At 32.1% G+C, this 100,800-nt stretch carries 103 protein-coding genes and 1 other RNA gene; 36 read left to right on the top strand and 68 right to left on the bottom strand.

All coding sequences use genetic code 11. The annotated features are described in order from the left end of the window. Nucleotides 1-55 precede the first annotated feature (55 nt). From EG240_RS06075 to EG240_RS06060, 4 genes are all read right to left on the bottom strand, one after another. Nucleotides 56-1,315, bottom strand: coding sequence for a hypothetical protein (locus EG240_RS06075; RefSeq protein WP_125018502.1), 1,260 nt, complete (start codon nucleotides 1,313-1,315; stop codon nucleotides 56-58). A gap of 150 nt (nucleotides 1,316-1,465) precedes the next feature. Beyond that, complete coding sequence (locus tag EG240_RS06070; RefSeq protein ID WP_125018501.1) at nucleotides 1,466-1,951, bottom strand: HEPN domain-containing protein; 486 nt, start codon at nucleotides 1,949-1,951, stop codon at nucleotides 1,466-1,468. Next, nucleotides 1,941-3,035 (bottom strand): DUF262 domain-containing protein, encoded by a 1,095-nt coding sequence (locus EG240_RS06065; protein WP_125018500.1) that lies wholly within the window; start codon nucleotides 3,033-3,035, stop codon nucleotides 1,941-1,943. Before EG240_RS06065 ends, EG240_RS06070 begins: the two co-directional genes overlap by 11 nt. Before the next feature lie 340 nt (nucleotides 3,036-3,375). Continuing rightward, nucleotides 3,376-4,203, bottom strand: a complete 828-nt coding sequence (locus EG240_RS06060) for a hypothetical protein (RefSeq protein WP_125018499.1) — start codon at nucleotides 4,201-4,203, stop codon at nucleotides 3,376-3,378. A 137-nt stretch (nucleotides 4,204-4,340) separates the two neighbouring features. Between EG240_RS06060 and EG240_RS06055 the strand changes: the two genes are divergently transcribed. Together EG240_RS06055 and EG240_RS06050 are read left to right on the top strand one after the other, a co-directional pair. Further along, on the top strand, nucleotides 4,341-5,255 hold the full coding sequence (locus EG240_RS06055; protein ID WP_262674609.1) for an RHS repeat domain-containing protein: 915 nt from the start codon (nucleotides 4,341-4,343) through the stop codon (nucleotides 5,253-5,255). An 8-nt stretch (nucleotides 5,256-5,263) separates the two neighbouring features. Beyond that, nucleotides 5,264-5,680, top strand: coding sequence for a hypothetical protein (locus tag EG240_RS06050; RefSeq protein WP_125018497.1), 417 nt, complete (start codon nucleotides 5,264-5,266; stop codon nucleotides 5,678-5,680). A gap of 113 nt (nucleotides 5,681-5,793) precedes the next feature. Here EG240_RS06050 and EG240_RS06045 read toward each other — a convergent pair whose 3' ends face one another. Then, the gene (locus EG240_RS06045; RefSeq protein WP_125018496.1) at nucleotides 5,794-6,447 is read right to left on the bottom strand and encodes a LexA family transcriptional regulator; all 654 of its coding nucleotides are present in this window, start codon (nucleotides 6,445-6,447) and stop codon (nucleotides 5,794-5,796) included. A 566-nt stretch (nucleotides 6,448-7,013) separates the two neighbouring features. Then, nucleotides 7,014-7,199, bottom strand: coding sequence for a hypothetical protein (locus EG240_RS06040; RefSeq protein ID WP_125018495.1), 186 nt, complete (start codon nucleotides 7,197-7,199; stop codon nucleotides 7,014-7,016). A gap of 98 nt (nucleotides 7,200-7,297) precedes the next feature. Between EG240_RS06040 and EG240_RS16460 the strand changes: the two genes are divergently transcribed. After that, nucleotides 7,298-7,459 (top strand): hypothetical protein, encoded by a 162-nt coding sequence (locus tag EG240_RS16460; protein ID WP_158611994.1) that lies wholly within the window; start codon nucleotides 7,298-7,300, stop codon nucleotides 7,457-7,459. On the opposite strand, the gene EG240_RS06035 is transcribed toward EG240_RS16460, so the two are convergent. Beyond that, nucleotides 7,448-7,699 (bottom strand): hypothetical protein, encoded by a 252-nt coding sequence (locus EG240_RS06035; protein WP_125018494.1) that lies wholly within the window; start codon nucleotides 7,697-7,699, stop codon nucleotides 7,448-7,450. The genes EG240_RS16460 and EG240_RS06035 overlap by 12 nt on opposite strands. Before the next feature lie 255 nt (nucleotides 7,700-7,954). Between EG240_RS06035 and EG240_RS06030 the strand changes: the two genes are divergently transcribed. From EG240_RS06030 to EG240_RS05920, 25 genes are all read left to right on the top strand, one after another. After that, nucleotides 7,955-8,245, top strand: a complete 291-nt coding sequence (locus EG240_RS06030) for a MerR family transcriptional regulator (RefSeq protein WP_125018493.1) — start codon at nucleotides 7,955-7,957, stop codon at nucleotides 8,243-8,245. 12 nt (nucleotides 8,246-8,257) lie between these two features. Beyond that, on the top strand, nucleotides 8,258-8,461 hold the full coding sequence (locus tag EG240_RS06025; RefSeq protein ID WP_158611993.1) for a hypothetical protein: 204 nt from the start codon (nucleotides 8,258-8,260) through the stop codon (nucleotides 8,459-8,461). Nucleotides 8,462-8,755: 294 nt separating this feature from the next. Continuing rightward, on the top strand, nucleotides 8,756-10,780 hold the full coding sequence (locus EG240_RS06020) for an AAA family ATPase (protein ID WP_125018491.1): 2,025 nt from the start codon (nucleotides 8,756-8,758) through the stop codon (nucleotides 10,778-10,780). Between the two features lie 44 nt (nucleotides 10,781-10,824). Beyond that, on the top strand, nucleotides 10,825-11,115 hold the full coding sequence (locus tag EG240_RS06015; RefSeq protein ID WP_125018489.1) for a helix-turn-helix domain-containing protein: 291 nt from the start codon (nucleotides 10,825-10,827) through the stop codon (nucleotides 11,113-11,115). An 8-nt stretch (nucleotides 11,116-11,123) separates the two neighbouring features. Further along, on the top strand, nucleotides 11,124-12,014 hold the full coding sequence (locus EG240_RS06010; RefSeq protein WP_125018487.1) for a recombinase RecT: 891 nt from the start codon (nucleotides 11,124-11,126) through the stop codon (nucleotides 12,012-12,014). Nucleotides 12,015-12,016: 2 nt separating this feature from the next. Then, the gene (locus EG240_RS06005; protein WP_125018485.1) at nucleotides 12,017-12,751 is read left to right on the top strand and encodes an MBL fold metallo-hydrolase; all 735 of its coding nucleotides are present in this window, start codon (nucleotides 12,017-12,019) and stop codon (nucleotides 12,749-12,751) included. A 2-nt stretch (nucleotides 12,752-12,753) separates the two neighbouring features. Further along, a complete protein-coding gene (locus tag EG240_RS06000) occupies nucleotides 12,754-13,443 on the top strand; it encodes a hypothetical protein (protein WP_125018483.1) in 690 nt (229 codons plus the stop codon). A 196-nt stretch (nucleotides 13,444-13,639) separates the two neighbouring features. Continuing rightward, nucleotides 13,640-14,029, top strand: a complete 390-nt coding sequence (locus EG240_RS05995) for a hypothetical protein (RefSeq protein WP_203229289.1) — start codon at nucleotides 13,640-13,642, stop codon at nucleotides 14,027-14,029. A gap of 11 nt (nucleotides 14,030-14,040) precedes the next feature. After that, entirely contained in the window at nucleotides 14,041-14,304 is a 264-nt protein-coding gene (locus EG240_RS05990) for a helix-turn-helix domain-containing protein (RefSeq protein ID WP_158611992.1), read from the top strand. A gap of 2 nt (nucleotides 14,305-14,306) precedes the next feature. After that, nucleotides 14,307-14,744: an HNH endonuclease gene (locus tag EG240_RS16665; RefSeq protein ID WP_203229288.1), complete on the top strand. Its 438-nt coding sequence runs from the start codon at nucleotides 14,307-14,309 to the stop codon at nucleotides 14,742-14,744. Between the two features lie 4 nt (nucleotides 14,745-14,748). Further along, a complete protein-coding gene (locus EG240_RS05980; RefSeq protein WP_125018479.1) occupies nucleotides 14,749-15,915 on the top strand; it encodes a DUF4373 domain-containing protein in 1,167 nt (388 codons plus the stop codon). Continuing rightward, nucleotides 15,851-16,618: a hypothetical protein gene (locus tag EG240_RS16455; protein ID WP_158611991.1), complete on the top strand. Its 768-nt coding sequence runs from the start codon at nucleotides 15,851-15,853 to the stop codon at nucleotides 16,616-16,618. Before EG240_RS05980 ends, EG240_RS16455 begins: the two co-directional genes overlap by 65 nt. A gap of 17 nt (nucleotides 16,619-16,635) precedes the next feature. Further along, a complete protein-coding gene (locus EG240_RS16450; protein WP_158611990.1) occupies nucleotides 16,636-16,797 on the top strand; it encodes a hypothetical protein in 162 nt (53 codons plus the stop codon). A 19-nt stretch (nucleotides 16,798-16,816) separates the two neighbouring features. After that, nucleotides 16,817-17,872 (top strand): nucleoid-associated protein, encoded by a 1,056-nt coding sequence (locus EG240_RS05975; RefSeq protein WP_125018477.1) that lies wholly within the window; start codon nucleotides 16,817-16,819, stop codon nucleotides 17,870-17,872. A gap of 8 nt (nucleotides 17,873-17,880) precedes the next feature. After that, nucleotides 17,881-18,294, top strand: a complete 414-nt coding sequence (locus EG240_RS05970) for a hypothetical protein (protein ID WP_125018475.1) — start codon at nucleotides 17,881-17,883, stop codon at nucleotides 18,292-18,294. 260 nt (nucleotides 18,295-18,554) lie between these two features. After that, a complete protein-coding gene (locus EG240_RS05965; RefSeq protein WP_125018472.1) occupies nucleotides 18,555-18,938 on the top strand; it encodes a PcfK-like family protein in 384 nt (127 codons plus the stop codon). Beyond that, nucleotides 18,935-20,218, top strand: a complete 1,284-nt coding sequence (locus tag EG240_RS05960) for a PcfJ domain-containing protein (protein WP_125018470.1) — start codon at nucleotides 18,935-18,937, stop codon at nucleotides 20,216-20,218. Before EG240_RS05965 ends, EG240_RS05960 begins: the two co-directional genes overlap by 4 nt. A 3-nt stretch (nucleotides 20,219-20,221) precedes the next feature. Next, nucleotides 20,222-20,596 (top strand): helix-turn-helix domain-containing protein, encoded by a 375-nt coding sequence (locus EG240_RS05955; protein WP_125018468.1) that lies wholly within the window; start codon nucleotides 20,222-20,224, stop codon nucleotides 20,594-20,596. A 3-nt stretch (nucleotides 20,597-20,599) separates the two neighbouring features. Then, nucleotides 20,600-21,097, top strand: a complete 498-nt coding sequence (locus tag EG240_RS17070; protein ID WP_125018466.1) for a DUF3127 domain-containing protein — start codon at nucleotides 20,600-20,602, stop codon at nucleotides 21,095-21,097. Nucleotides 21,098-21,111: 14 nt separating this feature from the next. After that, entirely contained in the window at nucleotides 21,112-21,657 is a 546-nt protein-coding gene (locus EG240_RS05945; RefSeq protein WP_125018464.1) for a 3'-5' exonuclease, read from the top strand. Nucleotides 21,658-21,764: 107 nt separating this feature from the next. Then, nucleotides 21,765-21,998 (top strand): hypothetical protein, encoded by a 234-nt coding sequence (locus tag EG240_RS05940; protein ID WP_125018462.1) that lies wholly within the window; start codon nucleotides 21,765-21,767, stop codon nucleotides 21,996-21,998. A 198-nt stretch (nucleotides 21,999-22,196) separates the two neighbouring features. Next, nucleotides 22,197-22,589: a hypothetical protein gene (locus EG240_RS05935; RefSeq protein WP_125018460.1), complete on the top strand. Its 393-nt coding sequence runs from the start codon at nucleotides 22,197-22,199 to the stop codon at nucleotides 22,587-22,589. A gap of 12 nt (nucleotides 22,590-22,601) precedes the next feature. Then, the gene (locus EG240_RS05930; RefSeq protein WP_125018458.1) at nucleotides 22,602-23,024 is read left to right on the top strand and encodes a hypothetical protein; all 423 of its coding nucleotides are present in this window, start codon (nucleotides 22,602-22,604) and stop codon (nucleotides 23,022-23,024) included. 163 nt (nucleotides 23,025-23,187) lie between these two features. Next, nucleotides 23,188-24,015, top strand: a complete 828-nt coding sequence (locus EG240_RS05925) for an AraC family transcriptional regulator (protein WP_125018456.1) — start codon at nucleotides 23,188-23,190, stop codon at nucleotides 24,013-24,015. A gap of 79 nt (nucleotides 24,016-24,094) precedes the next feature. Next, entirely contained in the window at nucleotides 24,095-24,703 is a 609-nt protein-coding gene (locus EG240_RS05920) for a DUF417 family protein (protein WP_125018454.1), read from the top strand. 96 nt (nucleotides 24,704-24,799) lie between these two features. Here EG240_RS05920 and EG240_RS05915 read toward each other — a convergent pair whose 3' ends face one another. The 13 genes from EG240_RS05915 to EG240_RS05865 all read right to left on the bottom strand — a co-directional run bounded on the left by EG240_RS05915 (nucleotide 24,800) and on the right by EG240_RS05865 (nucleotide 37,135). Beyond that, complete coding sequence (locus EG240_RS05915; protein WP_125018452.1) at nucleotides 24,800-25,294, bottom strand: hypothetical protein; 495 nt, start codon at nucleotides 25,292-25,294, stop codon at nucleotides 24,800-24,802. Nucleotides 25,295-25,305: 11 nt separating this feature from the next. Next, nucleotides 25,306-25,896 carry an N-acetylmuramoyl-L-alanine amidase gene (locus EG240_RS05910; RefSeq protein WP_125018450.1) on the bottom strand — a complete coding sequence of 197 codons (591 nt, stop codon included), beginning with the start codon at nucleotides 25,894-25,896 and terminating at the stop codon, nucleotides 25,306-25,308. Then, nucleotides 25,883-26,401 (bottom strand): hypothetical protein, encoded by a 519-nt coding sequence (locus EG240_RS05905; RefSeq protein WP_235830336.1) that lies wholly within the window; start codon nucleotides 26,399-26,401, stop codon nucleotides 25,883-25,885. Before EG240_RS05905 ends, EG240_RS05910 begins: the two co-directional genes overlap by 14 nt. 139 nt (nucleotides 26,402-26,540) lie before the next feature. After that, the gene (locus EG240_RS05900; protein ID WP_125018446.1) at nucleotides 26,541-26,885 is read right to left on the bottom strand and encodes a hypothetical protein; all 345 of its coding nucleotides are present in this window, start codon (nucleotides 26,883-26,885) and stop codon (nucleotides 26,541-26,543) included. Between the two features lie 112 nt (nucleotides 26,886-26,997). Beyond that, the gene (locus EG240_RS05895) at nucleotides 26,998-27,669 is read right to left on the bottom strand and encodes a formyltransferase family protein (protein WP_125018444.1); all 672 of its coding nucleotides are present in this window, start codon (nucleotides 27,667-27,669) and stop codon (nucleotides 26,998-27,000) included. After that, nucleotides 27,659-28,009, bottom strand: coding sequence for a hypothetical protein (locus tag EG240_RS16660; protein ID WP_397337530.1), 351 nt, complete (start codon nucleotides 28,007-28,009; stop codon nucleotides 27,659-27,661). Before EG240_RS16660 ends, EG240_RS05895 begins: the two co-directional genes overlap by 11 nt. Nucleotides 28,010-28,089: 80 nt before the next feature. After that, entirely contained in the window at nucleotides 28,090-28,785 is a 696-nt protein-coding gene (locus EG240_RS16655) for a hypothetical protein (protein WP_203229287.1), read from the bottom strand. Next, nucleotides 28,782-28,910: a hypothetical protein gene (locus tag EG240_RS16940; protein ID WP_262674601.1), complete on the bottom strand. Its 129-nt coding sequence runs from the start codon at nucleotides 28,908-28,910 to the stop codon at nucleotides 28,782-28,784. The genes EG240_RS16655 and EG240_RS16940 overlap by 4 nt, the downstream gene beginning before the upstream one ends. Nucleotides 28,911-29,088: 178 nt before the next feature. Next, nucleotides 29,089-31,338, bottom strand: a complete 2,250-nt coding sequence (locus EG240_RS05885; RefSeq protein ID WP_125018442.1) for a pyocin knob domain-containing protein — start codon at nucleotides 31,336-31,338, stop codon at nucleotides 29,089-29,091. A 20-nt stretch (nucleotides 31,339-31,358) separates the two neighbouring features. After that, a complete protein-coding gene (locus tag EG240_RS05880; RefSeq protein WP_125018440.1) occupies nucleotides 31,359-32,081 on the bottom strand; it encodes a hypothetical protein in 723 nt (240 codons plus the stop codon). Between the two features lie 4 nt (nucleotides 32,082-32,085). Continuing rightward, complete coding sequence (locus EG240_RS05875) at nucleotides 32,086-32,874, bottom strand: hypothetical protein (protein ID WP_125018438.1); 789 nt, start codon at nucleotides 32,872-32,874, stop codon at nucleotides 32,086-32,088. A gap of 74 nt (nucleotides 32,875-32,948) precedes the next feature. Next, entirely contained in the window at nucleotides 32,949-34,937 is a 1,989-nt protein-coding gene (locus tag EG240_RS05870; RefSeq protein WP_125018436.1) for a hypothetical protein, read from the bottom strand. After that, nucleotides 34,937-37,135 carry a hypothetical protein gene (locus EG240_RS05865; protein ID WP_125018434.1) on the bottom strand — a complete coding sequence of 733 codons (2,199 nt, stop codon included), beginning with the start codon at nucleotides 37,133-37,135 and terminating at the stop codon, nucleotides 34,937-34,939. The genes EG240_RS05870 and EG240_RS05865 overlap by 1 nt, the downstream gene beginning before the upstream one ends. 142 nt (nucleotides 37,136-37,277) lie before the next feature. Between EG240_RS05865 and EG240_RS05860 the strand changes: the two genes are divergently transcribed. Next, complete coding sequence (locus tag EG240_RS05860; RefSeq protein ID WP_125018432.1) at nucleotides 37,278-37,766, top strand: lipocalin-like domain-containing protein; 489 nt, start codon at nucleotides 37,278-37,280, stop codon at nucleotides 37,764-37,766. A gap of 33 nt (nucleotides 37,767-37,799) precedes the next feature. Here the strand turns inward: EG240_RS05860 and EG240_RS05855 are convergent, their stop codons facing one another. The 34 genes from EG240_RS05855 to guaA all read right to left on the bottom strand — a co-directional run bounded on the left by EG240_RS05855 (nucleotide 37,800) and on the right by guaA (nucleotide 75,080). Next, nucleotides 37,800-41,768, bottom strand: a complete 3,969-nt coding sequence (locus EG240_RS05855; protein WP_125018430.1) for a tape measure protein — start codon at nucleotides 41,766-41,768, stop codon at nucleotides 37,800-37,802. A gap of 1 nt (nucleotide 41,769) precedes the next feature. Further along, the gene (locus EG240_RS05850; RefSeq protein ID WP_125018428.1) at nucleotides 41,770-42,366 is read right to left on the bottom strand and encodes a hypothetical protein; all 597 of its coding nucleotides are present in this window, start codon (nucleotides 42,364-42,366) and stop codon (nucleotides 41,770-41,772) included. Further along, on the bottom strand, nucleotides 42,363-42,830 hold the full coding sequence (locus tag EG240_RS05845) for a hypothetical protein (RefSeq protein WP_125018426.1): 468 nt from the start codon (nucleotides 42,828-42,830) through the stop codon (nucleotides 42,363-42,365). Before EG240_RS05845 ends, EG240_RS05850 begins: the two co-directional genes overlap by 4 nt. Before the next feature lie 150 nt (nucleotides 42,831-42,980). Continuing rightward, complete coding sequence (locus tag EG240_RS05840; RefSeq protein WP_125018424.1) at nucleotides 42,981-43,859, bottom strand: hypothetical protein; 879 nt, start codon at nucleotides 43,857-43,859, stop codon at nucleotides 42,981-42,983. A 2-nt stretch (nucleotides 43,860-43,861) separates the two neighbouring features. Further along, nucleotides 43,862-44,365 carry a hypothetical protein gene (locus tag EG240_RS05835; protein WP_125018422.1) on the bottom strand — a complete coding sequence of 168 codons (504 nt, stop codon included), beginning with the start codon at nucleotides 44,363-44,365 and terminating at the stop codon, nucleotides 43,862-43,864. Further along, nucleotides 44,359-44,940, bottom strand: a complete 582-nt coding sequence (locus EG240_RS05830; protein ID WP_125018420.1) for a hypothetical protein — start codon at nucleotides 44,938-44,940, stop codon at nucleotides 44,359-44,361. Before EG240_RS05830 ends, EG240_RS05835 begins: the two co-directional genes overlap by 7 nt. Further along, entirely contained in the window at nucleotides 44,940-46,232 is a 1,293-nt protein-coding gene (locus tag EG240_RS05825) for a major capsid protein (protein ID WP_125018418.1), read from the bottom strand. Before EG240_RS05825 ends, EG240_RS05830 begins: the two co-directional genes overlap by 1 nt. Nucleotides 46,233-46,239: 7 nt before the next feature. After that, a complete protein-coding gene (locus EG240_RS05820; protein ID WP_125018415.1) occupies nucleotides 46,240-46,626 on the bottom strand; it encodes a hypothetical protein in 387 nt (128 codons plus the stop codon). 18 nt (nucleotides 46,627-46,644) lie between these two features. After that, nucleotides 46,645-47,232 (bottom strand): hypothetical protein, encoded by a 588-nt coding sequence (locus tag EG240_RS05815; RefSeq protein WP_125018413.1) that lies wholly within the window; start codon nucleotides 47,230-47,232, stop codon nucleotides 46,645-46,647. A gap of 193 nt (nucleotides 47,233-47,425) precedes the next feature. Further along, nucleotides 47,426-47,833, bottom strand: a complete 408-nt coding sequence (locus EG240_RS05810) for a hypothetical protein (RefSeq protein WP_125018411.1) — start codon at nucleotides 47,831-47,833, stop codon at nucleotides 47,426-47,428. Nucleotides 47,834-47,892: 59 nt separating this feature from the next. Continuing rightward, nucleotides 47,893-49,317 carry a phage portal protein gene (locus tag EG240_RS05805; protein WP_125018409.1) on the bottom strand — a complete coding sequence of 475 codons (1,425 nt, stop codon included), beginning with the start codon at nucleotides 49,315-49,317 and terminating at the stop codon, nucleotides 47,893-47,895. 3 nt (nucleotides 49,318-49,320) lie between these two features. Continuing rightward, complete coding sequence (locus EG240_RS05800; protein WP_125018407.1) at nucleotides 49,321-50,766, bottom strand: phage terminase large subunit; 1,446 nt, start codon at nucleotides 50,764-50,766, stop codon at nucleotides 49,321-49,323. A gap of 1 nt (nucleotide 50,767) precedes the next feature. Beyond that, complete coding sequence (locus tag EG240_RS05795; protein WP_125018405.1) at nucleotides 50,768-51,319, bottom strand: terminase small subunit; 552 nt, start codon at nucleotides 51,317-51,319, stop codon at nucleotides 50,768-50,770. 188 nt (nucleotides 51,320-51,507) lie between these two features. Next, the gene (locus EG240_RS05790; protein WP_125018403.1) at nucleotides 51,508-51,882 is read right to left on the bottom strand and encodes a hypothetical protein; all 375 of its coding nucleotides are present in this window, start codon (nucleotides 51,880-51,882) and stop codon (nucleotides 51,508-51,510) included. A gap of 306 nt (nucleotides 51,883-52,188) precedes the next feature. Next, nucleotides 52,189-53,385 carry a tyrosine-type recombinase/integrase gene (locus EG240_RS05785; RefSeq protein WP_158611989.1) on the bottom strand — a complete coding sequence of 399 codons (1,197 nt, stop codon included), beginning with the start codon at nucleotides 53,383-53,385 and terminating at the stop codon, nucleotides 52,189-52,191. Nucleotides 53,386-53,508: 123 nt separating this feature from the next. After that, nucleotides 53,509-53,908: a transfer-messenger RNA gene (gene ssrA, locus EG240_RS05780) on the bottom strand. 417 nt (nucleotides 53,909-54,325) lie between these two features. Further along, nucleotides 54,326-55,390 (bottom strand): o-succinylbenzoate synthase, encoded by a 1,065-nt coding sequence (locus tag EG240_RS05775; RefSeq protein ID WP_125018504.1) that lies wholly within the window; start codon nucleotides 55,388-55,390, stop codon nucleotides 54,326-54,328. A gap of 39 nt (nucleotides 55,391-55,429) precedes the next feature. Then, complete coding sequence (locus EG240_RS05770; protein ID WP_125018399.1) at nucleotides 55,430-56,110, bottom strand: metal-dependent hydrolase; 681 nt, start codon at nucleotides 56,108-56,110, stop codon at nucleotides 55,430-55,432. Nucleotides 56,111-56,117: 7 nt separating this feature from the next. Next, nucleotides 56,118-57,023 carry a 1,4-dihydroxy-2-naphthoate octaprenyltransferase gene (gene menA, locus EG240_RS05765; protein WP_125018397.1) on the bottom strand — a complete coding sequence of 302 codons (906 nt, stop codon included), beginning with the start codon at nucleotides 57,021-57,023 and terminating at the stop codon, nucleotides 56,118-56,120. Continuing rightward, complete coding sequence (locus EG240_RS05760) at nucleotides 57,024-57,794, bottom strand: alpha/beta fold hydrolase (RefSeq protein WP_125018395.1); 771 nt, start codon at nucleotides 57,792-57,794, stop codon at nucleotides 57,024-57,026. It lies immediately after the preceding gene. Then, nucleotides 57,794-59,314: a PH domain-containing protein gene (locus EG240_RS05755; RefSeq protein ID WP_125018394.1), complete on the bottom strand. Its 1,521-nt coding sequence runs from the start codon at nucleotides 59,312-59,314 to the stop codon at nucleotides 57,794-57,796. The genes EG240_RS05760 and EG240_RS05755 overlap by 1 nt, the downstream gene beginning before the upstream one ends. Further along, nucleotides 59,301-59,918, bottom strand: coding sequence for a PH domain-containing protein (locus tag EG240_RS05750; protein WP_125018393.1), 618 nt, complete (start codon nucleotides 59,916-59,918; stop codon nucleotides 59,301-59,303). The genes EG240_RS05755 and EG240_RS05750 overlap by 14 nt, the downstream gene beginning before the upstream one ends. A 73-nt stretch (nucleotides 59,919-59,991) precedes the next feature. Then, entirely contained in the window at nucleotides 59,992-61,899 is a 1,908-nt protein-coding gene (gene acs / locus EG240_RS05745) for an acetate--CoA ligase (protein ID WP_125018392.1), read from the bottom strand. Between the two features lie 134 nt (nucleotides 61,900-62,033). Beyond that, nucleotides 62,034-62,972 (bottom strand): NAD(P)H-dependent flavin oxidoreductase, encoded by a 939-nt coding sequence (locus EG240_RS05740; protein WP_125018391.1) that lies wholly within the window; start codon nucleotides 62,970-62,972, stop codon nucleotides 62,034-62,036. 87 nt (nucleotides 62,973-63,059) lie between these two features. Then, entirely contained in the window at nucleotides 63,060-64,256 is a 1,197-nt protein-coding gene (mnmA, locus tag EG240_RS05735; protein ID WP_125018389.1) for a tRNA 2-thiouridine(34) synthase MnmA, read from the bottom strand. Nucleotides 64,257-64,321: 65 nt separating this feature from the next. Further along, nucleotides 64,322-64,966 carry a toxin-antitoxin system YwqK family antitoxin gene (locus EG240_RS05730; RefSeq protein WP_125018387.1) on the bottom strand — a complete coding sequence of 215 codons (645 nt, stop codon included), beginning with the start codon at nucleotides 64,964-64,966 and terminating at the stop codon, nucleotides 64,322-64,324. Nucleotides 64,967-65,060: 94 nt separating this feature from the next. Further along, on the bottom strand, nucleotides 65,061-66,947 hold the full coding sequence (gene yidC, locus EG240_RS05725) for a membrane protein insertase YidC (RefSeq protein ID WP_125018385.1): 1,887 nt from the start codon (nucleotides 66,945-66,947) through the stop codon (nucleotides 65,061-65,063). Between the two features lie 49 nt (nucleotides 66,948-66,996). After that, nucleotides 66,997-68,613, bottom strand: coding sequence for a CTP synthase (locus tag EG240_RS05720; RefSeq protein ID WP_125018383.1), 1,617 nt, complete (start codon nucleotides 68,611-68,613; stop codon nucleotides 66,997-66,999). A 92-nt stretch (nucleotides 68,614-68,705) separates the two neighbouring features. Beyond that, nucleotides 68,706-68,945, bottom strand: a complete 240-nt coding sequence (locus tag EG240_RS05715) for a DUF3820 family protein (protein WP_125018381.1) — start codon at nucleotides 68,943-68,945, stop codon at nucleotides 68,706-68,708. Nucleotides 68,946-69,127: 182 nt separating this feature from the next. Next, nucleotides 69,128-69,955: a hypothetical protein gene (locus tag EG240_RS05710; RefSeq protein WP_125018379.1), complete on the bottom strand. Its 828-nt coding sequence runs from the start codon at nucleotides 69,953-69,955 to the stop codon at nucleotides 69,128-69,130. Between the two features lie 834 nt (nucleotides 69,956-70,789). Further along, entirely contained in the window at nucleotides 70,790-71,182 is a 393-nt protein-coding gene (locus EG240_RS05705) for a DUF5004 domain-containing protein (RefSeq protein WP_125018377.1), read from the bottom strand. 11 nt (nucleotides 71,183-71,193) lie between these two features. Further along, nucleotides 71,194-71,595: an OsmC family protein gene (locus tag EG240_RS05700; RefSeq protein ID WP_125018375.1), complete on the bottom strand. Its 402-nt coding sequence runs from the start codon at nucleotides 71,593-71,595 to the stop codon at nucleotides 71,194-71,196. Then, nucleotides 71,595-73,493, bottom strand: a complete 1,899-nt coding sequence (locus EG240_RS05695; protein WP_125018373.1) for a LysM peptidoglycan-binding domain-containing protein — start codon at nucleotides 73,491-73,493, stop codon at nucleotides 71,595-71,597. Before EG240_RS05695 ends, EG240_RS05700 begins: the two co-directional genes overlap by 1 nt. 57 nt (nucleotides 73,494-73,550) lie before the next feature. Further along, the gene (guaA, locus tag EG240_RS05690; RefSeq protein ID WP_125018371.1) at nucleotides 73,551-75,080 is read right to left on the bottom strand and encodes a glutamine-hydrolyzing GMP synthase; all 1,530 of its coding nucleotides are present in this window, start codon (nucleotides 75,078-75,080) and stop codon (nucleotides 73,551-73,553) included. Nucleotides 75,081-75,251: 171 nt separating this feature from the next. Between guaA and EG240_RS05685 the strand changes: the two genes are divergently transcribed. Then, on the top strand, nucleotides 75,252-76,007 hold the full coding sequence (locus EG240_RS05685; protein ID WP_158611988.1) for a copper resistance protein NlpE N-terminal domain-containing protein: 756 nt from the start codon (nucleotides 75,252-75,254) through the stop codon (nucleotides 76,005-76,007). A 56-nt stretch (nucleotides 76,008-76,063) separates the two neighbouring features. On the opposite strand, the gene EG240_RS05680 is transcribed toward EG240_RS05685, so the two are convergent. Next, nucleotides 76,064-77,527 carry an aminoacyl-histidine dipeptidase gene (locus tag EG240_RS05680; protein WP_125018367.1) on the bottom strand — a complete coding sequence of 488 codons (1,464 nt, stop codon included), beginning with the start codon at nucleotides 77,525-77,527 and terminating at the stop codon, nucleotides 76,064-76,066. 321 nt (nucleotides 77,528-77,848) lie between these two features. On the opposite strand from EG240_RS05680, the gene EG240_RS05675 reads away from it, so the two are divergent. Beyond that, complete coding sequence (locus tag EG240_RS05675; protein ID WP_125018365.1) at nucleotides 77,849-78,748, top strand: energy transducer TonB; 900 nt, start codon at nucleotides 77,849-77,851, stop codon at nucleotides 78,746-78,748. Between the two features lie 61 nt (nucleotides 78,749-78,809). Here the strand turns inward: EG240_RS05675 and ychF are convergent, their stop codons facing one another. The 3 genes from ychF to ygiD form a co-directional block, all read right to left on the bottom strand. Further along, a complete protein-coding gene (gene ychF, locus EG240_RS05670; protein ID WP_125018363.1) occupies nucleotides 78,810-79,904 on the bottom strand; it encodes a redox-regulated ATPase YchF in 1,095 nt (364 codons plus the stop codon). A 61-nt stretch (nucleotides 79,905-79,965) separates the two neighbouring features. Then, nucleotides 79,966-80,667, bottom strand: coding sequence for a carboxylesterase family protein (locus tag EG240_RS05665; RefSeq protein ID WP_125018361.1), 702 nt, complete (start codon nucleotides 80,665-80,667; stop codon nucleotides 79,966-79,968). A 42-nt stretch (nucleotides 80,668-80,709) separates the two neighbouring features. Next, nucleotides 80,710-81,537, bottom strand: a complete 828-nt coding sequence (gene ygiD / locus EG240_RS05660) for a 4,5-DOPA-extradiol-dioxygenase (protein WP_125018359.1) — start codon at nucleotides 81,535-81,537, stop codon at nucleotides 80,710-80,712. 164 nt (nucleotides 81,538-81,701) lie between these two features. Between ygiD and EG240_RS05655 the strand changes: the two genes are divergently transcribed. The 4 genes from EG240_RS05655 to EG240_RS05640 are packed head-to-tail and all read left to right on the top strand — an operon-like array spanning nucleotide 81,702 to nucleotide 88,506. After that, the gene (locus EG240_RS05655) at nucleotides 81,702-84,419 is read left to right on the top strand and encodes a TonB-dependent receptor (RefSeq protein WP_125018357.1); all 2,718 of its coding nucleotides are present in this window, start codon (nucleotides 81,702-81,704) and stop codon (nucleotides 84,417-84,419) included. Nucleotides 84,420-84,439: 20 nt separating this feature from the next. Beyond that, nucleotides 84,440-85,789 (top strand): DUF4876 domain-containing protein, encoded by a 1,350-nt coding sequence (locus EG240_RS05650; protein ID WP_125018355.1) that lies wholly within the window; start codon nucleotides 84,440-84,442, stop codon nucleotides 85,787-85,789. A gap of 10 nt (nucleotides 85,790-85,799) precedes the next feature. Further along, a complete protein-coding gene (locus EG240_RS05645; protein ID WP_125018352.1) occupies nucleotides 85,800-87,359 on the top strand; it encodes a DUF6850 family outer membrane beta-barrel protein in 1,560 nt (519 codons plus the stop codon). A 1-nt stretch (nucleotide 87,360) separates the two neighbouring features. After that, nucleotides 87,361-88,506, top strand: coding sequence for a cytochrome-c peroxidase (locus EG240_RS05640; protein WP_125018350.1), 1,146 nt, complete (start codon nucleotides 87,361-87,363; stop codon nucleotides 88,504-88,506). Nucleotides 88,507-88,813: 307 nt separating this feature from the next. Here EG240_RS05640 and EG240_RS05635 read toward each other — a convergent pair whose 3' ends face one another. The 10 genes from EG240_RS05635 to EG240_RS05590 form a co-directional block, all read right to left on the bottom strand. Next, the gene (locus EG240_RS05635) at nucleotides 88,814-90,751 is read right to left on the bottom strand and encodes a T9SS type A sorting domain-containing protein (protein WP_125018348.1); all 1,938 of its coding nucleotides are present in this window, start codon (nucleotides 90,749-90,751) and stop codon (nucleotides 88,814-88,816) included. A 594-nt stretch (nucleotides 90,752-91,345) separates the two neighbouring features. Beyond that, entirely contained in the window at nucleotides 91,346-91,732 is a 387-nt protein-coding gene (locus tag EG240_RS05630) for an HU family DNA-binding protein (RefSeq protein WP_125018346.1), read from the bottom strand. 388 nt (nucleotides 91,733-92,120) lie between these two features. Then, nucleotides 92,121-93,071, bottom strand: a complete 951-nt coding sequence (locus EG240_RS05625; protein ID WP_125018344.1) for a D-2-hydroxyacid dehydrogenase — start codon at nucleotides 93,069-93,071, stop codon at nucleotides 92,121-92,123. Nucleotide 93,072: 1 nt separating this feature from the next. Further along, on the bottom strand, nucleotides 93,073-94,140 hold the full coding sequence (serC, locus tag EG240_RS05620; RefSeq protein ID WP_125018342.1) for a 3-phosphoserine/phosphohydroxythreonine transaminase: 1,068 nt from the start codon (nucleotides 94,138-94,140) through the stop codon (nucleotides 93,073-93,075). After that, nucleotides 94,140-94,541, bottom strand: a complete 402-nt coding sequence (locus EG240_RS05615) for an LNS2 domain-containing protein (protein WP_125018340.1) — start codon at nucleotides 94,539-94,541, stop codon at nucleotides 94,140-94,142. The genes serC and EG240_RS05615 overlap by 1 nt, the downstream gene beginning before the upstream one ends. Before the next feature lie 124 nt (nucleotides 94,542-94,665). After that, a complete protein-coding gene (mqo, locus tag EG240_RS05610; protein ID WP_125018338.1) occupies nucleotides 94,666-96,156 on the bottom strand; it encodes a malate dehydrogenase (quinone) in 1,491 nt (496 codons plus the stop codon). An 86-nt stretch (nucleotides 96,157-96,242) separates the two neighbouring features. After that, the gene (ruvX, locus tag EG240_RS05605) at nucleotides 96,243-96,671 is read right to left on the bottom strand and encodes a Holliday junction resolvase RuvX (protein WP_235830335.1); all 429 of its coding nucleotides are present in this window, start codon (nucleotides 96,669-96,671) and stop codon (nucleotides 96,243-96,245) included. Beyond that, nucleotides 96,661-97,839 (bottom strand): AIR synthase related protein, encoded by a 1,179-nt coding sequence (locus EG240_RS05600; RefSeq protein WP_125018336.1) that lies wholly within the window; start codon nucleotides 97,837-97,839, stop codon nucleotides 96,661-96,663. Before EG240_RS05600 ends, ruvX begins: the two co-directional genes overlap by 11 nt. A 173-nt stretch (nucleotides 97,840-98,012) precedes the next feature. Then, nucleotides 98,013-99,137, bottom strand: a complete 1,125-nt coding sequence (locus EG240_RS05595) for a cysteine desulfurase family protein (RefSeq protein ID WP_125018333.1) — start codon at nucleotides 99,135-99,137, stop codon at nucleotides 98,013-98,015. Between the two features lie 11 nt (nucleotides 99,138-99,148). Next, entirely contained in the window at nucleotides 99,149-100,051 is a 903-nt protein-coding gene (locus EG240_RS05590) for an EamA family transporter (RefSeq protein WP_125018331.1), read from the bottom strand. 119 nt (nucleotides 100,052-100,170) lie between these two features. Between EG240_RS05590 and EG240_RS05585 the strand changes: the two genes are divergently transcribed. Then, entirely contained in the window at nucleotides 100,171-100,791 is a 621-nt protein-coding gene (locus EG240_RS05585; RefSeq protein ID WP_125018329.1) for a hypothetical protein, read from the top strand. Nucleotides 100,792-100,800 lie beyond the last annotated feature (9 nt).

Here is a 100,800-nt window from a genome sequence, read left to right as displayed (position 1 = left end):
TACTTGCTTTGCTATGCTCACTTTCATCCGCTGCGAGTGGTTCACTTTATCCGTTCTATCCATTTTTAGGATTTAATGCCCTTACTTCTCTAATAACTGTAATGTCGTGTTTAAAATTTTGAAATGATTTAAATTTTCTATTTTTATTACTTTCATAGAATTTTTGAAATTCATTGACATCATTTTCAATTTCATACTTTTCATCATTGGATTGAAATCTTGGATGATATTCAATTAAGCCAAGATTGTTTAGTATTTTATCAACTTGATCATATTTTTCTAGAAATAAAGTAGGGTCAATTTCATCATTTAAATTTTGTTTGTGATATAGTTCTTCAATTGGACTTAATTGATTAATTTCTAATGCTAGTTTACTAATTTCTTTAGTCCATTTTGTATTCTTTAATAATATTGATTTACTGTCAAATGTTCTTTTGAATTCATTTAAGGTTTCGGGGTGATACATTAATTTAAATGGAAGATTATTTTTTTTTAATTCTTCAATTATTTCTTTTGCAGAGCTATCTTCATTGTTTTTATGAAGGTCTAGTATTCCAAAAATGAAATTTGTATCTAGAAAAAGACGCATTTCAGAAAACTTTCCATTTAGAAATTTCTTAGTTTCGTCATCACTTAATAATGCAAAACTAGTAAACGTTGCATCAGCAAGTTGTGAAATGTATTTTGCACGTATTTCGTCAGCATTTTGAATAAAAATATTTACGGTCTTTTCAAATACTTCGATATTAATTTTTTTATTCTCTGTTTCAAAAATTGATTCTAAAATAATTATGTTACTCCTATAATCGAGATCATCTTTAACAATACTTGGATTTAAAAAATTAATTGTTTGAATACCATTTTTTTCAAAAATCGCACTTAAATATTTATTTAGTAAAGTCCATAATTCATTAAAGTCCTCTTCTTGAAAAAAATCATATATTTTTGAAATTTCTTTAAACCAGTTCTTTTTTACAGAGTTTTGAATTTCATCATTTTCAGTGTTTTTTTGTTCAATTTCTTTTTTTGAGGTTTCAGATAAATAAAGAATTTTATTAGTACTGTCTTTAATTAATTTATTAGTAAACAATAGTTTATCAATTGCAGGTTGAATTAATGATGTCTTAATATTTATACCATAATATTCAATAATTGCTTTTTTTATATCATTGTCATTTTTTAGATCTAGTTTTTGTGAATTGAATAATACAAAAAGAACTAAGTTTTGTACAATTTCATCAAATTTACTATCTGTTGATAAAGCTTTGATATGGCTAAGCTTAGAAAATAATTTTTTAAATTCTAGTTCCTTCATTTATGGGGTTCGTTTTTATTATATCGCCTAACGGTCTAGTATAAGCGTAGTGCGGGATTAAAAGCACTTCACTTTCGGTTTAGCAGTATATTTATTAATATTCAATTCGTTTAAATTCAGCACTTTAGCCCGCATTACGCTTATACATTGTTAGGCACTGGCATTTTCTAATTCATCTTCTAAATACTTTATTACCTCAACTGTTTTTGCCAAATATTCTTCAAGTTTGTCAATTGTAATTTCAGAATCTCGCCCGTGAGCTATGTTGTGTCTGTCCTTAAAAATATAATTAATTGCTGTGCTACGGTTGTCTTGTTGTAAAAAATCTCTTAATCCGTTTTCCCACCATATTGGATTAAAGGATTTTGTAACTTCTTTAATCTTCTCAGTATTTGTATTTTGTAATTTATATAATTGTCCTTTAGTATAAGTTAAAACTATTGAAGGAATACAATTCCTATGTGCTATATCGCTAAATGTGTGATAAATAGCATTTTCTATGAATCCAGAACTTAAAACACATAAGTATTTTGCTAAGTGAGACCTTAATTCATCATCTGGCTCAAATGTTTTTGCTTTCAAAATGAGATTTTGAATTTTCGTATATTGTCTTGTTAATTCGATATTAGAGAACATAATTTTCAATATACTCGTTAAACAACTTGTGTCTTAATTCAACAACTTTGTCATCAGATGTAGCTCTCGTAATTGAATCTACAAATTCTTGACTTTTATATAAATTATCTAAATCTCTGACAAAACTATCGAAATCAATATTTTCGTCAATACGTTTAGCAATTCCAACCATTAAGACCTCAAAAGCAGAAGCATTAAAAACTCTATCAGGTCTAAATGCGTTCTTACCTATTTTAGTTAAAATCAAATCTGAAGTTCGTTTGAAAATTGAGGATAACCTTTCAATTTCCTCATCACTAGGGTTTCTATATTTTAAATTAAATTTGTTTAAAAATTCCTTTAAAGGTTTAGAGTAATTTTCTAAATTAGAATAAATTGCGAAAAAACGCAGAATCATCTCTTGGTCTTTTAATCTATTGTTTTCCTTTCCAAACAACTCTCTCCAAGCTGGATAATCATTAAGTTCAGCAATCATTTTGTTCATTTTTCCGATGTAAATTGCAGAACGGATTTCTTGCGGTGTCAATTTTCTACCCCCTGTGTTAAGTCTTTCGAAAACGTGATAAATACTTGTATTATCATCATTTGGAGATTCTTGTTTTATAATTGTTGCGTGAATGATTGAATCATCTAGTTTAATTCTATCTTCTTCTTCAAGTTCTTCGTAAGTTTTGTTTTCAAATTGTTTTTGAACATTTTTTAGTCTAAATACTTTTCTTCTTGAATCATCAATTTTTGGATTGAAAAATCCTTCATAGAAAAACAGCAGTGACTTTAATCTTTGCTGACCATCAATTACTGATAATTTATTTGATTCTCCTTCTTTCGCTAAAAAAACTCCAGGAACAGGTAAGCCCAATAGCAAAGATTCTACAAGTCTTGAAGCTTCGGCTTGATTCCAAACATAATCTCGTTGAAAAGGTGGAATAAAAATATCGCCTCTTTTTAGACGCTTTACAAGCCCGTCAACATCATAATCCGCTCCATAACTAGAAATATCATAAATAATTGGGGCTGAAGAATCTTCTGAATCTTCAACGTCAATAATAGTCTCATCTATTTCGTCAAATTCGTCTCCGTTCATATGTTTGTTTTGTAAATTTTAATTTTGTTTTTGTTCGTTACTGTTGTTTATGCTTGTGCCTAACATTTATATAGGCGCAATACATCTAATTTTGGTAAACAATTATTTTACTCTATAAACCTAGAAAAAACAATACCTCTCACCTATTTTACATATTGCGCTAATTTTACATTATTAAAAGCAAAACAGACTTAATAATAATCTATAATTAAATCTTTTTAATTAGAATAATACGTCGCAATATACATTTTTTTACCATAATTTAACATTTATTTTCATCAGGGTAAACCCTGATTTTAGGGCATAAAAAAACACCCTAGTTGGGTGTTTATGTTTAATATCAAAAATTAGTATCACCTCCTAATGCTTCGTATGCGTCTAAAATGTTTTGAAGAGCCTTTTTTTCATTCTCAGAAACTTTCCTATCATCATAATATTGTTTACCATTATAACGAAGTTTAACGGACTTAGAATTCATTACATCCTTTACAATATTATAAAGATTATTGTCTATTGGAACATCGTACCATTCCCAAATACCACCATATCCATTATCCCTCTCCACCTCATCACGAGTTGTTGAAATTGTATACGAATTATTATCAGTTTTTATAATATAACTATTTATAAATAACCAATCATCACTTTTATATTGGATTCTAAATCTTAGCCAAGGTTTCCCACCTTCTCTTTGCCCCATATAAAGATGAAAACTATTTCGGTCATTATAATCCGTTGTTGTTTTATCATAATACCAAGTTATACCTTTAATGTCGTCTTTCCTTGACCTTAGCTTTTTAGTTGAATTAGCCAATCGCTCTTTTTCTGCTTTCTCTAACTTATTTTTTTCTATTTCATTAGCTAAATCAAGCGCCTTTATATTAGCGTCAACATCAATTAATAACTTTTTAGCTTCTACCGTTTGATCTGATGTTGGATGTTTATTTATTAAAGTCTCAATTTCAGATTTCGCTTTATAATAATCCTTAGAATTAATTAATTTTTTAATTTGTGATAATAATTTAGCTGGACCAAATTTTAAATCCTCCAATTCAATTTTCAACTTTTCATTTTCAGCTTTGATGGAATCAAATTCATCTTTAGAAACTTTTTCTCCACAGCTAATTTGAAGAATGCAAAAAAATAATAAGGGTAATAGTTTTTTCATAAGTGTGTGTATTTAAGGTTATAAATGTTTTATGTGTATCTCTTTAATTAAGTAAAGCCCGCAGCAATATAGGAATTTTAAATAAATTTTTTTATACTTAGTAGTTCCATACCGACCATTTAGGAAGTTCTTCGTATATTACCGACAACTTTGGAAGACCGTCTCACTACTACGACCAACTACCATTTGGTGAGAGTATGGTGGAACACAACCAAAGTAGTTATTATAATAACGGTTATAAATTTAACGGAAAAGAACAAGACGAAGCCACTGGAATGTATTATTATGGCGCACGATATTACGATCCAAGAATAAGTATTTTTATAAGTGTGGATCCGCTGGCTGAGAAGTACCCAAACATAGGTGGCTATGTGTATGTAGCTAATAATCCTATCAATTTTATTGATCCAGATGGTAGAGAAATCATTATAACGGCAGGTAATGAATCGTTTACATATAATCCAAATACAAAATATAGCGGTAATAATTCATTTATAAAAAAGAATGTTGAGGCACTCAATATGGCAAATACTGTTAATATTGGTAAAGCAGTAATAGATGAAGTAGTTGCTTCAAAATCTGTTATGAATATTGTAGAAGGAAATACTGATTACGAAAACACTTTTGATTTTGATATATCTACAATGACAATGAAGGCCAGAGAATCTACATATACAGGAGGTACAAATGATGTTGAGTCGGTTATGCACGAAGTTTTTCATTTTTATCAAGGACTTTATGGTGAGTTAGACGTAAGCATAAGTACAGAATTAGAAGCTTATATTTTTCAATATTGCTTAGGGATGAAATTAGGTGGATCTAGTGAATATACAAATTTTAATAAAGAGGGAACGTCATTAAGTCAAGTTTATTTTGATTTTTCTTTTAGAGAATTTGATAAGGATAAGTTAATAAAATCTTTTAAAGAAGGAGTCAATTTATTTAAAGAAGGTCACAGTGCAGGTGAGATATACCAAAGATTCCCTTTAAAAGAAGAAAAAAAACCAAATAGATTGTTAAATTTAGAATCTAAAGGATTATTAAAAGATTAATAGTTTTTATGAAAAAAATAGTAATATTATTTATTTTCTTTTATCTAAATATGTATTCCCAAAATGGATGTTATAGAATAGATAAATTAGATTTTTCAAAAATTATTTTTGATAAAGAAAAAATTGTTTTTTTGGAAAATCAAAATACTGAAGATTTTGGCAATATTTTAGTAAAAGTTTATTTTTTTGGGGAAACTGTTATTAAAATTAAATCTATAAAATCTGATTTTAACAATAGTATTATCGATTATAATGATCCAATATATACAGAATTATACATTAAATTAATTCAATTTTTTGAAAAAAATGTGACTGTTCAATATGAAAAAAATGTAATTTACAGTATGACATATATTTTTAAATATTATTCAATTGTCGATAATACCGATGAACTCGATAGCGCGGATTTGCAATCTGTGTTTTAAATAAAAACAACTCAAGCTGACCGTAAAAAGTCGGCTTGTTTTATTATAAAAAAGTAAAGCCCTGCAAATTGCGGGGCTTCTTCATATTTTTAAAATATAAATTAATTTATAATCTACATCTCAATCTTACCAATATATCTAACCTGCAATATTGCACGAATACTAGAAATCGGCATATCGATTGGCTCAAAGTCTTTATTTCTACTCTCAAGAAGTACGTATCCCTCCTTTTCATGTTTCTTCAGATACTTAACCATACGCTGCTCGGCAGTAATGATTAAATACTTCATACCGTAATTAAAGAAGCTCCAATCCTTAATTACTTTATACGCTACCCTATCCCCGTTTGAGATTTCAGGATACATTGAGTGCCCGTAAGTTGGGAAAGCAATATCTGCATCTATATTCTTAGGAATAAACATTAAATCATCGGGCTCTCTATTTTCCAAAAAACCATCGTCAAGAAAAACAACGTCTCCAGCTGAAACATTTATATTATAGAATGGAACAGCCTTAAATAAATTAGTATTTAAATTACTAAAATTACCAGTATCATTTTTTTCAACTTTAGCCAAATCTTGTTCCGTAACATTAAACTTCTCTTCAAAAGTATCCAAAAAGTTCACAGAAGGATTTACCTTTTTAGTCAAAATATTACTAACCTGACCTTTAGTAAAGCCTAGTAAATTAACTAGCTCCTTATTTCTTAACTTATTATCTTCTATATACTTATAAAAGAAATCAATTCTATTTTGTAGGTTTTTCATTGGTAGCGGGATTATTTAGAATCATTACAAATTAACCATAATTATACTTTTTTTACTAAAAGTATACATAAAGTATTCAAAAAGTATTTATATTTGCTCTGTAATCAATAAAGCAATTCTAATACCAAATCGCTTAAGCCGATAAAGTTACAAAAAATTAGAATACGTTTTTAAAGATTACCGCAACGAGGGAAGCGGTAGAGAACTTGGCGTAGTATGAGCGTCTATACGTATATCATACCTAGTAGCATCAAATAGGTGTGAACGCCCGAACGGGTACAGCGAGGACATTTAGGATGATCGCTTTAAAAAGGAACGTAAAGACCTATATATGATATTCTGCTGAGAGGCATTAATCATTTGCAGTAGCTAAATAATAGTTTATCGGATTACTACCGACTACTGCGCTAAATTTTTAAAAATATAAAAAATGAAAAACGTTGATTTAAAATATATAAGATACGAGAGCCTAAGACTAGCAATAAAATATCTTAAAAAGAAAAAAAACAAACCAAAAAAACTAAAAAAGGTAGCTGATACAATTTACAACTACCTCTTAAAAGATATTAAGAAACTGTCTCAAGAATAGCTCTGAAAACTAAACCCTGAGTTGCATTAACAAAAGCATTTGGACTCTTGTTCACGGAAAAATGAATTATTTTTTCATTTTCTCTAATTTCTTTATTCAACATACTTTCGGTTTCTTCATTATTATTTGAGGTAAACTCCAAAACTCTGAATCTTTTCATCATAATTATATTTTTTGTTAGTACTCAAATATAATTAAAAGCCACTGGTTTTGAAACAGAAACTTACTTCGATGTAGCAGTGGCGCTAAATTTTTAAAACTATGCAACAAGAAATAATAAAGCGTAAAGACATATACACCAATTCATTTAAGAAATGGAATAAAAAATATCAAAAGCTTTTAACAAAGGCAATTGAAACTGAAAAACGATTAAAAAAAATAATAGATAAAATTAATCGACATCAAGAAAATTTAGCCAATTAAATATTCGATTTGTTTCTCTTTTAAATATTCACTTATAAACCCCGAATTAGCAAATTCTTTAGCTTGTGAAGGGTAGTTATTGTTTAAATGCGCTAAACAATTATCTAAGGCCACATCGATAATATTTTCCAATTCAATTGACTTGGCTTTCTTCCCCTCAAAAGAGTTATTAAAATTATTTTTTTTTAACTCAAAAGCATTATCAATAATGTTTTTGATCTCATTTTTAATCGAATCCATAAATTATATTAAAGGTTAGAAATCTAATATAATTAAAATTCCGTTGTTGGAACAACCAATTTACAAGAGTAATCCTTGCAACGGAACAAACCCTAAAAAACCCCAAACCTATGAACTATCAAGAAACGATCAACCGTATCAACAACGAGATGCAACAAATTAAAAAAGCAATGCAATCTCAAATCGAAAACAACTTATCAACTGATAAGTTCATTAAAACAATGTTCAATCAACACAATATAATCTGTCTATAAAATGGAGGCTACATTAACACATGAAGACCACGAAAGAATTGCAACACTAGCAGCTGCAAAAACATTCGGATTAATTAGAGATTTTCTAAAACCGACCGAGGAAGGGAAAATCAAAATAAACAAATCATACGCAACTAAAGAGGTTGCTGAAATATTCGACGTAACCGTACACACAATTAGAAATTGGTACGGAGAAGATAAACACTGCTTACTTAAAAAATTAAAAAATGTAAATAAGTTCTCAGGAGTTTCTGTTAAGGCGGAATTCGAAAGGCGAAATGGTATAAAATAAAAACGACTGACTATGGAAATGTCTAAAATCTATATTGAGTTACAACTATTGAAAGGGCAAGTCGATAGCTTATGTAAAATATTCGAGAAAGAATATAACACAGATAATATTTCATCAAAAAAGAAAGAACAGCTAAAAAGAAATTTCAATATCGAAAAGCACATTTCCAAATCAGTTGTAAAAAGAAATCTTAAAAACAAAAAAAGCGACGAATAATCGCCGCTTAACCCTAAATGATCTACCACAATCATTTATTAAAACTCAATCAAGTAATTGAATTATGACAACAAATTTAAACAATTCCTCATTAAGCGGAAAGTTTCGTAGAGTAACTTTTTCGCAAAGTTCTGAACATAAAATTTCTAACCTAATAGAAAAAGAGTTCAACAAAACTAAATGCAGTTCAAAATCATTTGAATTGATACAAATAGCAAAACAGCACAACCTTAGTATTGCTAACACATTAAACGAAAAACATAACCTTAAATATCAATCCTAATTAAATCTACCATGAAATCAATTGTATTACAAAAATTAGTTATAACTAATTTCAAAGGAATTAAAAACCTTATCATCAACTTTTCCGAAATAACAGACATATTCGGGGCTAACGGACTTGGTAAAACAACAATCTTTGACTCGTTTACCTGGTTACTTTTTGGAAAAGATTCACTCGACAGAAAAGATTTTGAAATCAAACCTTTAGATAGCAACGGAATTTCAATACCAAAAATTGAAAATGAAGTTGAAGGAACACTTTTATTTAACGGAGAAGAAATCGTTTTAAAACGAATTCATCGTGAAAAGTGGGTTAAGAAAAGAGGACTTTCTGAACCAGAATTTAACGGAAATGAAACTATTTACTTTTGGAATGATGTTCCAATGAGTGCCAAAGAATACACTTCTAAAATAAACGAACTATTAGATGAACAAGTGTTCAAACTAATTTCAAATCCTTTAGCCTTTAATAATCTAAAATGGCAAGACAGAAGAAAAGTTCTAATTGACATTGTCGGAGAAACAAACGTTAATTACATCGATAATGATTTAGGACATATCCTAGAATTAACCAAAAAGAAAACGATAGCCGAATTAAAAGCGGAGGTTAATGCTAAGGTTAAGAAAATTAAAGAAGAACTAAAACAAATACCTACTCGTATTGATGAAGCTGAAAGAGGTAAACCTGAAGCAATAAATTTTGAATCTTTAGAACATGATTTAAAACTTTGGGAAAGAGATTTAGAACGAATTGATAAAGAACTTCAAGATTCATCTTCTAAAAATCAATTTTTAATTAATAGAAAAACTGAAATTCAAAACGAAATATTCGGTTTTAAATCAAAACTTCAGGCTATAGAATTTGAGCTTGGAAATACTGCAAGAGCCAAAACTCAGAAAGACACCTCCAAACTTGATGCTTTAAACCAAAGACTCCAAAGCTTAAACTTAGAGCTTTCAAACGCACAAAGCAACCTTAAACAAGTTGAGGCAAACAGGGATTACGAGTCGGACCGCTTAGGGAAGATTCAGAAGAAAATGGAGTATAAACGTTTAGAGTGGCAAAATGAAAATTATCAAACCTTAACCTTTAATGAGAACGACTTCCACTGCCCTACTTGTAAAAGAGAATTTGAGTCTGGAGACGTTGAAACCAAAAAAGCTGAAGCTTTAACCAACTTTAATACGAATAAGGCTAAAAGATTAAATGAAATCAACCTACAAGGCGGTAATTTAAAAACAGAATCTGAAAACATTCAGAAGTACCTAGACCAACAAACCGAAAGAGTTGAGCAATTTCAAACCAATATAAATAAAGTTTCAGAAGATATAAAGTCTTTACAATCTGCAATTGAACTAGAACAAAATATTGTTTCGGGAACAGATACACCAAGTTTTGAAAAGGTATTTACCGAACTTTTAATTTCTCATGTGGAGTACAATTCAATTAAAGATTCCATTCAAGCTAAAGAACAAGAACTTGCAAATATTCAACCGATATCAAACAGCGAGCTTGAACAATTGAAAAGAGAAACATTTGGAAATATCAATATTGTAAAACAACAATTGAATACTAAGTTTCAAATTGCTGCAGCTGATAATCGTATATATGAATTAAAACAAGAAGAGCAAAGCCTTTCTGCTTCACTTCTTGAACTTGAAAAACAAGAATTTGATATTGAGAAATACATTCGTTTGAGCATTGAAGCCTTAGAAAATAACATCAATCAAAAATTCGAACACGTCACTTTCAAATTATTCGAAACACAAATAAACGGTGGGGAAATTGAATGCTGTGAGGCTCTTATAAATGGAGTACCGTTTCATAACGCAAACACCGCTTCAAAAATAAATGCCGGAATTGATATTATAAACACACTTTGTAATTTTTATAATACAAACGCACCAATATTCATTGATAACCGAGAATCGGTTACAGAACTAATAAACTCAAAAAGCCAAATAATCAATTTAATCGTTTCAAAATCTGACAAAACAATCAGAGTTGAGGCTCCCTTATTATTTGCACATTCCTAATCTAACCGAAAACCAGTCCGTAAGTAAAACTAAAAACTCTACTTATGGACTTACAATTAAATCAAATTTTAGAAGCGGTTACAGAATGTACGGGAACCAATGCAGATGACTTAAAATCATCAAATCGATGTAGAAGGCTATCCGAATCAAGATTCTTATTCTTTTTCTTTTCAGTTTATTTAACCAATAAGTCCTGCAGAGAAATTGGAAGCTTTGTTAATCGAAAGCATAATACCGCAATCCACGGAGCAAATAAAGCGGTGGAACTTAAAAAACATTACAAGGACTTTCATTCAAAAATAAAAACGATCAACGATAAGTTGACATTAACCTAATATCTATCATGAATACACCAAATCAAAACCCAAACACACAAGTTGCAGAAATTAAAAAAGATATTTCTTCTCAAGTATTAGCAAAGGTTGATTCCTTTCAAAAATCTGGAGAACTTGTTTTACCAAAGGATTACGTTGTCGAGAACGCTTTAAAATCTGCTTACATTATACTTTCAGATCCGAAGAACAACTTACTCGAAAAGTGCGATAAATCATCAGTTGCAGAGGCGCTTTTAAAAATGGTGGTTTACGGAGTATCCCCAATTAAAAAACAGTGCTACTTTATTCCTTACGGACAAAAATTGGAATGTTCGGTTTCTTACGCTGGAAATATTGCAATTGCAAAACGATACGGAAACTTAAAGTCAATCAAAGCAAACGCAATTTTTGAAGGTGATACATTTGAATTCGAAGTTGATTCAACAACTGGTAGAAGAAAAATAACAAAGCATATTCAAACTCTTGAAAGTATCGGAAACCCAATGTTGAAAGGAGCTTACGCAGTTTATGAATTAAACAACGGAATCATAGACGTTGAAATCATGAACATCAAACAAATTCAAGCGGCTTGGGGACAAGGTGGTTCAAAAGGAAACTCACCGGCACATAAAAACTTCGGAGACCAAATGGCGGTTAAAACAGTTATCAATAGAGCTTGTAAATTATTGATTAGTTCTTCAGATGATTCAATTCTTTATGACCCGTTAGAAGAAAACGAATATGTAGATACCGCTAAAGGAAACGTGCAACAAGAAATCAAAGACAACGCCAACAACGAAACCATCGGTTTTGAAAATATCGAAGAAGCTGAAATCATAGACGAAAACGAAATTCGTGAGCAGCATCAAGAAATGGTTGTGGAAACACAACAATTTGAAATAGCTGGACCTAATTTCTAAATATGAATCTTAAAGTAATCGGGACCGGAAGTTCTGGCAACGCATATCTCCTCTATAATAAAGAGGAGATTTTGCTTTTAGAATGTGGCGTATCTTTTAAGAAGATTAAAGAGGCTTTAAATTTCGATTTCTCAAAGGTTGTGGGTTGCTTGCTTTCACACGAGCATGGTGACCATAATAAGGCGGTTAAAGATATTCTTTCGTCTGGAATCAAACTTTATTCGAGTCAGGGAACGCTCGAAGCCTCGAACGTGATTGAGCACCACAACTCAAATACCATTCAAGCTAAAAAACTCTATCAAATTGGAAATTTTAAAGTAATTCCATTCGATGTAAGACACGATGTGAAAGAACCTCTTGGTTTTCTAATAAATCATCCCGAATGCGGGACCACTCTATTTCTTACGGATAGTTTTTATTCTCCTTACAAATTTAATGGACTTAATAATTTAATTATTGAAGCTAATTTCTGTGAGGACATCATCGACCAAAAATTAAAAGCAAATAAAAAATTTCTACGAGATCGAGTTTTAAAATCTCACTTATCAATACAGAAATGTATTGACCTACTAAATGCAAATGATTTATCACAAGTCAATAATATCGTCTTAATCCATTTATCAGATTCAAATTCAAACGAGGTTGAATTCCAACAGAAAGTTGCACAGGCAACCGGAAAAAACACAATCGTTGCAAATAATGGATTAGATATTTTATTTAACAAAACACCTTTTTAGCCATGAACCTAAACGAAGAAACCCAAAACGCTATAAACAAAGTAATAGCAGAAAAAGTACCAGAAATTATTGAAAAAAATGCTGAAAAGGCTATTAAAGATATTATTGAAGATATGTTCCGTTGGGATTCGGATATAAAAAAACAAATCAAAACGAAAATATCAGAGTGCTTAAATATAAACTTAATGAAGTTTGATTTAATTGATTACAACGCTTTAATAGCAGAAACAATTAATAAAAATTTAGTTGAACAAGTAAATTTAGAACCCATCCAAAAAATGATTTCTGAAACAATTGGCTTTATTGATAAAACTGAAATAACACTTCAAGAAATTGCTGATTTAGTTATTGAAGGTGCTAAAGAGGGCTCAAGCGATGGTGAAGGTAAAATAACTTTTATTGTTGAGGAATCTGATTACAGCTGGCTTAATATTTACGCTGACTTCGAAGCTGATAAAAAACCAAAAAATTGCGCCATCAGATTTGTTATTTACAGAGATAAAGAAGGAAATTTTAGAAATATGGGGTGCTTTAGTATTGAAGATATATGGAATAATAATAAAAACATAACACCATTCAAGGCAGCTAACCTAAGTGGAGTAGAACAAAAAATATTTAGAATTTATTCAGCACAAGTAAAAATAACAGAATTAAACGATTCAATTGATACTTATTGGACTAAATACGAATAATAAATTTATTATCATGCCACTACAAAATATATCAATCAAAGGTTGGATTACATTTCTAATCTTTATTTCAGCTTGCCTAGCTTTCTTTAAATTAACTAAGCTAATAAATATAGGTTGGGATTGGGTTCTTGCTCCTATTTGGATTCCAATTTTATTGATTGGACTTTTTCTATTAATAATAAAGGTTATCAATTGAATGATCACTCCAAAAGAAAAAATACAAACAGAGCTCGAGGAAATTCAAAACTTCCTCGAACTTACTCAAAGTGAAGATATAAACGAAGCCGTTTATCGTGGAAATGAACTTGCCGTTTATATGGCTCGATCTGGAAAGCTTTTAGCCGATGCGAAAATTCATCGAGAGGAAAAACTAAATAGCGAAGTTATGAGGGAAATCAAAAGTCTAATTTCGTTACCTGCAAGTACCTCAAACAAATTCATCGAAACTTTAACTAGAGAAGAAAATCATCTAGTAAACTGGGCTGATCGTTTAAACGCAGCTTGTTCCAGACAGCTTGAATGGTGTCGGACTATAATATCAAAAGGCAAAGCAGAAATGCAAGCCTTACAAATGTATCAAGGTTAAAATTATCAATTATGATTGAAATAAAGCACCATGAGAACTTACCCGAAAACCAAAGACATTTCATTGAGAATAAAAAGCATTTTTCTAAACAGTGTGTTATCGTTTTACAAGCTTTGCAGCGCGGTGAACGACTTACTACTATTACGGCCTTAGTCAACTATAGAATTGGCGATCTAAGACGAAGAATTAAAGATTTGAAAGACTATCATAATATAGATATCAAATCTTCATTTGTTCCTGGAACAAGATTTAAAGAGTATTACTTAAATACTTAATTATGGCAAGACCAACAAAAAAATTAGACATAATTCACTCTAAAAAATATAGAAATCAAGTTGAGGAGGATATTAAAAATAATAACCTCTCTAATAAGGTTGAAGATTTTCGCGAAGAATTTATAAAGTTCTGTTGTTTAGAAAGACTTAATTATGAAGCAGATATTAATGATGAACTTGACCAATTTTTTAAACGAAAAAGAATGTATTCAACTAACGTTAAAGAGTGGAAAAGAATAACAAATTATATATTAAAAAGAGACAACTATACTTGCGCATATTGTAAAAAAGTTGGAGGGGTGCTCGAAATCGATCATGTGGTCCCCTTTTCAAAAGGTGGGTCAGATGAGTATGAAAATCTAGTAACAGCATGTTTAAAATGTAATAGACAAAAAAAAGATAAGAGTGTTAGTGAATTTATAAATAACAGAAAAAAATAAAATCATGAGTAAAAATAAATTCTATTTCAGCCATGATGGTGGCGCTCGTAATGATGATAAAATTATCGCCGTACGAATGAGACATAAAGCTGAAGGTTACGCAGTTTATTTCATGATTTTAGAAAAGCTACTTGAAAGCACAAATTATATGAGCGTCAAAGATTATAATGTTTTAGCCTTTGACTTTCGTGTGAGTGCCGACGTGGTAAAATCAGTTATTGAGGAATTCGGTTTGTTTGAGTTTACAGAAGATGGAAAGTTTTTCTTTTCAAAAGGATTTAGCGAAAGAATGGAGCCTTTAGAAAATATGAAAACTTCAAAAAGTATAAGTGGGATTAAAGGAAACTTAGTTAGACACGGCCATCTTTCTAAAGATGAAATTGAAAAAATGACTAATGAAGAAATTCTTGAATTTGAAAATTCTCGCAAAAACTCGCAAAATTCTCGCAACGCGAAACAAAATTCTCGCAAAACAGTCGCAGAGCGACAAGTTTGCGATGCAAATTTCTCGCATAATAGAATAGATAATAATATATATAATAAATCTACTAACGTAGATTATATTAATAATAGCGAAAATCAAAATTTCAATTTTTCAAAAATTAGAGAGGTTTGGGAAAATTTCTCTGGAAAAAGAAATTCGTTTGAAAAAGATTTAAAAAAATTTTTAGAAAAAGCGGAAGGTCTTGAAATTGATTTTGAAAAATTAAATTTTGAATCAAAAAACGCGGAAGATATTTATTTCCAATCTTGGCTAAACCAACAATTTCCAAAATCTTCCAAAAAAGTTGCGCAAAAAAAGGTTTCTTTTTCCAAGGAAGATTTCAAAAACAAACTTCTTGAACTTGGTGCGGAATTGAATCACGTCGAGGATTGGATCAAAGTACGAGTTTCAAAAAAAGCAACTTTCACCGAAACCGCACTAAACGCATTTTTGAACGAGTGCAATAAAAACAACTTCCCAATTGCCGAGGCAGTAAAGCTTTGCGCAGAAAGAAGCTGGCAAGGCTTCAAATACCAATGGATTTTAAACGAAAATCAAAGAAATGGAACAGCAATTACAAACACAAACTTTGCAAGTTCAGAGTCAAAACAGCCTTACTTCTTTGACCGCGAAAGAGCAATGCAGGCCCTTACTAGCCAAACTGCAGGAGGATTATCCGAAAATTAAAAACGAACAAGTTCAAGTCATCGACGGCACCATCAACTACCTCTTTGCGCTTTTGAATATTCAATTCAAGCCCGAAGAGCGTCTGTACCGAGATGCACAAACTCTTGTTTTGTCGGAATTTCTACAAGATCGTTTCAAGCATTTAACCCTTGAGGAAGTTAAAACCGCCTTCAAGATGTACGCAGCGAAAGAATTGCCGCAATTAAAAACATTTCGGATTTTAGATTGCATTTCACTTGGCGAGGTTTTAAACGCCTTTGTAGAGCATAGAAATCAAAATTTGCACATCTACAATCTAAAAAAGATTAACAACACGCAAAATTTAATCGGTTTTAAACCTTCTAACGAAGAAAAACTAAAGATTAGTAATCTTAATCGAAAGATACTTTTCGAAAGCCTTAAATCAAACGAAATTGATTATTCAGCTTTCATCTACTACAACCAGCTTAAGAACAAAATCAATTTAAGCCAAGAACAGGTTTTAGAGCTTTATAACTCCGAGCTAAAAAAACACGAGCGAGAGCTTCAGCAAGAAGCCTTTAAAAATCCATTGAAAAAGATCGATTTACAATCGTTTCAAACCGAATTAAAATCTAAAAAATGGAACCCGATAATCATCCAAAAAAGCCAAAGCGTAGCGGTTTGTAATTACTTGAAAAAGTTTAAAAATTTTGATGAATTTCTAAACGAATTTGAAGACTAAACCTCAAAAAATAAGTTATGGCAGACGATTCAGAAAATAAACACACAAAGCAACAAAAACAACGAAAAGAGGCAATAAATGCCTTAAATATGGCTAAAAAAATCGAAAAAGAACAAAAAAGAAGCGTAAAATACATTCAAGGAACTAACGCCCCAAGAACGCTAAAAACAAATAAATAACCCAAATTTTTATACCACAATGATTAATTTATTTAACACCCAAATTGAAGAATTGTTTATTCACAAAGTAGGAAACAAAAGTCGAAACGAACCGATTTTCTTATCAGAAGAACCACTTAAACTTACGGATGAAATTACTCCGCTAATCAAGGATTTTTTCTTTAAACCCTTCAGAGAAAAAGAAGAAAACTACTTTCAATTTGTACATGATGTGGATTTAGATTATAACGAAATGTTTAATCTGGTTTCTGAAATATTCATTAACCCAAGTACGCTTGATAAAATATCAAAGAAAATAACAAAGCATTTATTTGACCAATCAAATCATCCACACATCAAAAACGGAGAGGTTTACGTGACCTACTTAACAAACGTTTCAATTGATAACAATATTGTTGCTGCAATTGGAATTTTTAAGTCCGAAATTAAATCGGATTACTTTGAAATAAACGAGGCAGAAAGTCGATTAGAGCTGAATCTAAAACAAGGTATTTCACTTGAAAAACTTGATAAAGGCTGCCTTATTTTCAATCACAAAAAAGAAGAAGGATATAAAATTTTATCAGTTGATAGCAATCGATACGATGCCCGTTATTGGTTAGAACATTTTCTAAATGTAGATGCTTTTCAAGATGAAAATTTCAACACTAAAAAATATTTAAAATTTGTTCAAGACTTTGCAAAGGATGTTGTCCTTCCGGCTGAGGATAAGAAAGAGGAAGTTTTATTCTTAAATCGTTCAGTAAACTATTTTGCTAAAAACGATGAATTCGAAGAAACAAACTTTTTAAATGAAGTAATCGAAAATCCAGACCTACAAGCCGAGTTTAAAAACTATAAGGCCGACAAAGGAGAAAAATATTCTGTCGAAGATTTAAGCAGTTTTGAAATTTCAAATTCGGCAGTAACAGACGCTAGAAAGAAAATCAAAAGTGTTATAAACTTAGACACCAACATATCAATAAAGCTTGACCTAATAAACCCAGAATCTGCAGAACAATTCATTGAAAAAGGCTGGGATGAAGAAAAGCAAATGTACTATTACTTAATTTATTTTAATAAAGAACAGAAATAATTATAGATATGGATTATTTAGAAATTGAGCTTAACTATCTAGAGCTATCATATATCTCGGAAATTGATAGCGTTAAAGCGAAAGAAATTTTTCAAGATGAGTTAAAATCTGAAAAAATAAAAAGAAATGAATATATTAAAGTTGGGCTCTTAGTAAAATACTTTGGTAAAATTAAAAGCTTAGATAAAAGGTACGACGGCCAAAACAAATTACTTTTCTTTTTAATGCATAAGTCTGAAGGCTACAAGAAATTTTTATCTCACTTACCGACTATTAGAAAGAAAACCTTAGTTGGGGGAAAGAGTGTTTTATTAAAAATTATGAGCGAAAAGCAGTTAGAGCATTTTAATAAAGTAATCAAAATGAAATACGATAGATTACCAAGCCAATTTAAAGAGAAAAGTGAGCAAACTAACTCCTGAAGAAAAGTATAATCTTCTCAAGGAATTTGTCGAATCTGATGGAAGGAATTTCGAAGAGGATTGTATGGCGGTATATACCACGCCAACCAAACAAATAAAAAAAATTATGCCTTTGGAGAATGGCTTCGATAAACTGATGAAGAAATTCAATAATGAAGAGACCTCCAAAGGAATTGATATCTGTATTAAACTAAAAATATATAAACCGAAAGAGTAGCTAACCCCTACTCTTTTTTTATTTCCTAAAATCTACCATAATCATGAAAGGATCTAATTATTTTAAAAATGTTATTCAAGACTATTTGAATAGCCAAGCTGAAAAAGATGAGCTTTTTGCAAAATCACTTTCAAAAGAAAATAAAAACATCGACGATTGCATTAACTACATTTTAAATCAAGTTCAAGCTTCTGGTTGTAATGGATTTGCCGACGAAGAGGTTTTTCAAATGGCTATGCACTACTACGATGAAGATGATTTGAAAATTGGAAAACCAATAAATGCACGAGTTGTTGTTAATCATTCGGATTTTGAAGGTAAAAAAGTTCCAACACAGCAAAAGGAACAGGTAAAAGAAAGGAGCCCGAAAGTTGTGAAGTTAAAATCGAATAACCAAGTTTCACTATTTGACTTTCCGGGCGTATGAAACCAAGAACTAAACTGCAGCATCAGTTAGTTCAATACTCTAGTTGGCTAACCCCGGGTGTAGATAAAAAAATACTAAACTACGCCCTATCAGATTGTAATACTAAATTGGGATTTAGCACCAGTAAAACCTATTGGTGTGGTGTTTGTGGCAATTCTCACTCGGCTAAAGATATTGTTAAGAATGAAACCATTTGTCCGTCGTGCAATAGCGAATTACATATTTTAGAAACTAAAAAAAGAAAGTTTCACGAAAGCTATTATATCGCTTTTGCCGAAGATATGTTCGAATACCAAGTGATTAGATATTTCCATATAGATGTAAATTATCGAAAAGGAGAACATTGGAAAACAAACGTTTTGGAGTGTATTCAGCAGTATCATACAGACAATGATTTTCATTTAATAAGTAGGCTTACCCACTACGGCGATACACCGATTTACGGGCCAATGGAAGTTAGAAATCCGGGCTACTACAAACAATACGCTTATAATCCTTATCCCTCTGCCTATCATCCGGAATCTGTATTCTTAGAACAATATTCAAAAAAAGGCTGCCAAGGAGATTTTGGAAATATTCGTTTTGATGGGCTAAAACGTCAATTAAATTTTAATTGTCCGAAAACCGAAACACTTCTTAAAGCCAAACAAACACAGCTTTTGAAAGTAGCGATATCAGATTCTTACAAGGTTTCAAAATATTGGAATACGGTCAAAATTTGTTTAAGAAATAACTATAACCCCATAGATGGAGGAATTTATTTTGATTACATTGAACTTTTAGAATACTTTCAAAAGGATATAAGAAATTCAAAATTCGTTTGCCCTAAAGACCTACATAAGGCACACAATAAACTTGTTGCAAAAAAACGTAAACTAGATAAAAAATTAGCTATTGCCGAGCAAAAAAGAAAAATGAACTTTGATCAAAAGCAATACGAAATTGAAAAAGGTAAATTCTTCGGATTAAAGTTCAAAAAGGGTAATCTTACTATCAAAGTATTGGAAACCATTCAAGAGTTCATTGAAGAAAGTGAAAAGCACAATCATTGTGTTTATACAAACAAATATTACGCTAAACAAGGCTCACTAATTCTATCGGCAAGGGTAAACAACGTTCTAAAAGAAACGGTTGAAATATCATTAAAAGAAATGATAGTAACTCAGTCGAGAGGCTACGGAAACAAGGCTTCCAATCATCATAAAGAAATCGTTGAGCTTGTAAACGAAAACCTTCATCTTATCCAGGAACGAATTTTATCTCTCAGTCAAACGGCGTAACGTATGAAAAAATTAATTATTACAACTATATCGGAATTACTTGGTTTTGACGGAAATGAAATCTTTCTAAAATCAAGAAAACAGAAATATGTCTTTGCAAGACAAATGTCTTTTTATTATCTTCGAAATGAACTTTTCTGGACACAAATAAAAATCGGGGAATTATTCGATGTTGATCATGCAACAGTAATATTCGGAATCAAAAGTTTTAAAACTAGACTCGAAATATACAATGAAGACAAAATCATTTATCTAAAATTTAAAGCTGTTTTAAAACACGGAAAAATTGATGAAAAAGAATTATTATCGGCATTTATCATAAAAAACAAGCGCTATTTGAGCGAAAATTTAAAAAACTATTTAACTGCGGCACTTTAAAAAATGGAAATATCAGGATTTATAAAAATGATTGGTCAGCCCCAACAAGTTAGTTCGGCTTATAGAAAAAGAGAAATTGTTGTTACAACAGAAGAACAATATCCCCAACATATTTTAATCGAATTTAGCCAAGACAAATGTGATTTGCTTAATAGACTTCAAATTGGTCAAAAAGTAAAAGTTTCCATCAATTTAAGAGGTCGAGAGTGGACAAATCCTCAAGGAGAAACTCGTTATTTTAATTCGATTCAAGGCTGGAGAATTGATGGCGAACAACCACAACAACAAAATCCAACAAGCGGATATCATGGGCATGGCTCGGCTGTTGATGACTATTATAATAGAAATACAAATACTCAATACCAACAACCGACTTTTAATCAAAACCCAAATAATCAACAACCAAATCAAGCTTTTGGAAGTCCACAAGGAAATAACCAAGGACCAAACCAACCACAAATGTTTAACGGTGAGTCTGAACCCGACGACCTACCTTTCTAACCCAATTTTAAACCATGGAAATATTAATTTTAGATATCGAAACAACCGGATTCCTAACTCAAGGTGGAAAAATTGTAGAAATTGGAATTGTAGAATTAGATCTTGAAACAGGTTATAAAAAAATCATTTTTGATCAAGTTGTTCACGAAAAAGGAATTACCCTTGAGGAAGTTAAAAACTCTTGGATAGTCAATAATTCAAGCCTTACGGTTGAGGAAATTAGGCACTCGCCCCCACTCGATAAAGTCAGAAAAGAAATTCAAGATATTTTATTATCCTATAAAAATGGAACAACGGCTTTTAATAATGTATTCGATTTTGGCTTTATGGAAAACAGAGGTTTTCATTTTCCCAGAAAATTGGATTGCCCTATGAAGCTTTCCACAGATATTTGTAAAATTCCTTCAAGTCGTGGCTATAAATGGCCCAAAGTTCAGGAAGCTTGGGAACATTTTTTCGGAGATACTGGATATATTGAAACCCATAGGGGCGCGGACGACGCCTTCCATGAAGCAGATATAGTAATGGAACTATACAAACTCGGAGTATTCAAAATTTAAAGCATTAAAAATGAATATCGAGCCACCAAATAATAATAACAGATTCAACACACAAGGCTACGTTTTCGTAGCCTTTCTTATTTTAATAATTCTAATAAAATTAATTTATGAATAGATTAGAAACTCTTTTTAGAATTTGCTACTTAATAAATAGTGAGGGACAATATAAAACATTGTTTAACCTAGCCGATACCAACTTTATTTCAATCTATATTTCGGAATTAGACGAAAATAGAAATCTAAAAAGTATTTGCATAAATCAAGGAGACCAAAAGGCCGTATATGAAGGAATTGAAACTTTGAAAAAATATTTAAATCCAATTGGAAAATGTTCTGCGTAATTATTTTGGTATTGGCTATATTCATTGATATATACACCAAAATAATTTAATGATTTTTAAAAACTAAATTATTGAATTATACATAAAAACTATCTATAGAATTAAGTTTTTTTTTATATATTATATGTTTTTTTTTAATAAAATTCATATTTATATTAAAAAATTAACTACATTACATAAAAAAAAACACACATCTATATGAAAACTCTTATCGTTTGTTCTAATAAAAAAAATGCTTTGGCAAGCATTCAGAAAAAAAATGAATTTTATGAGCCATTAAATTACTATTGGTTCGAAAAAATAATTATTAACCCAAATTTCCTTTTTTTTCAATTCTTTGGAGAAAATCCATTAGATATTAAAGTAAATTTAAGGGATGAATATATTGTAGAATTGTTCAATGAAGAAATTCTAAAAAATGAATCAATTAAACAATTTAATCTTATAAAATTTATTTCAAAAAAATATAATCCACAAAATGAAAGATCATTTTTAATTAAAGATTGTAAAAAAATTGAGCTTGTAACAATTTCAGACGTAGAGCATTTAATTACCAAGCAGAATATATATTTTAAAATTTCAACAAGCTAAAATACGATAATAATGAAAATAGGCATTGATCCCGATTGTGATAAATCGGGCTTTGCCCTAATCTACCAAAACCAAACCGAACTAACCACACTTACTTTCTTTGAACTCTTTGACCGATTTGGTCAATTAATCAACTCCTTTGGAAAAGACAATATCAAAGTTTATGTTGAGTGTGGTTTTTTAAACAAGTCTAATTGGCATAGAAAAGTTCAAGGCACTTCAGCCATCAATGCAAAAATCGGAGAACGTACCGGGGCAAACTTTGAAAAAGCAAAGAAAATATGTGAAATGTGTGAGTATTACGACCTAAAGTATATCAAAGTTAAGCCAACAAGAAAAAAGCTAAACGCTGTTGAATTTAAGGCTATAACTAAAATAGAAAAACGCACCAATCAAGAAATGAGAGATGCGCTTATGTTAGTTTTTGGTAGGTAATCTTAACTGATACGTATTTTAAGAAAATACAAAATATGTAATTCAAAACCATTTAATTCTTGTATTATTTTAAAGATGTTTAGCGAAAATTTCGCCCTTTGAATAAAATAAGTATATTGCGCCTATATAATATGCTAGCTGTAATTTTTAAAGAACGTCGCAATTGAACCAGATTTCCATACAAAACATTAGTAGTAAAAACTTTTTAAGAACAATAAACTGTCCTTTTTACCAAATTTTAGTATTCAATGGTTCTGCAAAATTTGAAATAAATTTAATCCAATATGAATGTTCTGACAGTACAATATTATTTTTAACACCATATCAGCAATTTAAATGGTTAGAAAATAATGAGTCAGCATTGTATTTGATTCAATTTCACGGTGATTATTATTGTATTGAATATCACAAAAATATGATTTCATGTAACGGAATTTTATTCAATAATATCTACGAAAAACCATTTTTCAACATCAATGAATCATACTATGATGAAATTGTAAATACAATTGAAAAAATGGAAAATGAAATAAAAAATGAAATAGTCAATCCATTTACTGATTCGATTGTTAAATCGTATTTGCAATTAATTTTATCCATTTCTAGTAAAGAAAAATCTAAATATCTAACTGATATAAAGCCAAATGAATTACCTAATAAAGATTTAATTTACTTTCAAGACTTGATTGAAAAGTATTATAAAGCAGAAAGAAGTATGACTTTTTATGCCGCTGAATTTTCACTATCAACAGATGCCTTTAGTAAAAAAGTGAAAAAACAGTTTTCAAAGTCACCTTCGCAATTGATTAATGAACGTGTAATTTTAGAAGCTAAAAAATTACTTCATCTTACTTATAAATCAATTAAAGAAATTGCACAAGAACTGAACTTTGAAGATGAATTTTATTTCAGTAGATATTTCAAAAAGAGCGTTGGCGTTTCGCCTAGTTCTTATAGAAAAAATGTAGGAATTTCCATCGCTGCAAAATAGTCTAGGTTTTTCACTTATTTGTCTATTCTTATTAAGTATAGAATGTTCTAATTTTGCTAATATCATTAATTTATATAAAATGAAAAATTTAGCATTATTTTTAGCATCACAGCAATCCAGTTTTATTAATTTAATTCGCATTTCAATCTTTGTTGTTATGGCATGGATCGGTGGATTAAAAGTGTATCAATATGAAGCTGACGGAATCGTTCCATTTGTTACAAATAGTCCTTTTATGGGTTTTTTCTACAATAATTCAAATAAAATTGCATTAAATGAAAAAGGAGAAAACGTTGCCGAATATACATTGCATAAAAATCCTGAAGGAAAAACCGTTCAAAAAAATATAGATTGGCATAAAGAAAATGGAACCTATTTATTTTCTTATGGTTTGGGGACCGTGATTGGTGTCATTGGCTTATTCGTTCTTTTAGGCATTTGGTTTCCTAAAATTGGAATGATCGGTGGCCTATTAACTTTTGGAATGTCACTAGTAACATTAACATTTCTTATCACAACACCAGAAGTTTATGTTCCCAATTTAGGGGGAGATTTTCCAACGCCACAATTTGGTTTTCCCTACCTTTCAGCAGCAGGACGGCTAGTTTTAAAAGACGTTATTATGTTAGCCGGAGGTTTAATTATTGCATCAGATAGTGCGGGAAAGTTAACAAAAAACTGCGGATAATAGCTAAGCCTTCGTCTTGCCCGGAGGTCACGAGATGAAAGCTAGAATAAAAACAAAAGCGAGTTTAAAAGCTCGCTTTGTCTATAAAAAAATAAATTACCAAATTTTAAACCTACTTTTGTATTTCCGATACAAATAAACTATTCCGACTACAACAGCAATTCCAAACAGAATCCATAATACAGAACCAAAATCAAATTCTTTTTCTTTTTTTGATATAGATTCGAGTTCGTTATACTTTTCTTGGAGTTCAGAAAATTGAACTTGTAACATATCGAATTTTTCGGTTAATTGTTTTATGTTTTCCGTGACTTTCTCATCGGTTTTAACCTCAGTGTTGTAATTATTAAATTCGTGAACCGTGCCGTCCTTATCGGTGCGTTTGTAATTGTCCGCTTTCTCTTTTTTATCTTCCGATTTCTCAATTATGCGCTCGGTGATCGTCTCTTTTTTCTCGTGCGTAATTACAAGTGAATCTCGAAGCGTTGTTACTAATTCATAATGAATTTTTTTTTCTGCTCCTTCCTTTTTAACGCTGCGACAACCTACTAAGGCTATCGCTGCGAATACTATTAGTAATAGATGTTTCATTTTAAAATTAATTAAAGTTTTACGATTTTTTTAATTGCGTTAACGTGAGCTCTTGCAATTCTTGAACGCCCATTTTCAGACATCAAAATTTTTAAATCTTGTAAATTGTCCATGAAAAAAGATTCCGTTAACATTGCTGGGCAATTGGTGTTTTTCAAGATGTAGAAATTAGATTCTTTATCATCATCACCGTCCAATCTATCACTTCTCATTTTCTGTTCAGGAAATTCTTCTTTAAAACAATCAAACATTATCTGCGCAAATTCATCAGATTTAGTTTGATCAACCGAAGTAAAAACTTCAAATCCAGTACCACCTCCAGCATTTGCGTGAACAGAAATCAGACAAGTATGTTTTCCACATTCAGCGTGATGAGCATTCGCACGTTTTACTCTTTCGGCAAGTGAAATATCTTTTAATTCAGGAACAAGAACCACATACTCAATCTTTTCTTTATCTAATGTTTTGGTAATTCGCTTTACAATATCACGGTTAAATTCGTATTCAAATAATTGTGAACCATCTTGTAATACAGGTGAACGTTTGCCTACCGTTTCTTCCCCGTGTCCGTTGTCTAATAAGATTAATCTATTTTTCATCATCTTTATCAAATAAATCCTTTAAATCCCCAGTTTTCTCGAAATTGTATAACCGCTGCATAAAGAACTTTGGAGGATATTTTCCTTTACTCAGAATGAAAATATTCTTCAAAACCTTGCTTATTGGAAATAAAAGCGTACTTATTTGAATAAGAATTCTGAAAATTTCACCCGCCAAATTATCGCCTGCAGTATATCGCAACATTTCTAACATAACATAGCCAATAATGACTATGAAGGTCATTTCAATGTTTCTGCCTAAAAAGAGCTTCCAGCTAAAGGTGTTTTTCTTAAGATGATAATAGCAGCCAACAATCATATTGGCTACAAGGGAACAGCAAAGAAATGTTCCGAATTGATGGTTATCCGTCCACCACCAATTAAACAAGTTTAAAAGAAACGCTATTGGTGCCAAGTGGGCGACCACATTGAAAGCGTAGTAAATTTTGTCCTCCCATTTCACCGAACTATCAGTAAAGAGTACTAATTGTGCAAATAATTTTCTCATTAAAATCTATTTCATTGATTATTAATCTGTTTTATCTAAAATAGATTTTAAAGACTTTTTTATTTGCTTTTTGGGTGTTGACTTATTGACCAACAAAAAAAGCCACCGAATTGGTGGCTTATACTACAATAAAATTTATTTAGTTAATGTTTTTTAAAAAATGTCCTATTTTTATCTGCTTGAATAATTCTTCAATACTTTTATTATTAAAAGATGCACTAGGAATGACACATAATTTTTCATTACAATGTAGCTTAATATCTTTTAAAACTTCATAAAAGGTATCTATTGTATTCGCCATAAATTTTGATGTAATTTCATAACCAAAAGGTTTTCGTTTAGTTATAAAAAAAATAAAATTGTCAATACCACAAATGTCTTTATAGTCTATCGTGTGTACATTTATTTCATAATAAATATGTTTGTCCACTGTAAGAAGCATCTGATATTCAAACTCTTCTAAATTTCTGTTTTTAATTATCATAAATTGTTTTTTTTGGTGTTTTGTAATAAAATTATAAAAAAAATTAAACAATACTGTAAATTTCATCAAATTTAACAGACTAAAAACAAACTACAGTTTGATAACTTACTTATTATTTACAAACAGAAAACTGCTCAATCATCAATAAATCTGGCTTAAAGACGTCTTTTACATCTGTTGAAGGTTCGAATGTACTAAACTCTTTTTCTTGTGGTTTACGAATGAAAACACCTTGGTTAATATCATTAAGCGTTTTCTTAAACAAACGTAATCCAATATTTTGAAGTTCTGATTCCCATAATCGCTTGGCTGCTTTTTTGGGCTCTAATCCATACAATTTCGGATTTACAAAGCAAAACTCTTGAGAGGCAATATCCCCACGATCAATTCCTCCATTTAACCAAAAAACCGTTCCTCCGGTAATAGCATCTCGCATTCTGATTGCCCACTCAATAGAGGATTTCCCTCGGTGTCTTGGAAGTAGACTCGGATGATAACCAATCCAACCTAAACGAGCTTTATATCTTGAACGCTTTCCGATGTAATCAAACGAGTGCGCCGTAATTCCTAAATCAACTCCTTCTGGCATGGAATCATAATTTAATGTTCCGGAAGGTATAATTGGTATTTTGTTTATACTTGCCAACTTTCCAATGTATTTATCATCTATTGGGCAACATATACCAACTACCTCAATAAAATTTAATTGTAAACAAAGCCGAAGTACTTCCATACCAAAATACTTCTGACCACTTATGAATATTTTTAACTTATCATTTTTCATTTCCTAAATATTTAAAACTTTGGACGGCTCGAAAGTGACCGCCATAACCGCAGCCTGAAATTGTTCCTTTTCCGGTTTTAGTTATACTCGCGTTACTTCTTGATTTATTCGCACCAAAAAGTATTGCGTTTGTTTGAATCCACTTATCACTAAATCGTAAATAACCTGCTAATTGTGGATGTGAGGTGTGAAAAAACGTCGGGAATTTTTGCCCTTTCCTTCCGTTTCCCTCTAAATGGTATTGCATGATTTCATTTAAAAATCGAGTTCCAACTCCTGCACCTTGCCATTCAGGCATTGTAACTAATCGAGTTGCGCGATATGCTTTAGCCGTAAACATTGGACAAACTGCAACGTGACAAACCAGTTCCCCGTTTATCGTTCCTACAAAGTATTCGGCTGCGGGTGGATGGGGTAAATCTAAATAATAATGCTCTTTAAATAGTTTCCAGTAACTTCCACTGACCTTCCAAATGTCAAGTTTGATTTTTGGTCTAGATCCGATTTCCGTTTTTTTTTTAATTCACCGGTATTCACATTATAAATCCAATCGGGTTGCAACCACTCAGCAACATCGTAATGACAGCTCAGTAAAACTGCTTTCTTTCCTTTGTTTTTTCTCCAGGCTTTAGCAAAAGCTAACGCCCCAATTTTAGCAATCTGTCTATCAACTACAGAGGTAAACTCATCCACTACAACCTCGCCTGGAGCCTCAGTAACCAAACGTGCTAATCCCGCTCGAAATTGCTGCCCGTTAGATAAAGCGTGAAAAGGTCTAAGCCAACTTGGAACATCGCCCAAACCAACAGAAGCCAACGCCCCGGTTACTTCGTTGAAATCTCCGTTTGGTGCAATACAATCAACAATGGGTTTATCAAAATCCCAATTCTTATATAGGTCGTAAATTCTATTCTCCCCGAAGATTTGCTTACCTATTGACGTTTTTCCTGAGCCTGAGGTTCCAACTATAAGTCCTAAATTCCAATCTAGATTGTCAATATCTATATTTGCTTCTAGTTTAAAACTACTACCGTCCTCGGCGTTAAACAATGATTTTACGCGTTGTGCTCTGTAACTTTCAAAGTCTTTTGTACTATTATTTATTTTGATTATCATGTTGTTACTATTCTTAATTTAAATCCTTTTTCTTTTAATTCTTCAAATACTTTTATTTGTTCCTCCTCTGTTTCACAAATCACAATAACTCCGTATTGTGGTTTATAACTAAATTGCTTTGCCACTTTGTAATTCTGTTTTATTAAGTTTATCTTTGTTATTCTCACGCTTAAAAACATAGAAAACCCGCAAACCCCAGAAGACTTATGTCCTCCAGAGGCTTGCGGGCTTGTGTTTAAAAATAGCGTGAGAAACTTTTTTAAATTCTGGAGGACTTTTTATACTTCATCCTCCACGAAGTTTCTACACCATATCCAAGCATTCAAACTCAGCGTAAAATATAGTAGATGAGCTACTTCTTAATGTTAATCTAAACGGCTGTTTGATTGATTTGTCTTCGAAATCCAAAAACATTTTATTTGTAGCCGTCGAGTAAACATCTGTAGATGTCAACTTAACTTGTGGAACAATTGCTGTAATTTCTGCTTGAAGAATATCAATAATTTCCGGTGGTAAACTGAAGAGCTTAACAATCGAATTTACACTAACAACATCTGTATTCGCAATAGTTGCATTCTTTAACGTAATTGAAACAATTAAATTTCTATTACGCACATAAGCAACAGCATTTTCAACTGTAACTTCAGGAATCAATGTCAAAATCTCGGTAAACTCAGAAGACATTATCAGCGGATAAGTGTTACCTGTATTCTGCAGGTTGTCAATCTTTAATTTCTGTTTAATTACATTAGTTTCTAGAGTAGTTAAATTAGACGGAATGTTATCTAAACTTCGATTAGCTTTAGTTCCTAATTGTCTTACATTTACAGCATCGTTATTTTCTACACCTTCAGGAATAACCACTTGTTTAACGAACGTCCACTTATCTAAAGCTATTTTTTCTCCTCCGATTTCTTGGTCACCGCTTAATCTTACTGCCTCATCAACAACCGAATCCCATTCATTTTGGCTTTCTATAGTTGGCAAACTATAACCTTGTACGAATGTTATATTAAAAGTTCCCGAATCAGTAATTGTAGATACTCCAGTCGTAAAACCATCTGGTAATGAAATTGAAACCGAGTTAACTGTTCCAGCACCAATTTTATTTCTAACGGCTAATTTTTCTGCTACACTTAAATCAGAAACTACATTTGATAAACGAATATTTGATTTACCATCCAAAGCACTTGATAAACTTGGAATATCAGATATTTCAAGAGTAATTACCCCTTGACTGTTTGGAACTTTTCCATTTACCTCTTTAACAACGCCAACTAAAAGAGTGTTCAATGGAACTGAAACTGTTGTGTTATTTTCAAACGTAAAAACAAGATTATTACCGCTTAAAACAACGTTCTTAATTAAGCTTTCAATTGGTAAGTCAACCTCAATATTTGGCGAATTTTGCTTGAAAAAGGTAATTTTATGGTTAGCAGCGTTGTAAGTTACATTGTTTACGAAACCATCCAAATCTTCAATATCAAGCTTTGGGGCTAATAAATCGTTGACTTGATTTTTAGTGTACGTTTGTGAGGCTGGAAGATAGTTAGCTTGAACCCATTCTCTATCTGCAATTATTCTGTGAATCCATTCAGCCGTTTCAGTATTTTTAGTAGCATATCTTAAAACTTCTGCTTGACCATGTCTAACATAAATAGCTCTTTTTTGTTTTGTACCACCATTATGACCAAATACAATACCGTCAATAAAGGCATTTTCAACAGTATGAAAACCATTTAGTACTCCAATTGGTAATGCGTCTGAAAAAGAACCTAATTTACCATAAATATTACCCAACAATAAATCTATAGATGAATTCTTTAAATTATTCATTTGAACACTTCCGCCACCACCTGATAGATTAAGTTGACCAGGTTCAGGACCTAAACTCAATACTTGAGCTAAAGGAATATCAGATGTTAACGCTACGGTTTTCCAAGGAAACCATTGGCTACCCGCATAATTTCTATTATATATTTTATTATTAACATGGTCTGTAATTCTTTGGTAAACCATTCCTGCTGAAGATGTAACTTCAAGTTGTAACGCTTTGTTTGTAGGACAATTTAAAAAAGTAGTAACTATTGAATTTGCACCTTGAGTATAGATACCTGTTTCATTATAAGTATTCAAATCTGCATTTTCAAGAATGATACCTTTAGTCATCATCTGTTTAGTAATCGAAGCAACATATACTGGGTCGGTCTCAGTTTTTAAATAACCCGCCTGAGCATGATTTCCATAACCATGTGCTGTAACACCTTTAGCTATATCATTCTTAACATCCTGTGCTAGTTCGTGAGTGTGACCGTTTTCTGTTGTTAAATTGGTCGATGTCTTCGAAATAGTTTCGGGTACAACCTCAAATGCAGCCGCAAGATTTAAGTCCTCAATAATCTGAGTACCTGTTCGCTTTTTAAGTTCTTTTGTAGTTTCGTCGTATGTCACGATAGAACCAGTACCATTTTTAACTTCCTTGATTTTTGCCGAACCCGAAACTTCGAGGTCGCCATTTACATAGTGTATCGGTTTTAGAATTTCTTCTGGCATAATTTATTGTTTTAAATTGATTATAAAATTTTGAAAATATCCACCTGATAATCGTCTTTTTGCGGTGGCTCTTTAAGTGAAATAACAATTGTGTTTTCGTCGGTTGGTTTGGATGCGCAATGGACTGTAATTCCATCGCTGAGTCGTGTTACACGAATCAATACATCAATTGAATTAAGTTGGTGCGGAATCTCAAAATAAGTACTTGTATCATCGCCAATGATTACCGTTTCTTTACCTGACTTTGAATCCACATAAGCTTTGTCAACTAAACTTCTATCGTTGTAGTTTCCAGAAAAATCAGCTTGATAATTCAAAACACCTTCTACAGTCCCACCTTCTTTGCTCAGAAAATCAGACGGATTCAAGTTCAGTGTATTCCAGATATAACCGACATCACCATTTTTCAATCGAATCATCAGATTGTTCGCATCTTCATTCAAAACAAACAGATGACGAATCAAATCCTCATTTCCGTACTCAATAGTATCTCTTGATGTAAGAACTCTCAGGATACGATTATTTCGAGCCAATAAATCCGACATTAAAGAATCTATGAACCAAGCACCACCTTCTGTATTACTTCCGTTTTTGTTTGCTTTGTTAGCGACATCTACAACAGAAGGAATTTCTGGAATCGTTGGATTCTTTGGGTCTGTTTGATTTACTGAAGGCCCAGAAACAGAATTAACTATATTACCATCGATTTGTTCTTGTGAGATTTTACTTGTTTCATTTCCCATGGAATCAATGTTTATAGTTTACCGTGATTTTCATCCCTACCCTAAACTCATATTCGATTGTCTTTTTGTCGATAATCAGAATATTTTCAACGACTGAAATTCCAGCGTTATTCAAAAGCTGACCGTTACAAAACACAAATAGAAACTCGTTTTCAGATGGGGTACTTTCTAATTCAAAAACAACATTTTCTGAATCTAAATGTTCCTGAGAAATTCTGAATACTTCGGATTTTGGAGTTAAAGGTGTGATTGCACTAAAATCATAAACGCTTATTTCACATCTATTTCTAAGCGATGAATATTTAAAACTTAAAATCTCATTAGGCTTAATACTATAATCGGAACCGCTGGATAGGAAAAAAGGAATTGTTATCCCTGGGATACTTAATAAATTATGCTTTATAACTATCAACTCAGAGCTACCGTTACGCAAAAATCCATTTAATCCATCAGTTGGTTCGCTCCTGCCAAATCCTTTTATATTAGGAATCGTTACACCCCAAGAATTTCTGTTTGTAATAAGATTAATTGATGTATTATCTCTATTAAAAATTAAATTGGAAGATGGTAAAAGCTCAATATCTTTCCAAGAATTAGAAATTGTTGGCGGCGGAATTAAATTTTGTGTTTGTAACAAAACTTTTCCCGTTTCATTACCATTACTCGCCGCAACGTAAACGTCCTCACCTGATAAATCAGGGAGCTCGTGTATTTTTTTGGATGATGATCGAATTGAATTTACCGCCTTTGTAAGCTCTTCAACCTTTTTTATAAGCGTATCGATTAATGACATAAAAAAAGAGATTTAATCTAATATCATTAAATCTCTTTCGTAATTAAAGAAAAGGGTCTTTGAGTTATTGACCACTAATATTGAATAAATCCATCTGAGTTATTTTCAATTAAACCAGGTATGTTTGTTACTGGGTTTTCGATTATAATTTCATTTGAGTTCATACTTGAATTGAATATAAATCCATTCTTAATTAATTGAGCTGTTACCTTATATAAATTAGTGCTTCCTAAAGTTTCTTTAGTAAATTCTGCATTTTTCGAATAACCTACCCCATCAATAAAAATAGTATCAACCGAAAGTGCAATTTTCACTTTACGCCAAAGCTCAAGCGGTAAAGGCATTAAATCAAACTCCGTTATTTCATAAACTTTTGAGTCTAACAAATACGTATTTGTATCGGTATTGTAGTTTTCACTTGAATCAGAATCCACTGCCTTAGTCTTATTGTAAGGGATTCTTAATAAATGTTGGATTTCAGTTGAATAAATCACATTTGTATTGGTTGAATTATAATAACGAATTTCAATATGATTATCTAAATCTTCCTGAGAAGTAATACTCTCTGAAATCCAATTGTAATTACCAAAATTAGGATCTGAATTTTTAATTTCAATTTGAACTTTTGCATTTGGGTAATAACTAAAATCTAAATCAAATTCGTAAACTTCATATTCTTGAAGATTATATACACTTGAGGCAATTACCTCTTCAGTAAATTCAATCATAAATCCGTCAAAAATCAAAACCTCAGCATTTACATTCTCATCAAAACCAATCGAATTTATTTGATAAAATGCTCCATCAATATTGATAAAGTTTCCGAGTTTAGCCCAAATTGGAAGAGAGCCGTTCAGCGCGTAGTTTTGTTCAGGTGTATTTGTATCATAATTTAAAATACTCCCCGATTCAAAGTAAATTCCGAATTGAAAATTTGTTATTTTATATTTCTTAACACCTGACATCTTCTGTTTTAACCCAATGTTATTTGTTTTTTTTGTAACAGCTAATTGCGTTATAGAATTTGTTTCCAAATCCATAACAAAAACTTCAACTCCTTGAAAGTTTGATTTAAACTGTGTTGTAACAACATCTGTATTTAAAAATCTTTGTTCAAAACAATAATTAATAGCATTTGTGCTTTGGTTAAAAAATTGGTTTTCATCGTTTAAATAATTACCGCTAGGTTCTTTAAATCTAAATGAGTTTTCCTTTGATATAAAAACATAAGGTTTTGCCCCGTAGCTATTTTCTAAAACAGAAAACGTTTTACTTTTCGAGCAACCTAAATGGTCTTTTACATACAAAGTGTAATTACCAATATCTAAACCGCTGAAAACATTTGAGGCTTGCCAATTAGTATTGTCTAAAGAAAATTGAAGGTTTAGCCCACCAAAATTCGCAATAGTTGCAGTAGCCGTTGCCCCAAAAGGAGAATTAAAAACAGATATTTGAGGCTCGTTTAATAAAGGTGGGATATTTATATTTCGTAATCTAGATAAGTTATTTCTAACTGCTTTAAATATGATCTGAACGCCTCTTATTGCGGTGAATTCAATAGTAGAACTATTAACAGCATTACATAATAAACCTCTACAATATGAAGTCATTACTAGGGTTGTTTGTACCCTAACTTTTACTTGTGAACAGGCAACAAAATCCGATGCCAAAAAAGCAACTGATTTAATCTCAAATATTTCAAATGGAACAGCAATAATTTCGCTTTCAAAAATTGGCAACTTAGTAATTGGGTTAAACGAAATTACGTCCGAAATGACCAATTTAGGATCTAATATTGCAATCTTTACTCTTGAATCTTGAAGAACCTCGGATTTAAAAACAAGAGGTAAATCCAAATTGATTGCTCGTGATAAATTAGCCATAGTAAGCTCAACCCTATCGCTAATAGCAACATGATTAGGCTTCATTCTACTTTTTACGAAATAAAAATCGTGAACCGTTCTTATTTCAGAACTAGAATCTGTAAGTAGAATTTGAAAATAACTATTTTCAACAATTGAATCTATTGGATTTAATATTAATTCAGTTAGTTGTTCTTCCATTATTTATTATATTTTAAAAGTTCCCACTGCCCAACCCCATTTGGTTTTAAAGACAATAAATATCCTTTTTCGATTTCATTATTTTCACTTATAAATTCAATTAGACCATAAACATTTAGAAGTTCCTTACCAAGAATTATCGATTTGCCTTCGACCATTTTTAAAATTTCGTCTGTACAAACGTGATTAAATTTTACAATCTCAGGAACAAATCTTGAGCGTTCTAAATTGCTATTGACTAAACTTCCGTTTTCTTTGTAAATGGTTTTCAAATTACTATTTCCAGAACTGCTGGCATATTTCACTTTATCGGCTGGGTATTTAGCCAAACCGCCCCCAAAATACCAAGAATGTCTAAGTAAATTGTTGAAAGGCGAAATTCTTAAATTGAAAGCCGTTTCTGGAGAATAAATTCCCAAAGGTGCATTTTGAAAATCATCTTGCCACAAACGCACAGTATAATTATTAGTTGGGCCAATCGCTTTTGCGTCTAAGAAATAAACGTTTTGATCGTAGTTTGTGTCCTCTGTTGAATAGTTTGAAAAAGGTTTTCTTCTGGTAAACTCAACCCCTGTTGAATCAGCATTGTACTTTGATAATGCGCTATATGTATTGCTTAATCTGTGAATACAAGTTGTGTAACTATTTTTTAAATTATATTCATCAAGACCTTGTGCCTCTTCATAGCTTCCACCTTTTTCGAAACCAAAATCCAATAAACTATAATATCTCGAGCTATCAACCGAACGCTTAACATTCTTAACCTGGAATGGTAATCTAATTGTCGTATTACGGTTGTAGAAGTATTTCAAATCCTCAATAACTATAATTTCTCTCTGACCATTTCTTTCTATTCCCATCCCAAGATTAGCAACAGCAAAAAATGAGGACATAAAATCCTTAAAAGAAGTAGTAAGCGGTTTATATCTATTATCCTCAGGATTTTCATTTTGTTCCAAGCTTTTATCAAAACCTCTAATCCAAAAACCATGGGTGATTAATAAGTTTTTAAAGTTTCCTGATAATAGAATCTCTGAACGTAAAACATTCTTTCTATTTGTAGTTATTTCAATTAATCTTTCAGCTAGGTGAAAAGGTCTGACCGCCTTTGTTATTGTTTTGTCAAAATGAGAATCCTCAGTAATTACGATTCTTCCTTTTGAAAATTTATACCAAAAATCAGCTTTTACATTACCAGTTCCCCCACCACTAATTAAGTCAGCTCGGAGCAACACTTCTAAACCTAAGCTTTCATTTTGATTTAAAACAATTTCCCTATAATGATTAACCGTTTGAACTCCCCCATAATTCCCCCCATAAATTGGCGGGGTGTTATTTTCTGAATGAGCTAACCATAAATCAATTCTCTCTAAAACCGTGTAATTACTACCATCGCCGTAACGCACTAATGTAATATTTGCGTGTCCCCAATCAACTGATCCGTAAATTGAATAACACTGAAAAATTAAATCTTTTATTGACACTTGAAACTCCCTGGGCCTATTTACTGGAGTCAACAGCATAAAGGATGTAACCCCGTTAGTATATGTACCAGTGACGCCAGAAAATGTGGTGCCGGCTTCATCGTGTGATTTCTTAATTAATTTTGTTCCAATTCCCCCAGAAATAGTGCGTGTGTTTCCATCCCTACTTTCAACACGTAATTCTTGATAGTAATTCATAGGCTCAACCTCCCAAATTGATTCTAAAAATATACGTCTACCCGCAATTTCAACCTCAACCGTTTGAAGTTCCTCAATAGGTTTTTCATCTATTGTATCTCTACGGTCAATTTCAACTTGGTCACCTTCCCTAGACTTTAAAATACTTTCTAAACCTCCAGAATTAAACTTGCAAGAAACTTGATTGTTTTCAATTTCATAAGTTGATAAATCAAGATATCCACTATAAGATTGCTCCCAAACATCAGTAATTGAGTTCTTAGATTCTTTTACTAAACGTAAATCGGCATTAATCCCTAAAGTATCATAAACCAATTTTATAAAATCTTTAGCGTCTTTGGTAAATTTTAAGCTATTTGAAAGCGTTGTGAAAATCCCATGATAGGTTTTATTTCGGGAAAACTCTTTTTCGTCTTCATCCCAACCTATTGGATCAGTAATTGAAATTGTTCCGTAAGTATTGTTATGAAGTGTATAACGAACTCTATCGCTATATTCGGTTAAAATATTCGCCATTTTAAAAAAAGATACTTTTATCTAATTTATTGTTTACGAATTGAAATGCTACCTGGAAAAAGGATTAGTTATTGACCAAAAAAATTGCATAACTTAACTTTAGTCTTATTTTTGTAAAAATTTTAAATTAAATTTCAATAAAATGAAAAACTTAAAAATAATTCTTTTAGCATTAACATTAGGATTAACAACTTTAACTTCGTGCTCAAGCGATGATAACTCTTCAGACAATCAAGTTCAGCCACAACCTCAAAATGAATTATTAGGGAAATGGGATCTTGAAAAAGTAGATATGAAAATGGTAATTGATGGGGAAATTATGATGGACGAAAAAGATGTCCCAGTTAAACAAACAGGATTAATAAATCAATATGAGTTTTTTGCTGATAATACTATGAAGTATTACATTTATAATCCAGCTTCAGGTACGACTCCAGCAACTGAAGAATCTGGGGAGGGTACTTATGTTAGAAATGGTGACCAATTAACATTTACAATCACTAACGGAAATACTTTCACAATAGAATTATTAGATTCAAATAACTTGCACTTGAATATTTTTCAGGAGGAAACAGTGGAAGGAGTTAATTATATTATGGACATGACCCAAAAATTTGTAAAACTGAAATAAAATATTAAAACCACCCACTCGGGTGGTTTTCTTTTACCAATTCTTTTGCTTTTCCAACCAAAACTGGTGTGCAAAATCAAACTTTGGAATGTTAACCGTGGTTGACATATTTTTTCTTTTTAGAATATCTTGAAGCACGATAATCTCCTTTTCCAAACTTGAATAATCATTCACTGCTAATGAATGGTAGGCCTCAAACGTCAATTTATCTTTATAAATATCATTATTGATTTTGTTTCGTCTTGACTTACGATATAAATCTAGTGATGCGTGAACCGTATCTCCTTCTAAAAGCTTTACAAGCGTATCCCTTTTAGGTGTTAGTTCGGCAGAACCATCTTTATGCTCGATAACCTCGTGAACTCCACCATCACCGACAATTGCTATTTCTTCGGGTCCACCTTTACGACCTGTTTTATATTTGGGTATTGGAGTGGCTAAAACGGTTGCTGTTTGAATTGCGCCTGCAATTGCGGCCATAAGTGTGAAAGGCATACCACCGGTTAAAGGAAACTCAGCCATTGCTTTCATAATTGCTTGCGCTGTACTCATTCCAATATCCGCAATAGCCATAGCCTTATTAAAAACCGCTTGCTTATGTTGTTCTTTTCGTTTTTTAGCCTCTAATTTTTCGCGTGCCGCCTCTTGCATAATCCTTAAGCGTTCTTGCTCATCTGCATCTCCCTTAGCATTTTCAATTTGGCCTTCATAGTATTCATCACTTCTCTCAATATCCTCATCAATCCTTTGAATACGATTATCAAAAATAGCGTTGGTTAAATCAACTAAAGCGTTCTTAATATTCATCCCCATTTCAATGAATTTTTGCTCAAGCTCTTTGGCTTTTTCTAAAGATTCAACATGAGTTTGATTATTGAATTCACGAACTGAATTTCCAAGCTCTACTTGTTTGTCGAGCATTTCCTGAGTAACGGTTCCTTTGGCTTTTTCGTTCTCGATGATTTGATTATATACAGCCAATTCATCCTCAAGGTTTTTTAATAAGTATTTACGTTTGATTTCGTAAACTGCCTTCTCATAACTTTCTACATCGGTTAAATTGTTACCGATACTAAGGGCATTTATTTCTCCAGATTCATCATTAAAATTTTTAGAGTTGGAAGATTTGACTTGTTCCTGAATTTTTTTCTTAACCTGTTCAACTTCAAATTTCACATTATCCTCTAAACCCTTTTGATTGTCTTTTCTTAGTTTGTCTTGAGCGGTGTAATACTTTTCAAGAATTAAAAGTTCTTCATTGGTTATATCAGCTTTTAAACTAATATTATTCAGCATATCAGAAATTTCTTGTTCCGTAAATGCCATTTTTTCTTTTTGAAAGGAACGAGAAAGAGTTAACTGCTTTTCAACATTCATCTTTAACAATTCTTCCTCTAATTGAAAACTTGTCATCAAAGCATCATAACGCTCATCGGAAGTATTCTTTTCATTGGACGCCTCAGCTTTTAAAATTTCAGCCTCGGTCTGTGTCTTGAAGATTAATAAATCAATTTCTGCTTCATAAGATTCCTTCAATTTTTTAAGGCGGTCGTCCTCGTTTTTTTCGGCCTCTCTTAAAGCCTTTTCCCTTGTGGCTTTAGCTTTTCTTTCGGCGGCTTCTCTTTTCTTACTTTCTTCGTCGGTTTCTAAACTACTAGGCTTATTTAAGAATTTTTGTAAATCTTCTACGGTAGTTTCTTTACCGGTTGTATTTGTAAATCCTTTTGATTTTGCTTTCTTATAAAGTTCATCAATCAAATCATTTCGCTCTTTAATTGAGTTCAGAAATTGCTCTTGCTCCTCAGAATTTAATCCAGTTTCTTTTCGAAATTGTTCATTTAATTCAATTTCTTGTTCAACTATCCTGCTTTTTTCATCCGCTATATCAGAATATGCTTTGATTGCAGATTTCAATTTTTTAATCTGTAACTGGTCGTAGGCACTTAAGTTTTTTCTTGCCGCATCTTGAATGTCACCAGCTAAATCCGTGGCGTTCTCTTCAGTCACTTCAAAGCCAAGCTCATATTTAATATTTATTTTTTGCAATTTTTTTTGTAATTCTAAACGTAATACAGCTTCAGTTCTAAAAGCTGCGTCTCTTTCTTTTTGTAATTTTTCCAAATTTTCAACCTGAAGCTGTAACTTAATACGATCCCTATATTGATCGTTAACTAAACTTAGAGTTTTACGAAGATTATCATTCGAATAATCTTCTTTCTCGATAAATGAAATAAAGTTTGGGTATTCACGTTTAAGTTTTTCAATCAATTCAAATCTTGTTGAGTTATCCTCATTTAACGTAGTGATTTTATTTAACAAACTATTAAGCTCTAACTGCTCATTATATATTTCATCGCTCAACTGCGATTTAGCATTTACAGTATCTAAAATTTGATTTGTCCAATCAAAAAACATCATTCCAGCTTGAGTAATTACCCCTTGCCCTTGATTCAAATTATCAACAAATTCTGTCCATTTATTTGAGGCTCTATTTTGTGCTGCAGCTAAAGTTTCAACTCTTTGAACTTGGTCCGCGCCAATAGCTTTTTCGTAAGCAATGGCAAATTTTGGTAAAACATCCGCCGCCAATACTTCTCCATTCTCAAGCATTTTTCCAAGTTCCATAGTCGAAACACCTAACGCCTTGGCCATAACCTCAAACGCTCCTGGTAATCTTTCGCCTAATTGACCACGTAATTCTTCAGATTGAACTGTTCCTTTAGATAACATTTGAGAAAGTGCCAAAAATGCCCCCTCTTGTTGTTCAACCGAAAGTCCCAAAGTAGAAGATGATTTAGATACCTTTTCAAAAATTAATTGCATATCACTAAAGGCCAACTTACCCTCCTCAACTGAAGTTTTAGCCGAGGCAAAGTAGTTCTTATACGCATTTGTCGTGGTCATTAATTCCAAACCGTATTGTTCTGTAATTCTAGTAAGAAATTCCTTGTTTTTAGAATAAATTTCCTCGGTTTCGGATAGCATTCTCAATGCTATTTCTTGAGCCTGAATTTGCTTTGTTGTTTCGTAAATTGACTTTCCAAGCATAACAGCCCCGGTAATTCCGCCCACAATTCCAAAGGCTCCCATTAGGTTCGAAAGTCCACTAAAAGCAGTTCTATAATTTCCGACTGTTTTTCCAAAATCTCCAGCCGCTTGGTCAGCTTTACGAACCTTTTTATCAAGAACATCAAACGCTCTTTGCGCTTTTTTAATTTCGGCTGTGGATGCTTTCTCAGACGCAATCAAATCAAGAAGTTTTTTCTTAGCCTCAGTTCGTTGGGCGTTTAACTTTTGATAAGCTCCAATAAGCCCCATTTTCTCCAATACGGCTTGCTTTTCTGCCTTGTTGGCTAATTGTTGCTGAACACGCTCTTCCATTGTTAAGGTGGTTGAACGTTTCTTTTGGTTTGCTTCAGCATTTTCAAGATTAATTAAATCTCTTTTTAATTTAGCTTGTTCACGCTCTGTTTTGATTAATTCCTGCTTTACACGCTCCAACTCCCTTTCATTAGAAATTGCAGTTTGGGCTTGTTGCTTATTTAGGCGTTCGTTTTCTAAAGCTAAACGAGCTAATTCCTTCTCAGTTTTAATTCGCTCTTGCTTAATACGTTCGATTTCTTTTTCTGCTTGGGCTTCTCTTTGTGCCTGGGACATTGAAAGCTTTATATTCTCTTGAGCAATTTTAAGTAGTTCTCGCTCTGTTTTAAGCTTTTCTTTTCTGATTCTTTCAAGAGCTCTTTCTGCTTGCTCCATTTCTTTAATAGAGTTTAGAATATCTCGGTTTGCTTGAGCCTCTTTAGCTTTTTCTTGTTTATAATCATGATTCGATTCAGCTTTCCGATAAGCCTTAGAAACATCTAATAGAGTTTTAAATTGCCTGATTAATTCATCATTGGCTTGAATTGCCTCATCAACGTTTTTTCGATATTCTTTTCCAAACGAAAGTGCCTCATCGGTAATGATGTCTTTTCGTGTAATTACTCCGTCACCTGATGCCATACTATTTGTTTTTTAGTTTGTTTATACTTTCCTCTTGGGCTTTTACTTTCTGCTTTGTTTGTTTGATTAAAGCAGCGTAGGCTGTACAACTAAGCGCATTAAAATCAAAGGAAACACCCGTTATCATAGCAATGGCCGCAAGTGTATCATCAATAGAATCGAATTTGGTTTCCTCTTTTTTAGGTAATTGATCGCGGAGCTTTTCAATAGACTTATTGATTAACCTAGCCTTACTTTCAGCACGCTCCAAGTCTTTAAAATAATAATCAGTTCGATTGGTTCTGATAGTAACATTTAATAATTCAGATAAAGCCAACATAACCGAATTGTTTGCCTCAAATCTTAGAATCTCAATTCCACACATTGCCGTTTTTAATTTAGCCTCTAAATGCGAAATCTCTTTTAATATCATAAAATTTCTAGATGAGTTATCCTCCCCGTTAAGTTGTTGAAATTCGTCCGAAAGCTTATCAAACAAAATTTGAAGTTCTTCATTAGAAACATCTTCATCCACTGTAGCCAGTAAACTAAGGTTTCCAGTTTCTTGAATCTTAATAAATATTTTTATGGGTAGATAATCTAAAGTATTGTAAATCATATTTGAAGTGTATTTCTAATATTTTTTAATAAAAAAGGGAGAATGCCGTTTATCACAATCTCCCTTAAATCTTTATCCGAAAGCCCGAAAATAGCCTCTGTTCCCCAAGTATCTAGAATCTCATGTGTCTTTGGGGCCTTTGAAAAGATTTTAAAAGCATCACCTTGAACTTCTAAATAAAAACCTTTGAAGAAGTCTCCAGTATCTTGAGCGGTGTAAGGTGTTCCAGCTTTTTTAATATCCTTTCGCTTTCCCGCAAAATAATCATGCGCCGTGATTGCCTCAGTTGCTTTGGAGTAAAGCCCAATTGTCTTCTGATAAACGTCTTTTCCTTTTCCTAATTGGTCCTGGTTCTTTTGTATGATTTCTTTTTGAAGTTGCTTGATGATTCCAAATAACACAGACTCAATTTTACTCGTTTCTATTTTCTTGGCTAGGCTTAGTGCTTGTTTTAATGTTGCCATAGGTTGCAATCTTATAGGCTTTCTTTAATTCCGATTCTCTGTTTTCCTCTGGGATATTTTTAAAGATTTCTAAGTTGGAATATTGCTCTTTAAAATCTGCAAAGGACATCGTAATGCCCTCTGCAAATGTTATCCCTTTATACTTACGCATTAGGTAATAGTAACCTTTAATGGCCCAGTACTTTCGTAGTGCTGATTATCAATCGAAACAACCCCAACTAATAAAACTGTGTGCCCAGTAGTAAAAGCAGTCCCAGTTAAAGTGTAAATCCCTTGAGAATCGGCTTCAACGAAAGTTGTTGTTACTAAAGCCCCCACCGCACTTCTTACCTCTAAATCTCCACTTTTTAAAGTTGATATCAACTCATCACCTGCCCCACAGCCTGTTCTAACTTTTATCTTGATTTGGGTAGCAGAAGCAGAAACTAATTCTAAATGCGCGTCAAAAATTCCGAATAACTCCAAATGCGACCAATTCGTTTTGAAATCGGCTCCAGCGTTTTCTCTTTCGTTAAAGTCCTTGTAGTTAACCGTTACAACAGCATTCTGTGGCATTTCACCTGTTGAGTCTTGTAAACGCCCAATATTTAAAGTTGTTGTTTGTCCTTTTACCGAACCATCTTCGCCGATGATACCTTTTACTCCTGGATCATTGGTAAATTCAAAAATCTGACCTTCTTGCCCGTCAAATGATTTTAAGGCAAAGTATGAGCATAAACTCAAGATTGAACGAAATGTTCTAATCTTTTTCCCCTTTGATGTTTCAATTCTAATGTTTTCACCTTCCCAATAAGTTGGCTCTGTATCGGCAACTGCATATTCCTCAGCGTCGTACAATGGGAATAATTTCTTTTGTGCAATTGCCTCATTCCATTTTTCAATATCTTTTGCATCTTCCACAGATGCGAACTTGAATCCTGGAATACCGTAAGCAAACTTTACAGTTTTACCTAAGACACATTGCTTTTTTGCTCCAGTATTTCTAAAGCCCGTTTTGTTTTCGTGACACTCCACATATGGTCTGTTCATACTTAACAATTATTAATTTTATATTTTATTTTACCTGTGACTGAAAAAATGTGATATGGCTGCATATCACTTAGTTTTATTTTTGAAGTGTCAAACTCTTTTAAGGCATCTAAACCTTTTGTGAGCTCGCTGATTTCAAATTGAGTGGTTTGCTTTAATGTTGAAAGGACCTCATGTTGAACTAAAGCGTCTAGTCTTGTATTGTTGTTTCCTTTTAGCTTAACTAAATTCACTATGAAAACAACTGATAAATCGGTCTGCATTTCTAATGAATTTGCCTTAGTGTGCTCATCCGAGTCAACAAAAAACACCGTAACAGATTTTAAATCACTGGTAAGAATTTCTTTATATTCTCCATTACCGATATAAACTTCTGGAACTAATTTCCCATCCTTAGTAACATTTTTATAGGCCCTACCGAACATTTCAACACCTAGCCAACCAAGATTTTTTAAAAGGTGCCTTCTAATTTTTTCGATTTCAATATCGATTCCATATTCTACCATACTGAATCACCAATTATCTCAATTTGTTTCGGGAATATTTTCTTTTGGGCATTCTTTAGCGCAGTATAAAACTTAGAATTTAAACCCTCAGAAATACAATGCCCGTTATCGTTTTTAACCCCTTCAAGTTCCATCTTTAGCATTTGGAAACTTAACTTTGAATTACGTTCTACTGCATTACTACGATTAGAGGAGACAAGTAATTCAATAGATTTAATCGCTAATAAATAGCCTAACGGCTCATCAAATAACGATTGATATTTTTCTATCTCAGAGTCGTAATCCTTATCAAAATCATAGTCTTTGTGTTGATCAAGCACCTTATTTAATACTTCAATTGAAGCTTCCTTAAGCATTGAATATAAGGTTTTATTGAATTCAGACTCGCCCGTTTTATTTTCGTCTATCGTAAAAAATAGGTTCTCTACCGTGGCTAATTGATGAAATGAATTAACATACCTTCCAGAAGTAGCAGTTTGGTTATCTTCTGAAATCTCAACAGAAAATAAAGAGTCAGTTGGAACACTCCAACCGACTCTTTTACTTATTAATATTTTGCTACTTTCAGAATACATTACGTCGCTAGTGTTATATTAGCCTCAAATACCGTAATTTGTTCTTCGTTGAACTTATTGATGATTGTTGCTAATGCTGAATCCTTAGTTGCAACAGTTACCGTAGAAGTTGGGTTTACAATCTTAACTGCTGCCACTACAGAAGCTTTAGTGTAATTTTTACCATCATAAGTAAAGTTTGCATCGTCCTCCGTTTGAGTGTCCTCAACATTGGCAATCTTAGTATCAAGTAATGAGATAAATGCGCCATTATCAATTACCGGCAAACACAAAGCCTCCGATGAAGTCCACTCCGAAAAAGGTTTGTTCTCTGACCATTTTTTAACCATGATATAAGAACCAGCCTTTTGATAAGATATTGATGGATTTTTACGCGTTTCCTCTGCTAAAGTTCCGTAAACTAAACGCCCTACTTTTTCACTTTGTAGGAATGTAATGATTCCAGATTCCCAAGGAGTTAAAGTTGTTCTTATTCCATTTTTCTCTGAAATAACCGTACGATCAACAGTAATCACCTTTAACTTAAAGTTTAAAGAAATAAAGTTCAACAACTGCTCTTCACTTAAAGTGGGAACAACCCCCCCTTCGGCAACAATACCCTTAACAAATGCAAAATGATTTTTTACTTGTTCATTTTCACGCAAATAACCCAACGTGGTATCATCTAACATAATAACCTTGTAAGAAATCCCCTCAGACTTAGCCGCTTTTAAAACTCTATTGATATCATCAACAACTTTGGCCGTTGGATCACTCCAAGGCTTCGAGGCGTTATGTTTACGTTTATCCTGAAAACCAAAATCAACTCGAATACCTAAACCAACATTATCTTTATCCTCTAATAAAGTTTGCCCTGTTGATAAGGCCTGTAAAAACATATATTCATTGTTTTCATGAATACCCAGAATTGATTTTTTAACTTGTTCAAAAACCTTTTTCACGATATTAACCATTTCAAACCCTTTGGCAATCATAGTATCGATATCGGATAATTGCTTTTCTGTAAGCTTAAACATCATACCTTGCTTTGGAATATCTCCAGATGCAGTTGATAAAGAATCTTGTTTTTTCAATGCCAGTTCAGAATCCATGGCAACGATATCGGCCTTAACAATGGACCCGTTATAAGTTGAACTTCCCCATTTCAAATCTGCAGAATGCTCTTCTGAAAGCATTTTTTTATGAAGATACTCTTGCTCTTCATTTTCTAATTTTCCGTTAGTAAAAACAGATAATCTCCCAACGATTCTACCGAACCAGTCTTTTAGATGTATAAAAATTGATTTTTCCATTTACTGATTATTCTTTAATGAAACGAATTAATGGCAATGCCGATTTGATTGCCGTTGTTGGTGGGTATAAAGACGCAGCCTCATTCACTGTACCTCTAACACAAACACCAACAAAAGGCTTTTTAGTTTCCACTGTTGAAATTACAACCCCAACTACTGAGTGACTTGCAGGTAGTGCAGCATAGGCTGCACCACTAACGGGCATAGGTTTGTAATTCCCCGTTGCATCTTCTTTGATTACCACATGACCCGCCGGAATAACCTCAGGGGTAAAGTTGGCGGTATCTAACGTGCGCCCACCAATTACGGTTTCAAAAACTCTTGGTACGACGATCGTATCGTTACTAGAATCAAAACCGTGCTTTTGATTGTTTAATGAAGCTACTACTCCCATTTCTTAATGTTTTTTAATTTATAAATTGCCCATAACAGCATCCAATTCAGCATCCGATACCGAACCCCCCGCCTCCGTTGCTCTAAATGGGGCACCCGCATAATCACTTGAGTCAACAATCGATTGTTTTAATTCGGTGTATTCTGCTTCTAAAGAAGAAATTTCAGTCGCTAAATCTTCAGCATCTAAATTCACACGTTTCATCCAAGATTGTTTTTGATTTTCCGGGAGTCCTTTTAAAACTTCAGATTTAGAGAAAAGGTCCGCAACAGTTGTTACTTTTGATTTTGTGATTTCACCTTTTTCGATAGCTTCAACCTTTTGAAGTAATGACTTCGCCCACTCAGGGGTTTCATCTGTTGGAGGAGTTGGCGGTGTACCTGGTGGATTTGGTTCGCCTTCACCCTCACCGGCTTTCTTTTGATTGGCTTCCAAAGTTCTGATTCTGTCGTCCTCTTTAGCAATAGCCTCAAAGTCCATAAAATCATTGGCTTGATTAACCACATCATCAATGGCTGTTTCATCTGCATCGTCTGCAACTTTTGATTCAAGTTTAGCCGCAATAGCGTCTATCCTTTTTTGAGATAAGTTAGCCTTAGGAAACAAAGCCTTAAGTCTACCTGCAATCTTTTGTTTTTTGCTCATATTAGATACTGTTATATTAATTATGATTTGTATCTAATTTAAGTGAGTGTGTCTTTGGGGCAAAAAAAAAGCCGGTCGAGTTATTGACCAGCTATGAAGACATAAAAAAACCACCCAGATTTGGGTGGTATTTATATTATTTAAAAATTTAGTCTTACATATTACTAATAATGACAGATAATCTCGCAATCTGTTCAGCCGTCATATTGTCTTTTATCTTTTCAAATTTGGCTTTCAAGTCTTGAGCCCTTTCTAATAAGGCAGGAGCTTCAGCTATAACAGTTATATCTCCTTCACTAATTCTCTCTTTATAGTCATTGTACTGGTTGACGGTTTTTTCATACTCGTTTAATAAAGTATCAATATCATTAACATCGGTATTACTGTCTAAATTTGAATCCTCTGAGCTAACCTCCTCTTCGCTTTCACTTTCATTTTCAGTATCGGCTACCGTATTATATATATTTCCTAAACTTTCCCCTTCCTTAGTATTACAACTCACAAAAGTAATTGCCATAATTACAAAAGATAATAAAACTGAAAATAATTTAAATTTTTGCATAAATTTCTAACGTATAAATATTTGATATAAATCTACAAACTAAACTTATTGTACGCTTATTATTTAACAGATTTAACTTCCTTTTTTAAATCATTAATTTCCCTTTTTAAAACATTAACTTCTTTCCCCTTGTCCTCAACCATATCTAAGTAGTTAACCGCAGTTTCTTTACTCATAACGCCGCCTTGTACGGCAGTTGTTGCAATTTCAACCGCCTCTTTTAAATCATTTGGGAGAATTGAATTAAACTGAACAGAAACCAACAACTCTTGCTTTGAAAGTTTCGTATTTAGAGTACTTTTAATTCCTGAACCAATGATATTTAAACAGCGTTCAATCATTGTTCTGTTATCACCTTCATTCATCTTAGCCTTTATAATCGCATCCAAGAACATCAATTTTAAAGCAACTCCAGACATGGAACCAAGACCTTTTAAATTATCGAAAGCGATATCGGGTGTTGAGCTCATGGCGTGAATTAATGAATATAATTTCTCAAGTTCAAGTTTAACAGATTCAGCAGCATTATTAGCCGTTAAGAACTCAGCATCTCCGTGAATTGTTTTTCCGCTTGTGTCGTCAACCTCTTTCATTGGGAAGCGCAGCGTTTTCCCATCGTCATTTCGGTCCGGCATATTGACTAACTCTCCATAAAGCTTAAGTAAAGGATAACCCGCATAGTCATTCGAGCCACCAAGCTTTGAAAGCGCAACTTCGAATCGATCAATGATTGTTTTTACATCTTCCCACTCTGGTAAATCTTGTTGTAAATATAGAACTGGAATTCTATCAAATCCGTGAGGTTTACTTTCTCTTTGAGAATAAACGTTTTCAATGGAATTATCAATTACGATTCTGTTTTTATCAGTGTAAATCCAAATATTATCTACTTCTTTATTTTCAATCTTAGTTTTAAATCTCCAAACAAACTGAATCATATTTCCGACATTATCGAAAATAGGGTACATTCTACCGTCTTTGTTTGTTTTTAAAGTAGATTTGATTCGCTTCTTCTCAGAAGTAAATATTTTAGTAATCCAACCTTTATCGCTTGGAATATCCTCAATGTGAAATATCAAACAGCATTCTAATTCGGATTTCTTTCTCTTTAAAGCCTCTTGAAGTTTATTATCTAATCTGTTTAATTTCCAAGTTTGCTTTACCGCCTCGTATAATTCATTCTTATCATCGGCTATCAAAGTAACCGGCTCGCCTAATTCAAAAGCTACTGCCGTACTCACAATTTTTTTTGCAAAAGGAATAGACAAACGAATTGCCGTAACGTTTTTAGTCTTTTCGCCACTCCCAACAATCTTATCCTTTTGGATATTTCCAACTTGTGACGGCCTTAAATTACGTTCGCTTTTATTAAACTCCCTGTTCAATTCTTCCCAAGAAGTTATATCGGTTCTTGGCATTTGATTTGACTCAATAAAACCAATTGCCTTTTGAGTGTCTTTTTTTATTAACTCAACTAAATCCATTTTCTAATAGTTTATACCTAATTCATTAAGAGATTGAGTGGTTTGGTGTAAGGTTAACGGGTTATTATAAGCCATGTGGGCGTATCTTCCTGAATCCCACATATGGTTGAATTTATCTATTGGTTGGTTTATTGGAATACCATTTACTTCTTTAAATCGGTAGTTTTGTTGTTCTATTTTGGCAAACTTTCCAAGTTTCTCATTGCGAATTACTAAATGAATTTTCTTCTTTTTCATCGATCCAATCCAGAAAACAACCCCTTTGTTTTTGGAAACCTTTCGAATAGAATATCCCTTCTTTTTAAGAGCTCGGACCATTTCAACAGTTCCTTTGTTCTCCCCAGTATATTTATCAGATGAATCTGCAGTAATCGGGACATCCTTTTCAACTCCAAGAGAAACAAGTACCGTATCTAAATCGTCGGGGTGGTCAATAGGTTCATAAAGCAATAACTCAATCCAGATATTGTGTTCATCTTCTCCAAACCCCGTTAAGGCGGTTGGATCGTTTGTAAAACCAAAATCAAGACCGTAAGTCCGAGCTATATCTTCGGGCCAATCGGTAATATAGGAAACGTTATCAAAGATAATTCCGGTCATTGCCCCACGTAATCCTAAACCATAAACCTTCCAAAAGAATTCGTTCGCTGTTCCTTGTCGGGTGTTCTTTGGGTGTGCCGGTGGTTGGTTGCAGTCAGATATCGGCTCAAGTTTGCCAGTTTTCTTATTGTAACATTTGATAATATCATCTTCTACAACATAAGAACCAGGAAGCCAAGGCTCAGAAGCTAAAATCTCAATCTTCTGCCCGATTGGAATATGTGGGTTACCTCTAAAGGTTGATCGTAAATGACCAACATCGTCACGAGTGATTACTTCATTAAATACCCAGTGCTCAGTTACTGAAGGGTTAAAATCGGCAATCCAAAACTTATTACAACGCATGGTTAAGTTTTTGAAAACCTGCTGATCAATCGTTAGCATCTCATTGAAGTACAAATAATCGGAAGTTGCTCCGTGTACCTTACTTGGTTGGTCCGCACCCATGAAGTTGATTTGGTTCTTACCTATGTAAAACGATTGAACGTCTTTAGCGGTTTCAAATGGATTAGGTAAACCAAATTCTCGAAGTATCTTTTTAAAGTCTAGATATAGCGTTGTTTTAAACTCGTTATAGGTTTCACGAACGATATTGATTACACAAGTTTGCTCTACGTGTAAACAGATATATAAAATGAAGTATAAGCTGGAGTAAGTTTTTCCGCTTCTTGCGCCCCCTTCTAAAACAACACCTTTTGAACCTTTTACTAAGTTTTCATTTACATAGGTTTGCTCTTCAAATTGTTTCTTTAAAAAGCGGTAGTTATCGTTTACTTCATTGGGTAAAACATTTAACTCTTCAATTTTAAGTAGTTGTTCTAATTCAATGATTTCTTGATCGGTTAGCATATTACTTTTTCAATTTTGAGGTTAATTTATCTAATCGGATTTGTCTATCGTCTGGTTGGAATATGTTTGTGGCCTTTTGTTTGTTGTCTAGCTCATACCCGCCTAAGTGCTTCATTAGCTTTTCAACTCCGGCAAGTTTATCGTAGTGCTTTACTTTTTTAGTTAGTGTTTCCGGTTGCTCATCATTAAAGCTTGGAATTTCTTGAACCTCAAAAGACTGAATACACATTCTCACTTTCTTTGGCATTTTATGAATTGGTAAAAGGGTTCCGTTTTCATCGTACATTGCAGCTGGATCAAAACGAATAATATCAGCGAGTACAATTAGTACCTCGTCTAATGTTGCTTTGTTTCTTTCAATAGCTTCTTTTTGAAGTTGTTCTATCCTTGCCCTAACCTTATCCTCGCTTGAAAGCAGTGAAGCCTTTGAGTGTATAGTTTCGGCTTTCATGTTAGAACATGAGTAAGCCTCTCGATAAGCTGCAGATTTATCTCCTAAACGTAAATACGCTTGGCAGAATATTTCTTGCTTAATTGTGAGAGGTTTGCTCATGAATAACTATTAACTAAAACTATATGAAAAAAAAATTACCATATCTAAAATAGAATATGGTAATGATATAATGTAGTAATTGATGTTTGAGTTATTGACCGAAAAAATTAAATCAATTTATATTTGGTTCTTTTATCTTATTTCATGTCCAAGAAGCAAGACGAAAGCTTAGTTATTAGCGGTAGTTTTTATTTAATTACCACTTGAATTATATCAGTTTCAATTTTTCTAGGAAATAAAATACTATATATAAACATAAATGGATGAACTTTTTTCATTATTAAAGTTTCTGGATTATTTATAGAGATTTTGAGATTTGTTGGTTTAGCTAAATTAAACTCAAATACTTGAACAGCTTTTTTACCTCCAATATAATCTTGTTTTCGTAAACCAAAAATATCTTTAGATTTTAGAGTTATTTTTTGATTTGTATCTAAATCTATTAATTCTATGTTTAGTTCTTCAAGATTTTTTATATACCAACCCCCGGTAAAGTAAATTTGGTAAAACCCAAAACCTAATTGAAATTCGAAAGATTTATCTTTTAAATAAAATTGTTTCATTTGTGCACATTTATGGGTAAAATTACCGCTAACATTTTTTTTGCCGAAACGAATAAGGGCCACGGCTTCTTCAAACCAAACCTATCTCTGTATTTCGTACAATTCATGTAAATATAGAAATATAATTTAGATAGCGAAACACCACTAGGCAAATTGCAATAAATAAAAAAAGCGAGGAACCACCCTCGCTTTAAACCCGTAATCTACCAATTCCCAATCCGTATGAATTATGATTTGAATACGGCTAATATAGTATTGCTTTTTTAATCTCAAACTTTTTTACTTCAGAAGTTATTGACCAAGTTTTTAATTTGGTAATCCAACATCATTCAAACTTAATTTATTTTGTTTTAAACGATCTACATAAATATTGGTTAAATGGGTTGCGTAAACTCTAGTCATTGCTTTATTAGTATGTCCGAATAAATGTTGAACATCATCTAAACTTTGCCCAGCCTCTAGCCTTTTATTTGCAGTTAAATGCTTAAATGAATATAGTTTGACATCAATCCCTAAAGGAATCTCAACTTTACGCTGCCACCATTTAGAAACAGTTTTTCTTGATAATGGTTCTGCGGCAGGTATTAAGTCTGTTTCATTTGAAACTCCTTTATTCTTATAGGGTCTATTTGTACCAAATAAGTAGAAGTCCTTATTTAATAGGCTTAAATCTTTACTTAATAAAAAATCATAGATATATTCATCAATTGGAACGATACGTTTTATTGATGTTTTAATAATTTCCTTTGGAAGAATGATTACACGATTTTTTAAATCAATCATCTTCATTTGAATCAATAAAATTTCGTGAGGACGTAATCCGGTTTGAAACAAAAAGAAAACAAAATCCCAAAGATTAGAAAAGTCTTCAGATAATTTATCTTTAATAAGTTTTAGTTCGATATCACTTGCGGGTTCATAGAAATCACTTTGAACAGTTTTCTTTAGACTTATATCACGACAGATATTATTGTCGATATATTCCCATTCCGTTAAAACAGAAAAAAGCGTTCGAACATTACCTAAATATTTATTGTATGATTTATTTGCCCACTTATAGGCAGTGGTCATATCGTTAAAAATATTTAGAATATCTTTTCTTGTGATGTCTTTAATATCGGAATCTACAAGCTTAAACTTATTAGAATGCTTTATAAATTTAGAAACGGTAGTTTCATAATCTTTAAAGGTACTTTCACGTACAGTCTCACGTTTCTTCTCTAAAGCAAAATTCAAGGATTCAGATAAAGAGTTGTAACTGCTTTGCTGAACCTCGTCTTCCTCGTTTACGTTAGGGTTCCAACCGTTATTCAGTTTTCGTTCAATTTCGGCGCGATAAATTTCGAATTGTCTATTTCGAGCTTTCTTGTCTTTAATTTTATTTAAATCAAAAGACATTCTAAATCGAACACCATCAAAACGGAATTGGATAATTTGATAGTCACCATTCTTAGTAACTATCGGAGTCGTAAAATTCGACTTCTTAATTTTTAATTTAATCATATTGCTCGGTTTTAAGGAGCAGCTAAGAACTATTGAAAGGGCAATTTCAAAATGCTTTATGGTCATAAAATGGACATAAAACTTAGTCTTAAAAAAATAAAACACTGAAATTCAGTGTTTTATCAGTGGAGCCGCAGGGAATCGAACCCTGGTCCAAACAAGCAATCAAAGGGCTTTCTACGCGTTTAGTTTTTGATTGAATTTTCGTTAAAAAGCAAGGCCAAAAACAGCCACTCTTTACTTAACCTCTAAGGTGTTCAAACGATATCCGAGATACTAATCGTTCTAGGTTTACTTTTACGGTTCCCCTTAACAAAACGCCATAAACCAAGGCTTTTTAGGAGAATTCAGCTTTCCTATCTAATAGGAACTGGGCGTATCTTACTATTAATTCAGATTAAGCAGCTAAAGCGTAGTTTTCTTCGCCGTGTAAAAAGTTTGAAACATGATATTTACGAGCTGTGTTCCAGCGCTCGACGTGCTTACCGTTCAATTCCACTCGCTGTCAAAACCGATCGGCCCCAGAAGTAGGTTGCAAATATATAGAATATCTTTGGTTTTTAAATAAAAAAATCTCGCTTTTTCGCGAGATTTTTATCCATTATCTATTAAGATTTCATAGCAATACCTATAGTGGTTGATAATGAAACATTGAGTTCTAAAAAAGATAAACTTTGTGTGATAATCAACAAAACAACAAAAATACGATCTAATTTTTCTAATTTATAAAAGACGTAAAAAAAAATTACCACATTGATTTATACTCTTAATTAAATTTACAATTCAATAGTTAAATGCCCGTAAAACCATTTTTGAATAAATTTAACATAAACTCAACGCATATCAAATGTATCATTATTTATTATAAAAACAAAAAAAAATCTAAATATTTTCTAAATAAAACAGACACAATGTTACAAACTGTTAAAATCTACATTTACTAAACAATAAAATCATCGAATAAATTAAAATCCAAATCCCATTTTAGACTATCATCATACCATAAATGTCCGTTTTTTACAATTAAAGGCGAACTAAAATTATTCGTAAATAAAGCACCAGTTCCTAAACCTTGTAACATAGTCGATTCTAAATTATATGTCCACTGTGCAATAGCATTTAAACCAATGTTACTTTCTAAAGCAGAAGTTATCCACCATCCAATATTTCGCTCTTCAGCTAATCGAATCCATTCTTGAGAACCTTTAAAACCTCCTACCAAACTCGGCTTTAAAATGATATATTGAGGCATAATTTTATCCAATAGATTTTCTTTATCGTTCAAATTTACAACCCCGATTAACTCTTCATCTAATGCGATTGGCAAAGGTGTTATTCTACAAAGCTCTGACATACTGTCATATTGAATTTTTTTAATAGGTTGTTCAATACTATGTAAATCTAATTCAGCCAATTGGGTTAATTTATATAAAGCTTCAATCGAACTAAATCCTCCGTTAGCATCTACACGAATCTCAACAATTTCTTTAGAATAATTACTACGAATGTATCGAATTAAATCCAATTCTTCATCAAAATTAATAGCTCCAATTTTAAGTTTTATACAATCAAAACCATTCGAAAGCTTATCATCAATTTGAGCTTTCATAAACTCTTTGTTTCCCATCCATACCAATCCATTTATTGGAATTGCAGCCTGAGAATTTGTAAATCGACTTGGAAATAAAACAAAAGGATTTGTGCTTTCTAAAGATAAAAAAGCTTGCTCCACACCAAATTGAATCGAAGGCCAATCTCGTAACATTTCCCAAAGTTCATCAGCCTTTTTACCAGCTTTAATCCATTGACAAACTTCATTTAACTTGTCCGAATAATCTAAACGATCATCATAAGATAAACCTCTAAAAATACAGCATTCTCCTATTCCTTTTTTACCTTCATTTTCTAAAATCAGAAACCAAGTTTCCTTTTCTGTCATCACACCACGAGAAGTTCCTGATGCTTGTTTAAAGTTTAAAATATATTTTTTAACGGTAGCTTTCATATATAATTTCATAAAAAAAGCTTCTTTCGAAGCTTTAAATTAAATTTCTATTGACGAACCAATTTCTAATAAAATCAGTTGTTTATTGTGATTTGCAAAACGTTCTTTTGAAGTTTCGTGATGGATTTTAATGTATCCAAACGTATCAAAATGATAACCTAAAACTTTATTAACTTGTAAAAATTCGGCAGCAATCGCAGCGTCTTCAACATCCATAGTAAAATTACTTCCAATCGGTAAAACAGCTAAATCTAATTTGGTACGCAATGGAATCAATTTCATATCCTGTGTTAAAGCAGTATCTCCAGCAATATAAACATTCTTATTATTCGCACTTATTACAAAACCACCAGGTTGACCTCCGTAAGAACCATCTGGAAATGAAGAAGAATGAATGGCATTTACATATTTAACCGTTCCGAAATCAAAATTCCAAGAACCACCGTGATTCATCGGATGTGAATTAAAACCTTTAGCTTCGTAATGACCAGCAATTTCTGCATTTGAAACTATAACTGCATTTGGATTGTTTTTAGCAATCGTTTCAACATCTAAAATATGATCTCCGTGAGCGTGTGTTATCAAAATATAATCGGCTTTTAAAGCATTTACATCGATATGAGATGCTAATTCATTAGCAGAAATAAACGGATCTACAATAATATTTTTTCCTGTAACTTCAATAGCTAAAGAAGCGTGTCCTAAATAAGTAATTTTCATATATTTTTTACATTAAGATTAAAGCAATAGATAATAGTAAAGATATTAAAAAAGTAGTTAATGATAAACGTTTTAACTCTGGATCCAAACTTCTGGGATTAGTCACTGTGTTGACCACTTTTAGATTCTTTAACAAAGGAATAAACCCAAAAACAAAGGCAAACTGATACCATTTAAATCCTTTTTCTAAAGCAAATGAATTTAGTGCAATTACAGCTAAGACAATCAAATAGAAATGATACATACGAGCTTTATTGAAACCTAATTTCACAACAATAGTATTTTTTCCCATTGCCGCATCGTTTTCTATATCACGCATATTATTCATATTCAAAACCGCCATACTCAACAAACCAATCGCAATTCCAGGAAGTAAAACGGTGAAATCAAACGAGTGCCCGTATAAATAATACGAACCCAAAGTACTCACCAATCCAAAGAAAATAAACACAAAAACATCGCCTAATCCACGATAACCGTAAGCTGAATTACCGACCGTATATTTAATTGCAGCTCCAACACAAGCAATAGCAAGAATCAAATAAATTGTTGCTTGAATAAAATTTTCACTACCAAATGAAGCATAAATAACACCGACAGAAGAAAGTAAAGACAAAACAGAAGTTATAATAATCGCCGTTTTCATTTGAGATTTAGTAATTTCTCCACTCTGGATTGCACGTTTCGGTCCTACTCTATTTTCATTATCTGTCCCTTTAACTGCATCACCGTAATCATTAGCATAATTAGACAAAACCTGAAAAAATAAAGTCGTTAAGAAACATAATCCGAAAATTAACCAATAATTCCATTGATTATGATACGATTGATAAGCACAAGCACTTCCAACAAAAATTCCAGATATTGACAAAGGCAATGTTCGCAAACGTGCCGCTTTAATCCACTTTTTCATTTAAACCAAATGTTGTTTGATAAACGAAGTAACTTTTTCAAATACTTCTTCTTTCTTTTCTTTATGAGCTGTATGCCCAGCACCTAAAACCCAATATTTTTCAGCCTTTGGAGCTTTGTCAAAAGCATCCATTTGAGCAGCAGTACCAAATTCATCAAATTCTCCTTGGAAAACTAAAATCGGAGCTTTTATCTGTGGAATAAAATGTTCAATATTCCACGATTGATGCGATTCGCTCACCCAGGTTTCTGTCCAAGCCAAATATAAATCCATTACTTTATCTCCATGATATTTTTCTAAAACTTTTGCAATTTGAGTCGTTTCTAATGTATGTTTTGCTTGACGAATTCCTGCTAATGTTTCTTGTTCAATCAAAACATGAACTCCTTCAATAGTTAATGAATGAATCTTATCAGGAAACATTCCTGCATAAATAGTTGCTACGCTTGCTCCGTCCGAAAATCCAAAAAGATGCACATTTTTAAGTTCTAATTTCTCAATTAATTCATCTAAAATCTGAGCTTCTTGCTCTAAATAATTGATTGGACGTGGAACGGTATAATTTGATGATTTTCCGTAACCACGACGGTCATAACTCAAAACAGAAACGTTTAGTTCTTGAGCTAAAATATCTAACCAATCGCGCCAAAGAACCGTACAACCCAACGAATCATGTAATAAAATCAAAGTATTCGTAGCATTTTGAGACGTTACTTTTTTATAATAAATAGAACTATTTTGTATTAAAATATGATTTTCTTCAATCTGCATTACATCCAATTTAAATTTTGTTTTTCAATGTTATATAACCAAAAATTAACTCGGTTACGAATTTCAACTTCATCAGCAATCGAAAAACTCAAAAAACCTCCAGCTGTATATAAAACAACGCTTCCTAAGTTTAAGTTCAAATGCCAAATGCGCTGATAAGTTTTTATTTTTTGAATTTTATGAGGTTCAATTATACTATAAGTCACATCCCAAAAACCACTTTTCTGAACAATAAAATGTTCGGTAAAATAGAAAAAAGCATTTTTGTAAGTTATCCATTGATATAAAGCAGTAATCAAAAAAAGTGGAATCGTTAGAAAAATATAAATTTCTTCGAACTGAAACCAAGCAATTCCGAAATAAACCATCGATGGAAAAATACTAAACCAAATAAAATGAACCACAAATTTACGAATACTTGGTTTGATTCCGTTTTCTAGTTGGATTTCTTTCTTGAAAATTTGGTCAACAATCGCTTCTTTTTCAGATTTATTTACTCCAGGAATATCGATTCCAATTCCTTTTTTGGACGTATTCTCATCGGAATCTGTTTGTAAAATTTTTAACATCAATACGTTAAGCAACTTCTGAAAATAATTCTGCGTTATTTTTAAAATTTGAACACGTTGCGACTTAATAATGGTGTTTTTTGTTTCGAAAAGTCCGTATGAAATAAATAATTTTCGATTTACCACATCGATTTTATAATTATAATACTTCAATAAAGTTCGAACCAAATTAATGATTAATACTAACAAGAAAATTCCGACAATGAAAAAAGGCAACAACATCAAGGAAATATTTTTCTCTGCATAATCACCAAATTGAGAATATACATTGATCTCTTCGTCGCGATAATAGTCTTGAATTTTTTCGACAACTTGAATTAAAATAACAAAAAGCAGTGAAAACGTTTGAAGATAATTTCTTGTTATTCCAACTTTTACCAAACTAGAAAGTGAAATTTCAATAAACTTCTTTTTCGGTTGATTTACGATTGTTTGGTTTTCAATAGGATTTGAATCTATTTGAAGATATTCATTAATCGTTTTATCTTTTTCTAATAATTTCAATTTTAAAACATGCGCCACATCACCAGAGACTGCGTAAATTTTACCTTCGGTTTTTGATGAACCAGCTGTTTCAACTTCTACAGAATATAGATTTAACAGTTTGTGTAAAAAATTTTGATTTAAATTTACTTGTTGAATTTTATCAAATTTAACAACGGTTTTCGATTTATTTAGCCAACCTTTTTCAATAATAAATTCATTAGAATCTGAATTGATATAAAATTTGAAGTACAAAAAATTCAACACACTCAATATCGAAATCAAAAGAAAAGCGCTTCCTAATATTAAAGAAATTTTAAAAAATTTACTTGATTCGTCATCTCGAAAGAATAAAATCAAAACAATTGGTAAAAACGATTTTACAAAAGGTTTTACAACATTAAAGAAAATAATTGCCAAACCTTTTTTGGATTGCCTTTGTGGCTGGTTCAAATCAATTTGTAGCATTTTCTTCTAAATTTTGGTCAGTAGAAATTGAATTACTATTTATATCATCATTACTAGCGTCTTCATTATCTGAAGTTTCTTTTAACTCGACTTGATTGATTTTATTTAATAACAAATTCTTTATTTTTTCTGCTTGATCCAATTCTAAACCTGGAATCGCAACTTCGTTATTACTACTTGCCGCAGTATAACACTCAATCGTTGCTAATCCTAAAAAACGAGAAAGCCAACCTTGCTTTAAAACAACATGTTGCAAACGGTTATAAGGAACAATTTCATACGAAATGGACAAAACTCCAGAACAATAAATCACGTCTTGTTCTCTGAAAGCAAAACTTTTTCTTTTAAATGCGATTAAAGAAAAGACATTTGAAATCATTATTATTAAAAACAAAATCGCCAGAGCAATTCCTTTGTAAATCCAAGAAAATTGATCAAGAAACAGAATAGAAACAGCAACAGCGATTCCAAAAATAATAACAGTCGAAACGATTAAATTGAAAAGCAATACTTTTTTATAGCGTTTTGCAATCGGAGTTAATTCCGTTTTTTTATAATCGGGAAGTTCGTTAAAATTAATTGTTTGATTAGAAAAAGATTCCATTTTTAGTTTTTATCAAAAATACATAATTAGCCTTTATAAAACAAAAAATCCCAGCTTTCACTGGGATTAAATATTATTGTCTTTCATCGATAATTCCTTGAACAACTTCAGGATTAATCATCGTTGAAGTATCTCCAAAAGTATCTAAACGGTTGGTTGCAATTGAACGTAATAAGCGACGTAAAATTTTACCAGAACGCGTTTTAGGCAAACCTTCCACAAACTGAATTTTATCCAATTTTCCAATAGGTCCGTAATGTGAAGTGATTAATTGATTGATTTCTTTTTTCACATTTTCACGGTCACGCGTTGTACCTTCCACTTTCAAAGTAATGAAACCATAGAGCCCATTTCCTTTAATATCGTGATTATAACCAACAACAGCACTTTCTGCAACTGCTGGATGTTGATTGATAGCATCTTCAATCGGCGCTGTTCCAATATTATGTCCAGAAACAATTACAACATCATCTGTTCTACCAGTGATTCTGTAATATCCAACTTCATCTCTTAATGCACCATCTCCTGTAAAATAGCAACCTGGAAAATCTGAAAAATAAGTTTGAACGTATCTTTCGTGGTCATTCCAAATCGTACGAGCCATTGAAGGCCAAGGGAATTTGATACATAACGAACCCATTACTTGATTACCTGTAATTTCGTTATGCAATTCATCCATCAAAACCGTTTGAATCCCAGGCATAGGTAAAGTTGCATAAGTAGGTTTTGTAGGTGTTACATTTGCTAAAGGCGAAATCAAAATACTTCCTGTTTCTGTTTGCCACCACGTATCAACAATCGGACAACGTTTTTTACCAACGAAATCGTTAAACCAGTGCCAAGCTTCTTCGTTAATGGGTTCTCCAACCGAACCTAAGATTCTCAATGAACTTAAATCATGACCTGTAATATAAGAATAATCTTCAGTCATTAACGAACGAATGGCTGTCGGAGCTGTATAAAATTGAGTTACTTTGTGCTTATCGATAATATCCCAAAAACGACTAGGATTTGGATATGACGGAACTCCTTCAAACATCACAGTTGTTGCTCCGTTTAATAAAGCTCCATACAATATATATGAATGTCCAGTAATCCAACCTAAATCGGCAGTACACCAAAAAATATCATCATCTTTATAGTCAAACACATTATTGAATGTATAAGCAGTTTGAATCATATAACCAGCCGTTGTATGAACCATTCCTTTAGGCTTTCCTGTTGAACCAGAAGTATATAAAATAAACAACGGGTCTTCAGAATCCATAATTTGAGCTACGTTAGATTCTTCGGCAACTTCATATAAAGGAGCTAACCACAAATCACGTCCTTCTTTCATCTGAACCGCTTCGTTTGTACGTTTTACAACTAAAACTTTTTCAACCGAAGATAAATCTTTAATTGCGTCGTCAACTATATTTTTTAATTGAATTGTCTTAGCTCCGCGGAAACCACCATCTGAAGTAATAACCATTTTAGCACCACAATCTTCAACTCTTGTTTTAATTGCCTCAGCAGAAAAACCTGCAAAAATTACCGAATGAATTGCACCAATTCGAGCACAAGCTAACATAGCAATTGCTAATTCTGGAATCATAGGTAAATAAATACAAACGCGATCTCCTTTTTCAATCCCTTGAGATTTTAAAACGTTCGCCATTTTAGCAACACGCACATATAATTCGTTATACGAAATTACTTGCGCTTGCTCGTTTATATCATTTGGCTCAAAAATCAATGCTGCTTTTTCACCTCTTTTTGATAAATGTCTATCAATACAGTTTTTTACAATATTTAGTTTTCCATCGGTAAACCATTTGATATCGTGTTTTTCCATATCAAAATCAAAAACTTTATCCCAAGCTTGGTACCAAACAAAGTTTTCTTCTGCGATTTTGCCCCAAAATTTACGTGGTTCTCTAACCGATTTTTTATAGTGTTTAAAATATTGTTCTAAGTCACCAATTTTATAATAACTCATGTTGTATCTTCTTATTTATTCGTTTCTATAAAATTAACTATTTTTTTTTTAATATTATTAACAATAACATAATTTAAAGAAGTTAAAAAAAATAAAAACACATTTTTATCGTTATTTTTTTGTTTTTATTTATTCTAAAACTTAAAATCAATTTTAACAGATTCATTAAATTCTGAAATCACCCCCTCAAAAACACGGGCTACAGTTTCAATTTCTGAAATTAATCCTACAATTTGACCAATTTCCAACTCACCTTCAACCAAATCCCCCTCAAACATACCCCTTTTAGCACGAGCACGTCCTAAAACTTCTTTTAATTCATCAATTGAAGCTCCTTTCTTATAAACCTCTTGAAGTTGGTTGAAAAATTCATTTTTAATCAAACGGACAGGTGCCAATTCTTTCAAAGTTAATTGCGTATCTCCTTCTTTTACATCTACAAGAAGATTTTTAAAATTATCATGAGCTGAACTTTCAACAGTCATCGCAAAGCGAGTTCCCATTTGAACACCATCTGCACCAAGAATCATAGCTGCATGCATTCCTTTACCCGTAGCAATTCCACCTGCTGCGATAACCGGAATTGAAACTTCTTTTGTTACCATTGGAATCAAAGTCAAAGTTGTTGTTTCTTCACGACCATTGTGACCACCCGCTTCAAAACCTTCGGCAACAACAGCGTCAACACCAGCTTCTTGAGCTTTTAAAGCAAATTTTGTAGAACTTACGACATGGACAACCGTCAAACCTTTTTCTTTAAGGAATGAGGTATATGTTTTTGGATTTCCAGCAGATGTAAAAACAATTTTTACACCTTCTTCAATAATAATATTCAAAATCTCTTCAACATTTGGATATAACATAGGCACATTTATCCCAAAAGGTTTATCTGTTGCTTTCTTGCATTTTTGGATATGCTCACGCAAAACTTCTGGATACATTGAACCCGCGCCAATCAAACCCAAACCACCTGCATTACTAACTGCTGCTGCCAATTTATATCCGCTATTCCAAATCATTCCGCCTTGAATGATTGGATATTTTATATTGAAAAGTTGTGTTATTCTATTCATGTCTTTTTAAATTAATTTGGAAATTGAAAGATACAAAAAAACCAAACTTTTTCAAGTTTGGTTTGATATAATGTTTATGAAAGGTATTTATAATTTAGAAATAACTCCTGATCCAATCAATTCTTCACCTAAATGCCAAGAAACAAATTGCCCTTCAGTAATTGCTGATTGAGGTTCATCGAACTGTACATACATTCCAGATTCAAACTTATATAAAGTAGCTTTTTGAAGCGGTTGACGGTAACGAATACGTGCCATAACTTCCATAGATTCACCATTTTTCAAAGCTAAATCTTCACGTATAAAATGAATTTCTTCTGGTTTTACAAATAAAGATTTTCTGAATAATCCTGGATGAAAACTTCCTTGTCCTGTGTAAATTGCATTTTCATTTACATCAGTTGCAATAATAAACAAAGGTTCAACAGTTCCTCCTACATTCAACCCTTTTCGCTGACCGTTTGTGTAATAATGAGCTCCGTTGTGATTTCCTACTTTTTTACCCGTTTCTGGTGTATATTTAATAGAAGTTGATTCAGCAAATAATTGTTCTTCAAGAGAGTTATACTTTTTCTCTTCTTTATTAAACACAGGATGATCTTTAGAAACTTCATAAATCAATCCAGCTTTTGGTTTTAATTGTTGTTGTAAAAATTCGGGTAAACGAACTTTTCCGATAAAACACAAACCTTGAGAATCTTTCTTTTCTGCAGTAATTAAATCATTTTCAGCTGCAATTTCTCTAACTTTTGGTTTTAATAAATCGCCAATCGGAAATAATGCTTTTGATAATTGCTCTTGAGATAATTGACATAAAAAGTATGATTGATCTTTATTCGGATCAACACCAGCCATTAAACTATGAACTTCTTTACCGTCGATTATCTGAGTTTGCTTACGACAATAATGTCCGGTTGCAACGAAATCAGCACCAAGCTCCAAAGCTATTTTCATAAAAACATCGAATTTGATTTCTCTGTTACATAAAACATCCGGATTTGGTGTACGTCCGTTTTCGTATTCGTTAAACATATAATCAACGATTCGCTCTTTATATTGTTCGCTTAAATCGACTGTTTGAAAAGGAATTCCTAATTTATCAGCTACCATTAAAGCATCATTACTATCTTCAAGCCAAGGACATTCATTAGAAATAGTTACCGAATCATCATGCCAATTCTTCATGAATAATCCAATTACTTCATAACCTTGCTCTTTTAATAAATATGCGGCCACGCTAGAATCTACTCCACCAGAAAGGCCTACTACTACTCTTTTTTTCATTTTAAAAAACTGAACTGCAAAATTACGATAATTCTAACGAAATCTACTTTGCTTTTAAGAGCATTTTAAGGTTTCTTATTGGACTTGATTTTTCTTCCATTGTCGAAATCAACTTCTTCTACAATAACTCCTGAAGCGTTTCTATAAATTGCTTTTCCGTGTTTTGCATCATTAACATAAAATTCTTCGGAAATAATTTGCCCGTTTTCAGTGTATTTAAACAATTTACCTTCTAAAACTCCATTCTTATAATTCATCTCATCCGATGGTTTTCCAGATTTATAATAAACCTTACGAACACCCTCCAATTTACCATTAACATAAGTTTCTTCAGACATTAGGGTTGTTCCATCCATATGAAAATAAATCCATTTGCCTTCTTTAAGTTTACCTTTAAAATATCCTTCGCTTACTTTTTTACCTTTTGAATCATAAAAAGTTGTAAAAGCAATTCCGTTACCTTTAGAGAAATCTCTTTTTGCAATCACATTAGCACTTGGCGAATCGTCATAAAAAACAAAAACACCTTGTTCTACTCCATTTTCAAAAACACCTTCGTAGCGCTTATTATTAGTTCCTTCGTAATATCCAATCCATTTTCCTTCGCGCTTACCATTTGCGCTGGTACGATTTGTATCTTGAGCAATCGAATTGAAACTACTAAATAGAATCAAACCGAAGAAAACTATATTTTTATAAACCTTTTTCATATTCAAAAATTTAATAATCGAATTTCACTTAAATATCTACCAAAAAAAAACAACCCTGAAAATTCAGGGCTGTTAAATATACTTAAAAAAAGAATTACTTTTTATTTTTCTTTTGTTGTTCTTGAGCAGCTTGTGCTTGCTCCATCATTTGTTGCATTTTACGTTGGAATTTACCTTGAGGTTTTTCCTTCGTTTTATTCTCTTCCATTTTTAATTTCAATTTATCATCATTTACAATTTTGTTTTTGATGACCCACATAATTAAAATAGTAATCATATTAGAAACAAAATAATACAACGATAATCCAGATGCGTAATTATTAAAGAAGAACAACATCATTAAAGGAGAAATGTAAATCATAATTTTCATAATCTTACTCATATCTGGCATACCTTCTTGTGGTGCCATTTGAGGCTGATCTCCGGTTGTCATTTTCATATAAAAGAAAATGGCTACAGAAGCTAAGATTGGGAATAAACTTACGTGATCTCCATAGAATGGAATTGTAAATGGTAATTGAATTACATTATCGTAGGATGATAAATCATCTGCCCATAAGAATGATTTTTGTCTTAAATCAAAAGCTGAAGGGAAGAATTGGAACAACGCATAGAAAACTGGAATTTGCGCCAAAGCAGGTAAACAACCAGCCATTGGATTAACTCCTGCAGCAGAATACAATTTCATTGTTTCTTGCTGTTTTTTCATTGGGTCATTTTTATATTTCTCGTTGATTTCATTTACTTCTGGACGAATCAATTTCATCTTAGCTTGAGAAACATATGATTTATAAGTAATTGGAGACATTACAATACGAACTAAAATCGTTAATGCAATAATCGCAATTCCATAAGGTAAGAACGAAGCTAAAATTCCAAAAACAGGAATGAAAATAAACTCATTAATCCATCCGAAAATTCCCCAACCAAGTGGCATAACTTTAGTTAAGTTTTTACCTTCATAACTTTTTAAAATATCATAAGAAGCTGGACCAAAATATAAATTCATATTATAGTTTAACTCACCACCTTTGAATTCTAAAGGAACACTTGCTTGGAAATTTTTAGTAAAAGTAGTATCAACAGCTTCATCTTTAACTAAGTTTTCTGATTTTAAAACTGCTGATTTAAAAGTTGTATCTGTTAATAAAATCGACGTAAAGAAATGCTGTTTGAAAGCGATGAAATTCACATCTTTTTCAGTAGCATCATCAACTGCACTTGAAGCACTTAAATAATCGTCTTTATCACCGTCATATTCGTAAACCATTTCTGTATATCTATTTTCATAAGAAATACTTTTTTCGTTACGATATGCTTTTAATTGCCAATCTAAATCTGCAGGATTTGAACCGTTAATTACATTAGTTAATCCAACCGTTTTGATTGTAAAATCTAACATATAATTATTTGGTTTAATCACATAACGATATTCTAAAAACGCATTTGCAGAAGATTTCAAACGCATTGAAACTACTGTATTTTCACCTTCTTTAGAAACAGTTGGTTCGAAAACCAAGTCTTTAGTATTGAAAACGCGATTGTCTTTTGTTTGAAACTTTAAGTTTAACTTAGAATTATTATCCTTAATTAAAGTAACGATTTCTTTTGAATTTTTAGAAATTGCGTGAATTCCGTTTAATTCAAGAGTTTTGATATAACCTCCTTTATTTGAAAAAGTAACAGTTAAAAAATCGGTAGCAACAACAACTTCTTCATCATAAGCAGCTGGTAACGTAGCGCTATAAGCGAAATCACCTAAAGCAGCTTTGAATTTTTCTGTTGCTAATGAATCGGTTGGAGGCGCATTAAAGATTTCTGCAACCGCCATTTCAGTGGTATCAACCTTTTCAGTCTTTTGTTTCTCATCTTCAAGTTTCTCATCTTCTTTACCGAAGTTTCCAGAAACCATCCAAAATAAAAGCCCTGCGAGTAATCCCATTCCAATTAAACTACTCTTGTCTAATTTTTTTTCTTCCATTTAATTATTACTTAATTTTCAAATAATTCTTGAGGTTAATCCTCGTATTTTATCCGTTTACTTTTTTGTTTACAGCCGCTTTTACAAAATTCACGAATAAAGGATGTGGATTTGCAACTGTACTTTTGTATTCTGGATGATATTGAACTGCCACGAAGAACGGATGGTCTTCGATTTCAACGATTTCAACCAATCTTGTTTCTGGGTTAACACCCGAAGCAATTAAACCAGCTTTTTCAAATTCTTCCAAATACGTATTATTGAATTCGTAACGGTGACGGTGACGTTCATTAATTAAAGTAGAACCATATATTTCGTAAGCTTTAGTTCCTTCTTTAATCTCACAATCCCATCCACCAAGACGCATTGTCCCACCTTTATCTGTAATTGTTTTTTGCTCTTCCATAAATGTAATTACCGGATAAGGTGTATTATCATTCATTTCAGTAGAATTTGCATTTTCAAATTTCAGAACGTTTCTAGCATATTCAATAACTGCCATTTGCATTCCTAAACAAATTCCCATAAATGGAATTTTATTTTCACGAACGTAACGAACCGCTTCAATTTTACCTTCAATTCCACGAGAACCAAATCCTGGTGCAACTAAAACTCCGTCTAAATTTTTCAATTTATCAGCAACATTTTTCACTGTTAATGATTCTGAATGAATCGAAACCACGTTTACTTTAGCTAAGTTTTCAGCTCCAGCGTGAATAAATGCTTCTAAAATTGATTTGTAAGAATCTTGCAATTCTACATATTTTCCAACTAAACCGATGTTAACCGTATGTTTAGGATTTTTTAATCTATGTAAGAAATCATTCCATTTTACTAAATCTGGTAATGACTTTTCAGGTAAATCTAATTTTTTCAATGCTACACGGTCTAATCCTTCAGCTAACATATTGTTAGGAACTTCATAGATTGTTGACGCATCGATTGATTGAATAACCGCCTCTGTTTTTACGTTACAAAAAGCTGCTAATTTTTGACGAATTTCAGTAGATAATTCGTGTTCGGTTCTACAAACTAAAATGTCAGCTTTGATTCCACTTTCCATTAAAGTTTTAACCGAATGTTGCGTTGGTTTTGTTTTCAACTCACCAGCTGCAGCTAAATAAGGAACTAAAGTTAAGTGAATTACAATAGCATTGTTTTCACCTAAATCCCATAATAACTGACGAACAGATTCGATATAAGGTAATGATTCGATATCTCCAACCGTTCCTCCGATTTCTGTAATAACAATGTCAAAATCACCAGATTTACCTAGCAATTGCATACGTTCTTTGATTTCGTTTGTGATGTGTGGAACAACCTGAACCGTTTTTCCTAAAAATTCTCCACGGCGTTCTTTCTCAATTACTGATGAGTAAACACGTCCAGTAGTTACGTTGTTTGCTTGAGATGTTGGAACATTCAAGAAACGTTCATAGTGACCTAAATCTAAATCTGTTTCTGCACCATCGTTTGTCACAAAACATTCTCCGTGTTCATACGGATTTAACGTTCCTGGATCAACGTTGATATACGGGTCAAATTTTTGAATTGTTGTACGATATCCTCTTGCTTGTAGCAATTTTGCTAAAGATGCTGCTACAATTCCTTTTCCTAAAGAAGATGTTACACCACCTGTTACAAAAATATACTTTGTTTGTTTCATTATTAATTATGTTGCGTTGCGTTGTTGTTAATTAAACTTGGCAAAAGTACAACTATAATTTGTACTGCGAAAATATTAAGTCGCAATTATAGTTATTTTAAAGGTTTGGGATATTTGATGCGAATATTTCGAATCAGATCTTCAAGTCCATTTAATTTCAGTTCATAAACCAATTGCAATTGTTCGCCTAATTTCCCTTTTGGGAAACCTTTATTGTTATACCAAACGATATAATGTTCAGGCAAATCGATTAAGAATCTGCCTTCAAATTTCCCAAAAGGCATTTTGGTATGAGCTAATTCAACTAAAAGTTTTTGTTGTTCTTGGGACATGTAAAAGTAGATTTATAAATCGATGTAAGCTATGAATATTCCAAAGTAAGATTTTCGATTTATTAGAAAAGGTAAATTTACCAATTCTATTTTAAGCTAAAAGTTATATTTACAATTTAATTTTCAGGATTTATAATCACAAAAAAAAGCAACCCAATGGATTGCTTATATGCTATTTTAAATTACAATAAAACTTCAATGTTTTTTACAAGAATGGTCAAATTGTTATCTCTATCAAACACCTTCAGTTCTTTAAGATTATCAGCCGCATCTCTTTCAACTATTTGCATTCCACCATTTACAAAAACAAGTTTTAAACCATAATTATAACCGCTTTTGTTTTCATAAAAATAGGTTTTTTGTATGTTTCCTGATGTAATATTTTTTTGCTTTTTAACAAATCCTTTTCCGTTTTCATAAGAAAATCTAGTTGAAATAAATTCGTTTTTTTTATATTCAATTTCGTTTTTATGATATTCGATTAATTTACCTAAATCGTTATATTTTTTTTCAACTATTTGATTTCCTTTTTCATCATAAGTCCATTCCATAGAAAGAATGAAATCGTTACTTTCTTTCTGCTTATTATAAAGTTTTGTGTATTTTCCAAATTCATTATACTCGCGTTTTTGCCAATCAATAGTATCACCTTTACGAACTTGATATTTTTCGATATTATTTTTATTTTCATCATATATCCTAATGATTTTACTAATAATATCACCATTTTTATCAATTTCAGCAGAAACGTACAAACTATCTGAATCAATTTCAATTATAGAATGTGTTTTTACAGGATTCGTTTTAGCTCCAGAAATGGCATTTGAAATATTATTTTCGGTCGAAATAACATTTTTTAGACTATCAAGATACGTTATCATCACTTTTTTATTGATTGTATCTTGTTTATTCATTTCATAAGCAACTAAAGTACGCTTGTAGAATGGCTTTTTTTGACTTATTCCGTAAAACGGAAGAGAGAGAATTAATAATAAGAAAAAGGTTTTCATATTTATATTAAAAGGTATTTTATTTTTTTTCGCAATTTAATACAATAGTTAAAAAAAGTTTCAAGGGAAAACCCTGATTTTTAAATAAAAATAGACACAAATGAAACATTTAGTTTTGATTATATCAGACCATAAACAAAAAATAAGATACTAATAAATAAAATCGCTTTTTTAAATTTCATCAAGTTCATTCTAAGTTTATTTCCAACAAAAGCAATTACAATACTTATTAAAAATTTTATCAAAATTTCAGTCGTAGAAAAATTTTCAGAGTCATAAAATGAAGTAGCATTTAATAAAATTAGAAAAAATCCTAAACTCAAAAACATTTTTCCGTATTCAATTTGTTGTTCAATTTTGGACTTTTTTGAAAATTTGATTGATAAATAAAACAATAAAATTCCAACAAAAAAATTTAAATAAATTATTGGATTTGATATCAATTCAGTTCTTGATATTGAATAAATAATTAAATCTACCAAAAAATGATATAATAGTGTAATCAGAGGTACAATAAAATTAATTACTAAAAATAATTTTGAATAAAATTCTTTAGAAAATTTCTTTACAAAAAAAGAGATAAGAGAAAATAACGGAACAAAAAATAAAAACATTTTGACTATCAAAACGTTCATAAATTGATATTCTTGAAATAAACTTATCGACTTTTCAATCAATACAAATAAAGACAAGATTATTAAAACCCAATTAAAAATTTTGTTTTTGTAAATTTCCTTCATAAAAAATTGAAAAATAAAGAATATCAAGAGTTTGTAAATATCTTTAAAATTAATCCTAAAGCAAAAATAAACAAAAACGCTCTGAAAAGAGCGCTTATATTTTACTAACTTCTAAAATCAAATCGGTTTCTTGAAAAGAAAATAAGGTTTTATCATCTTTTGTCGAAACGTATATTTTCATAAAAATCATCGAACCACTTTTATCCGTTAAAGTGATGATATCATTTTCAAAATTCCATTTACTTTGTTCAATCATTTGAACCATATAATCTAGCGAACCAGCCGATTGATTCGTTTTTAGTTTTAAAGTTTTATCGCTTTTAAATTCAAACGTACTTGAATCTAAAGATTGAATCAGCTCTTCAAAAACAGGATTTCCTTTTGGACTAACAACTTCTTTAACAGACCAATTTCCGACTATTTTTTCAACCTGGGCATTCATTGAAAACCCAATGAATAAGAAAAGAATGATGATGTAATTTTTCATATATCTTGTTTTTACTTCCAATTGAACGAAATCGTTTTTATAATATCTGGATTCAAACTTAAATAAACAGGACAAGTAAAAGCAACTCGTTCTAGAATGGTTTTCGTTTTCTCATCAACTTGAACATTCATCGTAAAATCAATTTTAATTTCAGCAATTTTACGTGGACTTGCTTGCATAATCTTAGTTACTTCTGCAGTTGAATTTTCTAAATTCACATCCATTTCAGCAGCTTTAATTCCCATAATCGTAAACATACAAGTTGCTAATGAATTTGATACTAAATCGGTTGGCGAGAAAGCTTCTCCTTTTCCGTGATTATCAACAGGTGCATCGTTTACAATGGTTTGATTTGATTGTAAATGCGTAGATTCTGTTCTTAAATTTCCTAAATACGTTACTTTCGATGTCATTATTGTGCTTCTTTAATGGTTAAATCTTTATCGTAATACAAAACATAAATTCCTGAATTGAAAATTCCACCGTTTTCGTTTACATAAGTAAACTTATTTTCAATTTGTTCTGAACCGTATCCAAAAATATTTTCTCCATTATCATCATCTTGCATCATTCGAGAAATCACATCCATAGTAACGTCGAATCCACGAATTGCAAATCGATTTGGAGAAGTATTAAAACGTTTCTTAAACGCTTCTTCAAACTTTACATTTACGTTCGAAGTTGCATCATTTGTAACCGATGGAAACGTAAATTTCAAATCAACTAAATCTTGTATTTGAACTTCTGTTGAATCTAAAACATCCAATTTTTCTAAAGCTACTAAGCGAATATCAAATTTTGATTTTAATTTTTTCAGCGAAGTAATTAAGTCAATTGCAGTTTTCATTGAATTCGAATCCAAAATAACATAATTCACTTTTCCTTGAATCAATTCTGATTCGATACTAGAAGCACTTAAACTTCCGTTATCAGACGTATTTACTAACTTAACTTCAGAATAATTCTGAGTAAAAAAAGCTTTATTTGAATTTGATTTTGGATTAACAACTGCAACTAAATTCCCGTAATTTGAACGTAAATATTCCATCATCGTATTACGAATCATACCGTTATTTGGCATCGCATGAACCTGATTTGGATAAGGTTTTCCTGTGTCGGTTGACAAAGGAGAAACAACCATCAAATCTTGATTTTTGAATACTTCAGAAAACGCATCTACATTCTTTTGAAAAAATGGACCAATCACAACATCAGTTGAACTGAAATCAATTTGAGATTTTAATTCTTCGATATTCAATGAACGGTTATTTTCTTTTGAATCAACAATTTTTATATGAATCGGAAGGTTCATCGCCTTTGCAGAATCGATGGCAATTAAAGCACCTGAATAAAAATCCAAAGACATATTCAAGAAAACATCTGTATTCAAACGTTTATTCAAAGCAGCTCGATCCGAAAAAGAATCTTCATTAATATTAAACGGCAACAAGAATGTCAATTCTTGAACTTGATTTTTACTTTTATTTATTTTAATTTTTTCTACGATTGGTTCATCTTCAATTATTTCCAACACAGCAGCAATTTCAGGTAATGGTTTTTGAACATATAACTTCATTCCTTCTTTTAAACCATTTTGCAAATCTGGATTCCAAGTCATCAAATCGTCTTTAGAAACATTGTATTTTTTTGAAATTCCGAAAATAGTTTCTTTTGGTTCAACAAAAATAAAATTCACCTTACTACTTGTTGCGTACGTCGGATTATTTGATTCTGTTTTCTTTTTTGAACTCGGGATTTTAATTATCTGACCTTTCTTTAATCCATCAGATTCCAATTTTGGATTTAACTCATAGATTTCACTAACTGTTGTATTATTTTGATTAGCTAATGAGTAAATCGTTTCTTTCTCTTTTACTTCGATTTCGCGATAAGTAACAACTTTACTTTCGCTTGAATTTGAAGTTGTATTTGATACTGTTTTAGGTTTTGAAATATTGATTTTTTGACCAATTTTCAATCCATTTTCTTTCAAACCTGGATTATATAAATACAATTGGTCGATTGCAATATTATATTTTTTAGAAATTCCATAAATGGTTTCTTGAGCCAAAACTTCATGTTGAATCGCTCCCGAATTTAAATTTGGAATTAGTAAGATTTGATTTTCATTGATTCCGTTAACTGCATTCGGATTCAACAAAAATATTTCGTTTGCTGATGTTTGATATTTTTTTGCGATTTGTGTAATCGTTTCACCTTTTTGTACCGTATGTTTTTGAGTTGCTTCTTGTGCAAAACTTACAGCCGAAGTAAACATCAATAAAAACAAAGTTCCAATCTTATTTTTCATCTATAAAAAACATTTAATTAAAAAAAGTCGCTGAAAAACAACGACTTCTTATATAATTTATTCCCACTCAATTGTTGCTGGTGGTTTAGAACTAATATCATAAACCACACGGTTTACTCCTTTAACTCTGTTTATAATTTTATTCGAAATCTCCATTAAAAATTCGTAAGGTAAATGAACCCAATCAGCCGTCATTCCGTCTGTAGATTGAACTGCACGCAAAGCAACCACTTTTTCGTACGTACGCTCATCTCCCATTACACCAACAGAATTTACTGGTAACAAAATGGCACCTGCTTGCCAAACATCGTTATATAAACCATGTTCTTTTAAACCATTAATAAAAATTGCATCTACTTCTTGTAAAATAGCAACTTTTTCTGGAGTAATATCACCTAAAATACGAATCGATAAACCTGGTCCTGGGAAAGGATGACGACCTAATAATTCAGGATCGATTCCTAAAGAAGCACCAACTCTACGAACTTCGTCTTTAAATAACATACGTAATGGTTCAACAACTTGTAATTTCATATAATCAGGTAATCCACCTACATTATGATGCGATTTAATTGTTGCTGATGGTCCTTTTACAGAAACCGATTCGATTACATCAGGATAAATAGTTCCTTGACCTAACCATTTAGCATCTTTAACCAATTTTGATTCATCGTCAAAAACATCAACGAATACTTTACCAATTACTTTACGTTTTGCTTCTGGCTCTTCAATACCAGCTAATTCACCTAAAAAGCGATCAGCAGCATCAACACCTTTTACGTTCAATCCCATTCCTTTGTATTGATCTAAAACACTTTGGAATTCGTCTTTACGTAACAAACCGTTATTTACAAATATACAATATAAATTTTCTCCGATAGCTTTATTTAATAAAACTGCAGCTACAGTAGAATCAACTCCTCCAGATAATCCTAAAATTACACGGTCGTTACCAATTTTTTGTTTTAAATCAGCAATAGTTTCTTCTACAAAAGCATTAGGCGTAAAATCTTGAGCTACTTGAGCAATGTTTACTAAGAAATTTTTAATTAATTCTGTTCCATCTGTTGAATGGAAAACTTCTGGATGGAATTGAATCGCATACGTTTGCTCTCCATCAATACGATAGGCTGCATTTTCAACATCATGGGTACTTGCTAAACGCACACCGTTTGTTGGTAATGTTTTAATTGTATCTGAATGACTCATCCAAACCTGAGAATTTGCAGGAATGTTTTCAAAGAAAGCTTCGTCTTCTTTTATAAAAGCTAAATTAGCTCTTCCGTATTCTCTCAAATTAGAAGGTGCTACTTCACCACCATTGAAATGTGCTAAATATTGAGCACCGTAACAAACAGCTAGTAAAGGTAATTTACCTTTAATGTTTGATAAATCTGGATGTAAAGCATCTTCTGAACGAACAGAATATGGACTACCCGATAAAATTACAGCTTTAAAAGAAGATAAATCTTCTGGAATTTGGTTAAAAGGTAGAATCTCGCAGAAGATATTTAACTCGCGAACTCTACGCGCAATAAGTTGAGTATATTGCGATCCGAAATCTAAAATAAGTACGTTGTGTTGCATGTGCAAAAATAAGCATTTATTGAAGATTCAAAAATATAAAACGAAATTTATTTTCTTATAAAAGATTTTTAAAAAATTTCTCTTTGAAAAACCATTTTTTGGAACTATTTTTGTTAGAATTGGTACAAATAAATTAACATTTTTCTTTAGATAATGATTTCAAGAAAACACTTGCTAACGATATTTTTGGCTGCTATAACATTAGGTTCGTGCAATTTTAAAGACAAAGACAAACCACCTGTTGTGATTCAGCCTGAATTACTTGACTCTATTTTTTCAAATTCGTTTGAAGCAATTATTCCATGCCCAGATTGTGCTGGAATTGAAACAACTATTAGAATTTTTAAAGATAGTACTATTTCAAGAACGATTTATTATCAAGGAAGAAATGAGCTTCCTGAAACAAAAATGGGAACTTGGAAGTTGAAAGATTCTATTTTTGAAGCTAAATTTGATAGAGAAAAACTTTTTTATAAAATTAAATCCGGAAATTCAATATTAAGAGTTGGCTCAGATTTAAAAGAAGTTGATGGTGATTTAGCTAAAAATTATATTTTCAAAAGCACAAAACCATTTAGTATTGAAGACCATTTAGGTTCGTATTTTATGGGAAATCAGGCTGAGAATTATAACAAACTTGAGATTATTCAAAATAAGAAAAATAATATTTCTATAGAACTTTCTTCTTACATGATAAATGATTCAATTTCGAAATGTCTTTTGAAATTTAATGGTAAATTAAATAAGGAAAACACAATTGAAGTTCAATTAAGTGAGAAAAATGATTCGATACAGCAGTTGATGAAAATCTTATTTACAGTAAGAGAAGCGCATGTTTTCTTTGAAAATGTTTCTAAAGATTCAATTCCATTAAAATGTAAAGATTCTTTGAATATCAATTATCAAGGAACTTATTTAAAACGATAAAACAGAAAAAACGTCTAACTTTAAAATTAGACGTTTTTTTATGAATATAATTCTGATTATTTTAAAGGAATATTTTTTAGAATTTCTAAAACAAATTTCCAATATTTCTGAGCAGAAGAAATCGAAGCTCTTTCAACTGGAGAATGCGCTCCTTTAATAGTTGGACCAAAAGAAATCATATCCATATCTGGATAATTAGTTCCTAAAATCCCACATTCCAAACCAGCGTGACAAGCAACTACATCTGCTTTCGTTCCGTTTTGTTTTTCGTATATTTCTGTAAGAACATCTAAAATTTCAGACTTTGCGTTTGGCGTCCAACCTGGATAAGAACCAGAAAATTCAACTTCACATCCCATCAATTCAAAAGCAGAACGTAACGCATTTGCTAAATCAAATTTAGAAGTTTCAACTGAAGAACGTGTTAAACATTTTACAGATAATTTTCCTTCTCCAACATTTACTTTAGCAATATTATTTGAAGTTTCAACCAATCCTTCGAAATCAGCACTCATTCTATATACTCCGTTATGAGCTGTGTACATTGCACGAACAAAATAGAATTGAGCAACAGGAGGCATTACTTTTGCAGGCAACGTTTCCAATTTTTCAAAAACAACCTCTAAATTAGGTTCTGTCGAAGCAAATTCAGCTTTAATTTCGTTTACAATTTGTTGCATATCAAAAACAAAAGCTTCGTCATACGCTTGAGCAATAATCACTTTTGCAACACTTTCACGTGGAATTGCGTTACGTAAACTTCCTCCGTTGATTTCAGAAATTTGTAAACCAAAATTATCAAAACCATCAAACAATAAACGATTCATCAATTTGTTTGCATTACCTAAACCTTTATGAATATCCATTCCTGAATGTCCACCAACTAAACCTTTAACGGTAATTTGATAAGCAACAGAACCTTCAGGAGTTTCTTCTTCATCGTATTCAGCAACAGCAGTTACATCTACACCACCAGCACAACCGATATCAATTTCATCATCTTCTTCTGTATCTAAATTCAAAAGAATTTGACCTTCAAGCATTCCACCTTGTAATCCCATTGCACCAGTCATACCGGTTTCTTCATCGATAGTAAACAAAGCTTCAATCGCTGGATGCGGAATATCCGTAGATTCTAAGATTGCCATAATTGTTGCAACTCCTAAACCATTGTCTGCACCTAAGGTTGTTCCGTTTGCACGAACCCAGTCACCATCAACATACATTTCAATTCCTTGAGTATCAAAATCAAAAACGGTATCGTTGTTTTTTTGATGCACCATATCCAAATGCGATTGTAAAACCACTGTTTTACGATTTTCCATTCCTGGAGTTGCAGGCTTTTTAATAATTACGTTTCCTACGTGGTCTTTAATCGTTGGTAAACCTAACTTTTCACCGAATTCCATCATAAAAGCAATTACTCTTTCTTCTTTTTTTGAAGGACGAGGAACTGCATTCAGGTCAGCGAATTTATTCCAAAGAACTTTTGGTTCTAAATTTCTTACTTCTTGACTCATTATATAATGTGTAAAATTTTACTGTTTTAAAATCCAAATTTACGAATTATCCAAAAACAATTTCAATAGAAAGCAACTATTTGAAAAATGAAATTGATTTGATAATAAAAACATATCTCAGTACAAGAACACATTCAAAACTTTAACATTCGAATTCTGTTAAAATTAAAGTTTAACCAAAAACTTTAACTAAATTACCACTAATAAACAGAACAATATTTAAAACATATTTTACGTTATGACTATATAATCAAAATAAACAATACGTTTATTGTTAAAAAAACAAAACTTAATAAAATTCTAATTTTTAAATTTAAAGTCATGGGAAATTTCAATTATTTAGGAAAAGATTGGTCTAACATTGTATTTGAAGGACGCAATAAATTATATGGTGCTTATAAATTAAGACAAGAAAATGTAAAAAATACAGCATTGGCTTTGGTTTTTGGAATTGGAGGTTTAAGTTTAATATTTGGCGGTTCATATTTATACGCATCAAATGCAAACAAAACAGTAACAGTTATTTTAGTTGACGGTGATCCGATGAATCCAACAGAAGTTGAGCCAAAAATAGAACCAAAGGTAGAACCAAAAATAGAACCGAAGGACAATCCAATTGTAGAAGATAAAAAAGACACCAAAACAGAAGCGAGTTCAGCAAGAACAGATGTTCAGGAGAACAAAACGTTAACTGAAATTACTGTTACAACAGATGATAACGCAAAAGGTAAAATAACTGCTCAAGATGAATTTACTGATAAAATTAATTCAGGTGTTGCAGATTCTGATGCAGATACAGAATATGGAAGACTAAAATCTAAAGGTGAAAATACGGGTTTAGCAACTGAAGGTGTTGAAGGCGAAAACAGAACAACAACTGAGGCAACAACAACTGTTGAGAAAGTAGATGATAAAATTTATAATTTAAGACAAAACAAAGCAGAGCCAAAAGAAGGTTTTGATCGCTTCTACTCTACTTTTGCAAAAAAATTATCTTCACAAGATTTGAGTACAAGCGCAAATGAAATTGTTGTAAAAGTAAAATTTGTAGTAGAAAAAGATGGTTCTTTTACAGACATTCAAATCATTGATGACAAACACGGAGTTGGAAAAGAAGCGGAACGTATTTTGAAAAATATGCCAAAATGGAAAGCAGCTGAACACAACGGTAAAAAAGTTCGTTCAATGTTTACGCTTCCGATTAAAATTCAATTGAGATAAGCACTAATAAAAAAATCCAAACTTTCGTTTGGATTTTTTTTGTATTTATATTTTTTGAAAATTATACGTTAAAACGGAAGTGCATAACATCACCATCTTTAACGATATATTCTTTCCCTTCAACTCTTAATTTACCTGCTTCTTTTACTTTAGCTTCTGAACCATAATTTGAAAAATCTTCAAAAGCGATTACCTCAGCACGGATGAAACCTTTTTCGAAATCAGTATGAATTACACCTGCAGCTTTCGGAGCTGTATCTCCAACTTTAATAGTCCAAGCACGAACTTCTTTTACCCCAGCTGTGAAATACGTTTGTAAGTTTAATAATTTATAAGCTGCACGAATTAAAACTGCCGAACCTGGTTCCGTTAATCCCATATCTTCTAAGAAAACCTGACGTTCTTCGTAACTTTCTAATTCTGTAATATCAGCCTCAGCTCCAACAGATAAGATAATTACCTCAGCGTTTTCGTCTTTAACTAATTCTTTAACTTGCTCAACATAAGCATTTCCGTTAACAGCAGCTTCTTCGTTTACGTTACAAACATACAAAACTGGTTTAGCTGTAATTAATTGGAAAGCTTCCATTAATTCTTCTTCATCATTATTTTGAGGAACAACCGTACGAGCTGAAACTCCTTCTAATAAAGTTGTACGAATTCTTTCTAATAAAGCTGCCTCAACTTGCGCTTCTTTATTTCCAGTTTTAGCTGCTTTTTTTACTTTTTCTAAACGTTTTTCAACCGTTTCTAAATCTTTAAGTTGTAATTCGATATCGATCGTTTCTTTATCGCGAATTGGATTTACATTACCATCAACGTGAACAATATTATCGTTATCAAAACAACGTAAAACGTGAATGATAGCGTTACATTCTCTAATATTTCCTAAGAATTGATTTCCTAAACCTTCACCTTTACTTGCTCCTTTTACCAAACCTGCAATATCAACAATATCAACAGTTGCCATTTGTACGCGTTCTGGTTTCACCAATTCTTCTAAACGATTGATTCTTGGATCTGGAACGTTTACAACCCCAATATTTGGTTCGATTGTACAGAATGGAAAGTTTGCACTTTGTGCTTTTGCGTTCGATAAACAGTTGAATAAAGTTGATTTTCCAACGTTAGGTAAGCCTACAATTCCTGCTTTCATATATGTGAATGTATTTTATCTTTGATTTTTAAGTTTGCAAATATATTGAATATTACGTAATTTATAAATTAAGTTCAGACATATTTGCTTTTGAATGTTTAAACAACCATTCGTAGATTGCATCTTCTCTATAAAAATTCTCAACACTTCCGTGTGTACCACCTTTTACGATTTGAAATTCGAGTGGTGCATTTTTATTACATTTTCTTATAGCGTTGACAATTTTTTGAGATTCGGACAAACGTACAATAAAATCTTTATCACCGTGAATAACTTTAATCGGAACTTCGGATAAATTACAAGCATCAGCTTCTTCACCTCCACCACAAATAGAAACAGCTGCTGCAATTTTATCGTGATATTTACTTACAAATTTCATCGTACCGTAAGAACCTAAGCTCATTCCTGTTACATAAATTCGTGTAGAATCTATCTCATAATTTTTTTGAACATATTCTAAAACTTGGTTGATTTTATCAGGATTCCAAGGTCCAAAAGGTAATTGAGGAGCGACGATAATTGCTGGAATATTTCTACCTTTTTCTATTGCACGTAAAATACCATAACGTTTAACACGATTAATATCTGTTCCTGACAAACTACGTCCATGTAGAAAAATAATAACAGGAGGTTTATTTTCTAAGATTTCTTGTTTTGGAAGGTTGATCCAAAAATTATAATCGGTTTCTCCAATAATTGCTTTAGGTTGCGCTTGTGAAAAACTACTTATTAATAATAATAAAAAAAGCACTATCTTTTTCATTTTCAATTTCATTATGAAAAGTAAAGATAGTGCATAATGCGTTTATAATCCAAATCTAAAAGAAGTCATACTTAAAGAACCGCCAACATAATCATCATTAAAGAATTCAACATTGTCTTTTTCTGATTGTAATGCTAAATTATAAATCATTGGATAATAATGATCTGGTGTTGGAATGGCAAGTTTAGCATTTTTACTTAATCCTTCGTAATTTATTAACGATGTATGATCTTTAGACAGAATTTTCTTTTTAAAAATATCGTTTAATTCAATCGCCCAATCAAATCCAAAACCTGGAGAATCTATTGAACGCCAATCTAACATTCTAAGGTTGTGAATCATATTACCTGAACCCAGAATTAAAACACCTCTTTTTCTTAAATCAAATAATTGTTTAGCTAAATTATAATGGTATGAAGCAGGTTGATTATAATCGATACTTAACTGTAATACTGGAACATTTGCATCTGGAAACATATGACGAACAACGGTCCACGTTCCGTGATCTAATCCCCAATCGTGATCTAAACCTACATCTGTAGAAGTGATTAATTTAGCCGTTTCACCGGCCAAAAATGGACTTCCAGGAGCAGGATATTGCACATCGAACAAAGCTTGAGGAAAACCACCAAAATCGTGAATTGTTTTAGGTTCTTTCATTGCGGTAACGTGAGTCCCTTTTGTCAACCAATGCGCAGAAATTACTAAAACAGCACTCGGTAAATCGATTTGTTTACCAATTTTTTTCCATTGTTCTGAGAAAACATTATTTTCAATTCCATTCATTGGAGATCCGTGACCTATAAAAAAAACAGGCTGCAATTTTTCTCTAACTTTAAAATCTTTTGTGAAATTATATAGGTTGTTCATATTCTCAAATTTTATAATGTAAAGTTACAAAAACGGAATACGTTTAAACTTAATCTATATTAATAAACCAACTAAAATTTAACATTTCAAGAAATAGAAAAATTCTTATTTATTCTAAGTCTAAATAAACTTTTATTCTTAACTTTGCAGAAAATATAAAAAAAGTGAAATACTTAATATTTCTTTTGTGCCTAAGCACTTCATTATTTGCACAAGATCGTTTTAAAGGAATTATACTAAGTACTGAAACAGGTCAGCCTATTTCTTCTGTTATCGTTGAAGATGTTAATACCCAAAAATGGGTTCTTTCAGATATTGACGGAAGTTTTGAAATAGATACAAATTCAACAAAAAACTTAAAACTTGCTTTTAAAATTTTAGGCAAACAAGAAAAAATTATTTCATTTACATCAGATACGTTTAGAATCGTACAAACTATATATCTTGATGATCAAGATTTACGTTTAGATGAATTGGTTATTAACGTAAAAAAATCAGACAAGTTCTCGGAAATAAAGCTTGGAAGAGAGCAAATTGATCAAGTTCAAGCGATGTCGTTAAACGATGTTTTAGAATTATTACCTGGTCAATCTATTACTAATTTCACATTAAACGAATTTAAAACAATTGCTTTTAGAACAGCAAGACCAAGAACTATTTCAGATAATGCATTCGGTAATAAATCATTCGGAACTGCAATTTATTTAGATGGAATTCCGATGGGGAATAATGAAAATATGCAATCTTATGGTTCAAATAACGGAAATACATTTAACTCAAATAGCCTTTTAGGATTTGGAGATGGAGCTTCATCGTTTAATGGAAGTTTTACCAATGCAAATTACGGTTCAGATTTACGTGGTATTGCTACTGACAACATTGAAAGCATCGAAGTTGTACAAGGAGTACCATCTGTTCGATATGGAGATTTAACTTCTGGACTAATAAAAATTGAACAAAGAGCTGGAGTATCTCCTTACAAAATATCAAGTTCATTACGCGAAGGAACTATGCAACATACCTTCACAAAAGGATTTAGATTAGGAGAACGTGCAGGAGCTTTAAATGCAACCGTTGATTATTTAGATTCTAATTCAGATCCGAGATCAACTTATACTTCGTATGAACGTATCAACACGCAGTTGATGTGGACTTGGAATGACAAATCAAAAAAAGTTAGAAATTCATTTTCTTTTGATTACGGATTTAATAAAGACAATGCGAATTACGAAGCTGAAAATAAAGAAAATAAAATCACAAAAAACGATAGAACCGATTATGGATTTTCTAATCGTTTTAAATGGAATGCAGATAAAAAACTATTTGATAATTTAAACATCAATGCCAATTTTAAATACACCAAACAATATTCATTCGATGCAAAAACAGTGAATGTTGGCGGAGAAGTAATTGGAACAAGTTTAGAAGAAGGCGTTTATTTGGGTTCGTACACCGCTCCATCTTATCGATATGAAAAAGCAGTTGACGGAAAACCAATCAGCGCATTTGCTTCGGTTCAATTCAGTAAAAACTTGAGTTTTGCAAATACAGATCACTTATTCAGTTATGGTGTTGAATATCGAATGAGCGATAATAAAGGAAAAGGAAGATTAGGTTCACCAGATACACAAGTTAATTTTTATGGTTTAGGTTCTGGAGATGGTGGAGTCGGATTTCGTCCGTTTAATTATGGTCAATTCGTAAAAGCAGAAACTATCTTATCTGCTTATGTTGAAGATGAAATGGTTCATTTCTTTGAAAACAGCAAACTAAATGTAACAGGTGGTTTACGATACGATAATTTTTACGGAATTAATATGTTAGCACCTCGTGTAAATGCATATTACGAAATTCCTAAAATGAAATTCAGAGCTGGCTACGGAATCACAGGAAAAGCTCCTTCATTAAACCAAATATATACAGGTCCGAGATATTACGATGTGGTTTTAGGTGATTATCGTTTACCTGGAGTTTACAACGTGGCTTTTGTTCAAACGTTTATCGACGACATTAACAATCCAAATTTAGGTCCGTCAAAATCATACCGTGCAGAGATTGGTTATGATGTGATGTTACCTTTTGGAACTTTAAACGTAACAGCTTACGAGAATAAATTGAAGAACGGAATTACAGACGAAGCATATCCAATCATTCGTCCGTTAGCTGAGATTGAAGTTCTAAATAACGGAACAACACAACCTGATTATGAAATTGTTGGATATAAGGATTATTATTATTTCCAAAATCGAATTGTAAATAAGTTTAATTCTACCGATAGAGGAATTGAGTTTTTCTTTTCATTAAAGCCAAGCTTACTAAAAAATATAAGTTTTGATATTAACGGTAGTTATGTAGAAACAACAAACCGAAATAATATTGATACGTACATCCGTTCAACTCAAGTTACAAAACCTGAAGTTTACGGCGTTTTCAAACCTTATGATGTAAAATTTAAAAACTTTCAGATTGGTGGAAACTTAACGTATCACAATCCAACTTTAGGATTAATTGTTTCAGTTCGTTCAGAACATTTCTTAATTAGAGATGAATTCTATGACAGAAACACACAACCTTATGCTTATTTGGATGCAAATTTAGACAAGCATTTGATTCCTGAAGTTGACCAAAATAACGCAGATAAATACGGGCATATTTTTAGAAGTCGTTCAACAGATAACAGAAAATTAGATGCGATTTATCATAATTTCCATTTACGTGTATCTAAAGATTTCTTAAATGGTTTTCGTTTTTCATTTTACGTAAACAATTTCCTAAACTTAAAACCTTTAGAAAATGTGAACGAAAACGGAGTTATTATCGAACGAGTTAGAACAGATATGGTTAATCTATCTTTTGGAACTAAAATAGAATTTACATTTTAAACATAAAACATTACCTAAATATGAAAAATAAATTTTTAATTGCACTTTCTGCATTTGCATTATTTTCTTGTTCAGAAGATGATTTCTCACAAGCTGGAGCTCAACCAATAGATTATAAAGTTTCTGTTACTTATGATGAAACTTTTGACAACTTAGCAGCAAAAAATATTACAGTTAAATTAAAAAACACAAACACATCAGACGAATATACCATGGCAACTGACGCCCAAGGAAACGCAAACTTTGGATCGATTTTACCAGGAACTTACGATATCAATGCAACGGTTACTTTAAGTGCTGCTGAATTTAATGCTACTTTTGGTTACGCACCAGAAACTGAAGAAGTGGTATTCAACGCAAACCTAAATCAAATTGTGGTTAACACAAACAACACAATGAGCAATTTAACTTTAAAAACTGCTCGTTTAGGTGATTTAGTGATTAAACAAATTTATTACGGTGGATCTCACGCACAGCAAGGAGCTTCATTTAGAGATCAATTCATTGAAATTTTCAATAATTCAAACGAAGTTATTTATGCTGATGGTTTATACATCGGACAAGTAATGGGGAAAAACAATAATACTTCTCACCCAAAAACACAAGCAAACGGTCAATGGGATTGGTCTCAATCTTTAGGAATGACGATTGGAAACAAAGCAAACACTGATTATGTTTATGCAGATTATGTTTTCCAAATTCCAGGAAATGGAACACAATATCCAATTCAACCAGGAGAAAGTATTGTTATTGCACAAAGTGCTCAAAATCATAAAGCTCCTTTAGTTGATTTAACTGGAGAACCAATTTCTATTCAAAACCCAGATTTAACGATTGATTTGAGCACTGCTGATTTCGAAGCTTATTTAGGAAACTTTAGAATTTCTATAGAAAAAGAACCTTATAAATACGATTTAGAAAACCCTGCCGTTACAAATTTAGAAATTGGATATTGGGGACGCGAAGGCTATTGGAATGGAAATGCCGATTTTATAATGGATAATTTAGGACGTGATTCTTATGTAATTTTCAGAACGGAAAGTTTAAATTACAAAGACTTCCCTACTCCAGATGTAACCGAAATTGTTAATACAGGAAGCTCACAAACTAAATTTAATTTACAAATTCCAGTAAGTATTATCATTGACGGTGTTGAAACACAACACGCAAATACATCAAGTGCTTTACCTCAAAGATTACCAAGTACAATTGATAATACATCAACAAAAATAACAGCTCCGTTTACAAGTAAATCGGTAATGAGAAAAACGAAAACTACCGCAAACGGACGTAAAATTTTACAAGACACCAATAACTCTGCAGCAGATTTTGTAGAAGTTACAGCAAATCCAAAAGGTTTCGCAAACTAAAACTTAAATAATGTTTAAAGTAAACAAATATTTATTTCTATTATTATTGAGTTGTGCTGCAAATGCACAGCTCAATGATAGTATTAACCTATCCAAGAACGAACACTTCGCTGAGGTGAAATCATTTGTATGGGAAAATCCAATGATAATTAAACAACTAAATCTTAGAAATTACACCAAAACATCGGTAAATATAGATTTTAAGGATTTAAATATCAAACGTCAACAAACACCAGAAGAAGTTTTAAATTATAATTTTTCATCTGAAGGATTGTATCATTTTAGCGATAAAGTTTCTGTGTTTGGAGATTTTAGTTTTACAAAACAAAACGAAAAGAATTTCGGTTACAACCTTTCAAGTAATCGAACAGAAAATCAAATGGTCTTACCAACCAATTATTATTATTCTCCGAAAAAAGCAGATTGGACCAATCAATTTTATGCGTTTAACGGTGGAATTGTTTATGATATTACAGAAGCTTTAGCAATTGGTGCAAAAGCAAAATACAGAAACGAAGCTTTGGCAAGGAAATCAGATCCGCGTCCAAAAATTACATCGAACGAAATGGGATTTGATGGTTTCATCGCTTATACTTTAGGAAAACACACCTTACAAGTTGGAGGTTTATACAATCAAAAAGATGAACTAACAACCATTTATTTCGAAAACACCTTTCTGAATCCAAGTTCAGATCCATTATATTATATAAAATTAGCAACAGGTTATGGATATAATATTTATGACAATACCTATAATAAGTTCAATAATGTAGATCTTACAAAAGGTTTCAATGCAGGATATACCTTTAAAAGCGATACTCAAGCATTTAGTGTTTTTTATGAATATTCGAAATCGATGAATAATTTTTATCAAAAAAACGAATTCTCATCAAACTCAAATACACCGATTCAAACGGAAGAAAATGTAAGATATAAACTGAGAACCATCTCAAATAAAATCAATGCATTGTACATTAAATCGTTTGGTAAAGATCAATTAATTGCAAATGCAAAAATAAATTTCAGCAAACAAGCTAATTTTAACACCCGTACATTTATTCAAAATTACCAGTTAAAAAATCAGAATCTAACTTTAAATGTTAACTATTTAAAAGATTCACAAACCGATTCTAAAACTGCTTTTGGAACAAATATTATTCTTGATAATCTAACTGCTAAAGATTTGTTAGGAATGACGAATAAACAAATTAATTCATTAGAATTTAGTATTTTTGCCAATAAAGAATTTAGATTAAATAAGAATAATAAACTATTTGCTCATTTAGAAGCTGGAACCTACCAACTTTTAAAAAACGAATTAGATTACAAAGCCATCACACAAGATCAAGACTTTGCTAACAACGTTATTATTCACGATCATATTTATGACGGTACAAGTAAGTTACTTACCAAAGCTAAATTGTACTATGATATACAGTTAAGAAAAGGGAAAACCCTTCGTGTAAATATCGATTATCAAAATCTAAGTGCTTTAAAAAACAACAAACAAGAGCAACAAATAAATGGTACCAACCATTATATAAATACAGGTATTTCTATATTCTATTAGAATGAAAAATAGTTTTAAAATATTAGGTTTCGGATTCGGTGTATTTGCTTTACTAGCAGCCGGAAAGTTTGATTTTAATATTGAACCTTACTACTCAATCAGTGATTTAAAAAAACTTTATAGCAGTGGTGATCCAACAACGTGGCCAAAAGCGACATTGGATTCAACTCTTGTAAATTTTAGAGAAATTGGTGTTTTACCAGAAATGACTTTCCCTGAAGACAATCCGTATTCTGACGAAAAGAAAGAATTAGGAAAGCAGTTGTTTTTTGACCCAAGATTATCAGAATCAGGGCAGATTGCGTGCGCTTCATGTCACGATTCTCAATTGGGTTGGAGCGATGGAAAACGCGTTTCTCACGGATTTGGCAGAACTCCAGGAACTCGAAACTCAAAAACTATTTTAAACGTTGGTTACGGTGAAGTTTTTATGTGGGACGGTCGTGCACTTTCTTTAGAAGATCAAGTACGTTTTCCGATGTTAGATGAAAAAGAAATGAACACACATCCTGACGTAGCTACAAAAAACATCAAAAAAATAAAAGGTTACAAAGAAGCTTTCACAAAAGCATTTGGTGATGATGAAATAACAACCGATCGAATCGCCAAAGCTATTGCAACTTACGAAAGAACCATTGTTAGTAGAAAATCTAGATTTGATAAATTCATTGAAGGAGATTCAACCAAACTAACAAATTTAGAAGTTGAAGGTTTACATTTATTCAGAACCAAAGCACGTTGTATCAATTGCCACAACGGACCTACGTTTTCGGACAATCAGTTTCATAATGCCGGTTTAACCTATTTTCAACGTAAACACGAAGATTTAGGACGCTACCACATCACTAAAGATTTGGCTGATATTGGTAAATTCAAAACACCTACTTTACGTGATTTAGAATCAACTGCTCCATATATGCACAACGGATTCTTCCCGCACATTAGAGGTTTACTGAATTTATATAACGCAGGAATGCCTAATTTAAAACCAAAACCTGGTCAAGAAGATGATCCAATGTTCCCTGTAACATCAGAACATTTAAAACCTTTGGAACTTAACGAACACGAATTAGATGCGCTTGAAGCATTCATCAAATCGTTAAGCACAACGGTTATCAGAGAAACAGAACCTAAATTACCCAAATAAAGAAAGTCGGATTTTTATATAAAAATCCGACTTTTTTGTTTATCTAAAATTCACCTTAAATATCTTTGGGCAATCCTTCCACTGCGTTATAGGTCGGGCTGTACGCACTCGCTTTTTACAAATTAAAAATTTGCAAAAGAGCTCAAACAAAGCTCCCATCCCTATTGCGAAATTTCACCTTGCAGATTCATGTTAAAATCCTGTATGTCGGGTTTGCGATGCTACTTTATATTCAATTTTGTGTTTAACAATTATTTTCAAATCTCCAAACTACCTAATTAACTCATTATCTAATCACTTTAAAACTTTATGACTTTATGACTTTAACCGTTGCTTGGGTATTTTGCTGAGTGGTTACTTTGATGAAATACGTTCCTGGTGCAAAAGCTTCTAATGAAATGGAGTTGTCTCCATTAAATGAGTTGCTAAGTAAACGTTGCCCTAAAATGTTATACACTTCGTAAGTTGTTAAGTTTTCTGTGGTTTCGAAATATACATTAGCTGTTGTAGGGTTTGGGTAAACCTTTAAGCTAAACTTTGTAAACGCATCGGTATTGGCATAATTACACGTGTTTTTAGCTAGTTTGGCAATAAAGAAATCGGTTCCACCTCCTTGAGTAGCTTTCATTAATTGCCCCACGATAGGATCAACATAGCCATCACCATTTGTAAATAAATAATTACGTATATAACCACCAACGATATAATTCCCGTCTTTGTCGGTTTCTACGGCTGTTAAACCTTCACGGAAGCCATTAGGCCCTTGTATGCGATGCCCACCAACAGGAACTCCTGTGTTTTTGTTTAAACGTATCAGTATCGGATCGGTAAATGAACCTACAGGTTGTCCTGTGATGCCATAAGCTCCCCAGGTATTGTTATAAAAGCCTGTACCCACAGCCAGTTCATCTCCATTAATGGTCATACTTCTAGTACTTTCAGAACCTGAACCACCTAATCCATCTCCTGCAGTACCATCTGCGTTAGAGCCCCATAGTAGATTGCCTTGTGCATTAAATTTGATTACAAAAGATTGACGACTTAATGTATTCGTAAACTGATAGCCTCCAAAATTTCCATTTAATGGGCCATTAGACCCATTGGGAAGTACTGTGCTACTGGTTCCTCTACCTGAAACATAGACATTGGATTGCTCATCAACTAATACCCCCTCGACTATAGCTGACGAAGCGTTATTTGCGGTTTTGGTCCACAATACTTGACCAGTAACATTGAAACAAATAAGAATAGAGGTTTGATATATTTGATTGTTGATTATAGTAGAATATTCATCATCATATGGGGAATCTCGCCAAGACGTAAAATAATATTGTTGAGTTAAAGGATCGTAAGTAAAATTGATCATCTTTGGATGATAACCTTCTGTATTCGGACGAAAAGGAACGGATAGATATCCTAACGAATTACCGTTGCTGTCGTATTTTAAGATATACAATTGCTGTTCGTATTGGGCTAATCCAGAAATATTAATGGTACCATCTAAATGGCTACCATTTCCCATACTTACCAACCAATGGGTAGTACCGTTAGGTTCTACAGTTACTCCATAATCAAAAGCTCTGCTTGTATTAAGCATTAACGAATCGCTTTGTGGCATGCGCAACCATTTAAAATGACCTTCGTTGTCGTATTTGATTAAAGCTAATTTTTTATGTGCTGGTGATATTACATTCGGTAATGTTACACCACCCCAATTACGTGGAATGGGATCCATGATGCTGTTGGAATCGAAATGAACAGGTAGTGCAAAAGCGGTTCCTGCTATATTGGCTAAACTGTCGTGATAACCATTGTTCCATACACGCATTGCTACATATACATTATCTGAAGTATCGATACCCATAGAACGTGTTATATTTTCACCATCCCCCCCCCCAAAAATCTTATGCCAAAGATAATTCCCTTCGCAATCAACTTTGCTTAAAAAAATGTTACTTCTGTAACCGGTCGTTGATACTTGATGATAAGTAGCAAAGGAAGTTCCTGCATAATTGGTATTTCCATAACCTACATGGCTTAATAGATAGGTATTATTGTCTGAAGTGTTTTTTAAAGCAACGACTTCTTCATGATAATGCACATCACCATAAATATCGTTATAAATAATATCGGCGTAAAGTTTATTTTGTCCACCACCAGCTTTTGCCCATTGCCATTGGTAGGGTTGGGCGAAGCTTGTTAGGTTGAAGAATGTTATTGTAAGTATGGTAATTATTTTTTTCATGATATATGGTTTTAAATGTTTAAGGTTTCGATTCTGTTGAATAGTCTATTTTGTTTTGATGAACATTTATAAATCTTCGTATAGAAAACAATTCAACAACTGGTTATTACCTGAAAAATTTACTGTTAATTTTATAAAAATATAATTATTAACCCAAAAAACAAACAACCAAGCTAAAAAAGAAGAATACTATTGAATTTATGATATTAAACCATTTTGGTAGTTAGCAAATAGAAATCTTAATATTATAATTGCTTACTTAATTTATAGTAAAACTATTTCAAGATTAATATATCAAATCGTAAGTCGCAGCAGCGACGGAAGTAGTTAGCCCACAGCATGTTTTTTAAAAAAAATACACGAGGGCTTCGACTCTGCTCAGTCATTGAAGCCGTCTAATTGATGGTGATCGGAATCGAATCTACCGTGTTTTTATAACCCAAATAGCAAGACCTCATCGGTCTTGCTTTTTGGGTTTAAAACGAGAAGCTTCTCAACTAGCAACGAGAAGCTTCTTATTGGGTAACGAGAAGCTTCTCGTTTGTAAAGAAGAAGCTTCTTGTTTGACAACGAGAAGCTTCCTTTTTTTTAATGTTACTTTACTTTTTTAAACTTAGCCGTTTTCAGTGCATCGTTGATACGTGTACCAGGGCGGTAATTCATCTTTGCTGCTTTGATAAGGCTTACATTAAAATCGGCTTCCGTTGCAGAGCCTTCACTACTCAAACTCGGATAAAAACTACCCAATTTGTCTAATCGAACAATTTTTCCATTTACAATTTCGTTAACGATAACGTTTTCTAAAGCAATAATTACCCCTCGGATATCGGCCTCAGACAATGCTGAGAACTTTTCAATTTCTTTGGTTAAGTTATCGATGCTTACCTCGCCATCAGTTTTTACACTTGCGTACCATTTTTTTACGCCTCCACCTACAACTCCTGGTTGCGGCTTTTCTACTACATTGAATTTAATAGACATAACATTTTTTTTTAAATTTTCTGACTTTAAATTAGTTATAATTATTTAATTAACAAAATATTTATTTAAATGATAGCTTTTGGAATATTGAGTATCTAGCTTTTAAATTAACTTATACTAAAAAATACAGCTACAAGCTCTTATTTATGGGGGTGAATTTTTTATAACCAAACGTTATTAGTTTGATGCGATTCTGAACCAAGTTTTGAATGACAAAATAGATATTATATGAAGTCTGAAAGTCGAAAGTCTGAAAGTCGAAAGTCGAAAGTCTTAAAGTTGAAAATTAGGTAATTGAAGAAACAAAAAAAACTTCTTATGCGAACATAAGAAGTTACTTGTATATGAATAAGTGATTCTAAAAAAGGTTTAGAATACCATTAAAAATCTATTTTAAAATAGTGATGATTTGTTCTGCTAATTCGGTACCGATACGGTCCTGGGCTTCAAGAGTGGCAGCACCGATATGTGGCGTTAATGAAATTTGTGTATTCATTAAAACCTGAACTGCTGGAGTTGGTTCGTCTTCAAAAACATCTAAACCTGCAAAGGCAACAATTTCATCATCGATAGCATTAGTTAAAGCTACTTCGTTAATTACTCCGCCGCGAGCAGCATTGATGATTCCAACGCCTTTTTTCATTTTAGCAAATTCGCCTTCGTTAATTAAATAACCTCCTAACGCGGGAACGTGAAAGGTAATAAAATCGGATTGCGAAATTACTTCGTCAAAAGAAACGGTTACTACTTCGAAATCTAAGGTTTTACCATCAAAGAAGTCTAACGTAATGGTTGCGTTTTCAATAAATGCATCAGTTGCAAGCACCTTCATACCCAAACCAATTGCGATTTTAGCAACTTGCTGACCAATTCGTCCGAAACCAACAATACCAAGAGTTTTTCCTCTTAACTCTGTTCCTGCTGCGTAAGCTTTCTTTAATCCGTTGAAGTTAGAATCTCCTTCTAAAGGCATATTTCTGTTGGCATCGTGTAAGAAACGAACACCGCTAAATAAATGCGCAAAAACCAATTCGGCAACAGAAGCCGAAGAAGCACCTGGCGTATTAATTACTTTGATTCCTTTTTCGCGAGCGTAATCTACATCAATGTTATCCATACCTACTCCACCTCTACCAATAATTTTGATTGATGGACACGCATCGATTATATCTTTACGAACTTTAGTTGCACTACGCACTAAAACCACATCAATTTGATGTTCGTTTACATAATTTGCTACTTGTTCTTGTGCTACTTTTGTTGTGATTACTTCAAAACCTGCAGCTTCTAATGTGTCGATTCCACTTTTAGAAATTCCGTCGTTTGCTAATATTTTCATCTTAATTCACTGCTTTTTCTAATTCTTTCATTACGTTTACTAACACTTCAACACTTTCTAACGGAAGTGCATTGTACATCGAAGCACGGTATCCACCAACCGAACGGTGACCACTTAATCCGTTAATTCCAGCATCTTTCCACATTTGGTCAAATAATTCTTTATGCGTTTCATCTTTCAATAAGAACGTCGCATTCATATTTGAACGGTCTTCTGTTGCAGCTGTTCCTAGGAATAACGGGTTACGATCAATCTCGTTATATAACAACTCGGCTTTAACTTCGTTTACTTTTTCGATAGCCTCAATTCCACCTAAGTTTTTCAACCAATTTAAAGTTAAATAACACGTATAAACGGCAAAAACAGAAGGCGTGTTGTACATACTTTCTTTTTCGATGTGTTTGGCGTAGTTTAAAATATTAGGAATTTCACGACCGGTTTGATTCAATAAACTTTCTTTAATTATAACCATCGTAACACCAGCAGCACCCATATTTTTTTGAGCTCCAGCGTAGATTACATCGAATTTAGAGAAGTCTAACGAACGTGAAAAGATATCAGAACTCATATCACAAATCACAGGAACCTTCGTTTCTGGAAATGCTTTCATTTGCGTTCCGTAAATGGTATTGTTACTGGTGCAATGGAAATAATCTGCATCTACTGGAATTTCAAATCCTTTAGGGATGTGATTGTAATTTTCATTTTTTGAAGAAGCTACTTCGATAGTTTCACCAAAAGCTTTGGCTTCTTTCATTGCGTTGTTTGCCCAAGTTCCGGTATTTAAATAGGCTGCTTTGTTTTTAAGGAAGTTATACGGAATGCGTAAAAACTCCATACTTGCACCACCTTGTAGAAAAACAACTTGGTAGCCTTTATCTGTTAATCCTAAAAGTTCTAAAGCTAGTTTACGTGTATCTTCCATAACCGCAACAAAGTCTTTACTGCGATGCGAAATTTCAATGATAGATAAGCCTGAATTATTGAAATTCAGAACTGCTTGTGCGCTTTTTTCAAAAACCTCTTGTGGTAAAATACAAGGTCCTGCGCTGAAATTATGTTTTTTCATTAGTCCTCGAATACTTGGATGGTTGTTGATTTTTCTACTAAGTCGGTAAATTTACCAACGTAACGTGTTGCTTTTACAATGTGATTATCAATCCAATGGTAATTTCCACCACGCGGTTTGTTCATCAAAATACTATGATATTTGAAACCGTGTTTGTTTAACCAATTGGTAGTAACTTCTCTATGTTCTTCAGTTCGAGAAGTAAAGAAACAAATATAATGACCTTCGTCATACCATTTATTAACCGTTTCTAAAGCATCTGGAAATGGTTCGCAAGTTTCCATACGTTCTGGTTGTTCGTTCGGAACATCATCTGTAATGGTTCCATCAATATCAATCAAATAGTTTTTTACGCCTTCAGGCAAAACTGGACTGATGTCGTCTTTGTGTTCTAAATTCATTTTATGTGTGTGTTGTTATAAATTTAATATTATTCCGATTAAAAATCAATAATGAAATTATTTCATTGAATATTATTATTAAAAGAAAAAACCAGTCGGATTTCGACTGGCTTGATTCTTTATTTTAGTTGCTCAATCCTAAAGATTTTGCAGTTTTTTCTCTTAATTCATTTAATAACTCTGGGTTATCATTTAATTTTTGTCCGAAAGACGGAATCATTTCTCTAAATTTCGCTTGCCATTCAGCACTATTATATTGCTCAGGGAAACATTTTTCGATTAATTTCACCATGATGCTCACTGAAGTTGAAGCTCCTGGAGAAGCTCCTAATAAAACAGCTAAAGAACCGTCACCAGCGTTTACCACTTCGGTACCAAAAGCTAAAACAGCTTTATTATTTTTATCGCGTTTCATGGTTTGCACACGTTGTCCAGCAATTTCTAAACGCCAATCTTCTTTCTTAGCATTTGGGAAATATTCTTGTAAAGATTCTATACGTTTATCTGTAGATTTTAGGACCTCAGAAATCAAATATTTCGTCAAATCGATATTGTCTAAACCTGCACCAAGCATTGTTCCAATATTATTAGGAGAAATAGATTTAAATAAATCACAGTACGAACCTGTTTTCAAGAATTTAGTTGAGAAACCTGCATAAGGTCCAAATAACAATGATTTTTTACCATCGATATAACGTGTATCTAAATGCGGAACAGACATTGGTGGCGCACCAACTGAAGCTTTTCCATATACTTTAGCTAAATGTTTACTAGCTAATTCTTCGTTCTCGCAAACTAACCATAATCCAGATACTGGGAATCCACCGTAAGCTTTTCCTTCTGGAATACCCGATTTTTCTAACAATAAGATAGAAGCTCCACCAGCACCAATAAATACGAATTTAGTAATGATAGTAGATTTAGTTCCTGTTTTTAAATCTTTAATAGAGATTCTCCAACGTCCATCTGCTTGTTTTTTGATATCGTAAACCTCTGTTTCAAAAGCAACATTAACACCATTCTGACTTGCTTGATGCTGAATCATTTTACGAGTTAAAGCTCCAAAATTTACATCTGTTCCCAAATCCATATTTGTAGCAGCAACAGATTCATTGGCATTTCTTCCTTCCATAATCAAAGGAGCCCATTTTTCTATTTCTTTAGGATTTGTAGAGAATTCCATATCTGCGAACAATGGACTTTTCTTTAAAGCTTGGAAACGATTTTCTAAAAATTTCACATTCTCTTTTCCCCAAACAAAACTCATATGTGGTACATGATTAATGAACTCACTTGGATTTTGAATGATTTTTTTATCTAATAAATACGTTAAAAACTGACGAGTAACTTCAAATTGCTCACAAATATCTAACGCTTTAGTTGTATCAACAACACCATTTTTTTCTGATGTATAATTTAATTCACAAAAAGCCGAATGTCCTGTTCCTGCGTTATTCCAAGCATCTGAACTTTCTTTCGCTGCACTGTCTAAACGCTCAACGATTTCAATTGATAAACTTGAATCTAATTCTTTAAGTATTAATCCAAGTGTTGCGCTCATAATACCTGCACCAATTAAAACAACATCGGTTTCTGTATTTTTGTTTGTTGACATTTTTAAAATTATATTTTTTAAACTTCCTTTAAATTATGTAACCACAAAGTTCTGAAAAGATTACCATGCAGTTCGTATATTTTTTGTTAAAACATTTTACTATTTAGAAAATCTTGAAGCAAAATCGTTGCTGCAATCTCATCTACTAGTGCTTTATTTTGTCGTTGTTTTTTCTTCAATCCACTATCAATCATGGTTTGGAATGCCATTTTAGAAGTGAATCGTTCATCCATACGGATAACTTCAATTGCAGGATATAATTTTTTGAATTTAACAACAAACTCATCAATTTTTGGAGCAATTTCAGAGGGTTCGTTATTTAAACGTTTGGGTTCACCAACAATAACTTTAGAAACTTTTTCTTTAGAAAAATATTCTTGTAAAAAAGGAAATAATTGTTTGGTTTCAACCGTTGTTAAACCTGATGCGATAATTTGCATCTCATCTGTTATAGCGATTCCGGTACGTTTGCCGCCATAATCAATTGCCAATAATCGTGATGGATTAATATTCAAAAGTTCCGTAAACTGAGTTAATAGTTAATTTTTTAGATTCAGAAGCTTCTACTCTACCCACAATTTGAGCGTTTACATTAAACGATTTTGAGATAGCGATAATTTCTTCTGCAACTTCTGGCTTCACGTATAATTCCATACGGTGACCGCAGTTGAATACTTGATACATTTCTTTCCAATCGGTTTTAGATTGTTCTTGAATTAATTTAAACAATGGTGGAACATCGAATAAATTATCTTTAATTACGTGAACGTTATCTACGAAATGTAAAATTTTTGTTTGCGCACCACCAGAACAGTGAACCATTCCGTGAATGCTTTCAGAATTAAACTTACCTAAAATAGCTTTGATAATTGGTGCATAAGTTCTCGTTGGAGAAAGCACTAATTTACCTGCATTGATTGGTGAATTCTCAACTTCATCAGTTAATTTCATTCCACCAGAATAAACTAATTCTTTTGGTACAGACGAATCAAAACTTTCTGGATAATTTTCAGCTAAATAATGCGCAAACACATCATGACGAGCAGAAGTTAAACCGTTAGAACCCATTCCTCCGTTATATTCTGATTCGTAAGTTGCTTGTCCGAAAGATTCCAAACCAACAATTACATCACCTGATTGAATATTTGCATTGTCAATAACATCGCTACGTTTCATACGAGCTGTAACGGTTGAATCCACAATAATGGTACGAACTACATCACCCACATCGGCAGTTTCACCACCTGTTGAATGAATCGTAACTCCGAATTTTTTTAAATCTTCAATTAATTCTTCAGTACCATTGATAATTGCAGAAATAACTTCTCCTGGAACTAAATTTTTATTTCTTCCAATAGTAGAAGAAAGTAAAATGTTATCTGTTGCACCTACACACAATAAATCATCAATATTCATAATTAATGCATCTTGGGCAATTCCTTTCCATACAGAAATATCTCCAGTTTCTTTCCAATATAAATAAGCTAAAGACGATTTTGTTCCGGCACCATCAGCGTGCATAATCAAACAATAATCTTCATCGTTAGTTAAATAATCTGGTACGATTTTACAAAAAGCTTTAGGAAATAAACCTTTATCAATGTTTTTAATAGCGTTATGAACATCTTCCTTTTGAGCTGATACTCCGCGAAGTGCATAACGATTATTTGTTTCTGAATTCATATTCTTTTGTGTTGTTGGCGCAAATTTACTGCTAAAAACATTGTAAAGCAATTCATTAAACAAAATATTATAACGAAAAATACTCAAACACATTTTCATTAAAAAAACATGTTTGAGTATTTGATTTATTTCTTGAATTTAAAAAATAGAATTACAATTTTTCTATTCTTTTTTTACACTTCTTTTAAAACATCTATTAAAAAGTCGATTTCTTCTTTGGTGTTTTCGTGACCGAAAGAAACGCGTAAACTTGGTTTTTTAATATCTTCTTCGTTTAGGAATTCAGCTAACACGTGCGAAGGTTTTTGACTACCTGATTGGCAAGCACTTCCTCTTGAAACTGCAATTCCTTTCATATCTAAACTAAAAAGAATCATCGCTGCTTTTTCTGGAGTGAATGGCAATAAAATATTTAATACATTATAAAAAGTAGAACCATTTCCGTTGATTTTAATTCCTGGGAAATTTTCTTCTAATTTAGCTTTACAATAATCACGTAATTCTGTAATTGCTTTACGTTCTTCATTTAAATGTTCGTAAGATAACTCCAAGGCTTTTGCCATTCCAACTACTTGGTGAGGCGCTTCAGTTCCGGCACGCAAACCTTTTTCTTGTTCGCCACCAACAATTAACGCTTTTAAAACATTTTTCTTACGGATAAAAACAAATCCTGCTCCTTTTGGCCCGTGGAATTTATGCGCACTAGCTACAATAAAATCAACAGGAATTTCATCTAAAGGAATTTCCACTTTTCCAACAGACTGAACCGTATCGGTGTGAAACAAAGCTTTATTTGCAATACATAAATCCGCAACACGTTTTAAATCTAATATCGTTCCCACTTCATTATTTACGTGCATCAAACTCACTAAAGTTGGCACGTCTTCTTTTAGCAATTCTTCTAATTGATTGTAATCGATTTCAGAATTTGGAAGGATATTTACATATTGAATTTCAGTTCCGTATTCCTTCGCCATTTGCTGAATAGAATACAACGTACAATGATGTTCAATTTTTGTAGTAATGATTCGTTTAACACCTAAATCACGAACCGCCGAACGAATAATCCAGTTATTTCCTTCTGTACCGCAAGAAGTAAACACAATTTCTGAAGAAGAAACATTGAATTGCTTAGCGATTGATTTTCTTGCATTTTCGATTAATGCCTTACTGTGACGACCAACTGAATACGTTGAAGAAGGATTTCCAAAATCAGCTCTTAAAACTTTAATCATTTCTTCTACCACTTCTGGTCGAACGGAAGTAGTTGCAGCATTATCTAAGTAAATTTGTTTCATTGCGTTGTGTGCTATTTTTTGCTTGGTTCTAGTTTCGTTAAATTTATGATTTTATAATTAAAAACCACAATCGAACACAAAATTAATAAATATGAACCAATTTGTAACATATTTATTGATTCTTTAAAATAAAATATCGCTAAAACAAAAGTAATAATTGGATTGATGTAAATTAAAATACCAACGGTTGAAGCCGAAATTCCTTTTAAAGCGTACAAATTCAAATATAAAGGAATAATAGTAAACAAAACGGCAATCAATATAATATAAAAGTAAAAATCGAAATCTGTTGGCAAGACAAAATCGCCTAGAAAACAATAAGGTAATGCCAAAAGAAAAATGATAAACATTTGTACCAACAAGACATTGAACTTATCAAAATACACATTTTTTTTCTGAGAAACCAAGTAAATCGAATAGGTAGCAGCGATTATAAAAGCATAAATCAAATTGCCTGGATTTGTGACATAATAGATTCCACAACCAATCAAACTAATCAAAATGGCAATCCATTGATGTTTTTCGATTTTTTCTTTAAGAATTAAGAAAGCAAAAAAAGTGGTTATAATCGGACATATCAAATAAGCAAACGAAGCCGATTGCACATTTACTTGATTGACTACATAAATAAATAAAAACCAATTTAATCCCAACAATAATCCACCAAGCGAAGTTAATAACAATGTTCGACTTTTATCTTTTGAAGGTAATCTTTTAAGCAATTGAAAATCGGAAATCAATTTATCTTTTCGAAAAAAAGCACTAAAAAGAACAATCAAAAAAGTAGAAAAAACGATTCTAAAAAATAAAATATCGAAACTAGAATAAGCCGTAATTGCTTTTAAAGCAATCGAAAAAAATCCCCACATAAAGAATGCGGAAAATGCGGCAATGTAATATTTTAATGCGTTCATTTTTGGGCTGAAAAATTTCGGCAAAGGTATTTTAATTAATTTGGATTTTAAATCATTTTCAAGGATTTGATTTTTGAAATTATTTTAAATAAATTTAAAATATTAAAAACTAAACAGAAATGAAACAGTTTATTATCATTTGCTTATTATTCTTTTTTTATAAATCATTCGCTCAGGAATTTGAAAAAAGTGAACGTATAAAAATCAAACGTAAATATTCAAATGAAAATTTGATTACCGAAGAACATTTCGATCAAAAAGGTCAAATAATAAAATATAGTCAGATAAATTACAATTTACTTAGAAGTGAAGTTGTTAATGGTGTTTTTTACCCAATGGATATTCAGTATGATTCTTTGGTTAATATTTTCGAATATAATCAATTTCCTGAGCAAAAATTGAGCTATAGTTATTCTGCGGACAAGAATGGCAAATCAGAAATCAAACTGACGAGTATTTATTTTTTTGAAAATGATTTATTAATTGAAGAAAAAATTATTCTGAAAAATGATACAATTTCGAGACTAAACTTTTACAATAATCAAAAAGATTTAATTAAAGTAATAAACGAATCTGAATCAACTTATTTAATTGATTATGAATACAACATCGATTCTTTACCAATAAAAAAATTGAAGTACTTAGATAATTTAAACAATCTCATTTCTAAAATTGAGATTACTTACAACCTGAGTTCGATTAATAAATCAAGAAAAATAGTTGGTAAAAAAAAGAAATAGTTGTATATT

The sequence above is a fragment of the Paenimyroides tangerinum genome (assembly GCF_003865405.1).
Classification (GTDB): domain Bacteria; phylum Bacteroidota; class Bacteroidia; order Flavobacteriales; family Flavobacteriaceae; genus Flavobacterium; species Flavobacterium tangerinum.
The sequence above is the reverse complement of the archived record's forward strand: the minus strand, read 5'-3'. Positions and strand labels throughout refer to the sequence as shown.

Coding starts and splice junctions, on each gene's coding strand:
- EG240_RS06075 (WP_125018502.1), bottom strand. CDS start 1,315: ATGAAGGAACTAGAATTTAAAAAATTATTTTCTAAGCTTAGCCATATC.
- EG240_RS06070 (WP_125018501.1), bottom strand. CDS start 1,951: ATGTTCTCTAATATCGAATTAACAAGACAATATACGAAAATTCAAAAT.
- EG240_RS06065 (WP_125018500.1), bottom strand. CDS start 3,035: ATGAACGGAGACGAATTTGACGAAATAGATGAGACTATTATTGACGTT.
- EG240_RS06060 (WP_125018499.1), bottom strand. CDS start 4,203: ATGAAAAAACTATTACCCTTATTATTTTTTTGCATTCTTCAAATTAGC.
- EG240_RS06050 (WP_125018497.1), top strand. CDS start 5,264: ATGAAAAAAATAGTAATATTATTTATTTTCTTTTATCTAAATATGTAT.
- EG240_RS06045 (WP_125018496.1), bottom strand. CDS start 6,447: ATGAAAAACCTACAAAATAGAATTGATTTCTTTTATAAGTATATAGAA.
- EG240_RS06040 (WP_125018495.1), bottom strand. CDS start 7,199: ATGATGAAAAGATTCAGAGTTTTGGAGTTTACCTCAAATAATAATGAA.
- EG240_RS16460 (WP_158611994.1), top strand. CDS start 7,298: ATGCAACAAGAAATAATAAAGCGTAAAGACATATACACCAATTCATTT.
- EG240_RS06035 (WP_125018494.1), bottom strand. CDS start 7,699: ATGGATTCGATTAAAAATGAGATCAAAAACATTATTGATAATGCTTTT.
- EG240_RS06030 (WP_125018493.1), top strand. CDS start 7,955: ATGGAGGCTACATTAACACATGAAGACCACGAAAGAATTGCAACACTA.
- EG240_RS06025 (WP_158611993.1), top strand. CDS start 8,258: ATGGAAATGTCTAAAATCTATATTGAGTTACAACTATTGAAAGGGCAA.
- EG240_RS06020 (WP_125018491.1), top strand. CDS start 8,756: ATGAAATCAATTGTATTACAAAAATTAGTTATAACTAATTTCAAAGGA.
- EG240_RS06015 (WP_125018489.1), top strand. CDS start 10,825: ATGGACTTACAATTAAATCAAATTTTAGAAGCGGTTACAGAATGTACG.
- EG240_RS06010 (WP_125018487.1), top strand. CDS start 11,124: ATGAATACACCAAATCAAAACCCAAACACACAAGTTGCAGAAATTAAA.
- EG240_RS06005 (WP_125018485.1), top strand. CDS start 12,017: ATGAATCTTAAAGTAATCGGGACCGGAAGTTCTGGCAACGCATATCTC.
- EG240_RS06000 (WP_125018483.1), top strand. CDS start 12,754: ATGAACCTAAACGAAGAAACCCAAAACGCTATAAACAAAGTAATAGCA.
- EG240_RS05995 (WP_203229289.1), top strand. CDS start 13,640: ATGATCACTCCAAAAGAAAAAATACAAACAGAGCTCGAGGAAATTCAA.
- EG240_RS05990 (WP_158611992.1), top strand. CDS start 14,041: ATGATTGAAATAAAGCACCATGAGAACTTACCCGAAAACCAAAGACAT.
- EG240_RS16665 (WP_203229288.1), top strand. CDS start 14,307: ATGGCAAGACCAACAAAAAAATTAGACATAATTCACTCTAAAAAATAT.
- EG240_RS05980 (WP_125018479.1), top strand. CDS start 14,749: ATGAGTAAAAATAAATTCTATTTCAGCCATGATGGTGGCGCTCGTAAT.
- EG240_RS16450 (WP_158611990.1), top strand. CDS start 16,636: ATGGCAGACGATTCAGAAAATAAACACACAAAGCAACAAAAACAACGA.
- EG240_RS05975 (WP_125018477.1), top strand. CDS start 16,817: ATGATTAATTTATTTAACACCCAAATTGAAGAATTGTTTATTCACAAA.
- EG240_RS05970 (WP_125018475.1), top strand. CDS start 17,881: ATGGATTATTTAGAAATTGAGCTTAACTATCTAGAGCTATCATATATC.
- EG240_RS05965 (WP_125018472.1), top strand. CDS start 18,555: ATGAAAGGATCTAATTATTTTAAAAATGTTATTCAAGACTATTTGAAT.
- EG240_RS05960 (WP_125018470.1), top strand. CDS start 18,935: ATGAAACCAAGAACTAAACTGCAGCATCAGTTAGTTCAATACTCTAGT.
- EG240_RS05955 (WP_125018468.1), top strand. CDS start 20,222: ATGAAAAAATTAATTATTACAACTATATCGGAATTACTTGGTTTTGAC.
- EG240_RS17070 (WP_125018466.1), top strand. CDS start 20,600: ATGGAAATATCAGGATTTATAAAAATGATTGGTCAGCCCCAACAAGTT.
- EG240_RS05945 (WP_125018464.1), top strand. CDS start 21,112: ATGGAAATATTAATTTTAGATATCGAAACAACCGGATTCCTAACTCAA.
- EG240_RS05940 (WP_125018462.1), top strand. CDS start 21,765: ATGAATAGATTAGAAACTCTTTTTAGAATTTGCTACTTAATAAATAGT.
- EG240_RS05935 (WP_125018460.1), top strand. CDS start 22,197: ATGAAAACTCTTATCGTTTGTTCTAATAAAAAAAATGCTTTGGCAAGC.
- EG240_RS05930 (WP_125018458.1), top strand. CDS start 22,602: ATGAAAATAGGCATTGATCCCGATTGTGATAAATCGGGCTTTGCCCTA.
- EG240_RS05920 (WP_125018454.1), top strand. CDS start 24,095: ATGAAAAATTTAGCATTATTTTTAGCATCACAGCAATCCAGTTTTATT.
- EG240_RS05915 (WP_125018452.1), bottom strand. CDS start 25,294: ATGAAACATCTATTACTAATAGTATTCGCAGCGATAGCCTTAGTAGGT.
- EG240_RS05910 (WP_125018450.1), bottom strand. CDS start 25,896: ATGATGAAAAATAGATTAATCTTATTAGACAACGGACACGGGGAAGAA.
- EG240_RS05905 (WP_235830336.1), bottom strand. CDS start 26,401: ATGAGAAAATTATTTGCACAATTAGTACTCTTTACTGATAGTTCGGTG.
- EG240_RS05900 (WP_125018446.1), bottom strand. CDS start 26,885: ATGATAATTAAAAACAGAAATTTAGAAGAGTTTGAATATCAGATGCTT.
- EG240_RS05895 (WP_125018444.1), bottom strand. CDS start 27,669: ATGAAAAATGATAAGTTAAAAATATTCATAAGTGGTCAGAAGTATTTT.
- EG240_RS16660 (WP_397337530.1), bottom strand. CDS start 28,009: ATGTTTACGGCTAAAGCATATCGCGCAACTCGATTAGTTACAATGCCT.
- EG240_RS16655 (WP_203229287.1), bottom strand. CDS start 28,785: ATGATAATCAAAATAAATAATAGTACAAAAGACTTTGAAAGTTACAGA.
- EG240_RS05885 (WP_125018442.1), bottom strand. CDS start 31,338: ATGCCAGAAGAAATTCTAAAACCGATACACTATGTAAATGGCGACCTC.
- EG240_RS05880 (WP_125018440.1), bottom strand. CDS start 32,081: ATGGGAAATGAAACAAGTAAAATCTCACAAGAACAAATCGATGGTAAT.
- EG240_RS05875 (WP_125018438.1), bottom strand. CDS start 32,874: ATGTCATTAATCGATACGCTTATAAAAAAGGTTGAAGAGCTTACAAAG.
- EG240_RS05870 (WP_125018436.1), bottom strand. CDS start 34,937: ATGGAAGAACAACTAACTGAATTAATATTAAATCCAATAGATTCAATT.
- EG240_RS05865 (WP_125018434.1), bottom strand. CDS start 37,135: ATGGCGAATATTTTAACCGAATATAGCGATAGAGTTCGTTATACACTT.
- EG240_RS05860 (WP_125018432.1), top strand. CDS start 37,278: ATGAAAAACTTAAAAATAATTCTTTTAGCATTAACATTAGGATTAACA.
- EG240_RS05855 (WP_125018430.1), bottom strand. CDS start 41,768: ATGGCATCAGGTGACGGAGTAATTACACGAAAAGACATCATTACCGAT.
- EG240_RS05850 (WP_125018428.1), bottom strand. CDS start 42,366: ATGATTTACAATACTTTAGATTATCTACCCATAAAAATATTTATTAAG.
- EG240_RS05845 (WP_125018426.1), bottom strand. CDS start 42,830: ATGGCAACATTAAAACAAGCACTAAGCCTAGCCAAGAAAATAGAAACG.
- EG240_RS05840 (WP_125018424.1), bottom strand. CDS start 43,859: ATGAACAGACCATATGTGGAGTGTCACGAAAACAAAACGGGCTTTAGA.
- EG240_RS05835 (WP_125018422.1), bottom strand. CDS start 44,365: ATGGTAGAATATGGAATCGATATTGAAATCGAAAAAATTAGAAGGCAC.
- EG240_RS05830 (WP_125018420.1), bottom strand. CDS start 44,940: ATGTATTCTGAAAGTAGCAAAATATTAATAAGTAAAAGAGTCGGTTGG.
- EG240_RS05825 (WP_125018418.1), bottom strand. CDS start 46,232: ATGGAAAAATCAATTTTTATACATCTAAAAGACTGGTTCGGTAGAATC.
- EG240_RS05820 (WP_125018415.1), bottom strand. CDS start 46,626: ATGGGAGTAGTAGCTTCATTAAACAATCAAAAGCACGGTTTTGATTCT.
- EG240_RS05810 (WP_125018411.1), bottom strand. CDS start 47,833: ATGCAAAAATTTAAATTATTTTCAGTTTTATTATCTTTTGTAATTATG.
- EG240_RS05805 (WP_125018409.1), bottom strand. CDS start 49,317: ATGGATTTAGTTGAGTTAATAAAAAAAGACACTCAAAAGGCAATTGGT.
- EG240_RS05800 (WP_125018407.1), bottom strand. CDS start 50,766: ATGCTAACCGATCAAGAAATCATTGAATTAGAACAACTACTTAAAATT.
- EG240_RS05795 (WP_125018405.1), bottom strand. CDS start 51,319: ATGAGCAAACCTCTCACAATTAAGCAAGAAATATTCTGCCAAGCGTAT.
- EG240_RS05790 (WP_125018403.1), bottom strand. CDS start 51,882: ATGAAACAATTTTATTTAAAAGATAAATCTTTCGAATTTCAATTAGGT.
- EG240_RS05785 (WP_158611989.1), bottom strand. CDS start 53,385: ATGATTAAATTAAAAATTAAGAAGTCGAATTTTACGACTCCGATAGTT.
- EG240_RS05775 (WP_125018504.1), bottom strand. CDS start 55,390: ATGAAAGCTACCGTTAAAAAATATATTTTAAACTTTAAACAAGCATCA.
- EG240_RS05770 (WP_125018399.1), bottom strand. CDS start 56,110: ATGAAAATTACTTATTTAGGACACGCTTCTTTAGCTATTGAAGTTACA.
- menA (WP_125018397.1), bottom strand. CDS start 57,023: ATGAAAAAGTGGATTAAAGCGGCACGTTTGCGAACATTGCCTTTGTCA.
- EG240_RS05760 (WP_125018395.1), bottom strand. CDS start 57,794: ATGCAGATTGAAGAAAATCATATTTTAATACAAAATAGTTCTATTTAT.
- EG240_RS05755 (WP_125018394.1), bottom strand. CDS start 59,314: ATGCTACAAATTGATTTGAACCAGCCACAAAGGCAATCCAAAAAAGGT.
- EG240_RS05750 (WP_125018393.1), bottom strand. CDS start 59,918: ATGGAATCTTTTTCTAATCAAACAATTAATTTTAACGAACTTCCCGAT.
- acs (WP_125018392.1), bottom strand. CDS start 61,899: ATGAGTTATTATAAAATTGGTGACTTAGAACAATATTTTAAACACTAT.
- EG240_RS05740 (WP_125018391.1), bottom strand. CDS start 62,972: ATGAATAGAATAACACAACTTTTCAATATAAAATATCCAATCATTCAA.
- mnmA (WP_125018389.1), bottom strand. CDS start 64,256: ATGAAAAAAAGAGTAGTAGTAGGCCTTTCTGGTGGAGTAGATTCTAGC.
- EG240_RS05730 (WP_125018387.1), bottom strand. CDS start 64,966: ATGAAAAAGGTTTATAAAAATATAGTTTTCTTCGGTTTGATTCTATTT.
- yidC (WP_125018385.1), bottom strand. CDS start 66,947: ATGGAAGAAAAAAAATTAGACAAGAGTAGTTTAATTGGAATGGGATTA.
- EG240_RS05720 (WP_125018383.1), bottom strand. CDS start 68,613: ATGAAACAAACAAAGTATATTTTTGTAACAGGTGGTGTAACATCTTCT.
- EG240_RS05715 (WP_125018381.1), bottom strand. CDS start 68,945: ATGTCCCAAGAACAACAAAAACTTTTAGTTGAATTAGCTCATACCAAA.
- EG240_RS05710 (WP_125018379.1), bottom strand. CDS start 69,955: ATGAAAACCTTTTTCTTATTATTAATTCTCTCTCTTCCGTTTTACGGA.
- EG240_RS05705 (WP_125018377.1), bottom strand. CDS start 71,182: ATGAAAAATTACATCATCATTCTTTTCTTATTCATTGGGTTTTCAATG.
- EG240_RS05700 (WP_125018375.1), bottom strand. CDS start 71,595: ATGACATCGAAAGTAACGTATTTAGGAAATTTAAGAACAGAATCTACG.
- EG240_RS05695 (WP_125018373.1), bottom strand. CDS start 73,493: ATGAAAAATAAGATTGGAACTTTGTTTTTATTGATGTTTACTTCGGCT.
- guaA (WP_125018371.1), bottom strand. CDS start 75,080: ATGCAACACAACGTACTTATTTTAGATTTCGGATCGCAATATACTCAA.
- EG240_RS05680 (WP_125018367.1), bottom strand. CDS start 77,527: ATGAGTCAAGAAGTAAGAAATTTAGAACCAAAAGTTCTTTGGAATAAA.
- EG240_RS05675 (WP_125018365.1), top strand. CDS start 77,849: ATGGGAAATTTCAATTATTTAGGAAAAGATTGGTCTAACATTGTATTT.
- ychF (WP_125018363.1), bottom strand. CDS start 79,904: ATGAAAGCAGGAATTGTAGGCTTACCTAACGTTGGAAAATCAACTTTA.
- EG240_RS05665 (WP_125018361.1), bottom strand. CDS start 80,667: ATGAAAAAGATAGTGCTTTTTTTATTATTATTAATAAGTAGTTTTTCA.
- ygiD (WP_125018359.1), bottom strand. CDS start 81,537: ATGAACAACCTATATAATTTCACAAAAGATTTTAAAGTTAGAGAAAAA.
- EG240_RS05650 (WP_125018355.1), top strand. CDS start 84,440: ATGAAAAATAAATTTTTAATTGCACTTTCTGCATTTGCATTATTTTCT.
- EG240_RS05645 (WP_125018352.1), top strand. CDS start 85,800: ATGTTTAAAGTAAACAAATATTTATTTCTATTATTATTGAGTTGTGCT.
- EG240_RS05640 (WP_125018350.1), top strand. CDS start 87,361: ATGAAAAATAGTTTTAAAATATTAGGTTTCGGATTCGGTGTATTTGCT.
- EG240_RS05635 (WP_125018348.1), bottom strand. CDS start 90,751: ATGAAAAAAATAATTACCATACTTACAATAACATTCTTCAACCTAACA.
- EG240_RS05630 (WP_125018346.1), bottom strand. CDS start 91,732: ATGTCTATTAAATTCAATGTAGTAGAAAAGCCGCAACCAGGAGTTGTA.
- EG240_RS05625 (WP_125018344.1), bottom strand. CDS start 93,071: ATGAAAATATTAGCAAACGACGGAATTTCTAAAAGTGGAATCGACACA.
- serC (WP_125018342.1), bottom strand. CDS start 94,140: ATGAAAAAACATAATTTCAGCGCAGGACCTTGTATTTTACCACAAGAG.
- EG240_RS05615 (WP_125018340.1), bottom strand. CDS start 94,541: ATGAATTTAGAACACAAAGACGACATCAGTCCAGTTTTGCCTGAAGGC.
- mqo (WP_125018338.1), bottom strand. CDS start 96,156: ATGTCAACAAACAAAAATACAGAAACCGATGTTGTTTTAATTGGTGCA.
- EG240_RS05600 (WP_125018336.1), bottom strand. CDS start 97,839: ATGAATTCAGAAACAAATAATCGTTATGCACTTCGCGGAGTATCAGCT.
- EG240_RS05595 (WP_125018333.1), bottom strand. CDS start 99,137: ATGAAACAAATTTACTTAGATAATGCTGCAACTACTTCCGTTCGACCA.
- EG240_RS05590 (WP_125018331.1), bottom strand. CDS start 100,051: ATGAACGCATTAAAATATTACATTGCCGCATTTTCCGCATTCTTTATG.
- EG240_RS05585 (WP_125018329.1), top strand. CDS start 100,171: ATGAAACAGTTTATTATCATTTGCTTATTATTCTTTTTTTATAAATCA.